Origin of the sequence: Parageobacillus caldoxylosilyticus (assembly GCF_019272935.1) — a bacterium.
GTDB classification, from domain to species: domain Bacteria; phylum Bacillota; class Bacilli; order Bacillales; family Anoxybacillaceae; genus Saccharococcus; species Saccharococcus caldoxylosilyticus.
Window position 1 is genome coordinate 3,093,307 of sequence record NZ_CP040553.1, and the last position, 115,343, is coordinate 3,208,649.

The 115,343-nt window shown below is 44.5% G+C and carries 111 protein-coding genes, 6 tRNA genes, 2 rRNA genes and 5 pseudogenes (2 of these 124 only partly in view); 97 read left to right on the plus strand and 27 right to left on the minus strand.

Features of this window, described 5'->3' with window-relative positions:
- The 9 genes from panD to BV455_RS16000 all read left to right on the plus strand — a co-directional run.
- Position 1, plus strand: partial view of an aspartate 1-decarboxylase gene (gene panD, locus BV455_RS15960; protein ID WP_017435842.1) — a 1-nt sliver only. 383 nt of this gene lie to the left of the window's left edge; a 1-nt sliver of its 384-nt coding sequence is all that appears in the window; its start codon lies off the left edge, out of view; only part of the stop codon is in view: it crosses the left edge, with 1 base visible at position 1.
- Positions 2-83: 82 nt separating this feature from the next.
- Positions 84-2,846 carry an ATP-dependent DNA helicase DinG gene (gene dinG, locus BV455_RS15965; RefSeq protein ID WP_061579971.1) on the plus strand — a complete coding sequence of 921 codons (2,763 nt, stop codon included), beginning with the start codon at positions 84-86 and terminating at the stop codon, positions 2,844-2,846.
- Positions 2,847-3,135: 289 nt separating this feature from the next.
- On the plus strand, positions 3,136-3,306 hold the full coding sequence (locus BV455_RS15970; protein WP_017435840.1) for a YpmA family protein: 171 nt from the start codon (positions 3,136-3,138) through the stop codon (positions 3,304-3,306).
- A 15-nt stretch (positions 3,307-3,321) separates the two neighbouring features.
- A complete protein-coding gene (locus tag BV455_RS15975; protein ID WP_017435839.1) occupies positions 3,322-3,798 on the plus strand; it encodes a cell wall elongation regulator TseB-like domain-containing protein in 477 nt (158 codons plus the stop codon).
- Between the two features lie 21 nt (positions 3,799-3,819).
- Positions 3,820-5,010 carry a pyridoxal phosphate-dependent aminotransferase gene (locus tag BV455_RS15980; RefSeq protein ID WP_017435838.1) on the plus strand — a complete coding sequence of 397 codons (1,191 nt, stop codon included), beginning with the start codon at positions 3,820-3,822 and terminating at the stop codon, positions 5,008-5,010.
- A 140-nt stretch (positions 5,011-5,150) separates the two neighbouring features.
- Positions 5,151-6,443, plus strand: a complete 1,293-nt coding sequence (gene asnS / locus BV455_RS15985; protein WP_026078513.1) for an asparagine--tRNA ligase — start codon at positions 5,151-5,153, stop codon at positions 6,441-6,443.
- Between the two features lie 71 nt (positions 6,444-6,514).
- Positions 6,515-7,222, plus strand: a complete 708-nt coding sequence (locus tag BV455_RS15990) for a DnaD domain-containing protein (protein ID WP_017435836.1) — start codon at positions 6,515-6,517, stop codon at positions 7,220-7,222.
- A gap of 50 nt (positions 7,223-7,272) precedes the next feature.
- Positions 7,273-7,944 (plus strand): endonuclease III, encoded by a 672-nt coding sequence (gene nth / locus BV455_RS15995; RefSeq protein ID WP_017435835.1) that lies wholly within the window; start codon positions 7,273-7,275, stop codon positions 7,942-7,944.
- Complete coding sequence (locus BV455_RS16000) at positions 7,919-8,431, plus strand: YpoC family protein (RefSeq protein ID WP_155835567.1); 513 nt, start codon at positions 7,919-7,921, stop codon at positions 8,429-8,431. The genes nth and BV455_RS16000 overlap by 26 nt, the downstream gene beginning before the upstream one ends.
- A 25-nt stretch (positions 8,432-8,456) precedes the next feature.
- On the opposite strand, the gene BV455_RS16005 is transcribed toward BV455_RS16000, so the two are convergent.
- Positions 8,457-11,249, minus strand: a complete 2,793-nt coding sequence (locus BV455_RS16005) for a PBP1A family penicillin-binding protein (RefSeq protein ID WP_218687392.1) — start codon at positions 11,247-11,249, stop codon at positions 8,457-8,459.
- A gap of 39 nt (positions 11,250-11,288) precedes the next feature.
- Positions 11,289-11,894 carry a Holliday junction resolvase RecU gene (recU, locus tag BV455_RS16010; protein ID WP_017436709.1) on the minus strand — a complete coding sequence of 202 codons (606 nt, stop codon included), beginning with the start codon at positions 11,892-11,894 and terminating at the stop codon, positions 11,289-11,291.
- 278 nt (positions 11,895-12,172) lie between these two features.
- Between recU and BV455_RS16015 the strand changes: the two genes are divergently transcribed.
- Positions 12,173-12,421, plus strand: a complete 249-nt coding sequence (locus BV455_RS16015; protein WP_017436710.1) for a hypothetical protein — start codon at positions 12,173-12,175, stop codon at positions 12,419-12,421.
- A gap of 56 nt (positions 12,422-12,477) precedes the next feature.
- Positions 12,478-12,858, plus strand: a complete 381-nt coding sequence (locus BV455_RS16020) for a YppE family protein (protein ID WP_409978130.1) — start codon at positions 12,478-12,480, stop codon at positions 12,856-12,858.
- A gap of 41 nt (positions 12,859-12,899) precedes the next feature.
- On the opposite strand, the gene BV455_RS16025 is transcribed toward BV455_RS16020, so the two are convergent.
- Positions 12,900-13,070, minus strand: coding sequence for a hypothetical protein (locus BV455_RS16025; protein WP_017436712.1), 171 nt, complete (start codon positions 13,068-13,070; stop codon positions 12,900-12,902).
- Between the two features lie 76 nt (positions 13,071-13,146).
- Positions 13,147-13,347 carry a YppF family protein gene (locus BV455_RS16030; protein WP_017436713.1) on the minus strand — a complete coding sequence of 67 codons (201 nt, stop codon included), beginning with the start codon at positions 13,345-13,347 and terminating at the stop codon, positions 13,147-13,149.
- A gap of 165 nt (positions 13,348-13,512) precedes the next feature.
- Here BV455_RS16030 and BV455_RS16035 point away from each other — a divergent pair, with 165 nt between their 5' ends.
- Positions 13,513-13,860: a YppG family protein gene (locus BV455_RS16035; RefSeq protein WP_017436714.1), complete on the plus strand. Its 348-nt coding sequence runs from the start codon at positions 13,513-13,515 to the stop codon at positions 13,858-13,860.
- A 320-nt stretch (positions 13,861-14,180) separates the two neighbouring features.
- Here BV455_RS16035 and BV455_RS20460 read toward each other — a convergent pair whose 3' ends face one another.
- From BV455_RS20460 to BV455_RS16050, 5 genes are all read right to left on the minus strand, one after another.
- Complete coding sequence (locus BV455_RS20460) at positions 14,181-14,342, minus strand: zinc ribbon domain-containing protein (RefSeq protein ID WP_235605657.1); 162 nt, start codon at positions 14,340-14,342, stop codon at positions 14,181-14,183.
- 129 nt (positions 14,343-14,471) lie between these two features.
- Positions 14,472-14,783: a transposase gene (locus tag BV455_RS20465; protein WP_235605659.1), complete on the minus strand. Its 312-nt coding sequence runs from the start codon at positions 14,781-14,783 to the stop codon at positions 14,472-14,474.
- On the minus strand, positions 14,780-15,262 hold the full coding sequence (locus BV455_RS20470) for a hypothetical protein (protein WP_235605658.1): 483 nt from the start codon (positions 15,260-15,262) through the stop codon (positions 14,780-14,782). Before BV455_RS20470 ends, BV455_RS20465 begins: the two co-directional genes overlap by 4 nt.
- A gap of 124 nt (positions 15,263-15,386) precedes the next feature.
- Positions 15,387-15,641, minus strand: coding sequence for a sigma-G-dependent sporulation-specific acid-soluble spore protein CsgA (locus tag BV455_RS16045; protein ID WP_017436715.1), 255 nt, complete (start codon positions 15,639-15,641; stop codon positions 15,387-15,389).
- Positions 15,641-15,826 (minus strand): hypothetical protein, encoded by a 186-nt coding sequence (locus tag BV455_RS16050; RefSeq protein ID WP_017436716.1) that lies wholly within the window; start codon positions 15,824-15,826, stop codon positions 15,641-15,643. The genes BV455_RS16045 and BV455_RS16050 overlap by 1 nt, the downstream gene beginning before the upstream one ends.
- A gap of 318 nt (positions 15,827-16,144) precedes the next feature.
- Between BV455_RS16050 and BV455_RS20980 the strand changes: the two genes are divergently transcribed.
- The 3 genes from BV455_RS20980 to BV455_RS16060 all read left to right on the plus strand — a co-directional run bounded on the left by BV455_RS20980 (position 16,145) and on the right by BV455_RS16060 (position 18,079).
- Entirely contained in the window at positions 16,145-17,080 is a 936-nt protein-coding gene (locus BV455_RS20980; RefSeq protein ID WP_409991382.1) for an IS200/IS605 family accessory protein TnpB-related protein, read from the plus strand.
- Between the two features lie 87 nt (positions 17,081-17,167).
- The gene (locus BV455_RS20985) at positions 17,168-17,713 is read left to right on the plus strand and encodes an IS200/IS605 family accessory protein TnpB-related protein (RefSeq protein ID WP_409993882.1); all 546 of its coding nucleotides are present in this window, start codon (positions 17,168-17,170) and stop codon (positions 17,711-17,713) included.
- 225 nt (positions 17,714-17,938) lie between these two features.
- Complete coding sequence (locus BV455_RS16060; RefSeq protein ID WP_190977362.1) at positions 17,939-18,079, plus strand: hypothetical protein; 141 nt, start codon at positions 17,939-17,941, stop codon at positions 18,077-18,079.
- 41 nt (positions 18,080-18,120) lie between these two features.
- Here the strand turns inward: BV455_RS16060 and BV455_RS16065 are convergent, their stop codons facing one another.
- Positions 18,121-18,588: an Hsp20/alpha crystallin family protein gene (locus tag BV455_RS16065; protein ID WP_061580430.1), complete on the minus strand. Its 468-nt coding sequence runs from the start codon at positions 18,586-18,588 to the stop codon at positions 18,121-18,123.
- A gap of 115 nt (positions 18,589-18,703) precedes the next feature.
- Here BV455_RS16065 and BV455_RS16070 point away from each other — a divergent pair, with 115 nt between their 5' ends.
- The 7 genes from BV455_RS16070 to BV455_RS16100 all read left to right on the plus strand — a co-directional run bounded on the left by BV455_RS16070 (position 18,704) and on the right by BV455_RS16100 (position 26,058).
- Positions 18,704-18,916, plus strand: coding sequence for a hypothetical protein (locus BV455_RS16070; protein WP_218688074.1), 213 nt, complete (start codon positions 18,704-18,706; stop codon positions 18,914-18,916).
- Positions 18,917-19,024: 108 nt separating this feature from the next.
- Positions 19,025-19,699: a response regulator transcription factor gene (locus tag BV455_RS16075; RefSeq protein ID WP_017436720.1), complete on the plus strand. Its 675-nt coding sequence runs from the start codon at positions 19,025-19,027 to the stop codon at positions 19,697-19,699.
- The gene (locus tag BV455_RS16080) at positions 19,696-21,093 is read left to right on the plus strand and encodes a HAMP domain-containing sensor histidine kinase (RefSeq protein ID WP_061580431.1); all 1,398 of its coding nucleotides are present in this window, start codon (positions 19,696-19,698) and stop codon (positions 21,091-21,093) included. Before BV455_RS16075 ends, BV455_RS16080 begins: the two co-directional genes overlap by 4 nt.
- Before the next feature lie 16 nt (positions 21,094-21,109).
- A complete protein-coding gene (locus BV455_RS16085) occupies positions 21,110-21,268 on the plus strand; it encodes a hypothetical protein (RefSeq protein ID WP_017436722.1) in 159 nt (52 codons plus the stop codon).
- 14 nt (positions 21,269-21,282) lie between these two features.
- The gene (locus tag BV455_RS16090) at positions 21,283-21,843 is read left to right on the plus strand and encodes a glycerol-3-phosphate responsive antiterminator (protein ID WP_042411535.1); all 561 of its coding nucleotides are present in this window, start codon (positions 21,283-21,285) and stop codon (positions 21,841-21,843) included.
- A 228-nt stretch (positions 21,844-22,071) separates the two neighbouring features.
- The gene (locus BV455_RS16095; RefSeq protein ID WP_218687393.1) at positions 22,072-23,724 is read left to right on the plus strand and encodes a glycerol-3-phosphate dehydrogenase/oxidase; all 1,653 of its coding nucleotides are present in this window, start codon (positions 22,072-22,074) and stop codon (positions 23,722-23,724) included.
- A gap of 144 nt (positions 23,725-23,868) precedes the next feature.
- Entirely contained in the window at positions 23,869-26,058 is a 2,190-nt protein-coding gene (locus BV455_RS16100) for an alpha-galactosidase (protein ID WP_218687394.1), read from the plus strand.
- Positions 26,059-26,086: 28 nt separating this feature from the next.
- On the opposite strand, the gene BV455_RS16105 is transcribed toward BV455_RS16100, so the two are convergent.
- Positions 26,087-26,869, minus strand: a complete 783-nt coding sequence (locus tag BV455_RS16105; protein ID WP_218687395.1) for an EcsC family protein — start codon at positions 26,867-26,869, stop codon at positions 26,087-26,089.
- Between the two features lie 506 nt (positions 26,870-27,375).
- Here BV455_RS16105 and BV455_RS16110 point away from each other — a divergent pair.
- The 10 genes from BV455_RS16110 to BV455_RS16155 all read left to right on the plus strand — a co-directional run bounded on the left by BV455_RS16110 (position 27,376) and on the right by BV455_RS16155 (position 39,578).
- Positions 27,376-28,335 carry an ArsR/SmtB family transcription factor gene (locus BV455_RS16110; protein WP_218687396.1) on the plus strand — a complete coding sequence of 320 codons (960 nt, stop codon included), beginning with the start codon at positions 27,376-27,378 and terminating at the stop codon, positions 28,333-28,335.
- A gap of 57 nt (positions 28,336-28,392) precedes the next feature.
- A complete protein-coding gene (locus tag BV455_RS16115; protein WP_245005287.1) occupies positions 28,393-29,667 on the plus strand; it encodes an ABC transporter substrate-binding protein in 1,275 nt (424 codons plus the stop codon).
- A gap of 60 nt (positions 29,668-29,727) precedes the next feature.
- A complete protein-coding gene (locus BV455_RS16120; protein WP_218687397.1) occupies positions 29,728-30,708 on the plus strand; it encodes a carbohydrate ABC transporter permease in 981 nt (326 codons plus the stop codon).
- 5 nt (positions 30,709-30,713) lie between these two features.
- On the plus strand, positions 30,714-31,547 hold the full coding sequence (locus BV455_RS16125) for a carbohydrate ABC transporter permease (protein WP_218687398.1): 834 nt from the start codon (positions 30,714-30,716) through the stop codon (positions 31,545-31,547).
- A gap of 177 nt (positions 31,548-31,724) precedes the next feature.
- Entirely contained in the window at positions 31,725-32,669 is a 945-nt protein-coding gene (locus BV455_RS16130) for a glycoside hydrolase family 43 protein (protein WP_218687399.1), read from the plus strand.
- A 154-nt stretch (positions 32,670-32,823) separates the two neighbouring features.
- Positions 32,824-34,596, plus strand: a complete 1,773-nt coding sequence (locus BV455_RS16135; RefSeq protein ID WP_218687400.1) for a glycoside hydrolase family 2 protein — start codon at positions 32,824-32,826, stop codon at positions 34,594-34,596.
- A gap of 240 nt (positions 34,597-34,836) precedes the next feature.
- Positions 34,837-36,021, plus strand: a complete 1,185-nt coding sequence (locus BV455_RS16140; protein WP_218687401.1) for a galactokinase — start codon at positions 34,837-34,839, stop codon at positions 36,019-36,021.
- Positions 36,018-37,004 (plus strand): UDP-glucose 4-epimerase GalE, encoded by a 987-nt coding sequence (gene galE / locus BV455_RS16145; RefSeq protein WP_081161785.1) that lies wholly within the window; start codon positions 36,018-36,020, stop codon positions 37,002-37,004. The genes BV455_RS16140 and galE overlap by 4 nt, the downstream gene beginning before the upstream one ends.
- Complete coding sequence (gene galT, locus BV455_RS16150; protein WP_218687402.1) at positions 36,965-38,524, plus strand: UDP-glucose--hexose-1-phosphate uridylyltransferase; 1,560 nt, start codon at positions 36,965-36,967, stop codon at positions 38,522-38,524. Before galE ends, galT begins: the two co-directional genes overlap by 40 nt.
- A gap of 28 nt (positions 38,525-38,552) precedes the next feature.
- Positions 38,553-39,578, plus strand: a complete 1,026-nt coding sequence (locus tag BV455_RS16155) for a LacI family DNA-binding transcriptional regulator (protein WP_218687403.1) — start codon at positions 38,553-38,555, stop codon at positions 39,576-39,578.
- Positions 39,579-39,595: 17 nt separating this feature from the next.
- Here the strand turns inward: BV455_RS16155 and BV455_RS16160 are convergent, their stop codons facing one another.
- Complete coding sequence (locus tag BV455_RS16160; RefSeq protein ID WP_218687404.1) at positions 39,596-40,039, minus strand: Hsp20/alpha crystallin family protein; 444 nt, start codon at positions 40,037-40,039, stop codon at positions 39,596-39,598.
- Between the two features lie 81 nt (positions 40,040-40,120).
- Positions 40,121-40,402: a hypothetical protein gene (locus BV455_RS16165; protein ID WP_218687405.1), complete on the minus strand. Its 282-nt coding sequence runs from the start codon at positions 40,400-40,402 to the stop codon at positions 40,121-40,123.
- Between the two features lie 461 nt (positions 40,403-40,863).
- Between BV455_RS16165 and BV455_RS16170 the strand changes: the two genes are divergently transcribed.
- From BV455_RS16170 to BV455_RS16220, 11 genes and pseudogenes are all read left to right on the plus strand, one after another.
- Positions 40,864-42,419, plus strand: a 16S ribosomal RNA gene (locus tag BV455_RS16170).
- A 21-nt stretch (positions 42,420-42,440) separates the two neighbouring features.
- On the plus strand, positions 42,441-42,623 hold the full coding sequence (locus tag BV455_RS16175) for a hypothetical protein (RefSeq protein WP_190977588.1): 183 nt from the start codon (positions 42,441-42,443) through the stop codon (positions 42,621-42,623).
- 88 nt (positions 42,624-42,711) lie between these two features.
- Positions 42,712-45,642, plus strand: a 23S ribosomal RNA gene (locus tag BV455_RS16180).
- Together the 16S and 23S rRNA genes form the textbook arrangement of a ribosomal RNA operon.
- Positions 45,643-45,701: 59 nt before the next feature.
- Entirely contained in the window at positions 45,702-45,863 is a 162-nt protein-coding gene (locus tag BV455_RS16185; RefSeq protein WP_190977367.1) for a hypothetical protein, read from the plus strand.
- A tRNA-Gly gene (locus tag BV455_RS16190) sits at positions 45,843-45,917 on the plus strand. The genes BV455_RS16185 and BV455_RS16190 overlap by 21 nt, the downstream gene beginning before the upstream one ends.
- Before the next feature lie 9 nt (positions 45,918-45,926).
- Positions 45,927-46,000, plus strand: a tRNA-Arg gene (locus BV455_RS16195).
- 111 nt (positions 46,001-46,111) lie between these two features.
- Positions 46,112-46,176 (plus strand) — tRNA-Trp (locus BV455_RS16200).
- Between the two features lie 41 nt (positions 46,177-46,217).
- Positions 46,218-46,288: transfer RNA gene (locus BV455_RS16205), tRNA-Cys, on the plus strand.
- A gap of 15 nt (positions 46,289-46,303) precedes the next feature.
- Positions 46,304-46,374: transfer RNA gene (locus BV455_RS16210), tRNA-Gly, on the plus strand.
- 391 nt (positions 46,375-46,765) lie between these two features.
- Positions 46,766-46,842 (plus strand) — tRNA-Arg (locus BV455_RS16215).
- 168 nt (positions 46,843-47,010) lie between these two features.
- Positions 47,011-48,287, plus strand: a pseudogene (locus tag BV455_RS16220) (PhoX family protein); the annotation flags it as partial.
- Positions 48,288-48,359: 72 nt separating this feature from the next.
- Here BV455_RS16220 and BV455_RS20475 read toward each other — a convergent pair.
- Positions 48,360-48,494 (minus strand): annotated as a pseudogene (locus tag BV455_RS20475) (IS3 family transposase); the annotation flags it as partial.
- A 337-nt stretch (positions 48,495-48,831) separates the two neighbouring features.
- Between BV455_RS20475 and BV455_RS16230 the strand changes: the two are divergent.
- On the plus strand, positions 48,832-51,591 hold the full coding sequence (locus BV455_RS16230; protein ID WP_218687406.1) for a dynamin family protein: 2,760 nt from the start codon (positions 48,832-48,834) through the stop codon (positions 51,589-51,591).
- A 241-nt stretch (positions 51,592-51,832) separates the two neighbouring features.
- On the opposite strand, the gene BV455_RS16235 is transcribed toward BV455_RS16230, so the two are convergent.
- Positions 51,833-53,074, minus strand: coding sequence for an aminopeptidase (locus BV455_RS16235; protein WP_017436068.1), 1,242 nt, complete (start codon positions 53,072-53,074; stop codon positions 51,833-51,835).
- 188 nt (positions 53,075-53,262) lie between these two features.
- On the opposite strand from BV455_RS16235, the gene BV455_RS20695 reads away from it, so the two are divergent.
- The 6 genes from BV455_RS20695 (at position 53,263) to BV455_RS16260 (ending at position 59,283) form a co-directional block, all read left to right on the plus strand.
- Complete coding sequence (locus tag BV455_RS20695; RefSeq protein WP_268801780.1) at positions 53,263-53,394, plus strand: hypothetical protein; 132 nt, start codon at positions 53,263-53,265, stop codon at positions 53,392-53,394.
- A 316-nt stretch (positions 53,395-53,710) separates the two neighbouring features.
- The gene (locus BV455_RS16240; protein ID WP_218687407.1) at positions 53,711-54,877 is read left to right on the plus strand and encodes an NAD(P)/FAD-dependent oxidoreductase; all 1,167 of its coding nucleotides are present in this window, start codon (positions 53,711-53,713) and stop codon (positions 54,875-54,877) included.
- Between the two features lie 57 nt (positions 54,878-54,934).
- A complete protein-coding gene (locus BV455_RS16245) occupies positions 54,935-55,900 on the plus strand; it encodes an ornithine cyclodeaminase family protein (protein ID WP_218687408.1) in 966 nt (321 codons plus the stop codon).
- Between the two features lie 25 nt (positions 55,901-55,925).
- Positions 55,926-57,386, plus strand: a complete 1,461-nt coding sequence (locus BV455_RS16250) for a sodium/proline symporter (RefSeq protein WP_017436064.1) — start codon at positions 55,926-55,928, stop codon at positions 57,384-57,386.
- A gap of 281 nt (positions 57,387-57,667) precedes the next feature.
- Positions 57,668-57,958, plus strand: coding sequence for a GNAT family N-acetyltransferase (locus BV455_RS16255; protein WP_235605628.1), 291 nt, complete (start codon positions 57,668-57,670; stop codon positions 57,956-57,958).
- 446 nt (positions 57,959-58,404) lie between these two features.
- Positions 58,405-59,283 (plus strand): 5'-3' exonuclease, encoded by an 879-nt coding sequence (locus BV455_RS16260; protein WP_218687409.1) that lies wholly within the window; start codon positions 58,405-58,407, stop codon positions 59,281-59,283.
- An 85-nt stretch (positions 59,284-59,368) separates the two neighbouring features.
- On the opposite strand, the gene BV455_RS16265 is transcribed toward BV455_RS16260, so the two are convergent.
- The gene (locus tag BV455_RS16265) at positions 59,369-59,542 is read right to left on the minus strand and encodes a hypothetical protein (RefSeq protein ID WP_190977369.1); all 174 of its coding nucleotides are present in this window, start codon (positions 59,540-59,542) and stop codon (positions 59,369-59,371) included.
- A gap of 216 nt (positions 59,543-59,758) precedes the next feature.
- On the opposite strand from BV455_RS16265, the gene BV455_RS16270 reads away from it, so the two are divergent.
- A complete protein-coding gene (locus BV455_RS16270) occupies positions 59,759-60,268 on the plus strand; it encodes a DoxX family protein (protein WP_017436060.1) in 510 nt (169 codons plus the stop codon).
- Positions 60,269-60,346: 78 nt separating this feature from the next.
- On the opposite strand, the pseudogene BV455_RS16275 reads toward BV455_RS16270, so the two are convergent.
- Positions 60,347-60,719: pseudogene (locus tag BV455_RS16275) on the minus strand (ImmA/IrrE family metallo-endopeptidase); the annotation flags it as partial.
- Positions 60,720-60,879: 160 nt separating this feature from the next.
- Between BV455_RS16275 and BV455_RS16280 the strand changes: the two are divergent.
- Together BV455_RS16280 and BV455_RS16285 are read left to right on the plus strand one after the other, a co-directional pair.
- Entirely contained in the window at positions 60,880-61,392 is a 513-nt protein-coding gene (locus BV455_RS16280; protein ID WP_017436059.1) for a DUF3231 family protein, read from the plus strand.
- A gap of 431 nt (positions 61,393-61,823) precedes the next feature.
- On the plus strand, positions 61,824-62,075 hold the full coding sequence (locus tag BV455_RS16285) for a WGxxGxxG family protein (RefSeq protein ID WP_017436058.1): 252 nt from the start codon (positions 61,824-61,826) through the stop codon (positions 62,073-62,075).
- Positions 62,076-62,282: 207 nt separating this feature from the next.
- On the opposite strand, the gene BV455_RS16290 is transcribed toward BV455_RS16285, so the two are convergent.
- Positions 62,283-62,468, minus strand: a complete 186-nt coding sequence (locus BV455_RS16290; protein WP_017436057.1) for a hypothetical protein — start codon at positions 62,466-62,468, stop codon at positions 62,283-62,285.
- Between the two features lie 515 nt (positions 62,469-62,983).
- Between BV455_RS16290 and BV455_RS16295 the strand changes: the two genes are divergently transcribed.
- From BV455_RS16295 to BV455_RS16345, 11 genes and pseudogenes are all read left to right on the plus strand, one after another.
- The gene (locus BV455_RS16295; RefSeq protein WP_017436055.1) at positions 62,984-63,118 is read left to right on the plus strand and encodes a YjcZ family sporulation protein; all 135 of its coding nucleotides are present in this window, start codon (positions 62,984-62,986) and stop codon (positions 63,116-63,118) included.
- Between the two features lie 54 nt (positions 63,119-63,172).
- Complete coding sequence (locus BV455_RS16300) at positions 63,173-63,256, plus strand: YjcZ family sporulation protein (protein WP_071532941.1); 84 nt, start codon at positions 63,173-63,175, stop codon at positions 63,254-63,256.
- A gap of 292 nt (positions 63,257-63,548) precedes the next feature.
- Positions 63,549-63,749, plus strand: a complete 201-nt coding sequence (locus BV455_RS16305) for a hypothetical protein (protein ID WP_017435058.1) — start codon at positions 63,549-63,551, stop codon at positions 63,747-63,749.
- A gap of 210 nt (positions 63,750-63,959) precedes the next feature.
- Positions 63,960-64,145 carry a hypothetical protein gene (locus BV455_RS16310; RefSeq protein WP_017436054.1) on the plus strand — a complete coding sequence of 62 codons (186 nt, stop codon included), beginning with the start codon at positions 63,960-63,962 and terminating at the stop codon, positions 64,143-64,145.
- 240 nt (positions 64,146-64,385) lie between these two features.
- Positions 64,386-64,934, plus strand: a complete 549-nt coding sequence (locus BV455_RS16315; RefSeq protein WP_218687410.1) for a GNAT family N-acetyltransferase — start codon at positions 64,386-64,388, stop codon at positions 64,932-64,934.
- Positions 64,935-65,622: 688 nt separating this feature from the next.
- The gene (locus BV455_RS16320; protein ID WP_218687411.1) at positions 65,623-67,284 is read left to right on the plus strand and encodes a class I adenylate-forming enzyme family protein; all 1,662 of its coding nucleotides are present in this window, start codon (positions 65,623-65,625) and stop codon (positions 67,282-67,284) included.
- Position 67,285: 1 nt separating this feature from the next.
- Positions 67,286-68,833, plus strand: a complete 1,548-nt coding sequence (locus BV455_RS16325; protein WP_218687412.1) for an acyl-CoA carboxylase subunit beta — start codon at positions 67,286-67,288, stop codon at positions 68,831-68,833.
- A gap of 235 nt (positions 68,834-69,068) precedes the next feature.
- Complete coding sequence (locus BV455_RS16330) at positions 69,069-69,458, plus strand: VOC family protein (RefSeq protein WP_061579812.1); 390 nt, start codon at positions 69,069-69,071, stop codon at positions 69,456-69,458.
- Between the two features lie 20 nt (positions 69,459-69,478).
- Positions 69,479-70,270, plus strand: a complete 792-nt coding sequence (locus BV455_RS16335; protein ID WP_042411432.1) for a YhfC family intramembrane metalloprotease — start codon at positions 69,479-69,481, stop codon at positions 70,268-70,270.
- A complete protein-coding gene (locus tag BV455_RS16340) occupies positions 70,267-70,635 on the plus strand; it encodes a VOC family protein (RefSeq protein ID WP_017436048.1) in 369 nt (122 codons plus the stop codon). The genes BV455_RS16335 and BV455_RS16340 overlap by 4 nt, the downstream gene beginning before the upstream one ends.
- Positions 70,636-70,644: 9 nt before the next feature.
- A pseudogene (locus BV455_RS16345) lies at positions 70,645-70,857 on the plus strand (ArsB/NhaD family transporter); the annotation flags it as partial.
- Positions 70,858-70,953: 96 nt separating this feature from the next.
- On the opposite strand, the gene BV455_RS16350 reads toward BV455_RS16345, so the two are convergent.
- From BV455_RS16350 to BV455_RS16360, 3 genes are all read right to left on the minus strand, one after another.
- Entirely contained in the window at positions 70,954-71,619 is a 666-nt protein-coding gene (locus tag BV455_RS16350) for a hypothetical protein (protein WP_042411429.1), read from the minus strand.
- Positions 71,620-71,871: 252 nt separating this feature from the next.
- Positions 71,872-73,311: a hypothetical protein gene (locus tag BV455_RS16355; RefSeq protein ID WP_190977370.1), complete on the minus strand. Its 1,440-nt coding sequence runs from the start codon at positions 73,309-73,311 to the stop codon at positions 71,872-71,874.
- A gap of 120 nt (positions 73,312-73,431) precedes the next feature.
- Positions 73,432-74,520 carry a CotH kinase family protein gene (locus tag BV455_RS16360; RefSeq protein ID WP_218687413.1) on the minus strand — a complete coding sequence of 363 codons (1,089 nt, stop codon included), beginning with the start codon at positions 74,518-74,520 and terminating at the stop codon, positions 73,432-73,434.
- Positions 74,521-74,720: 200 nt separating this feature from the next.
- Between BV455_RS16360 and BV455_RS16365 the strand changes: the two genes are divergently transcribed.
- From BV455_RS16365 to BV455_RS16420, 12 genes are all read left to right on the plus strand, one after another.
- Positions 74,721-75,533, plus strand: coding sequence for a CotG/ExsB N-terminal domain-containing protein (locus BV455_RS16365; RefSeq protein WP_218687414.1), 813 nt, complete (start codon positions 74,721-74,723; stop codon positions 75,531-75,533).
- Between the two features lie 281 nt (positions 75,534-75,814).
- Positions 75,815-76,990 (plus strand): 8-amino-7-oxononanoate synthase, encoded by a 1,176-nt coding sequence (gene bioF / locus BV455_RS16370; RefSeq protein ID WP_218687415.1) that lies wholly within the window; start codon positions 75,815-75,817, stop codon positions 76,988-76,990.
- A 296-nt stretch (positions 76,991-77,286) separates the two neighbouring features.
- On the plus strand, positions 77,287-78,210 hold the full coding sequence (glsA, locus tag BV455_RS16375) for a glutaminase A (RefSeq protein ID WP_081161688.1): 924 nt from the start codon (positions 77,287-77,289) through the stop codon (positions 78,208-78,210).
- Positions 78,211-78,230: 20 nt separating this feature from the next.
- Positions 78,231-78,629, plus strand: a complete 399-nt coding sequence (locus tag BV455_RS16380; RefSeq protein ID WP_061579815.1) for a hypothetical protein — start codon at positions 78,231-78,233, stop codon at positions 78,627-78,629.
- 243 nt (positions 78,630-78,872) lie between these two features.
- Complete coding sequence (locus tag BV455_RS16385; protein ID WP_218687416.1) at positions 78,873-79,880, plus strand: LacI family DNA-binding transcriptional regulator; 1,008 nt, start codon at positions 78,873-78,875, stop codon at positions 79,878-79,880.
- A gap of 97 nt (positions 79,881-79,977) precedes the next feature.
- Positions 79,978-81,267 carry an ABC transporter substrate-binding protein gene (locus BV455_RS16390; protein WP_218687417.1) on the plus strand — a complete coding sequence of 430 codons (1,290 nt, stop codon included), beginning with the start codon at positions 79,978-79,980 and terminating at the stop codon, positions 81,265-81,267.
- A 96-nt stretch (positions 81,268-81,363) separates the two neighbouring features.
- Positions 81,364-82,338 carry a carbohydrate ABC transporter permease gene (locus BV455_RS16395; RefSeq protein ID WP_218688058.1) on the plus strand — a complete coding sequence of 325 codons (975 nt, stop codon included), beginning with the start codon at positions 81,364-81,366 and terminating at the stop codon, positions 82,336-82,338.
- 5 nt (positions 82,339-82,343) lie between these two features.
- A complete protein-coding gene (locus tag BV455_RS16400; protein WP_218688059.1) occupies positions 82,344-83,108 on the plus strand; it encodes a carbohydrate ABC transporter permease in 765 nt (254 codons plus the stop codon).
- Between the two features lie 39 nt (positions 83,109-83,147).
- Positions 83,148-84,227, plus strand: a complete 1,080-nt coding sequence (locus tag BV455_RS16405) for a Gfo/Idh/MocA family protein (RefSeq protein ID WP_061579817.1) — start codon at positions 83,148-83,150, stop codon at positions 84,225-84,227.
- A gap of 12 nt (positions 84,228-84,239) precedes the next feature.
- Complete coding sequence (locus BV455_RS16410; RefSeq protein WP_218687418.1) at positions 84,240-84,998, plus strand: ThuA domain-containing protein; 759 nt, start codon at positions 84,240-84,242, stop codon at positions 84,996-84,998.
- On the plus strand, positions 84,985-86,139 hold the full coding sequence (locus tag BV455_RS16415; RefSeq protein ID WP_218687419.1) for a Gfo/Idh/MocA family protein: 1,155 nt from the start codon (positions 84,985-84,987) through the stop codon (positions 86,137-86,139). Before BV455_RS16410 ends, BV455_RS16415 begins: the two co-directional genes overlap by 14 nt.
- A 20-nt stretch (positions 86,140-86,159) precedes the next feature.
- Positions 86,160-87,131, plus strand: a complete 972-nt coding sequence (locus BV455_RS16420; RefSeq protein WP_218687420.1) for a sugar phosphate isomerase/epimerase family protein — start codon at positions 86,160-86,162, stop codon at positions 87,129-87,131.
- Between the two features lie 65 nt (positions 87,132-87,196).
- Here the strand turns inward: BV455_RS16420 and BV455_RS16425 are convergent, their stop codons facing one another.
- The 3 genes from BV455_RS16425 to BV455_RS16430 all read right to left on the minus strand — a co-directional run bounded on the left by BV455_RS16425 (position 87,197) and on the right by BV455_RS16430 (position 89,031).
- Complete coding sequence (locus BV455_RS16425; protein ID WP_017436037.1) at positions 87,197-87,529, minus strand: hypothetical protein; 333 nt, start codon at positions 87,527-87,529, stop codon at positions 87,197-87,199.
- A 479-nt stretch (positions 87,530-88,008) separates the two neighbouring features.
- A complete protein-coding gene (locus tag BV455_RS20485) occupies positions 88,009-88,476 on the minus strand; it encodes a CBO0543 family protein (RefSeq protein WP_017436036.1) in 468 nt (155 codons plus the stop codon).
- 135 nt (positions 88,477-88,611) lie between these two features.
- Complete coding sequence (locus BV455_RS16430; protein WP_081161708.1) at positions 88,612-89,031, minus strand: hypothetical protein; 420 nt, start codon at positions 89,029-89,031, stop codon at positions 88,612-88,614.
- Positions 89,032-89,576: 545 nt separating this feature from the next.
- Between BV455_RS16430 and BV455_RS16435 the strand changes: the two genes are divergently transcribed.
- Together BV455_RS16435 and BV455_RS16440 are read left to right on the plus strand one after the other, a co-directional pair.
- Positions 89,577-89,903, plus strand: a complete 327-nt coding sequence (locus BV455_RS16435) for a nucleoside triphosphate pyrophosphohydrolase (RefSeq protein WP_017436034.1) — start codon at positions 89,577-89,579, stop codon at positions 89,901-89,903.
- Positions 89,896-92,139 carry a DEAD/DEAH box helicase family protein gene (locus BV455_RS16440; protein WP_409993883.1) on the plus strand — a complete coding sequence of 748 codons (2,244 nt, stop codon included), beginning with the start codon at positions 89,896-89,898 and terminating at the stop codon, positions 92,137-92,139. The genes BV455_RS16435 and BV455_RS16440 overlap by 8 nt, the downstream gene beginning before the upstream one ends.
- Before the next feature lie 448 nt (positions 92,140-92,587).
- Here the strand turns inward: BV455_RS16440 and BV455_RS16445 are convergent, their stop codons facing one another.
- Positions 92,588-93,061, minus strand: a complete 474-nt coding sequence (locus BV455_RS16445; protein ID WP_245005288.1) for a zinc-binding metallopeptidase family protein — start codon at positions 93,059-93,061, stop codon at positions 92,588-92,590.
- 208 nt (positions 93,062-93,269) lie between these two features.
- On the opposite strand from BV455_RS16445, the gene BV455_RS16450 reads away from it, so the two are divergent.
- The 12 genes and pseudogenes from BV455_RS16450 (at position 93,270) to BV455_RS16500 (ending at position 105,050) form a co-directional block, all read left to right on the plus strand.
- A complete protein-coding gene (locus tag BV455_RS16450) occupies positions 93,270-94,838 on the plus strand; it encodes a plasmid pRiA4b ORF-3 family protein (RefSeq protein WP_218687421.1) in 1,569 nt (522 codons plus the stop codon).
- A gap of 98 nt (positions 94,839-94,936) precedes the next feature.
- Positions 94,937-95,113 (plus strand): annotated as a pseudogene (locus BV455_RS20490) (nucleotidyltransferase domain-containing protein); the annotation flags it as partial.
- Between the two features lie 99 nt (positions 95,114-95,212).
- A complete protein-coding gene (locus BV455_RS16455) occupies positions 95,213-96,067 on the plus strand; it encodes a Cof-type HAD-IIB family hydrolase (protein ID WP_218688060.1) in 855 nt (284 codons plus the stop codon).
- Between the two features lie 555 nt (positions 96,068-96,622).
- Entirely contained in the window at positions 96,623-97,972 is a 1,350-nt protein-coding gene (locus BV455_RS16460) for a hypothetical protein (RefSeq protein WP_245005289.1), read from the plus strand.
- A 337-nt stretch (positions 97,973-98,309) separates the two neighbouring features.
- The gene (locus tag BV455_RS16465) at positions 98,310-99,149 is read left to right on the plus strand and encodes a citryl-CoA lyase (protein ID WP_061579826.1); all 840 of its coding nucleotides are present in this window, start codon (positions 98,310-98,312) and stop codon (positions 99,147-99,149) included.
- A gap of 8 nt (positions 99,150-99,157) precedes the next feature.
- Positions 99,158-100,585, plus strand: coding sequence for an aldehyde dehydrogenase family protein (locus BV455_RS16470; protein WP_061579827.1), 1,428 nt, complete (start codon positions 99,158-99,160; stop codon positions 100,583-100,585).
- A gap of 40 nt (positions 100,586-100,625) precedes the next feature.
- Positions 100,626-101,615, plus strand: a complete 990-nt coding sequence (locus BV455_RS16475) for a zinc-dependent alcohol dehydrogenase (RefSeq protein WP_017436026.1) — start codon at positions 100,626-100,628, stop codon at positions 101,613-101,615.
- Positions 101,616-101,618: 3 nt separating this feature from the next.
- Positions 101,619-103,382: a thiamine pyrophosphate-binding protein gene (locus BV455_RS16480; RefSeq protein ID WP_218687423.1), complete on the plus strand. Its 1,764-nt coding sequence runs from the start codon at positions 101,619-101,621 to the stop codon at positions 103,380-103,382.
- Positions 103,383-103,430: 48 nt separating this feature from the next.
- Positions 103,431-103,835 carry a cupin domain-containing protein gene (locus BV455_RS16485; RefSeq protein WP_223845243.1) on the plus strand — a complete coding sequence of 135 codons (405 nt, stop codon included), beginning with the start codon at positions 103,431-103,433 and terminating at the stop codon, positions 103,833-103,835.
- 161 nt (positions 103,836-103,996) lie between these two features.
- On the plus strand, positions 103,997-104,407 hold the full coding sequence (locus tag BV455_RS16490) for a Gfo/Idh/MocA family protein (protein WP_061579829.1): 411 nt from the start codon (positions 103,997-103,999) through the stop codon (positions 104,405-104,407).
- Positions 104,404-104,589, plus strand: a complete 186-nt coding sequence (locus tag BV455_RS16495) for a Gfo/Idh/MocA family oxidoreductase (RefSeq protein ID WP_061579830.1) — start codon at positions 104,404-104,406, stop codon at positions 104,587-104,589. Before BV455_RS16490 ends, BV455_RS16495 begins: the two co-directional genes overlap by 4 nt.
- Before the next feature lie 44 nt (positions 104,590-104,633).
- Positions 104,634-105,050 carry a PaaI family thioesterase gene (locus tag BV455_RS16500; protein WP_081161611.1) on the plus strand — a complete coding sequence of 139 codons (417 nt, stop codon included), beginning with the start codon at positions 104,634-104,636 and terminating at the stop codon, positions 105,048-105,050.
- A gap of 310 nt (positions 105,051-105,360) precedes the next feature.
- Here the strand turns inward: BV455_RS16500 and BV455_RS16505 are convergent, their stop codons facing one another.
- On the minus strand, positions 105,361-106,668 hold the full coding sequence (locus BV455_RS16505; protein WP_061579832.1) for an MFS transporter: 1,308 nt from the start codon (positions 106,666-106,668) through the stop codon (positions 105,361-105,363).
- A 535-nt stretch (positions 106,669-107,203) separates the two neighbouring features.
- Between BV455_RS16505 and BV455_RS16510 the strand changes: the two genes are divergently transcribed.
- From BV455_RS16510 to BV455_RS16530, 5 genes are all read left to right on the plus strand, one after another.
- On the plus strand, positions 107,204-107,980 hold the full coding sequence (locus BV455_RS16510) for an IclR family transcriptional regulator (protein ID WP_017436018.1): 777 nt from the start codon (positions 107,204-107,206) through the stop codon (positions 107,978-107,980).
- A gap of 13 nt (positions 107,981-107,993) precedes the next feature.
- Positions 107,994-108,773 carry a type I 3-dehydroquinate dehydratase gene (gene aroD, locus BV455_RS16515; RefSeq protein WP_026078534.1) on the plus strand — a complete coding sequence of 260 codons (780 nt, stop codon included), beginning with the start codon at positions 107,994-107,996 and terminating at the stop codon, positions 108,771-108,773.
- Between the two features lie 162 nt (positions 108,774-108,935).
- Positions 108,936-110,135, plus strand: a complete 1,200-nt coding sequence (locus tag BV455_RS16520) for a CaiB/BaiF CoA transferase family protein (protein WP_017436016.1) — start codon at positions 108,936-108,938, stop codon at positions 110,133-110,135.
- 465 nt (positions 110,136-110,600) lie between these two features.
- The gene (locus tag BV455_RS16525; protein ID WP_183363835.1) at positions 110,601-111,641 is read left to right on the plus strand and encodes a LacI family DNA-binding transcriptional regulator; all 1,041 of its coding nucleotides are present in this window, start codon (positions 110,601-110,603) and stop codon (positions 111,639-111,641) included.
- 15 nt (positions 111,642-111,656) lie between these two features.
- Positions 111,657-112,220, plus strand: coding sequence for a shikimate kinase (locus BV455_RS16530; RefSeq protein ID WP_017436014.1), 564 nt, complete (start codon positions 111,657-111,659; stop codon positions 112,218-112,220).
- Between the two features lie 175 nt (positions 112,221-112,395).
- Here BV455_RS16530 and BV455_RS16535 read toward each other — a convergent pair whose 3' ends face one another.
- Complete coding sequence (locus tag BV455_RS16535; protein WP_017436013.1) at positions 112,396-112,710, minus strand: hypothetical protein; 315 nt, start codon at positions 112,708-112,710, stop codon at positions 112,396-112,398.
- A 190-nt stretch (positions 112,711-112,900) separates the two neighbouring features.
- On the opposite strand from BV455_RS16535, the gene BV455_RS16540 reads away from it, so the two are divergent.
- Together BV455_RS16540 and BV455_RS16545 are read left to right on the plus strand one after the other, a co-directional pair.
- On the plus strand, positions 112,901-114,913 hold the full coding sequence (locus tag BV455_RS16540; protein WP_042409909.1) for a glycosyltransferase family 39 protein: 2,013 nt from the start codon (positions 112,901-112,903) through the stop codon (positions 114,911-114,913).
- A gap of 13 nt (positions 114,914-114,926) precedes the next feature.
- Positions 114,927-115,343 carry the start of a glycosyltransferase family 2 protein gene (locus tag BV455_RS16545; RefSeq protein ID WP_218687424.1) on the plus strand. It continues 546 nt past the right edge of the window, so 417 of the gene's 963 nt are visible here — the first part of the coding sequence; it begins with the start codon at positions 114,927-114,929; the stop codon falls past the right edge of the window.

Consider the following 115,343-nt stretch of genomic DNA (forward strand, 5'->3'; position numbering starts at 1 on the left):
AAATAAAGCAAGGGAAAGGGGCTATTTCGAAATACGGAAAAGCCCCTTTCGTTAGGCCGTTGATTTTGAGGTGACCACATAACATGAATGCACGTTTTGTTGTTATTGATTTAGAAACAACTGGGAATGTCCCCAAAAAAGGAGACCGCATTATTCAGCTTGGGATGGTTGTGGTCGAAAACGGAAAAATTGTCAACCGTTTCTCTAGCTTTTTTAATCCCGACCGGACAATCCCTCCATTTGTTCAACAATTAACAAATATTAACGAACAAATGGTGGAAAACGCGCCAAGCTTTGCCGAAAAAGCGGCGGAAATAGTCGATATGCTGCAGCAGTCTTATTTTGTTGCCCATAACGTTTCTTTTGATTTGCCTTTTTTACAAGAAGAGCTGCAAATGGCGGGCTTGCCGCTCTTTACCGGTCCAACCATTGATACGGTGGAATTGGCCCGCATTGTGCTGCCGACAGCAGAGAGCTATAAATTAGGCGATTTGGCCAAACTGCTCGATATTACTCATGATCATCCCCATCAAGCGGACAGCGATGCCGAAGTAACAGCAAAGCTGCTGCTAAAGCTGTTCGATCGTCTGCACCAGCTTCCGCTCATGACGCTGCAGCAGCTAAAGCGCTTGTCCCCTTATTTGAAAAGCGATTTGCATTCGTTGCTCGATGGTATCATTATGGAAAAGATGACAACGTTAGCAAACGAACCGCCACATATATTTTACCGCGGCATTGCGCTAAAAAAACCTGAGCCCATGCCGGAAAAAGACAAAGATTCCCATCCGTCGGCGTCTTTTACCGCGTTTTATGCCGGTCCGCAATGGCTCCCGCTCGATCATTATGAAAAGCGGGACGGGCAATGGGAGATGATGAAGCTTGTTTATGAAGCGCTGGATGCCCCCCAGCACGCTTTAATTGAAGCGGGCACCGGAATTGGCAAATCGCTCGCTTATTTAATTCCGAGCGCTTTTTTTGCCTACGAGCAGCAAAAGCGGGTCGTTATTAGCACCCATACGCTGCAGCTGCAGCAGCAGCTTTTGGAGCGGGATATTCCGCTTTTGAACAAGATCGTTCCCTTTCCGCTGCGCGTCGCGGTGCTGAAGGGAAAGCGCAACTACCTTTCCGTCGATAAGTTTATTGCCTTTTTGCGCGAACCTCATCCAACGTATGATATGGTGTTATTGAAATGTCAGCTGCTTGTTTGGTTGATGCAAACAGAGACAGGGGATATAGATGAACTGAATATCTCATCCGGCGCGCGCTTGTTTTGGCCGTCTTTATGCATCGATGACGAGGACAGCGCCAGTAAATATAATTTCTTTTTGCGGGCAAAACAGCGTGCGGAAGAAGCTCATATCGTGATCACCAATCATGCGTTTTTATTGCATGATCTCATTTCTTCCACTCCGCTTCTTCCGGCGCATGACCATATGATCATTGATGAAGCGCATCATTTAGAGGAAGTGGCGTCGCATTATTTCGGACAGCAGGTCGACTATGTTTCCATCCGCCTGTTGTTGACGAAAATTGGAAAAGCGGGTGAAAATGGCTCATTGGCCAAATTAATGAAGCTGTTTGCAGAGCAGCATTGGCATGCAGAAGATGCGTTTTTGCGCTGCGAACATCTTTTGCAGGAGATGCAGTTTGAATGCGATGAATTGTTCCGCCTGCTGCGCCGTTATGCTCTAGAAAGAAAAACAGCGAGATCGGGGCGCTGTCGTTACCGTTTTGCGCCGGAAAAGGAAGGCGGACGGCAGTGGAGCGCGGTGAAAGAATTATGCTGGCGCATTCGCGGCCATATGGCGGAATTGGCGGAGAAAACGAAGCGATTGCAGTCGATATGCAATGTACAAACGCCATCGCCCAAACCAGCCAGCTCCTATTCGTATTTTTCTGATGTTTCCGCTTTGCAGCAACGGATTGACACATTGTTCGATTTGCTTGAAAGCGACGACCCGATGGTGGTGCGCTGGATCGAAGCGGAAGAAAAGGGGGCGGCAAACGCCACTGCCCTGTATTCGCAGCCTATTCAGTTGGATGAATTTTTTGCCGAGCGCCTGTTTATGGTGAAAAAAAGCGTTGTGCTTACGTCTGCAACGTTAACGGTCGACGGCAGTTTTGCCTATATGGTATCGCGGCTTGGCCTCAGCGATTTTTATCCGCTTTGCCGCGCGATTCCGTCTCCTTTCTCGTATAAAGAACAGGCGGTTTTAATGATTCCGACCGATTTGCCGGCCATTTCTTCCACCGCCTTGGAAAAGTATGCCGAAGCCGTTGCGGACGGGGTAGGAAGAATTGCAAGGAAAATAAAAGGAAAAATGCTTGTGCTTTTCAACTCTTATGAATTGCTGAAATTAACGGCAGCGGCGATGAAGATGGAGGAAAGGAATGAAGATTTTGTTCTCATTGCCCAAGGGGTGCAAAGCGGGAGCGCAGCAAAGCTGACAAGAACGTTTCAACAGTTCGATCATGCGATTTTATTTGGGACAAGCAATTTCTGGGAAGGAGTCGACTTGCCGGGCGACGAGCTGACGATCGTGGTGATCGTTCGCCTGCCGTTTGCGCCTCCGGACGATCCGGTGATGGAGGCAAAAAGCGAACACATTCGCGCCGTAGGCGGAGATCCTTTTTATGAATTATCTCTCCCGGAAGCGATTCTTCGTTTTAAACAAGGATTCGGCAGGCTTATCCGCACGGAAAAGGATAAAGGGGCGGTCTTTGTCTTTGACCGCCGTCTCACGACCGCGTCGTACGGAAAATACTTCCTAAACTCGCTGCCATCCCTGGGGATTTGCGAAGATTCGCTGGATCGGCTGCTGCAAAAACTCGAAACATGGCTTTGATAAATATCAAAAAATAGCGTAATCTATAGCTAGATTGGCCAATGTGCAGTGGTTCGGAAGAGGAAAAACGAATCAAAAAAAAGCGCCTTGCCGCATATACAGCAGCAAGGCGCTTGTGAAATGGATTTAGGTGGTGTAGGCGGGCAAATTTTTTATGAAATAAACAGGCAAACTTGTTATAATAGTGAAGAAGCACAACATGTATTGTGTTTGTTGTATTTGTATTGTTGCCGTTCACGACGGCCTGTATAAGTAACAAAATTTGTGTCACGCAGGAGGAAACGATGTAATGGAAAGTAAAATCGAAGTGCTCGCGACCGTCAAAATTCAGCATTCCGATGATTTGTACAAAATCGTCGATTGCCTAAACCGGACGTTAAAGCGCAATAATCTTATGTTTGGACTTGCTTTAGATGAAAACGATAAAAGCAAGGCGGTTTTTACGATCTATCGAACGTAGTGAGATGTGATAGCAATGAGAAAATGGACAATTTTGCTTTTTATTTTTTTGTGTCTTGCCATTTGGCAGGCAGTTTCCGTTTATCAGGACGCGCTTTGGCCAAAGCAGTCCATGGAAGCGAAAGCGCTCGAGCGTGCTAAAGAAAAAGTCGCCTTCGCACAGATTGACCGTATTTATACATACCATGGAGAAGAGGCCTATATCGTTTTTGTCGGCAAGACGAAAAAAGGGAAAAAATATGTCGTCTGGGTTCCGGAGAAAAAGGGAAAGATTGTCATCAAACGGGCGGAAAGCGGCATTACAGAAGCAGAAGCGATCGCCGCATTAAAGGCGGAGCGCCATCCGAAAAAAATTATTTCCGCCAGACTCGGCATGGAAAAGGGAGTGCCTCTTTGGGAGTTAACATATATTGATCAATACGACCGCTATTCGTTTTATTATGTAAGTTTTACAGATGGAACATTTCTCAAGAGGTACAGTTTTCAACAATGACACAATTAGGGGGAAGAGACGATGAAACTGGCAAAACGTGTTGCTTCACTCACACCATCGACGACATTGGCCATTACCGCCAAAGCGAAAGAACTAAAGGCGGCTGGCTATGATGTCATTGGCCTTGGCGCGGGCGAGCCGGACTTTAATACGCCGCAGCATATTATCGATGCAGCGGTAAAGGCGATGAATGAAGGACATACGAAATACACGCCATCGGGCGGTCTGCCGGCGTTAAAAACGGAAATCATCAAAAAATTTGCCAAAGATCAGCAGCTTCAGTATGAACCTTCGGAAATTATTGTTTGCGTCGGTGCCAAACATGCGTTATATACGCTGTTCCAAGTAATTTTAGATGAAGGAGACGAGGTTATCATTCCGACGCCGTATTGGGTCAGCTATCCGGAGCAAGTCAAGCTTGCCGGCGGTGTTCCTGTTTATGTCGAGGGCTTGGAGAAAAACGAGTTTAAAATCACGCCGGAACAGCTAAAAGCGGCCATTACGGAGCGGACAAAAGCGGTGATCATCAACTCGCCAAGCAATCCGACGGGAATGATTTATACGGAGGAGGAGCTAAAAGCGCTCGGCGAAGTTTGCTTAGAGCATGACATTTTGATCGTTTCTGATGAAATTTATGAGAAATTGGTGTACGGAAACGCCAAACACGTATCCATTGCGCAATTGTCGCCGGAATTAAAAGCGCAAACGATCATTATCAACGGCTTGTCCAAATCGCATTCGATGACGGGATGGCGGATTGGCTATGCTGCTGGAAATAAAGAAATTATTAAGGCAATGACCGATCTTGCCAGCCACAGCACTTCCAATCCGACATCGATTGCCCAATACGCAGCGATTGCCGCGTACAGCGGTCCGCAAGAGCCGGTTGAAGAAATGCGCCAAGCGTTTGAAGAGCGGCTGAACATTATTTATGAAAAACTCGTGCAAATTCCAGGATTTACTTGCGTGAAACCGCAAGGAGCGTTTTATTTGTTTCCGAATGCGCGCGAGGCGGCGCGAATGGCCGGATATGATACGGTAGACGGATTTGTTGCCGCACTGTTAGAAGAGGCAAACGTAGCGCTTGTTCCAGGATCCGGATTTGGCGCTCCAGACAATGTCCGCTTGTCATATGCCACTTCGCTCGATGTATTGGAAAAAGCAGTCGAACGCATCAAACAATTTATGGAAAACAAACTGCAACGTGCATAAACAAAGCGGCTTTGCTTCCAGCAAGGCCGCTTTCCTAATGGACAAGTGCCTTTTCTATTGCCTCTGTTTTTGTCGAAATGTATAATATTGAATGATTGTACATACATTGTGTTCGAACAGATGTTGGAGGGAAAATGTACGTGAAAACAACGATTGCAGAAGTAAAAAATTACGTTGGACAAGAAGTAACGATCGGTGCCTGGCTGGCCAACAAGCGCTCAAGCGGCAAAATCGCCTTTTTGCAGCTGCGCGATGGGACAGGCTTTATCCAAGGCGTTGTCGAAAAATCAAAGGTAACGGAAGAGGTTTTTAAAATCGCCAAATCGATCACCCAAGAAACATCGCTATACGTAACGGGAACAGTGCGTGTCGACGAACGTTCTCCGTTTGGATATGAGCTTTCGGTGACCAATTTAGAAATTATTCATGAGGCTGTTGATTATCCGATTACTCCAAAAGAGCATGGCATTGAGTTTTTAATGGATCATCGCCATCTTTGGCTGCGTTCGCGCCGCCAGCATGCGATTATGAAAATCCGCAATGAAGTGATTCGCGCTACGTATGAATTTTTTAATGACCGCGGTTTTGTGAAAATCGACCCGCCGATTTTAACCGGCAGCGCGCCGGAAGGAACGACGGAGCTGTTCCATACGAAATATTTTGATGAAGATGCGTATTTGTCGCAAAGCGGCCAGCTGTATATGGAAGCGGCGGCGATGGCGCTCGGCAAAGTATTTTCCTTCGGTCCGACGTTCCGTGCCGAAAAGTCAAAAACGCGCCGCCATTTAATTGAGTTTTGGATGGTTGAACCGGAAATGGCGTTTTATGAATTTGAAGATAATCTCAAACTGCAAGAGGAATATGTATCATATCTTGTTCAATCTGTGTTGAAACATTGCGAGCTGGAGTTAAAACGGCTAGAGCGTGACACGACGAAACTGGAGCTCATCAAGCCGCCGTTCCCGCGCATCACGTATGATGAAGCGATTCAGTTGTTGCATGAAAAAGGATTTAACGACATCCAGTGGGGTGATGATTTTGGTGCGCCTCATGAAACAGCAATTGCCGAAAGTTTCGATAAGCCTGTATTTATTACCCATTATCCGACGAGCTTAAAGCCGTTTTATATGCAGCCGGATCCAAACCGTCCGGAAGTGGTATTATGCGCGGATTTAATTGCCCCGGAAGGATACGGGGAAATTATCGGCGGTTCCGAGCGGATTCACGATTATGAATTGTTAAAGCAGCGTCTCGAAGAGCATCATTTGCCGCTGGATGCGTACAAATGGTATTTAGAGTTGCGGCAATACGGTTCTGTGCCGCATTCCGGATTTGGTCTTGGGCTTGAACGCACGGTCGCTTGGATTTGCGGCGTCGACCACGTTCGCGAAACGATTCCGTTTCCGCGTTTGCTTAACCGCCTTTATCCATAAGAGAAAAACCCCCGAGAAAAAGGGGGTTTTTTTATCCGGTTAATGTTATACTATAGTTGAGGTGCATCCGCATGGATAAAAAGAAAATAGCCGAATGGCTGGCGCAAGGAAGCGTCGCCGTTCCCAAATTATTGTTGAATCATTATAAGTATCTCGGTTTGTCGGAAGGGGAGTTCGTGTTATTATTACATATGCATTCCTTTATCGAAGACGGTGTTTTATTTCCTACTCCGGCCGAGCTGGCCGAAAAAATGACCGCTGCCCCTTCTGAATGCATGGAAATGCTCCGTCAACTGCTGCAAAAAGGATTTATTGCCATTGAGGAGCATACGGATGAAAAGGGAATCCGCAGTGAAAAGTATTCGCTGCAGCCGCTTTGGGAAAAGCTTGTTCAATATTTATACACCGAGTGGGCAAAAGAAGAAAGACAGGATCAGCAAGAGGAAGAGGAAAGCTTATATACCGTGTTTGAACAAGAGTTTGGCCGGCCGCTTTCACCGTTTGAATGTGAAACATTATCAATGTGGATTGACCAAGACGGACATAGCCCGCAGATTATTAAAGCGGCGCTTCGCGAAGCGGTGCTGTCGGGAAAATTGAATTTCCGCTACATCGACCGCATTTTATTTGAGTGGAAAAAGAATGGAATACGTACGATCGAGCAGGCGCAACATTACGGCAAAAAATTCCGTAAACATCAGCAGTCCGCACGATCAACGAAGACAGCACCGAGCGAATATAAACAAACCATTCCTTTTTTTAACTGGCTGGAATCTTAGCGAGAGGCATTGTCTCTCGCTTTTCTTTGCAAATAGAAAGGAGAATGACCGTGCTTACGAAACAGCAAATTCGCTACTGTTTAGATAAAATGGGGGAAATGTTTCCGAACGCGCATTGCGAGCTCGTGCACCGCAATCCGTTTGAATTGTTAATCGCTGTTGTTTTATCCGCGCAATGCACCGATGCCTTGGTCAATAAAGTGACAAAGCGTTTATTTGAGAAGTATAAGACTCCTGAAGACTATGTCGCCGTGCCGCTCGAGGAACTGCAGCAAGATATTCGCTCGATCGGTTTGTACCGCAACAAAGCGAAAAATATTCAAAAATTATGCGCGATGCTAATCGAGAAATATAACGGCGAGGTGCCGAAAGACCGCGATGAACTGATGAAACTGCCGGGAGTAGGCCGCAAAACGGCAAATGTAGTCGTTTCGGTTGCTTTTGGCATCCCGGCTATCGCCGTCGATACGCATGTTGAGCGCGTCAGCAAGCGCCTCGGTTTTTGCCGGTGGAGCGATTCTGTTTTAGAGGTTGAAAAAACGTTAATGAAAAAAATCCCGAAAGAAGAATGGTCTATTACTCATCATCGCATGATTTTCTTCGGCCGTTATCATTGCAAAGCACAGTCGCCGCAATGTCACGTTTGTCCACTTCTTGATTTATGCCGGGAAGGAAAAAAGAGAATGCGAAAGAGGGATGAAAACAGTGCAGGTGCCAAATGAATTTGCCCACCCACTGTTTTTTCGTGGGGGAGAAGTGTTCGAAGTCAAAAATGAACTAGCTTTTCCGCAGATGATGAAAAACGTGCCCTTTTATTATGATATGACGGAGCGTGAGCCGTTTCCGTGGGAGCATATCGAGCAATCGATTCCGGCGGTACAGCAATTATGGAACGAGGAAAAAGCGATATTGGAACACTGCTTTGCCAAACGCGACCGCCGCGCCGCCCGTCAGCCGATGATCCGCGGGCTTTCCTATTTGCTTTCTTGTTTGTTTTGGCTCAACGGCAAGAGAGTAAGCAATGTGCGGCATTGGCAAGAAGAAATCCGCGCCTTGCCGGTTAAGCCGGTAAACTGTCTAGAACGGCTGCAGTTTATTTTTGACCGCTGCGATGTATATCATTCATTTATTCAACTGTGTGAACTGTTTGGAGAGACGGAGAAGTTGGCATATAAGCAAATAGCGATAAACAAAAGGATGGCTCGGTAGGCGAGCCATCCTTTTGTTGTTTACGTTAATTTTCCGCACCAGAGCGCTGCGCATTGGTTCCGAATGCATTTTTGACTTGGTTATTTCCATTGATTGCCCCATTATTGTTTATTGGCGGCGGTGTAGTTGGCGCAGTGCCACCGTTGTTGCCGCTGTTGTTGCTGCCATTGTTGCCGCCGTTGTTGTGGCCGTTGTTGTCGCCATTGTTGTCGCCATTGTTGCCGCCATTGTTGCCGCCATTATTGCCGCCATTATTGCCGCCATTGTTGCCGCCGTTGTTGCCACCATTGTTGCCGCCATTGTTGCCGCCATTGTTGCTGCCATTATTGCCGCCATTATTGACATTGCCGTTGTTATGATTGTTTTGATTTTCGTCGGTGCCGTTATTATTTTGGCCTGGCTGCTGCTGGTTGTTTCCATTTTCATTTGGTTGATCGATAGAAGGAGTTTCGTTTTCTTCTCCCCCTGGAATCCGCACGCTTGTTAGCGCCGGTTTGCTTGTAAGTTCGTCTTCTTTGGCGTAGACAGCAATCGTATACACAGCGCCTGGAGTTGGGTTGCTGATCGCAATCGTTTCATCTTTCGTCGTTACGACATTACCTGCCCCTTTGTCGGTTTTAATGTGTACTTCAAAAATGGTGTTGTCATGTTTATCACTATATTTCCACGAAACGGAAATGGTATTTGTTCCTTGGTCATATGACGCCTGCAAATCCGTCACGGACGGCAGCGTTTCTGGTTCATCTTTCGCCGTTTCGGTCGGCTCCGTACCGCGGACAAAGCATTCATACATAATTTCGCTTTCCGGAGTGTATTTGCTTGCCAATTTTGGCGGATTTGTTCCTTTTTTAATTGGCAGTTTTACCACGCTATCCGGCATTTTAAAATCGCTGCCGCCGTCGTCCACATGGGAAATAACTTGTTTAAACAGCAGTTTCGAAATGCGTTGTTCCCATTTTGATAAATCGGCGGTGCTGCTTCGTTTGCTAAAGCCGGTCCATACAGCGGCCGTATAGTTTGGCGTGTAGCCGACAAACCAGCTGTCCGGCACGGCGCGTTCGGACAGGCCGTATTGTCTTGCGACTTCAGCTGGATAGTTGGTCGTTCCCGTTTTGCCGGCAATATGGAGTCCCGGAACGTTAGCCGCCGTTCCTGTACCATATTGGACGACCGATTTTAGCATATCGGTAATCATGTACGCTGTATAGTCTTTCATCACTTTTTTCGGTTTCGGTTTTAAGTCCATCTCTGTGCCGTCCGGAAAGACAATTTTTGTGACGGCATGCGGTTTAATGTAGACACCGTTATTGCCAAAAGCGCTGTATGCTCCAGCCATTTGCAGCGGAGAAACGCGGTTGGCGATACCGCCGATAGCATACGCTTCTTCGACTTGGTCAAAGCCCATGCCGAGCCGGTTGGCGAATTCTTTGGCGCGTTCTTTTCCAACGGCTTGGAGCGTTTTTAATGCCGGGATGTTGCGCGATGTTGCCAGCGCATAGCGCATTGTAATCGGTCCTAAATATCTTCTGTCGGCGTTGCGGATCGGTTTTCCGTTTGAGTAAGTGTATGGTTCGTCGACAATTTGATGAGCGGTCGACCATTTTAAATATTCAATGGCTGGACCGTAATCTAGAATAGGTTTAATCGACGAGCCAGGCTGGCCGACAGGCTGGATTGCATAGTTGAATCCAAACTTCACGTTTTCCCGGTGGCGTCCGCCGCCGAGCGCGCGAATTTCACCTGTCTTTGTATCTATTAGGGCAATAGCAGATTGCAAATCTTTTTTATCGGTAAATAGCGTATCTGAATTTAATAGATCTTCTACATATTGTTGCGCATCCTGATCTAATGTTGTATAAATTTTTAGTCCGTCTTCAAAGACGTTGACGTTTGCTTGATCGGTGACTTCCTTGATCACCTCATCGATAAATGCGTCGTACGGAATGGAATTTTGATGCTTTTTCCGTTCAACCAGCATCGATTTAATCGGAACCTGTTTTGCTTTTTCTGCCTCTTCTTTTGTGATAAAGCCATGTTGTGCCATAAGCGACAGCACGACATCGCGGCGTTTTTTCGCTGCTTCCGGGTGATCATACGGGTTGTAGTTGTTTGGACTCTGCGGCATCCCGGCGAGCAGCGCCGCTTCCGGCAGCGTCAAATCTTTTAAATTTGTTTTCCCAAAATAATATTCTGCCGCTCTAGCGACACCATAAATGTTGTCGGAATAATAAATTTTGTTTAAATACATTTCTAAAATTTCATGCTTCGAATATTTTTGCTCCAAACGTAGCGCAAGCCATGCTTCTTGTGCTTTCCGTTTTAACGTTTTTTCTGGAGAAAGAAAAGTCATTTTTACAACCTGCTGAGTAATGGTGCTTCCGCCTTCCGAACCAAACCCATCTTTGATGTTGGCGACGACCGCTCCGGCAAGCCGGATCAAGTCGACGCCGTGATGCTCGTAAAAGCGCGCATCTTCTGTGGCCAATACAGCATCCTCTAACACTTTTGGAATGTCTTTATAAGAAATATATGTGCGCTTAGAGCCGTCAAGGCCGAGTTCAGCCACTTTATGGCCATCCATGTCGTAAACAATGGACGAAAGCGGATCTTTAATTTTTGCTTCATCAAGCGGCGGCGCATCTTTAATAAAATAAGCGAATGTAGCAATTCCGCCCGCCATTCCGATCACCATCAACAGCAAAACAGCAATAACTAATTTTTTAAAAAGCGAAAAGCCCTTTTTCTTTTTCGCTTTCTTTTGTTTAGTCTGCTTTGCAGCTTGTTTTCGTTCCACACGAGAACGATATTCACCAGACATAAGCGAATCCTGCCTTTCTTAGAATTTTGCATCGGTTCATCAATGAGAAAAGTAAACTTTTTCTACTACACTAATATAATCAATTCTCGGTTGGTAGCCAAGTGCAATGTAGTGACCGTGCTGTTCGATGTCTCGTTTCGGAATTGATTTTCTTCCGCCCGCCTGCTGTTTTTGCCAGTAAGCAATTAAATGATGTGCATCGAGAAGATACACTTCATTCAGTGTGGTAAACCGCAAAATAACAAAGCAAATTCCGCCATGCCGCATCACTTGCTCCATGTGGTGAATTTGGTGTTCATGAAAATTTTTTAATGGAAATGATGTTTTATTTTTCGTTTCTTTTGCTTCAAAGTCAATATATTTGCCGCGGTAAACGCCGTTGTAGTCGGTGGTGGAAGCTTGTTTAAAATATGCTTCTTTGATCACGGCGGCGCTTCGTTTCGGATAGTCGACACGGACGATTTGTATTGGTGTCGGCTTTTTATGAATGACAGCGATCCCTTGTTCACGGTAATATTCATTCGTCGCGTTCAAATCTTCTTCGAGAGTCATCCCCCGATTTCCGTAATGGGCTTGAAATGGACGGACGGATTGATTGGTTTCGTTTGTCCTGTATATCCTTCCGCCGGGATATTTGAATGCCATCCACCCTCATCTCCTTTGAATGTTTTTTATTATACCACAGGAGAGCGAAAAAAGGGGGGATTCAAGAAATATTGAAATTATCTCACTACATACAAGATTACGCAAATCATTGTTTTTCTTGACCGTATACTGCAATGCGGATATGTCGAATTTGTTCGAAGTTATGATGTTTGCTACTTTCTTTGCCGAAATAATTCTAGTTTTGTCACATAGGCAGGGAGCCAGCGTTCCATCGCGAATTGATTATCATCATGCATGAAGAATGGGGGAGACAAGAAATGAGCAAGCGGTTCGTCAAAAAAGAGGAAGTGGAAAGAGAGCTGCAGGAAATTTTTCAATTGATCCAGCAGGTAGATGAGAAAATGGAAAAAGTGATTGCCGAAGTGCTTGAGGAACGCTACGAACAAAATAAAATACAGCTTGACCAACTGCAGGAACAGCTGACCAATGTCGAGCGCCAGCTGCATCGTGCTGATGCGGAGCGCGAACCGGGACTTCCGCTTTCCTCGAAATTGTACTTTGTGTAATTTGTTTCCTACAGGCGCAAATGGTATGGTATAGTGAAAGTGTGCGCTTGGAGGAGATGGACGTGGAAAGACAATTAAAAGTGTTGACAGAACAGTTGTTGGATTATAATCAAAAAATAGTAGCAATTTCCCGGCAGGCTCATGAGCGGAAACGGGAGCCTGACTTTTTTGCAGAGGTGAAGCCGTTTGCCGATCAAGTAAAACAATTGTTGGATGAATGGAAACAAATAGCCATCTCATGGGTGAAAAAAGCGCAGCCGAAGCATATTCATGAGATTCAAATCGAAACGGTGGGGGAAAATATCGAAAAAATAAGTGTGGAAGCATTTTACCCATCCGTTTCTGAGCGGCGCATCAAGCAGTTTTGCCGGTCGGTTGAATATACGCTGTCGCTCGTATTGGAGCGTTTGGAACAAGAGCTCCGCAATGGGCAATAATGAGTGAAAAAGCTGTCTCCTAAAGAAGACAGCTTTTATTGTCATAAGTCTTTTTCCACTTTTACGGAAACAGGACCGTTGTTTTCCGTGGCAACGGTGTTAATTTCGTATTCGACGCGTTCCGTATGTTTCGGTGGAACATTGTTTCCATGCTTCGGTTTTTCGTGGTCATGGCCTTTTAACTTATGTTGAAAATGCACGCCTCGACCCATGACAAACACCCCCTTGGTATTACTTTGGGGTAAGCAACGGCGAAATATGCAAAAAAGAGGGGAAAAGTGCCCTCTATTATAAGCCTGCATACTCGTTTTTATAGTCCGGTTTATAAGCACCGGCAAGTTCTAGTTCGCGGGAAAGGTCGCGGTATTCGGCGATGGTGATTTCCCCGCGTAAATACATGTGGCGGGCGAAATCAAGCAATTCATTCACATCCGCCGGTTCGTAGTTTTTTACAGCAATAAATTTGTTTTTTAATTCCGCCATGTTCATCCTGCTTTCCCCCTTCACCTTTTTATTAATAGTACCATGAAAAATATAGAAGAACTATAAATTCGGAAAATTAAAACTTCCGACAATTGCTGACATGTCCCTGCTCACGTTTTTCCGCTTTTGTACATATACTGATGACAGCCTAGAAATTGGGAGGGGAAGCATATGTATCGGTATCCGCGTCCGTTTTCTGCACCGTTTTCTGCTCCTATGCCGTATCCACATGTATGGCATCCGTATCATCCATATTCTTATGCTTCAATGCTGCCAACTCATTGGCCTGGCGTGCACCAAGGGCATCCCGCTGCCACTTCGTATCCAACGCCATACCCAAAACCTCGCCCGGTGTTGACAGGGCCGGCGCCTGGTATTCAATCATTAATGGCACAGTTTAAAAATTCAGACGGCACGTACGATATCAATAAAATGATGAACACGATGGGACAAATGATCAACACCGTCAACCAAGTGAACGGAATGCTGAAAGGATTAATTAGCGCCTTTAAAAAATAATCAACTCCTCCGCACCAGCCCAAAGGAGTTTGTTTTATGAACCTCTCCCACCTTCATCCCATGAAGAGGTGGGAGTTTCTTACCATTTCCATCGAAGAAGCTTCTGCGCAGAAGAAGGCGGTTTCCTCCTACTCGATGAATTCATCGGAAGCCTTCTGGATGGGTCAAGTAAAACATCGGCATCACACCGATGGGGCGGTCCAACCCTTCTACTACTTCTTGCTTACGCAATCCGTAGATACGTCAGATTCATTTGTACGTTCCAGTGTTTGAAGGCGCCGTGCAGCGCTTTGTTTAAGATATTTCTCACGCCGTGAACGTCACGATGCTCCTCGTACCCTACCCACACCGGCACACAAACAGGCGGGAAGATGCTTTTTTTCTCTTTTGGCAGACAGGACATGTCTGCTTGTATACGATTCCTCGATTTCATGCAAGCGAATGCCGTGTTGGGCCAGCTTATAATTAAGATACTGCTTCACTTTCCCGAATGACCAATTCGAGAGCTTTTGCGCTTGTTTGCGGCTTGTCCGCTTTTCTTTCTCGTGTTGCGCTGCACCTCTTCAACGTTTTCGATATACACATCGGAGGCGGATTGCTTCAAACACCAGTCACCAGTCGACAAATTGTTTGGTCGTTTTATGGAGCGCATCCCCCAGCTGTCTTTCGGATTTGGATAACACGTATTGTGTCGCCCGCTCATACTTTTTCCATTGACGGGATCCTTTTTGACATTTGGATTGACGCCGCTCCGCCAGTTTTTTATTCCGCAGCCGGTGAAGAGAGCGTATTTTTCTTCCCGTGATGAGGAGGGCTTGTCCGTTTTCGCAAAACACGCCGATGGTGTGTACTTCTCCAAGATCAACTCCGATGGAGGAACCCGGTTTGTACGCTGTTGCTTTTTGTCCATCTTCATACGTCACAGCCAAAAAAGACCTTGATCCCAGCAGCATTCGATTTCTTTGATCGTTCCTTTTGGCAGATGAGACGCATACACGACGATCGGCTTTTTCCGTTTTCCGTGATGAATACCCATCGACAGTCCCATTTTTCCGTTTTCGTAAATCTTGAAACCGTCTTTCGCCCATTTCGTTGGGAAGTACTTCTTTTTCTTGTAGGGATAACGAGCAGGATGTCCTTGTTGGATCGCTTGGTGTGCAGCTTGTCTTGCGAAGAGATATTTGTGGCAGACTGCTTGAATCGTTTGGCTGTGGAGATGGAACTTTCTTTTCGTTTGTTTTTGCAGTTCGTTTTTGGTGATCCAGCATCCATGTTGGAGAAAGTGTTCTTTGGCTAAGCGGAGGCATTCATTCCAAACACGGGCAGATTCGCGATTGCAGGCGTACAATCGATCTAAATCCGCTTTTGATGCCCGGAAGAACACTTTTTGGCCACGAAGCATGAGCATTTCCTTTTTTCTTTGTTTTAATTATAGCACATATGTTCGTTTTTGAGAATCAAAAACTTCCCGATTCATCTCCCTCCTTCACTCTCGTTTAGAGGAAGGAGACTTCTCGGGAAAAACGTTAAATTAGCAGTTCATACACTTCATTTAGCTGATATACCCGTTCAAAATCTCGCTCATCCATCGCATAGCGAATTTCATGAGGCAAAATGCGGTCTAAAAATGCGGTTTCTTCTTGTGACAGGTCACGTACAAATTCCCCTTCGCTTTTATACGGCTTGCTTAGCAGCTTTTTATAAATGCGTCGAGGGGTGTCATCGTGATATTCCAGATAGTTGGATAAAATTTCCCTTAAATACGCCAGCGTCTTCTCCATTATGCTTCCTCCCCTTTAAAAAACGCTTCGAACGTTTTGCTAACGTTTTTCTTCCCTTGCGCATAAGGATTTTCTTCTGTCGCTTGTTTCGGATCCAAATTCGTTTTAATCACTAACATTGGTTCGTCAGACGGCTCATTAATAAGCCGGTCTGTTAATTGCCTAAAATCGGGCAGATTTTTCATGATTCGGCACCTCCTATAAGTAGAGTGGATTAAGCGAAACAAAAGTATGTATAGCGTAAGAAGCGGTTAATAAAGCAGAAAACGGCATAAGCTAACAAGGAACCGGAGGTATAAGCAGTTAGATAAACATCTATAAATATGAAATCATGTAAATATCTCCTGTTATTGGACGTGGAGAGGTGGATGTTCTCCATCTTTTCCATCGTCTTCTGTCTTAGGATAAAAAATCATCTCTCCCTTCCTCATGTAAAAAGGAAATGAAGAAGAATTGGCGAATATATGTTCTGAAGGATTCAAACATAGGGGGAAGGCAAGGGGATGAAAACGGTTCGGGTAATGAAAATCGTTTCTCATGATGAATCACAACTTCGTTCATTAGATGGGTTGATGCGCGTCTTTTGTTCCGCGAAGCGATACGCGTTTCACCGTTTGCTGGAGGGAAGGAACGCAAAAGACATCATCCAGCACCTTCCGCACCAATTTCGGCTTAACAAACGGTTTGCCGAAGATGCGGTTCTGCTTGTTCAATCACTGATTTCTTCCCAGCGTGAGTTACTTCCAACGCGCTTGGAGGATGTGCGGATGAAAATCGAAAAAACCGAAAAGAAAATCGATGAGTATCAGCACGGAAGAAAAACACCGAAAAACGTCGATCTTCCAACATGTCTAGGTGGATTGCACCAACGGTTAGAAAAGCGCAAAGCGAAAGAAGCCGAGCTAACGCATCATCTGGAACAAGGGACCATTCCACGTGTGATTTTTGGCGGAAAACAGAACTTTTACAAGCGCTTGAAAGGAAAAATCACGAACGAAGAATGGAAAGATTTGCGTTCGAATCAGTTGTACGCCAGAGGCGATAAAAGCAAAAAAGGGAATTTGAATATTCGCCTCACCTATGACGACAAGACGTACCAATGTTATGTAGAAATAGCCAATCCACTTGAACAACAAGAAGGGAAACACGCTCCCCGCTTGAGGCTGCCTGTGTCTGTTCCTGAAAAATATGAAGAGGAAATCATGGATCTCGTCATGGGAGAGCAGGTGGGTGTGAATGCAAAAGGAAAGCCGATCATCGAATATCAACCATATACCGTCGAAATCAAACGTAAGAACGGGGAATATTATGTCCATCTCATTTATGAGGAAGAAGTGTATGGCAGGGAACTTGCCTATGATGAACCGATTCAAGCGGAACGAATAGCGGGAATTGACATCAACATTGACCGCATCGCCGTAAGCATCGTTTCGAAATAAGGAAACTTTCTTCAATCAAAGGTGTTTTACTGCCATGAACTCGAATATGTGCGTGCGAATAAACGAAACAACATCGTTGGAGAAACAGTGAGAGACGTGTATGACTGGCTGCTTCAAGAGAATATTGGGGCAGTGGTCATTGAAAACATCCAACTAAGACAGCGGCACGATACAGACAAACGATTCAATCGCTTGACCCACCATTTCAAAAAGAAAAAGCTGACTGACACTATCATTCGTCGGGGGATGCGGCTTGGGTTTCGCATCAAAAAAGTGAATCCGGCGTACACCAGCGTCATCGGACGTTTCAAGTATAGGAAAAAGTATGGGTTATCCGTTCATGAAAGTGCCGCTTTGGTGATTGGCAGACGGGGATTAGGGTATCAGGAACGATTGCCAAAAGAACTCATTCACATCATAAAAACGAAAGTGAAACGCCATTTGGTTGCCGTGTTAGGGTCAATGGAAGAATCCTACAAGCAATCAAAAAGCGGAACGAAACAACGACAATATCTAGGTAGGATGTTAAAAAAGATCGAGAACTTCAAAGAAGAACATGAATGGTCATTATGGAATATTTTGCATAAATTTTGCTGGCTGAACCAGGACCAAATTCAACTGAAGGAGGTGTAGACCTGGTTACTAAAATCGTTGTCGTGTACTGACCGAGGGAAGGAATGGTGCACGACAGGTGCCGTCGCTGACAGCGAGCCACGGGGTGTCTTTCACAGCGGGTGAATGACAAGGGAAATTTCCTTCCTGATGGAACTCAGGTGTTTCCTGAGCGGCAAGCGGTGTTTCCTGGTTCCATCGCGATGAGTTGATTTTTATAGATTTTAGTAACTAGGTGAAATGACGTTGACAAACCGGAATGACAACCGCGAGCGGAAAAATAAATATCCAAACAACCGGGAAGAAATAGCGAAAGAATGGGATATCCAGAAGGATCCAACACCGGAAATCAACAATAAATATGGAAGCAAGTCGCATAAAAATTAATAGAAGAAAGGGATGCCCGTTTGTTTGGGCATCCCTTTCTTTTATTCAATCTCGATATATTTCCGTTTTTGCGGCAGACGAATGACGAGCTTTCCGTTTTGAAAAGACGCTTTCACATCTTTTTCGCTTACCGGGTAAGGAAGTGGAATCATGCGGGAAATATGCTGCTGCGTTTGTCGCTTTTGATACACATGACCTTGATCGTCGAGCGATTCGATCGATTCATGATGATGGACGATCAGCTGCAAATGATCGTCTATAAATTGCAGCTCGATTTGGTTTCGCTTTACATTTGGGAGATGAGCGATAATCGTATATTCCTCTTTTGTTTCGTGGACGTCAATCGGGATATAGACTTGGGAAAACGTTTGTTGAAAGTATTCATCTAGCGTTTCCATCATTTTCTTTAGGGGCCGTTCGTCTAAAAATTGATCGAACATTTTCCATAAATGCCCAAACGGATTCTCATTTCCTTCATGTTTCATCGGCGGCTGAAAATGTTCGCCCATTTCCTACAGCTCTCCTTTCGGTCATTTCTTAGTTTTAAATGTATGTGCCAAAATGGAAAAAGTCACTGTTATTTTTTAGGAATTTTTAATGTATTTTTAACATGGTGGAAATATAATGACACCAGTAAATAAAAGCTATACCGCATACTGCTTTGTTGGCGCTTGCGAGAAAAAGCTGCCAGCAAACGAAAAGGGGGAAGGAGCAATGCATATTTTTCACTGGTTTGTTACCCTGTTTTTCTCGGGAACAGCTGTCTCGCTTCTCTCTTACCAGGCAGTCGAAATTGTCCAAGCGATTATTGACTTTCTAGTCGATCGCCATTCGTGAAGCGAACCAATTGTTTTCCGTTGCTGATCGCATCTGGCGATTGGCTTTTCTTTTGATATGATATAACTAAGAGGGATATGCAACAACCAAACAAGTGAGGGAAAAAAGATGAATAACCGCATTTTAGTTATTGAAGATGAAGCGAATTTAGCGCGATTTATTGAGCTTGATTTATCCCATGAAGGATATGAAGTGCAGGTGAGCCATGACGGCAGAGAAGGACTCGAGCTTGCTTTGTCTGAAGAATGGGATTTAATTTTATTAGATGTCATGCTTCCAAGTTTAAACGGTATGGAAGTGTGCCGGCGCATCCGTGCTGTCAAACAGACTCCGATTATTATGATTACGGCAAGAGACAGCGTCTTTGACCGTGTCATGGGGCTGGATAACGGGGCGGATGACTATATAGTAAAGCCGTTTGCAATCGAGGAGTTGCTTGCTCGCATCCGCGCTTTATTTCGCCGCGTTCATCCGACTGCCCAAGAGCATGTGCTAACGTTTAAAGATATCACCGTCGATTTGAATGCCCGTACGGTGAAAAAAGGCGACCGATTCATTGAATTAACGAAACGCGAGTACGATTTATTAGTAACGTTTTTGCAAAATATAAATATTGTGCTCACCCGTGATACACTGCTTAACAAAGTATGGGGATTTGATACGGAAGTCGAAACAAATGTGGTTGATGTATACGTCCGTTATTTGCGGCATAAGCTCGATGAAAACGATAAAGAGCGGTATATCCAAACGGTGCGGGGCGCTGGATATGTGATGCGGTCATGAAACTTTTTCGGCCTGAAAACGTCTCATTAAAATGGAAGCTTACTTTTCTTTCCGCAGTGGCGATTTTTATTACTTATTTTATTTTCACCTTTTTGCAATATCATATTGTGAAACAGTGGCTGCTGAACGAAGAAGAAAAAGCAATGAAACAAATCATTGAAGAAATTGAAACCTATTACGGCGAAAAACGTAATATATCATGGAAGGATGTTCGCCAAAGCAGGCCGCTATTGGAAAAATTAAATGAAAAATATCAATTGATTCGTGTGCTCGACCGCGAAGGAAACGTCGTTGTCTCGGTTTCCAACGGCGCTTCGGTTTCCTTGTCGCCAAGCGCTGCTCCAAAAGAGCTGCAAATGGACTATCATTTTATCAACAATGAACGGTTTATTATGCTGCGCGAACCTTTGCATATCGGACCAGTACACGGAACGATCGAAATTGCGCGCCGTCTTGTAAAATTTCAGCACATGACCAATACGCTGTTTTTCATTATGACGGCTATCGGCGTTGCCGCCATGATTACGAGCGCTTTTATCGGCCGGCTTGTTGCGCAAAATTTTGTCGGGCGTCTGAAAGCGTTGACGAAAACGATGATGGATATTAAAAACAAAGGAATGGAAAAGCGCATCGATGTTCCGGCTTCCCATGATGAAATGTCGGAATTAATGATGATGTTTAATCAAATGATGGACGAAATTGAACGTTCGTTTGACCAGCAAAAGCAATTTGTCGAAGATGCTTCCCACGAGCTGCGCACGCCGATCGCCATTTTAGAAGGCCATCTTTCGTTATTGCAACGGTGGGGAAAACATAATCCCGACATTTTGGAAGAATCGCTGCAGGCGGCCATAAAGGAAACGGGGCGTTTGAAAAAACTAGTGCTGGAGCTTTTGGATTTATCGCGCGCCGAGGCGATTACCATTCCAAACGAGATAGTGTCGATTGATCCGCAACAAGCGGTTGAACAAGTTGTAAAAAACTTCCGCGTTTTGCATCCAGATTTTCAGTTTACTATCGACAATTCAGCAACACAAACAGCGCACATTCGCATGACGAAATACCATTTTGAGCAATTGCTGTTAATTTTACTTGATAATGCAGTAAAATATTCGCAACAGGCTAAACAGGTGACGATTTTGATAAAGGAAGAAAAACGGTATGTGACGATTGCTGTCAAAGACTATGGCATCGGAATTCCGAAAGAGGAATTGGAAAAAGTATTTTTGCGTTTTTATCGCGTTGATAAAGCGAGAAGCCGCGAAAAGGGCGGTGTCGGTCTTGGCTTGGCTATTGCCAAGGAAATCATCGATAAATATGATGGACAAATTACGATAGATAGCGAAGTAGGCAAAGGGACGACGGTCGAGCTGGCAATTCCGAAAGCAGAATAGAGAAAGGAGAGAGACGATGGAACATCTTCATGAAGGAATGGTGATGCAGAAGAAGAATATTCAGTACGTGGTCGAAAAATTTCGCAAACGCGGCGTGAAAATCGCCACTTGCAAGCCTCGGGCTATGATGTCATTATCTTGTCTGGAAGAAATCGAGACAGGAAAGAATCGATAAAGGTGAGTGGCATGATGGACGTTCATTGCCAAAAAGTTATTCCGGCCATGAAAACAATGAAAGATTTTGAAAGATTTTTAGCCAGCTCCTATATGTACGGAGTGTTATTGGAAGTACATATTTCCCAATTAAAAAGCGTATTTCATTACGCCCGTCAGCACGAAAAAAAACTGATCGTTCATACCGATTTGATTCAAGGATTAAGCCATGACGAGCATGCGGCCGAATACTTATGCCAGGAGTTTCGTCCGTACGGGCTGATTTCCACCAGGGGAAATGTCATTATAAAGGCAAAGCAAAAAAAGGTGCTTGCGATTCAGCGTGTTTTTTTGCTTGATTCGCACGCGCTTGAAAAAAGCTACCAGTTGATTGAAAAAACGCAGCCCGACTGCATTGAAGTAATTCCAGGAGCAATGCCCCATATGATCAGCGAAGTGAAGGAACGGACGGGAAAGCCGATTTATGCCGGCGGGCTGATTCGCACTGTGGACGACGTCGAGCGCGCGCTCGGAGCGGGAGCGGTTGCGGTGACTACTTCCAATAAAGAGTTGTGGAAACATTATGAGAACTGTTAATGTTTTCCCGTTCTCCATAAGGGAAAGGACAAGCCATGCCAGCGGGAATGGTTCTTGCCTGAGAAACTTTCCGTATTTCACTAGCCAAACAAGCTGTTTTTCGCTATAATGAAAGTAAGTTAATAACCAGTCAGGAGACAAGGAGAGACCATGCATGCATGGTAGGCGGAAGCTTATCGTGTTTGCCATGGTCTCTTTTTGTCTTTTTGCAATAAAGGAGGAGTTTTCATGGCAACGACACGCTTTTCCAGCAAACAGAGGCACGAGCGTTTAGAAAAAATGAGCAAACAGCATTACGATGTTTTAGTGGTAGGCGGGGGAATTACCGGATGCGGCATTGCGCTAGATGCCGTTACGCGCGGTATGAAAACGGCACTGGTGGAAATGCAAGATTTTGCGGCGGGGACGTCGAGCCGTTCGACGAAGCTCGTTCACGGAGGGCTTCGTTATTTGAAGCAATTGGAAGTGAAAATGGTTGCCGAAGTCGGCAGGGAGCGAGCGATCGTCTATGAAAACGGGCCGCACGTGACGACACCGGAGTGGATGCTTTTGCCGATTCATAAAGGTGGAACGTTCGGCAAATGGAGCACATCACTCGGCCTGTGGGTGTACGACCATTTAGCCGGCGTGAAACGAAGCGAACGGCGCAAGATGTTAAGCGCCAAAGAGACGCTGCAAAAAGAGCCGCTATTGAAACGGGAAGGATTGCGTGGCGGCGGCTATTACGTCGAATACCGCACCGACGATGCCCGCTTGACGATCGAAGTGATCAAAAAGGCGGTGGAATTTGGGACCGATGCCGTCAACTATGCGAAAGTGGAACAATTTCTATACGATGAAAGCGGCAAAATCATTGGTGCCCGCTGCCGCGACCAGCTTAGCGGCCGCACCTATGAAATCCGTGCGAAAAAAGTGATCAATGCCGCCGGGCCGTGGGTCGACACGCTGCGCGAAAAAGACCATTCGAAAACGGGAAAACGATTGCAGCTGACAAAAGGAGTTCATATCGTCATCGACCAAAAACGGTTTCCGTTAAAGCAAGCGATTTATTTTGATACACCGGACGGCCGCATGGTATTCGCGATTCCGCGCGACGGGAAAACGTATGTCGGCACGACGGATACGTTTTACAATGAAGATATTGCCAATCCGACGATGACAGAAGAAGACCGTGACTATTTATTGCGCGCGATTCACTATATGTTCCCGTCCGTCCACATCACTGCAGCTGATGTGGAATCAAGCTGGGCGGGGGTCCGACCGCTCATCTATGAAGAAGGGAAAGATCCGTCGGAAATTTCCCGTAAGGATGAAATTTGGCAATCGCCGACAGGATTAATTACGATCGCCGGCGGCAAACTAACCGGTTACCGGAAAATGGCGGAAACGGTCGTCGACTTAGTGGCAAAACTATTGGCGAAAGAAGAAGGAAGAACGTTCCGCCCATGCCAAACGAAACATTTGCCAATCTCCGGCGGGGATGTCGGCGGCTCGCAGCAGTTGCCGGCCTTTATCGCGACAAAAGCAGAAGAAGCGGTGCGATACGGGTTTACGAAAGAAGAGGGAGAACGTTTAGCGAAAATATACGGCACCAATGTCGATCAATTATTCGAACTAAGCAAACAATACGATGCTTCCTGCGGCCTTTCCCGCGAGCAGTTCGTCCGCCTTTTATACGCCATTGATTACGAAATGGCGGCAAAGCCGATTGACTACTTTATCCGCCGCACCGGCGCGCTCTTGTTTGACATCGCTTCTGTCCGCCGTCAGAAAGACCGCGTTATCGCCTTTATGGCCGATTATTTGCAATGGACGGAGGAACAAAGGGAGGCTTATACAAAGGAACTGGAAAAGGCGCTAAAGGAAGCGGTGCTGGCGTAAGTGTAATCATGTGCCATCATGGCGCCCGCTCATCTGGGCGCTTTTTTTTGACAAAACAGGTTATTTTATACTTAAATTTTACTTAAAATTAGGTAAAAACATAGCAAGTACTTGCTGCTGACTAGTATCAATAGGGGGATGAGGATGGGGATTACATATGATCCAAACATGAAAATGTTCCATCTGCAAGCAAACGATATGAGTTACATGATGCAGCTTGTCGTCCGCGGCTATTTGGCCCACTTTTATTGGGGAAAAAGAATTCGAAAGGCGAATGGCTCGCGAAAACTGCGGTTTCTCAACCGGCCGTTCTCTCCTAATCCCGATCCATTCGACCGCGCGTTTTCTTTAGATACGCTGCCGCAAGAATATCCGGCATATGGCAATACGGATTTTCGCGCACCGGCGTATCAAGTGCAATTGGAAAATGGGTCAACGATCTCGGATTTGCGCTACAAAACGCATCGCATTTATAAAGGAAAGCCGAAGTTAGAAGGGCTGCCGGCTACTTATGTGGAAAACGAAAATGAGGCGGAAACGTTAGAAATCGTATTGGAAGACCGTGTGATCGGACTAAACGTTACACTGCTTTATACGGTATATGAGCGGTGGAATGTGATAACGCGTTCTGCCCGCTTTGAAAACCACGGTGCGGAACAGATCAAGCTGTTGCGGGCGTTAAGCATGAATGTAGATTTCCCACATGCTGACTATGAGTGGCTGCATCTCCCGGGAGCGTGGGCGCGGGAGCGAGCGGTGGAAAGGCGGCCGCTTGTCATCGGCATACAGTCGGTAGAAAGCCGCCGCGGCGCCAGCAGCCACCAGCAAAATCCATTTATCGCCCTGCTGAGAAAACATGCCAATGAAGATGTGGGGGAAGTATACGGCTTTAGCCTTGTTTACAGCGGCAATTTCCTCGCCCAAGTCGAAGTCGACCAATTCCAGACGACGCGTGTATCCATGGGAATCAATCCATTTGATTTTACGTGGCTGTTAGAACCGGGCGGGTCGTTCCAGACGCCGGAAGTGGTGATGGTGTATTCGGATAAAGGATTAAACGGAATGTCGCAAACTTATCACCAGCTGTACCGCACCCGCTTAGCGCGCGGAGCGTTCCGCGACCGCGAACGTCCGATTCTCATTAATAACTGGGAAGCGACGTATTTTCATTTTAATGAAGAAAAAATTTTGCACCTTGCGAAAACAGCGGCGGAATTAGGAATTGAGCTATTTGTGCTCGATGACGGTTGGTTTGGCAAACGCGATAATGATCGCAGTTCATTAGGAGATTGGTTCGTCAATAAACAGAAGCTGCCAAATGGGCTAGAAGGGCTGGCAAAAAGCATTAACCAAATGGGCATGCAGTTTGGTCTATGGGTGGAACCGGAAATGGTTTCCGTCGACAGCGAGCTGTATCGGAAGCACCCGGACTGGTGTCTTCATGTGCCAAACCGCCCGCGTTCGGAAGGGAGAAATCAGCTTGTATTAGACTATTCCCGCAAAGAAGTATGCGACTATATCATTCAAGTGATTTCCGACGTGCTAGCAAGCACGCCGATTTCCTATGTAAAATGGGATATGAACCGTCATATGACGGAGATCGGTTCTGCCGCCTTGCCGCCGGAACGGCAGCGCGAAACGGCTCACCGCTACATGTTGGGGTTGTACCGCGTCATGGAAGAAATAACGTCCCGTTTTCCACATGTTCTGTTTGAGAGCTGCTCGGGTGGCGGAGGCCGGTTTGACCCGGGCATGCTGTACTACATGCCGCAAACGTGGACGAGTGACAATACGGACGCGGTTTCCCGCTTAAAAATCCAATATGGCACCAGCCTTGTTTACCCAATCAGCGCGATGGGCGCGCACGTGTCGGCGGTGCCGAACCACCAAGTTCACCGCATTACATCGTTGGAAATGCGCGGCCATGTGGCGATGTCGGGAAACTTTGGCTATGAACTCGATTTAACAAAACTAAGTGAGGAAGAAAAACAAAAAGTAAAAGAACAAGTGGCATTTTACAAAGAAATCCGCCGTCTTGTCCAATTCGGAACGTTTTACCGGATACTCAGCCCGTTTGAAGGCAATGAGGCGGCATGGATGTTCGTATCCGAGGACCGATCAGAAGCATTGGTCGCCTATTTCCGCGTGCTGGCGGAAGCGAATGCGCCGCTGTCGTTCATACGGTTAAAAGGACTGGATCCAAATAAAGATTACGAAATCATTGGCAGCGGCGAAGTGTATGGCGGCGATGAACTGATGTATGCAGGGTTAAATGTGCCGCAGCGCCGCGGAGACTTCATTAGCGTCATTTGGCGGTTAAAAGCAGCTCATTAAGGAAAAAAGACCGGTGTCTAGCATGCGGCTAGGCACCGGCTTCTAGTTGGGAGAGCTTTTCCAAAATGCGCCGCTTCCGATAGAGCATTTTTCCCGTTTCGGCAATGTCCTCGATAAACGCTTTGTTAAACATGGCACCAAAAACAATACCAACGATCGGGACGAATTGAAACAGCTTTTTCCAGCCGTATTGATCGCGAAACGTCATCATGACTTCGCGCCAGCCTTGAAGCTGAGAAAAGACTTGCTGGTGATGGTTGGAAAACGATGTGAGCTGATCGAGAATCGCCTTTTTGCCGACAATATCGGAGGAGGCGAATTGCAAACATTTCACAATAAAAATTCGCTCTTTTTTCTCCTTCGGATTGTAACCATAGACGATGGCGATTTCCTGCAGCGTTTTTAACGCAAGGCCGAGAAGGGCAGGAATATCGATCGCCAGCGTCAACGCGCCGCCGACGCCTGTCGTTGCTCCTTGAATTTGAGCAAACGTCACACGCGCGTCAATCAGCTCATCACAAATGCGGTCCATGGTCGCAAGCGGCAACTGCGCCACTTGTTCTAACGATGGGACGCCAAGCCTCTCCAGTATCTTTTCTTCTTTCACTAAATATTGCCCGCCGCTTTGAATATAGCTGCCAAGCTCATCAAGCAGCTGCCCGACTTTTTTATGTACAAAGTTTGGCGTAAGCTTATCGAGCACTTTAAACGGCAGCCGGCCGAGCTTTTCCCAAAACCATAAGTCTTTTTGGTCTTGTTCCCAATGTTCAATCTTTTTCAACTCTTCCCGCAGTTGCTGTCTAATGTCCATCTCTTCGAGTGCCTCCATATTTTTTTCTAATTTATAGGATATATCCATTTTGGTTAATTATACGTTTTTTACAGTAAGTTTGTTTCGGTAATAACTTAGCAAAAAATAGTTTTTGAGTGGATCAGTCGGTTTGCATGATGCTTTTTAGCAAGACGTTGTATTCCTGAATGCGTTTTTGATCTTACAAAAAGCCATCGGGTATTAGTAAAATTACATTTAAATACATTTAAATAAAAACAAAAAAACCGCTAATTTATTCAAAAAAAGTTGTTTCAATCGGTAGACATGTTTTTATGATGAAAACGAAAACAATTTGTTGAAATGCTTGAAATTATTCATAAATTACGCCAATAGATAGTAATAATAAAAACAAGAAATCACTAATCATTTAAAAAAAGTTGTTTTAATGGGTAGACATGTTTTTTTGAATTTGTTATTATGAAAGCGGAAACAATTAACCAAAAATACTCAAAAGTCTTTAAATTATTTCCGGGTGAGTGAATGTTATGTCAAAACTTCTAGTAGATCAGTCTAACGAGGAGGTTGTAACTCGAGTCCTAACGATAGATTTAGACAATTTTGTAGAGATTGCCAAGGCGTTGTCAACTGATTTGCGCGTCGCGATCTTTAAGAAATTGTTGGAACGTCCTATGAATGTAGTCGAGATTGCAGAAATGTTCAATATTCCACCTTCGACAGCTGCAGTGAATATCAAGAAGCTTGAAGATGCCAATTTAATTCGTACGGAGATGGTTCCGGGAACAAGGGGGACACAAAAGATATGTGCAGCTGTTTTTAGTCGAATTATTGTTGAAACTAATGCGGCAGAGCAAGCTAAGCATAATGATTTCATTGAGATTTCGATGCCGATTGGACACTTTTTTGATTTTCAAGTTTCCCCTACATGTGGAATTTTAAGCGATTCCAAAATAATTGGTGAACTGGATGACCCTAGTTCTTTTCTTGAACCCGAGCGAACGAATGCACAATTAATTTGGTTTCGGCACGGATTTGTTGAGTATCGTTTTCCTAATCGCTTGCCGCATGGAGCAAAGGTGAACAACCTTGAGTTATTAATGGAAATTTGTTCCGAGGCACCGTTGCATAATCCTAATTGGCCATCTGACATCACGCTCTGGATCAATGGAATCGAAGTTGGGACATGGACATGTCCCGGAGACTTTGGCGGAGAGCGCGGTGTGCTGACACCATCTTGGTGGAGTGAAGTAAATACACAGTTTGGGCTATTAAAAACATGGCGTGTTACCGATCAATGTTCCTTTATCGATGGCCGTCCTATTTCGGATGTAACATTGGATGACCTGTCCATTGATCAAGCACCTTTTATTACAGTAAGGATTGGTGTAAAACCGGATGCAGTAAACGACGGGGGAATTAATCTGTTTGGAAGGAAATTTGGAAATTATGAGACGGATCTTGTTATGCGTCTTGGTTTTGTAAGGTAGCCTACTAGTTTTCTTTATATAGATAACTAGATGGGAATTATTTAAAGGGGGGTAAACATGATGGGTTTGTGGAAACGAGTAGGAGGAATTGCGGCAGCGACAATCTTGGGTACATCCTTAGTTTTGATGGGCTGTAGTTCAAAAACGTCAGAAAACACATCATCAACATCCTCAAGCGGCAAGCAAGAAATTACATTTTGGACACCGTTCTCCGGTGCGGATGGTCCATTTATGAAGAAAATTGTTGACGCTTACAACGAGCAATCCGATAAGTACAACGTAAAGTTCCAGATTATCCCAAGTGGGGAGTATTACAAGCAAGTGGATTTGGCATTAAGCACGGGCAAAAAACGCCCTGATCTCATGATTATGCACGTGGATCAAATCCCTACATACCAAAAGAAAGGGCAATTACAGCCTGTTGATGATATCGCAGCCAAAGCAGGCATCAAAAAAGAAGATTTCGTAGAAGCTCCAGTGAAGTATTCGACAATCGATGGGAAATGGTATGGTATTCCATTAGATATCCATCCATTGATTCTTTACTATAACAAAGACCTCTTTAAAGCGGCTGGCATCGATCATCCACCGACAAACCGTCAAGAGTTTATTGAGGCCGCGAAAAAGTTAACTGACAAATCCAAAGGGCAATGGGGATATGTAGTGCCGACGCTTTGGCCGCAACAGTTCATCTTCCCAACCATTGTAGGTCAGAACGGTGCTAAATTGGCGGACGAACAAGGAAAACCGCGATTCAATTCTCCTGAAGCTGTCGAGGCTCTGACATTCTTAAAAGATTTAATTTATAAATATAAAGTGTCTCCGAAAAAAGTAGCTCAAGATGGAGAGGTAACGTTATTTTTACAAGGGAAAAATGCTATGCAGTTAAACGGCCCGTGGATGAAGGATCAGTTTGATAAAGCGAAAATTAATTACGGTGTAGCTCCAGTGCCTCAACTTGGTACGAAGCAGCAAGCTGTACAAGCAGGTTCCCACAATTTCGTTATCCCGAAGGATGTGAAAGATCCAAAAGTTCTTGAAGGGATTGGCGATTTCTTAAAATATGTAGCGGCCCACTCCATCGACTGGGCGCAATCCGGCCAGGCGGTAGCGTCCAAGCAAGTTCTTGCAAGTGATGCATTCAAGCAATTGACAAAGCAACAAACGATTGTAGCAAAAGAGTTCGATTATGCGCAATTCAACCCGCCTGTCATCAACTGGGGAGCTATGACTACTGATCTTTATAAGGAAATTAATCTTGTCCTTCTTGGTCAAAAAGATCCGCAAAAAGCGTTGGATGAAGCTCAAGAAAAGGCATTGCAAGTGAAATAGCACATTCAATCAGGCAGGTGGCATCACCTGCCTGATTAAATAAGATAGGGTGGTGAGCTCATGGAAAAGAACCTGAAACCCCAGTCGGCATCAAATTTGCCTATGGAAATATTGCCGGCTAGTGCTATAAATACAAGAACAGAACGGGCGAAAACGAAATGGAAATCGAAGTTGACATCCAGTTTGTTTATTCTCCCGTACTTAATCTGTTTTGTTGCCTTTCTAGTGTATCCTCTTGTTTATGGAATTATCATGAGTTTTCAAGATTACGAGTTGCTTTCGTCCGAGCATAAATTCGTGGGTTTACAAAATTATATTGATATCTTCACCGCTGGAAACTACATGCATACTAGTTTCTTTCAGGGGTTGCTTGCAACTATTAAGTTCGTCATCTATTCTGTTCCTTTATTAGTTGTTGTCGGTTTGGCGTTAGCGCTATTGGTGAATGCGCTTCCCCCTAAAGTCCGCGGGGTCTTTCGCACTATCTTTTTTACCCCTTATGCTATTTCGGCATCTGTTATGGCTGTTATCTTCATACGTGTTTTTGATACGAATGCAGGACTTTTAAATATCATATTAAGCAAGCTGCATCTCCCGTCTCAGATTGGTTGGCTGACGGATCTTCCTTGGGCTTGGATTGCTCTTATTGGAGCGACTCTTTGGTGGACGATCGGATTTAATATGCTGATCTTTATCAATGCTCTGAATGAAGTATCCGAGGAAATGTACGAAGCGGCTAAAATCGATGGGGCAAACGCATGGCAAAGGCTTATTTATATCACATTGCCTTCGATTCGGAGAATTATGGTTTTTATCGTTATTACGTCAACTATTGCATCATTTAATATTTATGCGCAACCTTTCTTAATGACTCGCGGGGGTCCTGGCTCCGAAACAACCGTGCTATTAATGAACGTATTTGATGTGGCCTTCGGTCAGCATAAGATGGGGGCAGCTTCAGCGATGGCCTTGTTGATGGCGCTAATGATTATAGCGATTTCGATCGTTCAATTCCGTCTGACAAACAACAAGGAGGGTTGATTCATATGAAAAAGCGTGTAAGACCGGCTATTCTCATCCTCATTGCGATCGCTTTGGCGGTTATTTTCATAACACCGCTATTATGGATGGTTTCGATATCATTTAAGGACGATGTAGAAGCTATATTGCCGAACTTAAACATTATTCCGGATAATCCGACGATAGCGAACTATGTCAATGTATTAACAGGGGGTGACTTGAACGTTCCGATCCTTCGATGGATATTCAACTCTTTATTTGTCGGAGTCGTCACAACTGTATTGGTCGTAATGATCGACGCATTGGCTGCGTACGGGCTAGCGCGTTTGGATATCCCGTTTAAGAAGGTGATATTTTCCATGATTGTCAGTACGATGATGATTCCAAATATCGTTTGGTTTTTGCCACTTTATGCGGAGTTTAGTGCCTTGCAATTGACTGATACGTATTGGGCCTTGATTTTGCCTTATACATCGGGTGCGTTTGGAGTGTTCCTGCTTTATCAATTTTTCGTATCTTTCCCGAAAGAAATTGAAGAAGCCGCTTATCTGGATGGCGCCAACAAATTTCAGATTTTTTATAGGATTTTGCTGCCGTCTGCTAAACCGGCGTTATGGACGCTTGCTATTTTAACCTTTATGGGTGTGTTCAATGATTTTGTATGGCCGTTATATGCGACTAGCTCTGATGAGATGAGAACATTGACAGCAGGGATTGCGATCATGACGCAAGGAAGCTATGTAAACACGCCGAATAAAATGATGGCTCTATCGACGATTGCAACGATTCCGGTTCTGTTAGTTTTTCTCATCGGTCAAAAATCATTTGTTAAAGCTGTTACCCAAGTGGGAATTAAATAATGAAGGAGAGCTCGATGATAACACAGTTGCGAACCGAATATCCAAAGCCTCAATTTATACGAAAATATTGGATCAACCTCAATGGAACTAATCAACGAATTGCTTGCTTATAATCGTGAATCGGTTTGTGTAAATTTCATTCGTTGTCCATTGGAGCTTGCGGATAGGAGGTATGGTATGGAAAAAGGGTTTCGAACAATAAGAAGAGTAAAAACGGATGAAATTCATATAAGGGACCCATTTGTCTTTCCTTATAAAAAAGAAAACAAATACTACTTGTTTGGTACTACATTTGCTGATGGATGCGGGGACAAGGATCCTATTTTCGAGGTGTATGTAAGTGAAAACTTGGATGATTGGGAAGGGCCGTACGTCGCCTTTAACCCTCCGAAGGGGTTTTGGGGGGTAAGGCATTACTGGGCGCCTGAAGTTTTTGAAATAGATGGACGTTTTTACATGTTTGCGACGTTCAAAGGCGGGATTGGGGAACATCGCGGGACAGGGATTTTAGTGTCCGATCATCCGGCGGGTCCATACAAGCCTCATAGCGAAGGTCCTGTTACTCCAAAACATTGGGAATGCTTAGATGGAACGTTTTATGAGGACCGCAACGGACAAAGATGGATCGTATTTTGCCATGAATGGACACAAGAGTACGATGGGAAAATTAAAGCAATTCGTTTAACCGAAGACCTAAAGGAATCGTACGGAGAGGTTATCGAGATTTTAAAGGCATCGTCCATGAAGTGGATTCGCCCCTTTCGTGATCCGCGTATTGAGAAAGAAGGGTTTCTGACGGATGCCCCATTTATGTACGAGGCGAAGAATGGAGAATTAATCATGCTTTGGTCAAGTTATTCTAAACCAAATTACGGCGATGCAGGCTATGGCGGGTATGCGGTAGCGGTAGCCAGATCGAAGAGCGGCAATATGGATGGCCCATGGACACATGATGAAACGTTGTTGTTGGATCGAAACGCAGGGCATGCGAGTTTGTTTAGAGACTTTCAGGGGCAATTGTATATATCCGTGCATTCCCCAGATACCCCTCATGGGAATGAAAGAGCGCTGTTTATAAAAGTGCAGGAAAGGGAGAATGGTTTGGAAATAGTGGATCACTAATGATGGCCTAACTATGAAAGATGGATAGGAAAGCAGAAAATCGTTTTTTGTCCCACACTAGGATGTGGGATGTACATAGAGATTAAGCATGAATTTATTGTTTTTTCATTCTTTAATCAGAAATAGAAATAGAAATAGAATAGGAGAGAGAAAAATGACGATTCCACGTCCAGAATATCCACGCCCACAATTTGTAAGAACCGATTGGATGAATTTAAATGGTGAATGGAAGTTTGAGTTTGATGATGAGAATAAAGGGATAGCAGAAAAGTGGTATGAAAAGCATGAATATAGTCAAACGATTAATGTTCCGTTCTGTTATCAGAGCGAGTTAAGCGGAATCGGTATTACAGATTTTCATGATATTGTATGGTATAAACGGAAGTTTTTATTGCCAGAAGAATGGAAAAATAAACGCCTTCTTTTACATTTTGGAGCTGTTGATTATCGTGCTTCCGTATGGATCAATGGGCAATTTGTATGTTCTCATGAAGGGGGCCATACTCCATTTCATGCTGAAATTACGCATGTTGTCAAAGATGGGGAAAATGAAATTGTTGTACGGGCCGAAGACTATTCAAAAGAACTGGATCAACCACGCGGAAAACAATATTGGAAAGAAAAATCCGAATCCATTTTTTATACAAGAACGACTGGTATTTGGCAAACCGTCTGGATTGAAGCGGTAGCTACAACATATCTTGAGAAAGTGAAAATGACCCCTAATATTGATACAGATGAAATCTTGATTGAATATGTTGTAAATAATGTGAAAAGAAATCAGCAGTTAGAAATTGAAATTTCATTTGATGGACAATTAGTCGCAAAAGATATTGTCCATCTCACGGAACGGAAAGGAAGACGCCAAATTTATTTACACGATTTTAATGTTCATGATTCTGGAAGGCTGTGGAGTCCGGAACATCCAAATTTATATGATGTCGTTTTCACGATTAAAGAAAATGGCTGTGTTCTAGACCGTGTTGAAAGTTATTTTGGTATGAGAAAAATTTCTGTGGAAAACGGCATTATTATGCTCAACAACCGTCCATACTACATGAAGCTTGTTTTAGATCAAGGCTATTTTCCAAAAGGTATTTTAACCCCTCCATCTGATGAAGACATTAAAAGGGATATTCAATTAACAAAAGAAATGGGTTTTAACGGTGTAAGAAAACATCAAAAGATCGAAGACCCACGTTATTTATATTGGGCAGATAAACTCGGGCTGCTTGTTTGGGGAGAAATGGCCAACAGCTATATATATACGGAAGATGCTATAAGACGTATAGCAAGCGAGTGGCAAGAAGCAATTGAACGCGACTATAACCACCCTTCGATCGTTGTTTGGGTGCCAATCAATGAAAGTTGGGGGGTGCCGCGTCTTCTTGCAGATAAACGTCAACAGGCCCATGCGCTAAGCCTTTACTACTTAACAAAATCATTAGACTCTACAAGACTTGTTATCTCAAACGATGGTTGGGAGCATACAAAATCGGATATCTGTACCATTCATGATTACGAACCAGATAAAGAAACACTAAAAGAACGTTACCGCACAATTGAAAATATTTTACGTTCACAACCTGGTCACCGATTCATCTATGTACCGGGATATGAGTATCATAATGAGCCTATTTTAGTAACAGAGTTTGGCGGTATCGCTTATAAGAAGAGCCATTGGGACGGATGGGGATATTCTGGTGCTGAAAATGATGAGGATTTTGCCGAGCGTTATTATAAAGTCGTTTCTGCAATTCTCGAATCACCACTTGTGCAAGGTTTCTGCTATACACAATTAACGGATGTAGAGCAGGAAATTAACGGTTTGCTAACCTATGACCGCCAGCCTAAAATCAATCCTAATATTATTCGCGCAATTAATGAAGGAAAAGACTATAAGCGGATTCCATGCGAGGTTAAGTAAAATCCTGTTGTTTCCATTAGCGGGGGGAGCTCACAGCGTCCCCCCGCTGTTTTAAAACAGGATGGATCTATCACACTGGTGATACGGAACTTCCTATTGATCAATCTATTTTCGTATCTAAAGATAGATAAGCAATTTATTACACCGAGAACGAAAAGAATAGTTTCAATTTTCATTGATCTTTAATAAAATTTTTACTAAAATATTTACTGTAAAGATGCAAGTTTAGGAGGCATAACGATGATTGCGAAATTAAAAGAAGAGCTAATTCAGCTATTTGGTGGGAGGAATGAGGAGATTCAGGTATTTTTCGCCCCCGGCCGCGTCAACTTAATCGGCGAGCATACCGACTATAACGGCGGGCATGTGCTGCCATGCGCCTTGGAAATCGGCACATATGCGCTCGTACGCAAAACAGCCAATCCGTTTATTCGCTTTTACTCAAAAAACTTTCCAGAAACAGGGATCATTACGGTGTCTTATGATGATCTATCTTATCAAGATAAGCATGGGTGGGCGAACTATCCGAAGGGAATTATTGCTGCGTTTCAGTCGTTTTGTCCGATCGAGACGGGACTCGATATTTTGTATTACGGGACGATCCCAAACGGCGCCGGATTATCGTCGTCCGCTTCCATCGAGCTGGTAACGGCGGTCATGCTTAATGAACTATTCGCACAGCATATCGATATGCTTGAACTTGTGAAATTGAGTCAAAAAGTAGAAAATGAATATGTTGGCGTCAATTGCGGCATTATGGATCAGTTTGCCGTTGGAATGGGAAAGCGAAACTATGCAATGCTACTAAACTGCCAAACATTAGAGTACCGCTATTTGCCCGTTTCGATGAACGATTGTTCGATTGTCATCGCCAATACAAACAAAAAGCGCGGTCTGGCCGATTCGGCGTATAACGAACGGCGGGCGACGTGCGAGGCAGCTTTGGCGAAATTGCAGAAACATACAAACATTGCCTCACTGGGTGATTTGACAAGCGAGCAGCTGGAAGAGTATAAGCATCTTCTTTCCTCGTTTGAACAAAAGCGCGCCCGCCATGCGGTGACGGAAAACGAGCGGACGGTGGAGGCGGCGGCAGCGTTGGAAAAGGGAGATTTGTCCCGCTTTGGCGAACTGATGAAGCAGTCACACATTTCGTTGCGCGATGACTATGAAGTAACAGGGGTGGAACTAGATACGCTTGTCGAAGCGGCGTGGAAGCATGAAGGAACGATCGGCGCCCGCATGACAGGGGCCGGTTTTGGCGGCTGTACGGTGAACATCGTGAAAGATGCGTACATTCCTTCTTTTATTGAACAAGTAGGAAAAGAATATGCGGGAAAAATTGGCTATGAAGCTAGTTTTTATGTCGTGAAAATTGGCGACGGGGCAAGAGAAATAACAGAAACAAAGGAGATGAGCGTATGATTCTTGTCTGCGGCGGCGCGGGCTACATCGGCAGCCATGCGGTATACCGATTGATCGAAAAAGGTGAAAAAGTTATCGTTGTCGATAATTTGCAAACCGGTCATCGCGAGGCCGTTCATCCAGAAGCAGTCTTTTATCAAGGCGATATTCGCGACCGCGCGTTTTTGCGCGACGTATTTCGTAAGCATGAGATCGATACGGTGATTCATTTCGCCGCCAACTCCCTTGTCGGCGAAAGCATGCAAGAGCCGCTCAAATATTACGATAATAACGTGTACGGTACGCAAGTATTGTTAGAAGTGATGAATGAGTTCGGCGTGAAACAAGTCGTGTTTTCCTCTACAGCGGCAGTGTATGGAGAACCGAAACACATTCCAATTGTGGAAACCGACCCGACGATGCCGACGAATACGTATGGGGAAACGAAGCTGGCGATGGAAAAAATGATGAAATGGGTCGACCGCGCTTACGGAATCCGCTATATTTCGCTGCGTTATTTTAACGTCGCCGGCGCTTACGGCACGTTGATCGGTGAAGATCATGACCCGGAAACCCATCTCATTCCATTAATTTTAAAAGTGCCGCTCGGCCAACGTGATGAGATTCATATTTTTGGCGATGATTACGATACCCATGACGGCACTTGCATTCGCGACTATATTCACGTGCTCGATCTCGTTGACGCCCACATTCTAGCGGTGGAAAAGCTGCGGAGCGGTGCGGAAAGCAACGTGTACAATTTAGGAAACGGCAACGGCTTTACTGTTAAAGAAGTGATCGAAGCGGCACGGAAAGTTACCGGTCATCCGATCCCGGCGCGCGTTATGGCGCGGCGCCCGGGCGATCCGGCGAAGCTTGTCGCATCCGCGGAAAAAGCCAAACGCGAGCTCGGCTGGGAACCAAAATACACATCGATTATCGATATTGTCGCTTCCGCATGGGAATGGCATCAAGCGAAACCATACGGATATCGAGGTGCGTGACGGTGGCGGACATTTTGACGGCGGTAGAACAGCTGATCCAATACGGGGTAAAAAGCGGCCTGCTTCATCGCGAAGATATTGTTTACGCGCGCAATCGCCTGTTGGCGGCGCTGCGGCTGACGGAGTGGAAGCCAGTCGAGGTAAAGGACACGTCCTTTGCCTCTCCTTCTCCGATCTTAGAGACGATTTTAGACTGGGCGTATGAACATGGTCTTTTGGAAACGAATACAATGACAGAGCGGGATATATGGGACGCCAAGCTGATGAACTGTTTAATGCCGCGTCCATCCGAAGTAATCCGTGAATTTTATGCCAAGTATAATAAAGAACCGAAACTGGCAACCGACTGGTTTTATTCCTTAAGCAAAGCGTCCAATTACATTCAAACAGCGCGGATTGCGAAAAATAAACACTGGAAAGTGAAAACGGCGTATGGGGAGCTCGATATTACCATCAATTTATCGAAACCAGAGAAAGATCCAAAAGAAATCGCCAAGTTAAAAGACGCTCCGGCATCTTCGTATCCGCAGTGCTTGTTATGCAAAGAAAATGAAGGATACGAAGGGACGTGGCATCATCCGGCCCGCTCGAATCACCGCGTCATTCCGATTACGTTATTGGACGAGACATGGTATTTCCAATATTCTCCGTATGTTTATTACAACGAACATTGCATTGTGTTCCATGCCGAGCATGTGCCAATGAAAATGGAACGGAAAACGTTCGCGCGCTTACTTGATTTTATCGAAAAGTTTCCGCACTATTTCATCGGTTCGAACGCCGATTTGCCGATTGTCGGTGGTTCGATTTTAGCGCACGATCATTTTCAAGGCGGAAACTATACGTTTGCGATGGAAAAAGCCGAAATCGAAGAATACATCTCGTTTTCATCTTTTCCATCATTGACAGCAGGGATTGTGCGCTGGCCGATGTCAGTGATCCGCCTGTGCGGCAAAAAAGAAGAAGTGCTTGAAGCAGCGGATTGCATTTACGAAACGTGGCGGACGTATAGCGACCCAAGCGTCGATATCTATGCCAACAGCGGCGATGTTCCGCATAATACGGTCACCCCCATCGCAAGACGCCGTGGCGATTTGTTTGAAATGGATATCGTGTTGCGCAACAATCGAACATCACGTGAACATCCATACGGCATTTTTCATCCTCATGAAGAATTGCATCATATTAAAAAAGAAAATATTGGCTTAATTGAAGTGATGGGGCTTGCCGTGCTTCCGGGAAGGCTGGCCGGCGAATTAGATGCATTGGCGACATATCTTGTCCGAAATACGAAAAAAGATGAGTGGGACAAAACGCTTTTAAAACATTGGAATTGGTACGAGCAAATCCGTGCCGCTTATCCGAATATAACAGAAGAAAATGTATCGGACATTTTGCAGCACGAAGTAGGGCAGCGTTTTATCACCGTCCTAGAACATGCCGGCGTGTTTAAACGCAATGAGAAAGGAAAACAGGCATTTCGCACCTTTTTGCGGAAAGTGCAAAAGAAGTTGTCATAATCAGGAAGGAAGGGATCTGTTTTAACCAATGGCGACATTAAAAGAAATCGCAGAAAAAGTAGGAGTATCAGTGGCGACGGTGTCGCGTGTGCTTAATTATGACACCACCTTGTCGGTGTCGGATGAAACGAGAAAACGCATTTTTGAAGTAGCCCAGCAGCTAAACTATAAAACGCTGAGGGAACGCAGCCAGCAGCCGAGGGAATCATTTCGTTTCGGGCTCGTTCATTGGTACTCCGAACGGCAAGAAATGGATGATCCGTACTACATGGCGATTCGCTTAGGGGTCGAAAAAGAATGTTTTGAACGTGGAATCGAATTAGTAAAGCTTTTTAAGCAAAACGGCTCCTACCCAACGGAACGGATGGAACATTTAGACGGCATTATCGCCGTCGGAAAATTTGGACCGAAAGATGTCAACGCGTTTGCCTCCAGCACCGAACATATTGTCTTTGTCGACTGCTCGCCGGACGAGCGGAAATTTGACTCTGTCGTCATCGACTTACGCAAGTCGACGATTACAGTGTTAGACTACCTGTTTGAACTAGGCCATCAAAAAATCGGTTATATTGGCGGACGGGAATATGTAGACGGCGAAATGCCGATTCACGATGAACGCGAGGCAACATTTTATGAATATTTATACTTAAAAGGACTGTATGATTCACGATATGTATGGACAGGCAGCTTTACCGCCGAAGACGGTTATCGATTAATGAAACAAGCCATTTCGAGCAACGACCTTCCAACTGCGTTTTTCATCGCCAGCGATTCAATGGCGATTGGGGCGCTGCGCGCGCTCCATGAAGCGCACATTTCCGTCCCTCGTGATGTATCCATTGTCGGGTTCAATGATATTCCAACGGCGGCATTTATCCACCCGCCATTAACAACGGTAAAAGTATATACAGAGTTTATGGGGGAGACGGCGGTAGAGTTGTTGGTGGAACGATTGACAACGAAGCGGGCCATTTGTAAAAAAGTAGTGGTACCGACAGAGCTAATCGTGCGAGAAAGCAGTCAAGCCCGTTTAAAAGGGAGCGGCGAAAAATGACCAGCTCCCTTTTTGCATCAATGAAATTCGATATCAACGCGTTTTTTTGGACTTGATGTTGTTTTTGGAATATGAATGTCGAGCACGCCGTTTTTATAGGTGGCTCTAATATTGTCAGTCGCTGCATCCGATGGCAGTGTAATAGAACGTTGGAAACGACCAAAGAAACGTTCGCGGCGATGCATTTGTTCTTCTTTAATGTTTTGATCTCGTTGAATGGTGCCGCTAATCGTTAAAATATTGTTGTTTACATCGATGTGTACGTCTTCTTTTTTCTCTAGACCAGGAAGATCGCACGATACGACATATTCGTTTTCTGTTTCATGCATATCCATGCGCGGCATCCCGATATGGTCGTCCATATGGGTGAAGAGAGAAGGGAAATCGGTTGAAAGAAATCGGTTAAGGTCTCTGCGCATCGTTTCTAAATGGCGAAATGGGTCATAAGGAATCAAAGCCATTAGCAGTGTCCTCCTTTGATGGTGAAGATGATTTGCCATCAAATAGTGTGCTTCGGGAGGTGCTGTTTTATGCAAAAAGCGTTATTGCTTTAATTGCTCCATCACGTTGATATAAATATGAATTAAAGATAATTTTTCATGATCGGACAAATCGGCATTCATAATTCTTTTGACGGCATAATAAAATTTTACTTCCGCAGACTGACGTGTGCGCGGATGGGTCATTTCATCGCGCAGTTCTTTGGCGATCGTTTCGTAAAGAAGTGTTTTGCTTTCCTGTTCATTCAATGCTTCCGTCGTCAAAGAACGGTTCATCCATAAGCGGCGGTATGTTTCGAGCAATGAGGAGAAAGAATGTTCCATAACATATGTACTCCTTTCTTCATACCCAACGGATTGATGATTGGCAAAAAGGTTTCGACGATTATTATAATATACGTTATTATTAATGTAGATAATGTGGGAACCGGCGGCGGAAAATAAAAATATATTGACAAAGCATAAGTGGGTTAATAAAATAAAATACGTCGCTTGAAAAAGACAAAGTTACTTAAGCTCAGATGAGTTAAAAATTATTGACAAATAATAAAATTTGAGTATAATTAATTATGTCGCGACGATATTGTTGCGATGTTAATTAGATGTTAATTAAAAGTAAATGATTATTGACAATCTTGAATATTTAGTTATAATATGATTGTCAGACGGATGAAACTTTAATGTTCCTTGAAAACTGAACAAAACGAAGCGTCCACACAGAAAAGCTGAAGCGCCGCAACACCTTACGGTGTCGGTGCTGAAGCTGAAAACAAGCCAATCAACTTTCTATGGAGAGTTTGATCCTGGCTCAGGACGAACGCTGGCGGCGTGCCTAATACATGCAAGTCGAGCGGACCGAGCAGGAGCTTGCTCTTGTTCGGTTAGCGGCGGACGGGTGAGTAACACGTGGGTAACCTACCCGTAAGACCGGGATAACTCCGGGAAACCGGAGCTAATACCGGATAACACCAAAGACCGCATGGTCTTTGGTTGAAAGGCGGCTTCGGCTGTCACTTACGGATGGGCCCGCGGCGCATTAGCTAGTTGGTGAGGTAACGGCTCACCAAGGCGACGATGCGTAGCCGGCCTGAGAGGGTGACCGGCCACACTGGGACTGAGACACGGCCCAGACTCCTACGGGAGGCAGCAGTAGGGAATCTTCCGCAATGGACGAAAGTCTGACGGAGCGACGCCGCGTGAGCGAAGAAGGTCTTCGGATCGTAAAGCTCTGTTGTTAGGGAAGAAGAAGTACCGTTCGAATAGGGCGGTACGGTGACGGTACCTAACGAGAAAGCCCCGGCTAACTACGTGCCAGCAGCCGCGGTAATACGTAGGGGGCGAGCGTTGTCCGGAATTATTGGGCGTAAAGCGCGCGCAGGCGGTCCCTTAAGTCTGATGTGAAAGCCCACGGCTCAACCGTGGAGGGCCATTGGAAACTGGGGGACTTGAGTGCAGAAGAGGAGAGCGGAATTCCACGTGTAGCGGTGAAATGCGTAGAGATGTGGAGGAACACCAGTGGCGAAGGCGGCTCTCTGGTCTGTAACTGACGCTGAGGCGCGAAAGCGTGGGGAGCAAACAGGATTAGATACCCTGGTAGTCCACGCCGTAAACGATGAGTGCTAAGTGTTAGAGGGGTCAAACCCTTTAGTGCTGTAGCTAACGCGTTAAGCACTCCGCCTGGGGAGTACGGCCGCAAGGCTGAAACTCAAAGGAATTGACGGGGGCCCGCACAAGCGGTGGAGCATGTGGTTTAATTCGAAGCAACGCGAAGAACCTTACCAGGTCTTGACATCCCCTGACAACCCTGGAGACAGGGCGTTCCCCCTTCGGGGGACAGGGTGACAGGTGGTGCATGGTTGTCGTCAGCTCGTGTCGTGAGATGTTGGGTTAAGTCCCGCAACGAGCGCAACCCTCGCCCCTAGTTGCCAGCATTCAGTTGGGCACTCTAGGGGGACTGCCGGTGACAAACCGGAGGAAGGTGGGGATGACGTCAAATCATCATGCCCCTTATGACCTGGGCTACACACGTGCTACAATGGGCGGTACAAAGGGCTGCGAACCCGCGAGGGGGAGCCAATCCCAAAAAGCCGCTCTCAGTTCGGATTGCAGGCTGCAACTCGCCTGCATGAAGCCGGAATCGCTAGTAATCGCGGATCAGCATGCCGCGGTGAATACGTTCCCGGGCCTTGTACACACCGCCCGTCACACCACGAGAGCTTGCAACACCCGAAGTCGGTGAGGTAACCCGCAAGGGAGCCAGCCGCCGAAGGTGGGGCAAGTGATTGGGGTGAAGTCGTAACAAGGTAGCCGTACCGGAAGGTGCGGCTGGATCACCTCCTTTCTAAGGATGTTAACGTGAAAGGTGGACGCAGAGTTTTGTTCAGTTTTGAAGGAATATAACTATTCCTTCAAGAGTTTTGCGCCTGCGTCTTCCGGTGAATTCAAAGAAGCTGGATTCCTCGGCGCAAGGCAGCAAAGAAGTGAATTCAAGGCAGTAGCCTTGTTCAGTTTTGAAGGAATATTAGTTATTCCTTCAATGGTTTAGGTCTGTATCTATAAGCAGATGCAGAAAATAAGTTCGTTCCTTGAAAACTAGATAACCGAAAGGAAGAAGCCGAGAAGCGCTGATTGTTGGTTAAGTTAGAAAGGGCGCACGGTGGATGCCTTGGCACTAGGAGCCGATGAAGGACGGGGCAAACGCCGAAACGCTTCGGGGAGCTGTAAGCAAGCGTTGATCCGGAGATGTCCGAATGGGGGAACCCACTGCCCGTAATGGGGCAGTATCCATACCTGAATCCATAGGGTATGGAGGGCACACCCGGGGAACTGAAACATCTTAGTACCCGGAGGAGAAGAAAGCAAACGCGATTCCCTGAGTAGCGGCGAGCGAAACGGGAACAGCCCAAACCAAGAGGCTTGCCTCTTGGGGTTGTAGGACCACTCACATGGGAGTGACAAAGGAACGGGGTAGACGAAGCGGTCTGGAAAGGCCCGCCAGAGAAGGTGACAGCCCTGTAGTCGAAACTTCGTTCCCTCCCGAGTGGCTCCTGAGTACGGCGGGACACGGGGAATCCCGTCGGAAGCAGGGAGGACCATCTCCCAAGGCTAAATACTCCCTAGTGACCGATAGTGAACCAGTACCGTGAGGGAAAGGTGAAAAGCACCCCGGAAGGGGAGTGAAAGAGAACCTGAAACCGTGTGCCTACAAGTAGTCAGAGCCCGTTAATGGGTGATGGCGTGCCTTTTGTAGAATGAACCGGCGAGTTACGATGGCGTGCGAGGTTAAGTCGAAAAGACGGAGCCGCAGCGAAAGCGAGTCTGAATAGGGCGTATAGTACGTCGTCGTAGACCCGAAACCAGGTGATCTACCCATGTCCAGGGTGAAGGTAGGGTAACACCTACTGGAGGCCCGAACCCACGCACGTTGAAAAGTGCGGGGATGAGGTGTGGGTAGGGGTGAAATGCCAATCGAACCTGGAGATAGCTGGTTCTCCCCGAAATAGCTTTAGGGCTAGCCTCAAGGGAAGAGTCTTGGAGGTAGAGCACTGATTGAGCTAGGGGCCCTCATCGGGTTACCGAACTCAGTCAAACTCCGAATGCCAACGACTTATCCTTGGGAGTCAGACTACGAGTGATAAGATCCGTGGTCGAGAGGGAAACAGCCCAGATCACCAGCTAAGGTCCCAAAGTGCACGTTAAGTGGAAAAGGATGTGGAGTTGCCCAGACAACCAGGATGTTGGCTTAGAAGCAGCCATCATTTAAAGAGTGCGTAATAGCTCACTGGTCGAGTGACTCTGCGCCGAAAATGTACCGGGGCTAAACGTGCCACCGAAGCTGTGGGATGACCGTTGGTCATCGGTAGGGGAGCGTTCTAAGTGCACCGAAGCGAGACCGGAAGGACTCGTGGAGCGCTTAGAAGTGAGAATGCCGGTGTGAGTAGCGAAAACAGAGGTGAGAATCCTCTGCACCGAAAGCCTAAGGGTTCCTGAGGAAGGTTCGTCCGCTCAGGGTTAGTCGGGACCTAAGCCGAGGCCGAAAGGCGTAGGTGATGGGCAACAGGTAGAGATTCCTGTACCACCTCCTCACCGTTTGAGCGATGGGGGGACGCAGGAAGGTAGGGCGAGCAGGCTGCTGGAATAGCCTGTCCAAGCGGTTAGGCTGCCAGATAGGCAAATCCGTCTGGCGCAAAGGCTGAGCCGTGATGGCGAAGGGACCATCGGTCCCGAAGTCCCCGATCCTACACTGCCAAGAAAAGCCTCTAGCGAGGTGAGAGGTGCCCGTACCGCAAACCGACACAGGTAGGCGAGGAGAGAATCCTAAGGTGCGCGGGAGAACTCTCGTTAAGGAACTCGGCAAAATGACCCCGTAACTTCGGGAGAAGGGGTGCTCTCTTGGGTGATGAGCCCGAGGGAGCCGCAGTGAAAAGGCCCAAGCGACTGTTTATCAAAAACACAGGTCTCTGCGAAGCCGAAAGGCGAAGTATAGGGGCTGACACCTGCCCGGTGCTGGAAGGTTAAGGGGAGCGCTTAGCGAAAGCGAAGGTGCGAACCGAAGCCCCAGTAAACGGCGGCCGTAACTATAACGGTCCTAAGGTAGCGAAATTCCTTGTCGGGTAAGTTCCGACCCGCACGAAAGGTGTAACGACTTGGGCACTGTCTCAACGAGAGACCCGGTGAAATCATACTACCTGTGAAGATGCAGGTTACCCGCGACAGGACGGAAAGACCCCGTGGAGCTTTACTGCAGCCTGATATGGAATTTTGGTATCGCTTGTACAGGATAGGTGGGAGCCTGGGAAGCCGGAGCGCCAGCTTCGGTGGAGGCGCCGGTGGGATACCACCCTGGCGGTATTGAAATTCTAACCCGCACCCCTTATCGGGGTGGGAGACAGTGTCAGGTGGGCAGTTTGACTGGGGCGGTCGCCTCCCAAAAGGTAACGGAGGCGCCCAAAGGTTCCCTCAGAATGGTTGGAAATCATTCGGAGAGTGCAAAGGCACAAGGGAGCTTGACTGCGAGACGGACAGGTCGAGCAGGGACGAAAGTCGGGCTTAGTGATCCGGTGGTTCCGTATGGAAGGGCCATCGCTCAACGGATAAAAGCTACCCCGGGGATAACAGGCTGATCTCCCCCAAGAGTCCACATCGACGGGGAGGTTTGGCACCTCGATGTCGGCTCATCGCATCCTGGGGCTGTAGTCGGTCCCAAGGGTTGGGCTGTTCGCCCATTAAAGCGGTACGCGAGCTGGGTTCAGAACGTCGTGAGACAGTTCGGTCCCTATCCGTCGCGGGCGCAGGAAATTTGAGAGGAGCTGTCCTTAGTACGAGAGGACCGGGATGGACGCACCGCTGGTGTACCAGTTGTCCCGCCAGGGGCACCGCTGGGTAGCTATGTGCGGAAGGGATAAGCGCTGAAAGCATCTAAGCGTGAAGCCCCCCTCAAGATGAGATTTCCCATCGCGTCAAGCGAGTAAGATCCCTCGAAGATGACGAGGTCGATAGGTCCGAGGTGGAAGCGTGGCGACACGTGGAGCTGACGGATACTAATCGATCGAGGACTTAACCACGAAAAGCGGAGGACGCCCGCCTATCGGCGACACGCGCTGGAGGGCCCGTGAGGAGGCTGTTGCCGCCGCAACGGGACCGAAGCGTCGCGAGCCGATGGCGTCCGGAGCTAGACAGTACGAAAAGCGGAGGCGCTTGGCTTCTTCCAAGCAGACGGTTATCTAGTTTTGAAGGAATGAACAAAATATCACTATGTTATGATGCGGAAGTAGTTCAGCGGTAGAACACCACCTTGCCAAGGTGGGGGTCGCGGGTTCGAGTCCCGTCTTCCGCTCCATCCTTATTTGCGCTCGTAGCTCAATTGGATAGAGCATCTGACTACGGATCAGAAGGTTAGGGGTTCGAATCCTCTCGAGCGCGTTTTCAGTAGTGAAAGTTGTTTTAATACATACATGCCAATGGATATCTAAGATTCTTCGTACATAGTTGCAGAACGAAATTTGATGCAAAATTCTTCGATAAATGGGGTTTAAGGGCATAGTTCTAGCACAGAGCCTCCAAAACCTCCGGTGTGGGTTCGATTCCTGTTGCCCTTTTATAAAGCAAATAATTATTTTATGTGTTATTTATCTTTTGCGGCGGCATAGCCAAGTGGTAAGGCAGAGGTCTGCAAAACCTTCATCCCCGGTTCGAATCCGGGTGCCGCCTTCTAGTTTCAGCCGTGCGGGTGTAGTTTAGTGGTAAAACCTCAGCTTCCCAAGCTGAAGTCGTGGGTTCGATTCCCATCACCCGCTTTATTTATGTGTCCTAGTAGCTCAGCGACGAGCGATACATCTTATGAATTAGCTACGAGTTGTCCCGACGCATTTAGCATCCTCGAATCTGCTGGTAGAGGAAGGGACAGCAAAACAATTGGAAAACGAAAAATAAAATCTAGCGTGAATATTGTTATGTCCTAGTAGCTCAGCTGGATAGAGCAACGAGCAACACATCTTTGAATCCACTTCGAGTTGTCTCGACGCGCTCAACTTCCTTGAATCAGCTGGCAGAGGAAGAGACAGGATAGAGCAACAAGCGTTACATTATTGAAGTTATTGCTTATTGCGAGTTGCCCCGACGCATCTCACTTATCTGAATTCGTTAACAGAGGAAGGGGCAGCGAAGCTAAAGAGTGTATAATACCATGTCCCAGTAGCTCAGCTGGATAGAGCAGCGGCCTTCTAAGCCGTCGGTCGGGAGTTCGAATCTCTCCTGGGACGCCATTACATAAGTCGATCGCTAACGCTTCCAAACGTCTGCGGCGTTTGCCGCAAACGAGGGAAGCGTTTTTTCTTATGCCAGCCATCGCTCAAGGCAATGTCATAAAAGCGCTCCAGCTAGTTTGTCCAGGCAGTTCGGAGTTTAATAGATAATGTGAATTTGACACACCAGATAAGCTTAGTCAATCAACAGCCCATTTAAAAGATTTTGCAAAGCTATATTTTGATGACGAGAAAAAGGCAAATCCTTATTATTACGGCTTTATTCCTGAAGTGATGGTCAGTGCTGATGGCATGACGCGCGTCGTGAAGCATTACAGCACCGGACGTCGTTCCAATGAAATGATGATTGTAATGCCGGATGAGCGTACCGCTTATTTTGGTGACGACGGCGAATATACAATGCTGTTTATGTACATAGCTGATAAACCGCGTGATTTGTCAGCCGGCACCTTATATGCGGCGAAATTTACGCAAACAAGCGCAGAAAATGGCGGGGCCGGCAATTTAGAGTGGATTAAACTTGGTCATGCTACAGATAAGGAAATTAAATGGATCATTGATAAAGGCATTACATTCAGCGATATTTTTGAAGTGTCCAATGACCCAAAAGAAGGGTTTACTGCAGTTAAGCAATACTCAGGACAAGGTACAAACTATGGTAAAATAGAATACTTGAAATTGAAGCCGGGAATGGAAAAAGCAGCTGCATTTTTGGAAACTCGCCGTTATGCAGCGATGTTAGGAGCAACAAGCGATTTTAATAAAATGGAAGGCTTAGCGGTGAACGCGAAAGACAAAAAAGTATATGTAGCGATTTCTGATATAAGCAAAGGTATGGAGAAAAACGATCAAGACCCAACGGACCACATTCAATTGCCGAAAGTGAAAGCTGGTGCGGTTTATGAGTTAAACTTAAAGCCAGGACAAAAGACCATAGCTGGTGAATCGATTAACAGCAGATATGTAGCTGCTTCTATGAAGGCGCTTCTTGTCGGCGAAGATTTAGCTCAACCTGACGCTTACGGCAATAAAGCAAACGTGAATAAAATTGCTGGTCCGGACAACTTAAGCTTCTCTGAGGATTATCGCACATTGTTTATCGGGGAAGACAGCAGCCAACATATTAACAATTTTGTATGGGCGTATAACGTCGATACGAAAAAGTTATCCCGCATTTTATCCGTTCCGGCTGGTGCGGAGGCAACGGGGCTTCAAGCGGGGCCGATAGCCGAAATGAATTTAGCTACGTTATGAGCAATTTTCAGCATCCAGGGGATGAATTAGACAATTTTGCGCCGACAGCGGTAAACATTGATGATGTGAAAAAAGCCATCGACGCAACATATGGAATTGATCAGGCCGGTGCTGTTGGTTATATCCAAGGACTGCCGAATATCGAAAAACTAAAACAGCAAAAAGCTCAACAGAGCAAAAAGAAAAAATGAAAGATAACAGAAAGTCTGTCCTCTGCACATAACCCTGTCAAGTAGACAATGAAAAAAGAGTATATCAACTGCGGCCTTTTCTCGATATTCCATCGGGGAAAGGCCGTTCAGTTTTTCTGGAAAACGATTGTGAATGTAAAAATGAATATACTCCTGAATAGCCTGATACGACTGTTCGATCGTTTTTGGGCGTACTAATACAATTTCTCTGTGTTAAAATTAAAATATTGAGGTTATGTTGAAATAATCACGGAAAAACATCGCTTTAAAACGGAGCAAAATGAGGTAAATCGAAAAAATTTTCGGTTAACGCATCCAGCACGAATCGAAGCTGTATTATTCTCACGAGGGAGGATTGTGCAGCTTTTTTACATTTCCATTCAATTAATAACATAATTTAGCTGAAATGTTACACGATGATAAAAATCTGTATTATAAATGAAAACAATTTGAAACCTTGTTGCAAAAGTAAGTCTGCTAGAATATTAAGGATGGAAACAAGAAAATTTTAATAGGGATTAAATATATAGGTCGGGTGATAGACATGGCGTTAGAGAATCAAGAGAATCAACTGATCAAAAAAACATTTTATGAAACATTTATGGAAGCGGATGAAAAAAATCCTGTCCGTGTGCTCGGAGAAGCGTTTCTTGCCGGGCATAAAGATGGGGAGGCTGACATTTCCACCATCCGTTTTGTCCAAGGAGAAGTATATTTTCATAACAAAGATTATGAAGCAGCTATTTTCAAATGGGAAAACGTTCATAATGATTTAGAACCGTGGGCGAAAAAAAATATAGCGGATTGTTTTTATGAACTCGGACAATTATCAACGGCTGAAGAGATTTATAAATCCATTGATACGGAAAGCAGTGTCTTACAATCAGAAGTTGCATTGCAATTGTTTTCGCTTTACATAGATCAAGGCAGACTTGAAGATGCTGATCAAGTGATTAAAAAAGCGGTATCCTTTAATCCGGACTATCCGAATGTTACTGACATTGCTCGTGCTTTTTTCGAAAAACACAAGGATTGGAAGAGCGCAATTGAACTGACAGTAAATGAAGCGATCCGGACAGAGTCTCATCATTGGTTTGATATTTTAAAAACATATGCAAAACAAGGATTAACAAAAATTTTTGAACCGCATTATTTTTCAAAATGCTTAGCCGTGTTATACCAAGTGGATCAGACAAGATTTGAACAGATGGTTGAGGCATTGTGGAATGGTTATAAAAACGAGCGTTCCTATTTTTCATGGCTGAGGGAATTTAACCACCTTTTCTTAAATCTGGATGCAAGCCGGGAACAGTCTTGGAAAAAGCTGTCAACCCTTTATCAGGAAGCGTATTTTGAATTAATCGATGGAAAGTATTTAATAAAAGAATTGGAGGAGATTATTCCGAACATCTTAACGAACTGGCTCAAAATAGCTGATTATTCTCATGCTTTATTTGCTTCTGCAGCGGTATTGGCATGGAGCGAGAAATTTCCATCCAGTATTAGCCCAGAGGTTGTCAATGATGCCGAAAATCTTATTTTCCATTCCCGCAATGAGACAGATGGTTTGGAATACAGCCTTACATTATTCGATTCCATCGTAAAATGGGCGGAAGCGCAGCATGTTGATCCAGGTCACCGCTTCAGATGGATCATCCGAGAACTGGTTGATTTTGAAACACATCATTTATTTGTAGTTGGAACTTCCGGAAATGGAAAGTCTGCTTTTATCAATTCGGTCCTCGGAGAAAATATCCTAACTGCTCCGACATCATCCGTTATTGTATTTAAGGGGGATGATGAGACGGAGATTAGAAAGATATCCGATGAAGAATTAACAACATTTTCAAGTTTCCAGGAATTCCAGGAGGCAGTAGATAGGCGGCTGAATAAGGCTTTTGACAATGCGATTATGGAGTTCTCTCTTCCATCGCCAATTTTGCAGAAAAACGGGCTGGTTCTTATTGATACGCCGGGATTTAGCGACCGTAATCATATTGAAGGTGAAGCGTTGAAATATCTGCACTTTGCTGACAGTTTATTATTTGTTCTTGATGCGAACGATCCTTTTACCGAAAAAGAACAAGAGATCCTAATGCAGATTCGGGAATATGCGCCTAATCTTCCAATTCATTTTCTGCTCAATAAAATTGATGAAATTTATGATGAACATGAAGCCGCCAAGATTATTGAAGACACTCGTTCGAGAGTTCGGGCATATGTTCCTGAGGCTCGGGTGTTTGCCTATTCATCACGTTTAAGAAGCAGAAAACAGCAAAATGATCTAGCAGAGTTCTTGAAAAACTTGAACCGACAAATTGCGGAAGACGATCGAATTGAAAAAATATTAATCTTTACTCGTCAATTAATCAGCCATTTATTGGATAAACGGGCAGAAATGGAAAACAGCCTGGCTGATTCGATTAAATGGAATGAAGAAATGGTCACAAAGCTAAATGGTGCAATCCATCAATTAACTGATTTGAAAGAAGAAAAAGCGCGAATTATCACGAGAACGTTCCATAAAGTCTTGGAGGAAATCAGGTCGGATCTATCGGAAAATATTCCGAGAATTTTACGAGAAACTTCGGATATGATTCGAGAAGACAGCGATTTCCGTAAACTTCACCTGGAACTAAATGATGAGATGAATCGGAGAGTACGTGCTTATGTAAATGATACGGTCTTGCCCGAACTTTATCGTTCTCTTCAGGAATGGATTTTAACGGCAAATGACGAGCTTAATCAATGTCAATCTTTCCTGGATGAAATAAGCGATGGGTTTAATGCGATGTATGGGGAAGATCGGCTTAAGCTGAATTGCGACTTTAAAGTGCTTGATGACTGGCGCCGGGATGCAGACCGGATGACGAGCGGCGTGCAAATGGAGAAGGTGAATATTTTTCTCCGCCGCACACCGTATCAAATTTTATTGAAAAGTGCCGGCAAGCTGTTTGGAGCCTTCCAGCAAAACCATGCGATGTTATATAACAAATACAAGCAGTTTGTTGAAAATCAGGATTATTTAGACGTTGTTGAATCCATTGTGAACAAGTTGCTTCTGCAATTCGAACTGTTTGAGAAATCGCTAGAACGGGATATTTCGATCTTCTTCCGGGACCCATTTGCCGCGTTGAATCAAACGGTGGAAGAAACGAAAAAAGAAATCAGTGAAAAAGAAGAAGAGCTGGAGAAAATGAGATCGAATCCGGAAGCATACCGCGATCCGCTTACATTGTTTGAAATAAAACTCCGCCAATACGAGTGGATGACCATTTCCGCAAAAGGAGTTCTTCAAGTATAACGAGATGGAACGAAAAAATCGGCCCATGGGCCGATTTTTTTCGTTGTGAAAATGTTTTCATCGTTTTGTGAATGCGAAAGTAATATGCGAACGATTAAGACACTCTTCTATAGTATTACATTCAATCAATATAGCTACGTCCTCTCAAGTATGCAAAAAGACGTGGCAGTAAGTTAGATAACTTATTTAAAGCGTAAATTCTCCGTTTTGTGACCAACATGTGGTAAACGTATCACTTCCATTATTTCCATTCAAACGCCCAATTTCCGTTGCGGAAAATCGGTTCGCGTTTGCCGTCTTTCGTAACGCCATCGATGTTTAATTCGGCAGAGCCAATCATAAAATCTTCATGGATGAGGCTATCGTTGACACCATGTTTGTCGAGTTCTTCTTTGGACATGGTGGTGCCGTTTTGAATGTTCGTCGGATAGGCCTTTCCAAGCGCCAGGTGGCACGCGGCGTTTTCATCGAATAACGTGTTATAAAAAATTAGATTGGACATGGAAATTGGCGACTGATGCGGCACTAACGCGACTTCCCCCAAGCGGCGTGCGCCTTCATCCGTATCTAATAAATGTTTTAATGTTTCATATCCTTTTTCCGCGGTAAAGTCGACGACTTTGCCGTCTTTAAATGTCAAAGTAAATCCGTCGATCAAGTTGCCGTTATAATTGAGCGGTTTAGTATTCCGTACCTTGCCATTGACCCCGTCTTTATGCGGCATCGTAAACACTTCTTCCGTCGGGATGTTCGGGTTAAAGCGAACGCCTTTCTGGCTGACGGCCGCACCGCCATGCCATACATGGTTTTCGACCAGTTCGATCGTTAAGTTCGTTCCCGGCGCTTCATAAATGAGCTGCTTGTATTGTTTTTCATTTAAATAATCGACGATTTTGGCGAGTTGGTCGTTGTGTTGCTGCCACGCTTGGATCGGATTGTCCTGGTCGACACGGGTAATGCGGAATATCGCCTCCCATAGCTTGTCGATCGCTTCTTCTTCACTGAGGTCTGGAAATATTTTTTTCGCCCAGGCTGGCGTTGGGACGGAAATAAGCGACCAGCAGTTTTGGTCGGCCATTAGTGCGCTGCGATAGTTGTTTAACGCTTTTGATGCCGTTTTATTGGCGATGGCGATTCGGGTTGGATCCACATCTTTCAATAAATCAGGATTTGGCGAATAAATCGATAAAAACGCCGCCCCTTCCTCGACAAGCTGCTCCATGCCTTTGGCCCGCCACATTGGATATTCTAAAAATGCTTCGTCAGGAGCATATTTGAATTTAATGTATGTAAGATCTTCGTCATTCCATTCGACATAGACGTGTTTGGCGCCGACTTCATATGCTTTTTTTGCAATTTGCCGCACGAGCGGCGCGGCTTCAAGCGGGGCGTTCACAAAAAGCGTTTGCCCTTTTTGGACGTTGACGCCGACTTGAACAGCAAGCGCGGCATATTTTTCCAAATTTTGCTCTCTATTGCTCACGTTCTTCACTCCCTGCTTTTCGTATTATGTAGAACTTTATTATATATGAAGAACTCGGAACATTCAAACATTTGGAAGATGAATTGGTATTGTGAAAAGACGAAGGTAAAACCATTGATTTTAGTTTAACGTTTTTCTCAAGAAGTTTCTCGCCTCGAGATGAAATGTAGGTAGAAGAGGTTTATTCAATGGATTTTTTCATCATCATTCAGCTCGAATATTATTTTACTTTCTACCAATCATCGTCCAAAACGGTTACGGTTGCCAAAATAACGAATCAATTGCCAAACTCCTCTACTTTGTTTAAGAAAGGTGCATAATGATTGTAGATACAGAATAATTTGAATAATAACAAAAATGTTTATCGGATTTGTTTCGTTGGAGAAAAGGAAATCGAAATACTGCGTAGTCTATTTGCATCGTCCTTACCGACGATGCACCCAATAGACATCGGCCAGTATAGTCATTTTGCGTGATGATGTATACTGGCTTTTTGTTTTGCCGTGATCATTTCGTTTACAAAAGGAGGGAGCATTGTCGCGAGTTATTTTTATTGTTGAAGGGCGTGCGTACAACGAATGAGCGGAAGTCATAATAGGCAGACAGGGCTGATATGTCTATGAAGGGGGGAGAAATTTGATGAAAACAGCGGATATTATCATTGTCGGCGGAGGAGTAATGGGATCGAGTGTAGCTTTTCATCTTCGAAAAATTGGCTTTGATGACAGAATTATTGTATTTGAAAAAGATCCTTTGTACGAGTTCTCGTCTACGCCAAGAAGCGCGGGAGGAATTCGACAGTTGTACACAACGCCGATTAACATTCGATTAAGTCGATATAGCCTGCAAGTATATAAGCAATTTCCGCAAACGATGGCGATCGATGGCGAACCGGCGGAGATTCATTTTCGTCAAAACGGATATCTCTTTTTGGCTACGAAAGAAATGCTTCCATCGTTGAAAAAACAATGCTCGCTGCAAAACCGATACGGTGTTCCGTCACAGGTATTATCAGCCCAAGAGTTATTGGACATCATTCCAGAACTAAATATCGATGATTTAGCGGGCGGGCTTTATTGCCATGAAGATGGCTATTTAGATCCTTATTTGGTGATGCAAGGGTATAAGAAAAATGCGCAGCGATTAGGAGTGGAATATATTTATAAAGAAGTAGAAACGATCACCACCGATGAAAACAAAGTGAGCGGAGTTCGGCTCGTAGACGGCACCGTGTATCACTCTTCGATCGTGATCAATTGCGCTGGGGCATGGGGAGTATATCTTAGCGAAAAAATCGGCGTTCCGTTACCGGTTCATCCGTTAAAACGGCAAATTTTCCAATTTGATATAGCAACACCGTTAAAAAAGGAATTGCCGCTGACCATTGATCCAACCGGCGTGTATTTTCGCCATGAAGGAAGTAAAATTTTATCGGGCTTTTCCGAAGATACAAAGCCGGGAATTGATTTCACCGTGACACGTTCCTTGTTTTATGAGCAAATGTGGCCAATTTTGGCGCATCGCATTCCAAACTTTGAAGCGGTGAAGATAACGGCGGCGTGGGCAGGGCTGTATAGCTTTAATACGGCAGACCATAACGCCATTATCGGAAAACACCCGTCACTGCATGGGTATTATATGGCGCTCGGATTTAGCGGGCATGGCATGCAACAGGCGCCGGGAGTCGGTATAGGATTGGCCGAATTAATTTATTACGGAAAATATAAAACGATTGATCTCACCCCTTTGCGTTTCGAACGATTCGCGGAAAACGATTTAGTGTTGGAAGATGCTGTTGTGTAAATGCTGTAAGGCAAGAGCAAGGCCAGTTTCCATAAAGAGGAACGGAGGATACGCATCATGTTAGTGCTTGATGAAAAAGCAATGCTCGAAACCGTTTCGATGAAAGATGTCATGGAAGCGATGAAGCGGGCATACTGTCTCTATGAAAATAAACAGTACGAAATGCCGCTAAGAACTCAGCTCCAAGACAATGAAAATACGTTTTTGCTAATGCCTTCGATTGCCCATCAATCGTTTAGTTTGAAAATTGTAAACGTTTTCCCTAATAATCGACAGCATCCTGTAACGCAAGGAATGGTTATATTAATAGACCGTCAAACCGGAAGCGCAAAAGCGTTGCTCAATGGTACCGTTTTGACCGGTCTGCGCACAGGAGCAATCGGAGGGATGGCGGTAGATTATTTATCTCCAGCCGATGTCAAAACCGTCGGGCTAATCGGTACCGGATATCAAGGGCTATATCAATTGCTGGCCGTTTGCACGATTCGCAGCATTGACCGCATTTACTTGTATAATCGAACATCTTCAAAGTATCCCGCTTTTATTGCTGCACTGAAAAACCGTCTTCCATCCGAAGTGGAAATCCACATTGCCGCTCAGCCACTCGATTTAGTTCAGCAATCCGACATCATCATCACTGCTACGACATCATCAACGCCTGTGCTGCCAGATGAAACAAATATATGGAACGGCAAATTAATTGTTGGAATCGGCTCATACCAACCTCATATGAGGGAATTTCCTGATGCGTTATATAAAAATGCGACATGCATATTTGTCGACACGCTGGATGCCATAAAGGAAAGCGGAGATATCCGCTATCCAATGGAAAGGAGTTGGTTAACCGAATTGCAAATGATTGCTTTTTCTAAAGTCGTCACAAACAAGGTAAACCATACTTTTCAAACGGATTGTCCGACTATCTTCAAGTCTACTGGTATGGCGCTGTTTGACCTTGTTGTTGCGGAAATGATGTATGAAAGAGCGATTGCAAAACAGACGGGTGCGTACGTCCATTTGTAAACCAGTCAAAAAGGAGTGGGCCCCATTGCATACGATCATTATGGCCGAATTTATTCTATATTGCTTATTTATGTTAGTCATTGGTTATTTGTATAGTAAAAAAGATATTAACCATTCCGATTTTCTTTTAGGCGGGAAAAAGCTGCCAGGATGGGCTTTAGCATTTTCGGAAAGAGCTACCGGAGAGTCTGCTTGGCTGTTGCTAGGATATACGGGATTTGTGTTTGCGACCGGTCTATCGGGAATTTGGGTAGCAATCGGAATTTCGCTAGGAATTATCTTTTCATGGCTGTTTTTAGCGAAGAAGTTTATGAAAGAAGCAAATGAATATAAAGTGCTGACATTGCCGGGTTATTTAGCTAAGCGGTTTGGAGCGCACGGAAAAATAATTTTATGGATTTCTACAATTCTTATTCTTAGCTTTATGATGTTTTATTTTGGTGCACAAATTGCAGGGGCGGGAAAAACCCTTTTCACTGTTTTTCGTATTGATCCTGTGATGGGAATGATTGTCAGTACTATCATTGTGGTTATTTTATCGTATGTAGGAGGATTTATAAGTGTTGTATGGACAGACATGGTTCAAAGCTTAATTATGCTTGCGACGCTAGTAGTGCTTCCGATTGTCGCTTTGTTTCATATTTATAGCGGAGATTTATCCATCAGCCAGGCGCTGCAAGCCGCTGAGCCAGGGATTGATTCGTGGACTGGCGGAGTGACTGGATTCGCCTTAGGATTACTGCTGTTTAACAACTTTGCTTGGTTTTTTGGCTTTCTTGGCGGCCAACCGCAATTAAGCGTGCGTTTTATGGCGCTGAAAAATGACAAAGAGGCAAAAACCGCCAGCATCATGGCGATTGTATGGACGCTTTTAGCTTATAGTGGCGCGTTTTTAATCGGAATTACCGCCATTACGTTGTATCAAGGACATCACTTTGCTGATGTAGAAACGGTTTTACCGTATATGACGTTAGACCTTTTGCCGCCGTGGATTGCGGGAATATTGCTTTCTGGCATTCTCGCTGCGATCGTTTCAACAGCCGATTCCCAACTCCTCGTCGTCACCAGTTCCATTAGTGAAGATATTATTCGAAACGCGTTAGGAATGAAATTAACGGAAAAACAATTGGTGAAAATTTCAAGAATTGTTGTCATTATCGCGGGAATAGCAGGGCTAATCATTGCGTTAACCTCTGAATCGCTAGTCTATCTTGTTGTCAGCTGGGCGTGGGCGGGAGTCGGATGTACGCTGTCGCCGGCGATCATTTTGACGTTCATTTGGAAACGATATTCCGGTATTGGTGTGATTGCGACGATCATTGCCGGATTTATCAGCACGATCGTTTGGATTTCCTCACCTCTTGAGGCGATCATCAGCTCTCGTTTTACGACTTTCTTTATTGCCATGCTCGCTGGGATTATATTTAGCCTCCTTTTCCCAGATAAAGAAGAAATGCAAGAAATCCGCTGCGAAACAGCCACATAACATGAAATCAAGGCAAATCCCTCCTTCTGATTGGAATGAAGGAGGGGGGTGTTATTTGCAAGCCAGTTTTTTATCCAGCAGAATCATGATATTTCAATAAGCACGTTTGTTTTTCACGCGAAGCGGCGGTCTGTGTTTATGTGTATTTCCTAAACGATTTTTCGATTCTCAAAAAACTTAGATTCTATCTATTAGGAAGAACAAAAAGATGAAGATGGTGAGATTTAGAAGAATTAATTATAATAAGACAAGTATAAAACATGCAGAAAAGAGGTGGAAAAATGCAATATCAATTATACGAAGGCATGCCTCCGGAAGATGTGATCGAACAAATCATGAATTTGTATGAAACTATTTTTCAAACATCGTCGGAGAATATTCGCAACAAAATGCAGAAAGTGGACAGGCTGCTTGTTCTTGTCGCTTTGGATAACGGAAAAGTTGTCGGTTTTAAATTGGGATATGAACAAGGTGCAAATGAGTTTTACAGCTGCATTGGCGGGGTCGACAGCGCGTATCGCCGGCAGGGGATTGGCTCGACATTAATGACGATGCAGCACGACACTGGCTGAAAGAGCATGGCTATTCTGTTGTAACGACAACAACGAAAAATAAATGGCGGAACATGCTCATTTTAAATTTACGCCATGGATTTGATACCATCGGCACGTATACGGACGAAAAGGGAGAGCAGAAAATTATCTTGAAAAAACAGCTATAATGATTAAGCGAAACATCATTGCCGAAAAACTGTTGCGCCATCTCGATACGCTTTGTTTTATCATAGCTATTGAAGGGTACTGAAGCCTTGTTTGCCGCCCATCCATATGTTAGACCGTCATCGATCTATTCTTTCTATATATTCGCGGCCTGATTCCCGTCATGAAAAATAAGAGCACAGAGACCTTAACGTTGGCCGCCTGGCAATGCTCTCTATTGTATGTAAAAAAACTGCACGATTACCACTATTTATACGATAAAAATATTATGTTAACAAAACCGGAAGGAGAAAACAACCATGACGCAAACGAGCCAAAAGCTACTGCTTATTGACGGGATGGCGCTCTTATTTCGTTCGTTTTATGCGACCGCACTTCATGGGAATTTTATGTTCACAAGCGAAGGGGTTCCGACAAACGCGGTTTATGGATTTGTCAAGCATTTCATCGCTGCCGTCCATCATATAGAGCCAACGCATGTCGTTTGCTGCTGGGATATGGGGAGCACGACGTTTCGAACGGAAATGTTTCCGATGTATAAGGCGAACCGAGGAGAGCCGCCATTAGAGCTTATCCCGCAGTTTGAACTAGTCAAGCACGTTGTTTCCGCGTTTGATATTCCAAACATTGGCGTACTGGGAGCGGAGGCGGATGATTGCATTGGCACGCTCACCAAGCAATGGAAAGACGAAATGGACATTGCCATTTTGACAGGGGATCAAGATTTGCTGCAGCTTCTTTCCGAAACGGTAATGGTATATTTGCTGGACAAAGGGATTGGCAATTATCATATGTATACGCTCGAACGCTTTCGAAAGGAAATGGGAATCCTGCCATCACAATGGATCGATGTCAAAGCATTAATGGGTGATGCAAGCGACAATTATCCAGGGGTGCGTGGCATCGGTGAAAAAACAGCGCTAAAATTAGTGCGCCAGTACGGTTCGATTGAAGGAATCCTCGAACATCTTCCCCTTCTGACAAAGTCGCAGCGGCAAAAACTGCAAGAACATGAAGAGATGCTGCACCTTTCTAGAAAACTAGCAAAAATTTATTGCGATCTTCCGATAGCGCTGCGGATCGAAGAGGCGGAGTGGAACGTAGACAAGGAAAAAGTGGAGCAGGCTTTCCGAGCTTTAGAATTCAAAGGGCTGAACCGCTTGTTGACATATAAGTAAAGGCCAGTTTCAGACTGGCTTTTGTTTATGTGTCATCTTATGTAACCGCTGTCTTTCAGCATCCATCCACGTTTGCACCAACCGCCTAATCGCTTCCATTACCGTTTGCCGAACACTCCCTTTTTCGGTCAATGTATAATTCAATCCGCATCGGTACTTCAGGATATACGTTGCGGTCCACAAGGCCTTCTTCTAAATTCTTTTGGCTGCCGGGAAAGCAGGACGGCTTGGTTGGTATGATCGATGATCTTGGTTTCATCGTAAATATTTCCCGCTACCCTATCTTTCTATATACTTTTTTGTATATAGAAAAAAGCAGTTGTCAATAGGCGAAAAATCGTTATAGAGAATGTTGCGAATGCTGTAATAAATTTCTTAACAAATTGTGAAATGATGAGCAAAGTCATTTCAATTCCCGCAAAAAGTAGTACGATAAAAGTGTAAGGAACAATAAAAATAAAAGGGGAGCGAGGATATGGTTAAATGGCTTCGCGAACATACGAGTGCTTCCGTCATCATGGTGCTGTTCCGTTTGTATCTCGGCTATGCTTGGATCACCGCAGGATGGCATAAGATAACGGAAGGATTTGACGCATCGGGATTTTTGAAAGGGGCGCTCGCCAAAGCAGCAGGGGAACATCCAGCGGTGCAAGGCTGGTGGGCTGCGTTTATCGAACATTTCGCCCTGCCAAACGTCGGATTGTTTAACGTACTCGTGCCTTGGGGAGAATTTTTAGTCGGCATTGCACTGATTCTCGGCATTTTCACAACATTTGCTGCACTAATGGGCGCTGTCATGAACTTTGCGTTTATGTTCTCGGGAACGACGAGCACCAACCCGCAAATGGTATTGTTAACGGTGTTCATTCTGGTAGCGGGTGCGAATGCTGGCAGATATGGCCTTGACCACTGGGTTCTCCCTTACATTCGTAAGTTTACGCATAAAATGCACCGTCCGCACCGTCCAGCAATGTCACAAAGATAGTCATCATGAACCCAACTTTAACCAATGGCCGTGCACTTCTCTTTTCAGAAAGTGTGCGGCCGTTTCCCTTTTTGATGGTTAAATTTTTAGATAGACAAGTTCCTTTGGTAGGCGATGTATTTCTGCTGCATCATATATGGTCAGGCTTGGTATTGAGTCATAACGTCATCTGAAAGTAGTAATTCAACAGCAAACGTGTTGGCTTCCACTTCTAATTTTTCAACAGAGAATCGGGTTTTAGCCCTTAAAAAGGGTGTTGGATTTCGGGTGTAAAAAGGCATGTCCAAGTTCATGGGCGCATACAAAACGTTGCATCATTTCATCCAGTTGATTATGAAGATGAATGAACTGAATCCGTTTGTATGAACTATAAAGAGTATTTCCAAGTTCCGCGAATAAGATCATTTTTTGCAATTTGAAACGGATCATTGGACTTGTGTTTTTTTAATAAGTTGCTTAACTATTTCCAGCAATTTTTGTGCAAAATTACAATGTTTTTTCCAATAACACAATAAGTTTTTTTGAGAACTTTAATTTTTTTTGCATAATTGTATTTCAATCAATCCATATTATCTAAAGAAAAGATATATGATTTTGTTAGGAGGGTTATGATGGGAATTTTAAGCGGTAATCCAAAAGAAGAGCCAATGCACTATGGAGAAGTATTTGGTGTATGGTCGTATTTACTGACGGCTAAAGGATTATTATCCGGATATCAAACATTACTCAACCATACAGGTGATGAGGATTTAAAAAATTTTATTGAGGATAGTATCGAAAATGTTCTAAAACCGGAAATACAAGAAACCGAAAACTTGTTAAAAGAAAATGGAATAGCACTTCCGCCATCACCGCCAGAACGGCCAAAAGCATGTTTGGAAGATATTCCTGCCGGTGCGAGATTTACTGACCCGGAAATTGCTGCAATGCTTAGTAAAGATATTGCAGCCGGTTTAGTGGCATGCAGCACAATGATGGGGCAGTGCATCAGGGAAGACATTGCTTTAATGTATGGTCAATTTCACATGAAAAAAGCGCAATATGGCGCTAGATTGCTTAGAATGAACAAAGAAAAAGGTTGGCTAGTTCCACCGCCGCTCAATGTGAAAGGTTCGGATTGTTAACCGAAAAGCTTGCGTGCCGCAAGCTTTTACTTTTTAATGATTGTCTCTGTTATATTTCATTGTTGATTTTTAAGCCACAAAACCGGTCTTTTTGTATGTCTTATTCCACTATCGTTCTCCGTTAACCGCCGAGGCATCGCTTTGCAGCACCACAGATTATGCAAGAAATTAGTTCTTCCATGGGATTGGAATAACAAAGTAATCGTCCATCTCTACCTTTAACCCATTTGATAATAACTACTTTCCCCTTCTTTTGTGGAACGATCTATGCCTTGTGTAAAGATGGATTTCTCCTTTTCTTACGTCTGTAATCAAACGTTACTTCCTTTTTTGGATAATTTACCTCTAAATGGATGGCATTATATCTAAAGAATAATTGTTCTTTTAATGGACATATTAAAGTCAACAGCTATTAAAAGGAGGTGAAAACCGTGTTAAAAAAGATTCTCCATTCACTTTGTGCTCTATCAGTTACATTAATGCTTTGTGGGATGGCTGTTTATGCTCAAACTAACAGCATTGACATCGATAACAATACAAACAAAATAACTGATATGGCTCAAAATACGGACGTTACGGATAACAATGATGATAACGACGACGATACAGATTGGGGTTGGATCGGTTTAGTTGGCTTAGCGGGACTGTTAGGGTTAAGAAGAAGAAATGACAGAAGAGATTAGAACTAAAAAAAGACAAATTCACCTGGTTGAGTTTGTCATCAAACTAAATAAGGATCCTTTGGATCCTTTTTTCTTATGGGTAAATTTCCTGATGGTTATTTAGCAGGGCGTCACTCTGATTGGGGTGGCGTTTTTTCTTTTAAGAACTTCTTAGTGCTAGGTGCATATTAGAAACTAGACTCAGGCAAGAGCCTGAGTCCATAAAGTTTATTTGCCTACTAGGGCCATTATTCCTCTAAATATGAGGACTAATGAAAAAACAAGGATAGCTAAAATCCCAATTAAGGACGTTATTGGTTGGATACCAGCCAAAGGTGAACCGGCTAAAGGAAGTTTTATTAGTGCAAAACCAGCAAGGATGCAAGCTAAGAACAAGAACGCAAGTTTATCCATGCTCATTCCTCCTTTCATGACAATATATGTATGAGTAGGAGAAATTGTTCATGAAGAGTGAACAATGGATAATTCTAAGGCATTCCTTTTTGTATGTCTTTTGAGTGAAGGGATACAAATGAAGATGAAGGGTCTGTTGAATAAGCAACAAAAAAGGAAGTGGACACAGCTTAAACAGAAAAATGAAAAACGGACACTGAATGAGTTGTTGGATTTGATGGGCGTTCACAGAGATACGTACAAGAGAGTGCGCGGGGAGGTTAGGCGTAAATAACGCCGAGATTTGACAAGAAAATGATGTAGGAAAATGCCTCTTTTTGTCGTATTGAGCAGGACGAGGGAGGTAGGATGATTAGAAATGCAATTAAATAGTATCTATATATCTATTAGATAAATATGGAATTTACTTATCAGTTGATGAATTTATCCAAGCTAACTCTTTTTTAAGAACATACCTTAAAAGCAGGGATTGGATATTTAGCAATCCCTTCATACTCCATAGGAGGTGAAACATTATGTGTTGGGGATATGGAAGTTATGGTGGTGCAGGATATGGATATGGCGGCTACGGTGGCTTCAATTTTGCGTTGATTGTTGTATTGTTCATTTTATTAATTATTGTAGGAGCTTCTATTTGGAGCCAATATTAAGCCTAACGTTCTTACAAAAAACAAGCTGATTGCCATAAATAGGAGGTGTTATATATGAGCCGTTTTGCCTTAATTGTTGTCCTGTTTGTCTTGCTTATCATTGTAGGATGTTCTTGTACGGGTCTAGGCGGTTATTAATCCCCACAAGGCGACATTAAACATCCTCTTTCATTCCTCATTTAAACGGAATAGGTGGTTTCGTGTATTGTATGGAAAAGGAAAAGGGCAGATTGTTCATGATCTGTCCTTCTTCAAAATATCCGCTTGGACAAACATGGATGGAAAGTAAGCCTATCATCTAGTATATCGATGAACGTAAAATCACTGTATTCTCCATCTCCTATCGGGTGCCTTATTCACAAAAAATGAATGAGAATGGTCCATGAACCTCTTATTCCAAAATCTCCTGTGTAAGAAAGGAGGGGATAAAGTGGAATATTTAGGAAGATATCAGGGAGAACCGGTTGAGGTTATCGATCGTAATGGATGGGTTCATAGAGGAGTAATAGAATGGGTCGATCCAGTACGAGGAGGAATGTTTCTTCGCACTGGCTTTAGAAGAAGATTTATCCCATTTTTCTTAATCGCTGCTCTTTTTCTGTTAAGATTCGGAAGACGGCGTGTTTTCTAAAAAAACGAAAACGAAAAATCTTTGGTTCATCCTTTGGATCCGTTTTCCTCTATTCGCAAACTGAATAAATCATTAATTGATGGTTTCATCAACACCATCTTTAAAGAGCCCATAGGTTCTTTTCAGATCGCCAATTTTGTCGACAAGCTAGAACCCTGCCGTTTGGCAGGGCTTTTTTTATTTATGTGATATAGAAATAGTGAGGAGGTGATGGATTCAGTGTTCGAAATCGTTGGCAAATTGCGTTGTCCTGTTTGTTTGGAACTGGTTCAGATGGACGAAGAAGTGCTCCTCGATATCATCAACACCGTCATTCATCAGAAATGCTACTATAAATCCCCATTACCAAAATTTCCTATTATTTTGCCCTTCTTTCTCTCCAAAGGACTCACCTAAACTTAGCTTCTAAAGTTACCTTGTCCTTACAAGGCTTTTCAAATAAAGTCATTCACTTTGGCAGGAGAAAGTTGGAACTATCTCGAAGATGAGAAGATGAAAAGAATTTATGGAGAGTGTCAATTGCATGCCAATTCAAGTGCCATTTCTAATGCCAATTTCTATGAGACGAGATACCCCATCCATCACAGGACTCCTGTGGTGTTTATATGTTTATATGTGAAGAAGGGATGAGGAAAGATGAAATTGGTGGGACACAAAATCTATTTGCGATTTTTAAAGGATACAGATGTGGGTTCGTTGACAGAGATGCACCGTAGAAACCGAGAATTTTGGCAACGGTATACGCCCGATAGGACAGAGGAGTTCTATACGGAGGAATATCAGCTAAATCGAATCCAAACCAGCTTGGCGAAGATGAAAAGAGACGAGCAATACACGTTCGGCATTTTCCTCGTCGGTACTGATGAACTGATTGGCATCATTGAGTTGACTGAAGTGGTCCGTGGTCCTTTACAGACATGTTGGCTAGGCTATTATGTAGATCAATCGCACAACGGACATGGCTATACTACTGAAGCTGTGCGCCTGGTTGTTGACTATGCCTTTGAGGTTCTCAAGTTACACAGAATTGAAGCAGGAGTCATGCCACATAACATCGGGTCGATTCGAGTTTTGGAGAAGGCAGGATTCCATAAGGAGGGGCTTTCCAAGAAGAACGTGAAGATTAACGGAAGGTGGGAAGATCATTTACACTTCGCTATCGTGAATCCAAATGATTCAGAATGACCAGGACGCCCCAACTTTCCTATTGTTATAAAAATGGCTGACCCCAAAATCGGATTAGCCATTTTTGATTGGAAACTAGACTTGATTCATGTCAATTGACACTCCAAAGCCCTGGTCATTGATCATGTCAAATGACACTTCTGCACCTTAAAACGGAACCCGTTACTCGCTTTGAGTAGGCACTTTTTTATCCATATTTCGTGGATTAGTCTCTTTAATTCTTAGAAGATTGCGATGCAATATCAAATGTTAGTGAGCAATCGTTTATCGATGGAGTAATGGCGGCGTGTGAGTTCTTTGAACACGCACACGATGGTATTTTAACGGTGAAGGAGGATTGAAAAAAGGAAGGCGGAGTAAGACTCCACCTTCTTGACCACGTGACCACAATTTGACCACATATTTAATAGAAACTAATGAATTTGATTAATGGTTGATTTAATACTTGTAAAACCCTTAAAAATGAATGTTTCATAAATGTTATTTTATTGATTATGGAACATGAATCGGTTATGATATAGAAAAAATATTCAGAATATTAACTTGCACAAAGGAATGAAAAAACATGCGAGCGGTGGTGATGAGCAAATGGAAACAGGCATATGTTTAACTGAAGATTTGTAAACGCTTACTATTTTTGTTATCACAGCATACTAACCGGTTAGAATGTTAAAAGGATGGTGGGAAGATGGAGAAAACGCATTTTTACTGGCCGGACAGCTTGCCAAAACAATTGCATTATCTGCTAGGTGAAAAAACGTTATATGAATATTTGCGCCATCATGGCCTGCATCAGGCAAATGAGCCTGCTTATATTTTTTACGATCGCACGATCACGTGGGGGATGCTGCTTGATCATGTCCACCGCTTCGCTCGCTATTTGAAAGAAAAAGGCGTGGACAAAGGAAGCTATGTCGCGCTTTACATGCAAAACTGCCCACAGTACATCATTGCCCACTTTGCCATTCAGCAGCTCGGCGGCATCGTCGTTCCGCTCAATCCAATGTACCGCGAGTCAGAGCTGGCGTATTTCTTTGCCGAAGTGCCTATAGTGGGAATTGTGACTGGCGAAGAAGGATTGGCGCGCGTCAAGAACGCCGAGCAGCAAACTTCTCCGCTGTCCTTCATCGTCACTTGCCACTACAGGGATTATGCGGCTAAAGACGGCGATATTCCGCTTTGCGGGGAGCTGCTGCAGCCGAAACAACGCTGTGACGGCGCCGATGATTTTGCCTCCATCATGGATACCTGTTCTCCATATGAAGGTGCCGCATCACTAGATTTATGGAACGATGTCGGGCTGATCATTTTCACGTTCGGAACGACGGGGCGGCCAAAAGGGGCAATGCTGACGTATGGCAACGCGTTGTTTAAAACCGCCGCTTCAGCGCACGCCAATCGGCTGACGGAAAGAGAACGGCTGATGGCGCACTCGCCGCTGTGCCATATCGCCGGGATGGTGATGGGATTAAATACTCCTGTATATACGGGAAATCCATGCGTATTGTTTACACGGTTTGACCCGCTCGCGACGATAAAGGCGATCGAGAAATACCGAATTACCGCATGGTACAGCATTGCACCGATGAACGTTGCGATTTTGCAGGCGGCAGAAAGCATCTGCTGCGATTTATCGAGCTTAAAGCGCAATTTAGTGACGAGTTTTGGCTTGCAAGTGACAAAAGAATTAGCCGAGAAATGGGCGCAGGCAACAGGCGGCTGCCTGCTGTACGAAGCTGCTTATGGCTTAAGCGAAACGCATACGTGCGATACGTTTATGCCGGAGGAAAAAGTGAAATTCGGTTCGTGCGGCATTCCGACGTATGATACGGAAATCCGCATCGTCGACCCGGAAACGAAGGCGGAACTTGATCCCGGAAAATCAGGGGAAATTGTCGTCAAAAACCCTGGCGTGTTTAAAGGCTATTTCCGCCGTGAAGACGCGACGAACGAAACATTAAGAGACGGATGGGTATATACCGGAGATATTGGCTATTTGGATGAAGATGGCTATTTGTTTTTCCAAGGGCGCCTCAAAGAAATGATCAAAGTTTCCGGCTACAGTGTCTTTCCGGAAGACGTAGAAGCACTGTTGAACCAGCATCCAGCTATCAAGCAATGCGCGGTCATTGGCGTGCCTGATCCGGTCAAAGGGGAAGTACCGAAGGCGTTTGTCGTTGTCAAAGAAGAGTATGAAGGAAAGATTGGCGCGCAGGATATTATTGAATGGGCGAAAGCGCATATGGCCGCCTTCAAATACCCGCGCTATGTCGAACTGATCGAACAATTGCCAACGACGCCATCGGGAAAAGTACTGCGAAAATTATTGAGGAAAGAACAGGAGAGATAGCATGAGCGATCTTCGCCATTTAACGCAAGAGTTGCTGGCAAGAAAAGAAAGAGCGCTGCTTGGCGGCGGCATGGACAAAATCAACAGGCAGCACGAAAAAGGATTGTTGACGGCAAGAGAGCGGATTGCCATGTTGGTCGATGCAGGGACATTTGTCGAGTTTGGCCAGCTCAATACATCGGACCAAAGCGGAATGGAAGAAAAAAGCTATGGGGACGGTCTTGTCGCTGGAATCGGTAAAGTGAACGGCCGCGCTGCCGTTATTATAGCAGGGGATAAAACGGTATTGGCGGGAACGGAAGGAAATGTGCATATCCGCAAGTCAAGGAAAATGCATGAGTTTGCTGTACGCAATGGCCTGCCGATGTTTTTCCTGCATGAAGGCGGCGGACTGCGGATGCCGGATGGAATGGGATCAGACGGGATTAGCGAGAAGCTGTTTCCGCGCGAGCTGCTTACCCATCACCGTCAAGTGCCGACGATGGCGGCGATTTTAGGCGATAGCTACGGCGGCCCGACATGGACCGCGGTAAGCTGCGATTTTGTCACCCAGCTGAAAGGAACGTGCATGGCGATCGCTGGGCCGAGAATGCTTGAGCTGGCGAACGGGCAGCGGGTGACGCCGGAAGAATTAGGCGGTGTGGACGTGCATTACCAATATACGGGGCAGATTGACGCCGACGGTGAGACAGAAGAAGAGTGCATCGAACAGCTAAAAACGTTTTTCGCCTATATGCCGCAAAACGGAAACGAACGCCCGCCGATGGAAAAAACGAATGACGACCCGTACCGAATGGTGGACGAGGTATTTACGATTTTGCCAGAAAAAAGCAGCCGCGTCTATGATATGTGTAAAATGATCGCCTGTCTTGTCGATGACGGCCGGTTCTTTGAGTATCAGAAAAAGTTTGGCAAGGCTTTGATAACGGCATTGGCCCATATGAACGGACATGTCGTCGGCATCATTGCCAATCAACCAAGCCAGTACGCCGGTGCGCCGGGTCCGCAGGAATGCCAAAAGGCGACGGAATTCATTTGCCTATGCGATTCGTATCACATTCCACTAATCTTTTTGCACGATACGCCGGGTTTTCGTATCAGCACGGAAGCGGAAAAAGCGAAAATGGCGACGAAAATCATGGTTTGGAATCAGGCGCTGGCGTTGTCGACTGTTCCGAAAATCTCCATTGTCATTCGCAAAAGCATCGGCGCTGCTTACGGAAATATGTGCGGGCCGGGAATGGGGGCGGATATTGTCGTTGCTTGGCCGAGTGCGGAAATCAATTTCACCGGCCCGGAAGTCGGCATTAACGTTGTCTACGGACGTGAGCTCGAAAAAGTGGAAAACCGTAAAGAGCTGCGCCAAGAACGGTTAAAACATTGGTCGTTTGACAGCTCCCCTTATAAAGCAGCCGGTAAGCATTTCATCGATGACGTGATCCATCCGGCAGAGACGAGAAAATTTCTTTGCCAGGCGCTGGAGTTCTTGCTGACGTCGAAGCGGGAGAAAAGCGAGCGCCTGCTTGCCGCGTGGCCGACAGGATTTTAAAAGATATGATAAACGCGCATGGCCGCAGGTCAAGTGTTCAGGTGTGAGGTTTGTTTTTGATTTCCAATGTATAAACTCAACATGGCCAAACGGCCTCCTTATTTGCATCGTCTTTTTGCTAGTTTAAGAGCGGGAATCATTCGCTCTTTTTTTCCTTTTATGGTATCATAAGGATGAATAAGTGGATATCAACAATTTGGAACAAGGAATCTAAAAAGCTAGGAGAATGGAACACATGAAAGTGCAAGGATTTAGCCATGTGACCATCAATGTGAAAGATTTGGCCCGTTCACTTCGTTTTTATGTAGATGTATTAGGAATGAAGCTCGTTCATCGTGGCCGGAAGGATGCGTACTTAGAATGGGGAAGCGCGTGGATTTGCTTACAGGAACGTTCAGACATGGCAGAACAGCGTCCACAGATCGGCGTGGACCATGTGGCGTTTTTTATCGATGAACGGGATTTTGCAGAAGCGGTCGAACAGCTAAAAGCGAACGAGGTGACGATTGTCCGGGAACCGACCCGCCGCGGCCGCGGTCTTTCAGTCAACTTTCTTGATCCGGACGGTACGCAATTGGAATTGCATACGTCGACGCTGGCCGAGCGGATGAAAGTATGGAAATAAATAGGAGAGGGTAGACGCAAATGATAAACCCGTTAAGCATTGCCGGGATGGCTGCACAGTTAGTCATGTCTCTCTTAGTGCCGCTTGGTTTGCTCATTTACTTTCATAAGAAGAAATGGCTGTCATGGAAGCCTCTCGGCGTCGGCATTCTTATTTTTTTGCTATTTTCGCAGGTGCTCGAAAAAGCGCTGCATGTGGTGATGATTGACCCGAGCGGAACCTCATTAAAATGGACGGATAGCGTGGCGCTGTTTGTCCTGTATGCGGCGCTGGCGGCTGGGGTCTTTGAAGAAGTCGGCCGCTATGTCGGCTTTCGCTGGATGCTGAAAAAACATCATGAATATAAAGACGGGCTGTCGTTCGGGCTTGGGCACGGCGGCATTGAAGCGATTTTGATCGGCGTGTTTGGAGCAGTCAATGCGTTGGTGCTTGCGAGCTTGATTCAATCCGGAATGTTTGACAAAACGATCGCCCCGACATTGCCGGACGGGCAGGCGGAACTCATTAAAGATCAAATTTTGCATACGCCGTTTGCCATGTATATATTGGGCGGGTTAGAGCGGGCGTTGGCGCTCGTATTTCATATCGCGATGTCTCTTCTCGTTTTGCTTGGCGTGCGCAAACGGAATTTCCGTTATGTCATCTATGCGATTTTGCTGCACGCGTTGATGGATACAGCGCCTGCGTTATATCAAGCACACGTTGTCACAAACGTTTGGCTGATCGAAGCGGTGATCTTTTTATTCGCTGTTGCGGCGTTTCTATTTACGCGTCGCATGAAAGAAACATTTGAAGGTGGGGGAGAAGGATGAAGATTCCTGTCAAACGATTGGATCATGTGCAAATTTGCATTCCTTTTGGCGCCGAAGATGAGGCGCGTGCCTTTTACACCGATTTGCTCGGTTTTATGGAAATCGAAAAGCCGGACTCCCTAAAAGCGAACGGCGGCCTTTGGTACCAAGTCGGTGATATCGAGCTTCATATCGGCGTCGAAGACCGTGACGGCTACAACAGCAAAAGCCATCCTGCATTTGAAGTCGAAAACATCGATGAAGTGCGCCGCTACCTAGAAGAAAATGGCGTTCCGACCAAAGACGAAAAACCGATTCCAGGGGTGAAGCGGTTTTCGTTTCGCGACCCGTTCCACAATCGGATTGAGTTTTTGTCGAAAAGTTGACCACTCCCTATGCCTAAAATTATCGGAAGCGATATCGGTTCCTTGCTATTACCGATCGGGACATTAGCTACGCTATTGTGGCTGCACATTCTGAAGAAACATCATAAAAGGATTTCATGAGCTGCTTATATTAAAATTACGTTTGTTGTCATTCCGCCGGCCATCGTGTTTACCTTATTTGTTCTGTACTATAGATACTGCTGTTTTTTATCTAGTGAATGAGGAAATCAGTCTCTTTTTATCATCCGCACCTTGCGCCAAAATAACTTCCCCCCTGTACATGAGCTTTTAGCGTTACAGAGAGGGAAGTTTATTTTATTAAGGAAGATGAATCGTTTTTACATGTATTAGTTTCCAAAATACGGATTTTCCACTAGCTGTTACAAGTTCAATGATGTTGTTTTGTACTTGCTTAAGCAAACCAATTTTCATCGGATGGTCGCCTAAATCAAATACGACTAACTGTCCCTCAAATTTTTTTAACTGTTCTTCTAATGACCTTTGTAGTGGCATGTTGGTTGGTTTTACTGGCAGCACTTCATTGCCTAGCGTGTATGGAGTAATGTTTGTCTGATAAGGGGTTAGCCATTTCAGATGATTTAAAGAAATAAACATCGTTTTATACACTGGTGAGTAGAAAACGAAGTAATCATTTAAAATAGCCGTAACATAGCCATGGATCGATTTATTTCCTGTCACATAAATTTCGACAAAACGACCTTTCGCGTTGATTAATGTTTTCCGATAGGAAATCATCTCATTTTCATCAAAAGGTGATTCAGGGATCACATCCGATAATTCCGTCTGTGGGTTCGTAGATAATCTGATGTTGTGAATGTGCAAATGGGGAATATATAAATATTCTTTTCCGTTATAAATCACAATAATATCTAATCCTACATCGACAAGTATTCCTGTCAACAGAACTTTTCCGGATACTTCCAGTTCTACTTGCTTTCCGATTAAAGAATTTAGGTTATTCATTTTCTCCCTCCTTTCAACAGAATAAAAGCAAGTAGTAGATGCACAAATGTGCATCTACTAGACAATGATCTTCTTGTTCACACCAAAGAACGACTGGCAATCGGCATTACAACACATATAACTATTTTCCAATCTCTTACGAAATTATAGGAACAAAATGATAAGGAAGCGATTCAAAAGGAGCTGTTGGCGAGAAATGATGCTTTTTATTCATGAACGTCGACAATTTTAAAGTAGGGAATAGGAAACGATTTACTTTTTCGGATCCCAAATATAATCAATCGTTTTAACGATTGTTTCCTTAACGATTTTTTCTTTTGGAGAGCTTCTTTGACTTGTAAGCTGTTCTCTGCCCGATGTTCTGTCATATTTGACTTCATATTCTACTTTTTCTACTTTTGTCCGCTGTTCTCTATCCGATGTTCTGTCGTCTTCTGCTTTTGTCCGCTGTTCTCTGCCCGATGTTCTGTCAACTTCTACAACGATGGTTTCCTGTGAAGAGCTTCTTCGACTTGTATGATCATCTCTGTCCGATGTGCTATTATCTTCTACTTTGTTTGACATAACCCAATCTTTGGTGTTGGAATTCTCAGTAGTTTCATTATTTTGTTGTTGCTGTTGTTCTTGTTGTTCTTGTTGTTCTTGCTTTTGTTGTTGTTTGAGAAAGCCTTTTGTACCAATACTAATGCTTTTAATGTGATAAGGGTAAATCCGAATGACTTCATCATTGTTTACCAGTGTAAAATGTTCTCCCTCTTCTTGCACAAGAATTCCTTCTGCCGCTTCAGGACCGCCGCGGTTAATAGAGACCCATTTATAAGCAAAATAATCAAATAACTCATCGAAACTTTGCGCATGGATGTCATCAAAATTGATGGCATTAAAATAATTATTAAGGATAGAGGAATTGTTGTGAGGTGTGTTTTGATCGATATTTTGATCGATATTTTGGCTCGTATTTTGTACACTTACACTTTTGATGTGAGTTATATTATAAAATACAATGCCATCGTCTTCCGTTAAGAGAGCCATATAATTACCAGCAACAGCGAGCACTATTCCTTTTTTAGATTCAGGACCGCCTTGATTCACCTTGATCATACTGCCGATAAATTTTTTTAATAATTCTGTAAAGTTGTTCGCTGATACCAGTTCTGGATGGCCGTCAAAATCGATCGACCATTCAACAGAGTTAGCTTTTGAATTTTCATCGATGTTTAGGATATGTCTTAAGTTAGATTCAACATCGTTAGCTTCTGAATTTTTACTGATGCTTCGGACGTGTTTTAAGTTAGCTATTAAATTTTCACTAATGCTTTGAACCTGTTTTAAATTACTATAAATATTTTCATTGATGCTTTGGACGATGTTTTGGACATTTCGTAAGTTAGATTCAATAGAGTTAGCTTTTAAATTTTCACTAATGCTCTGGACATGTTTTAAGTTATAATAAATAATTGCGTTGTCGTTTTTCGAGTTATTGTTTTTTGGGTTATCATTTTGTGCGTTGTTATTTTTTGCTTTGTCGTTTGATTGCTCTGGCATTAGTGCAACATAATCGGTCTGAACATCTAAAAGCCTACCTTCACAAGATTCTGGTCCCCCTCTGTATACTTTTACTTTTTTGCCCACTAACGATTTTAGATAATCATTTGACTCCACTGATTGACTATCCATTTGTTTTCTAATCATATATTTGTTCCTCCTTGTTATTTATCCATAATGGTTATTCGTAATGCATATATACGTATCCCATTTGTCAAAAGTTATCCATCAATCGCCCAACATGAAAAAATTCCACTTTAGCCCATTTTATAATAGGGCGGACAACTGACTTTTTAAATAAGCGTTTCGTTTTTCGATGAACTCGCAAATCCAATCGGGTTCATCATCAAACTGTTCCATACGGTCTTTTATATACGGATCATTGAGGACATGTGGCCGCAATTGCTGATAAAGTTGCTCCACTTTTGGCTTCATAAACCCCACGGTGAATTCATGATCTAATGTATGTTTCATGATGTCATAATACATTTTTCGAAAGCGCTCTGTATCTAATAATCGAGCGGTTAACGTATTAAATCCCTCGATACGTACGTAATCATAATCCATTTGTTTTCCATTAATATCCCTTCCCCAAGTAGCGTCAAAATCCCAAGGAATGATTTCGAATAAACCGGAATCTGGATTGCGATATAGCGCGTAATTGTGAACGAAGCCATCGAAATTTTGCGTGCAAACAACGCCTGCGAGCCAGCGTAAATATTTATTTACGTCCAAAATCTTTGTTATGACAGATTCGTACTCATATTTTGGTGTCGTATTTATTTGGAAAATGAATTCCTCCAGGTATCGGTGATCCTCTTGAGTTCCCAGCTTCCTTTCATAGCCCGCATCTAAAGACGTTTTAGGGGCCTTGTCAAACGAACTAATCAGCGAAAAATTAGCGTCATCATCAACCGCGTAAAAAATGGGCCCTATTGGCAATTGACGTTTTTTTAAGAAAAATTCATCCACCGATTCTAATTGAAGATAAATTCCCTCATGTTTTCCATTGATGGATAAAAGAACGTGTTGGGAGGAAGGAGAAAGGACGCCAAGTGCCGAGAAAAAATCGAAGGAAAGTTTATTTCTCATGAGAGAAGGATCTTTATATTCCGCGTTCAAGTGAAGTTCATGAGCTCCATGAAAGAAATAAGGTTTATAAAACGAGATAAAATAGGATTTTTTCTTAAATTTTCGAATGTGTGAGCCGCGATAGCTTATATCGATATGAAATTTTTTCTTATGAAATGTAAGCGTGGCAGGAACAAGTTCATCGTTCCAAATGTTGCGGCGCAGTTCCCGCAAATCATCAGGGTGGATATAAATCGCAAACAGAGGAAGCTGACTGGTTGACATCTATCATCTCCACCTTTCTGACCATGTTCAATAAATCCTATGTGAATGGTAAGGCTCCTGTTACTGTAGGCATTTATCTATTTTTATAAAAAACAGACAAGTGTCTAAATCAGCATAAAGGAAAATAACGTAGATTATTATCAGGTAAAGATAGATGACTATCTTTTCTAACAATGAACATGGTATTAGGAGGTTAAAAAATGAGCGTTTATACTCATGATGACATTAAAAACGCTGTAGACGTACTTGAAGCAGAAGGGCTAGGGGAGTTTTTATATCAAGAGCCGACAGGCCGTAGGCATCGTACGCATGGTACAAGTCGTTCCCGCGGGACAGGTCGTATAACAGGGAGGCCAGGTCGCATAACAGGGCAGACAGGTCGCATAACAGGGCAGACAGGTCGCATAACAGGGCGGCCAGGTCGCATAACAGGGCAGACAGGTCGCATAACAGGGCGGACAGATCGCACAACAGAGGGGATGGATCATACAACAGAGCGGACAGGTCGCACAACCGGGCGGACGGATCGCACAACAGAGGGGATGGATCATACAACAGAGCGGACAGGTCGCACAACCGGGCGGACAGATCGCACAACAGAGGGGATGGATCATACAACAGAGCGGACAGGTCGCACAACCGGGCGGACAGATCGCACAACAGAGGGGATGGATCATACAACAGAGCGGACAGGTCGCACAACCGGGCGGACGGATCGCACAACAGAGGGGATGGATCATACAACAGAGCGGACAGGTCGCACAACCGGGCGGACGGATCGCACAACAGAGGGGATGGATCATACAACAGAGCGGACAGGTCGCACAACCGGGCGGACAGATCGCACAACAGAGGGGATGGATCATACAACAGAAGGGACAGGTCGCACAACCGGGCGGACGGATTGCACAACAGAGGGGATGGATCGCACAACAGGGCGCACAAGTCGTTCTCATAGAAAACGAAAATACTGGCATGACGGAAATATGAAGATGTTATGGATCAAATATTAGATTAAGATGTTATAAACTAACTATATTTTTCCAGGATCAAAATAGGTGGTGTTCACCAAGCACATCGCCTATTTTTTCTTTTCAAAGGATTCATGGCAGTTAATATGCAATTTTTTATTAACAAAACATTGTTCTAAATAAACAATTTGAAAAAGAAAAATCATTCGCTAAGCGATTTTGATTTTCTGAGGCAAAAATAGTTCGACGTATTGTGTAGATTCAAGATATATCGTTATAATGTAAACAAAAAAATTATTTTAGTTAACAATTGGGGGATGAGGATGAAAAATCATATTCAATCCGTACTTCATCAACTGGAACAAAAAACACAAAAACGCATGTTGAAGAATGTATCCTCTTCGGATGGCGCGTGGATTGTCATGAACGGAAAGAAGATGTTAAATTTAGCATCAAACGATTATCTAGGGCTGGCGAATGATGAACGATTAATCAAAGCAGGTTGCCAAGCAATGCGTACATACGGAGCGGGAGCCACTGCTTCGCGTCTTATTGTCGGCAATTATGAACTATATACGAGAGCCGAAGAAGCGTTAAAAAAATGGAAGAAGGCGGAGGCAGCGCTTATTTTCAATAGCGGGTATACAGCTAATCTCGGAATCATTGCGTCTCTGATCGGCCGCGATGATATTGTGTTTAGCGACTGGCTCAATCACGCGAGCATTATTGATGGAATCAGATTAAGCAAGGCAGAACGATATCGTTATCGCCATAACGATTTGGATCATTTGGAGTCATTGTTGAAACAAGCATCTCCGCATAAGCGAAAGTTGATTGTCACCGATTCGATTTTCAGCATGGATGGGGATATAGCGCAGTTGGAAGGATTAGTGACGCTGAAGAAACGTTATAACGCTATCTTAATGGTTGATGAAGCGCATAGCAGCGGCATTTATGGAAAAAGAGGAGAAGGTCTTGTTCACCATTTTCATTTGCAAGACGAGGTCGACATCCAGATGGGCACCTTCAGCAAGGCGTTAGGATGTTTTGGAGCTTATGTCACGGGAGAACAGTGGCTCATTGATTACTTGATGAATACAATGCGCAGCTTTATTTTTACGACCGCTTTACCTCCAGCTGTTCTTGGCGCAATTGAAAAATCGATTGAGATTGTTCAACAAGAACATGTAAGAAGGCAAACGTTGCAAGTTCATAGCCATTATTTCCGCGATGAGCTTCAAAAGCTAGGATTTGATATCGGAAAAAGCACGACACACATCGTTCCGATCATCATCGGTTCAAACGAACAAACGGTTCAAATGAGCGAGCGGCTTCAGGAACACGGAATCGCCGCGGTAGCGATCCGGCCGCCAACCGTTCCCGAAGGCACGTCCCGCATCCGCTTCTCTCTTTCTTCTTCTTTAACGAAGGAAGAATTAGATTGGGCGCTGGAGCGGATTGCGGAAGTAGGAAGAGAAATGGGATTGATAGCTTCATGATGAAATTTTACAACTTTGGACCGATAGGATAGTCATACGAATAGTCGAGCAAAGTTACACCCGCGCTCCGATGTCGCATGTTGTTTGATTTTCTATAATCAATGCAAACAAGACAGAGGAGCGTGAGAAAATGTTGCTCATCCATGATGTCATTCATAAAATGATTTATGATTTCGGAAAAAGACCAGACACGAAAGTCCAAAACAATCGTCAATCAAACCGCTAAACAGACAATGTTTGGCGGTTTTTTACATATTGAACATGTTGCTGGCCATACTAACAACAGGTGATGGCGAATGTACACAAAATCGGAATTAGAACAATTTGTCAAACAAGCAAAACAGTATGCGCGTTATGGAAAAGTCGCTGATTATATTCCCGCCCTTGGCAAGGCGAATCCAAACGATTTGTCAATCGCTATTTACATGCCCGACGGCAATGTTATCGACGCGGGGGATACGACCCATAAAGTGACGCTGCAAAGCATCTCGAAAATTATCGCGTTGGCGCTTGTCCTAATGGACCGAGGGGAACAAGAAGTGTTTCGAAAGGTAGGCATGGAGCCGACGGGAGATCCGTTTAATTCCATTGCCAAACTGGAGGAAGTGCAGCCGGCAAAGCCGCTCAACCCAATGATCAACGCAGGTGCGCTCGCGGTGACGCATATGATTGCTGGAGCTTCGGTGACCGAGCGGTTCGAGCGGCTTTTGCAGTTTGTCCGGAAACTTGCAGGAAATCCGACCATCACGTATTCGGAAGAAGTAGCCCAGTCCGAATTTGAAACGGCGTTTTTAAACCGCTCGCTCTGTTATTTTCTTAAGCAGCATGGTATTATCAATGAAGATGTCGAAGAGCTGATGGATCTTTACACGAAACAATGCGCGATCGAAATGACGTGCGACGACCTAGCGCGCATCGGCCTTGTGTTCGCAATGGATGGACGCGATCCGTTTACCGGGGAGCAAATAATGCCGCTCGATGTCGCCCGCATTTGCAAGACGTTTATGGTCACGTGCGGCATGTACAACGCCTCCGGCGAATTTGCGATTAAAATCGGCATCCCGGCAAAGAGCGGAGTCTCGGGTGGCATCCTCGCCGCCGTGCCAAAGCGGTGCGGCATCGGTATTTTCGGTCCGGCGTTGGACGAGAAAGGCAACAGCATCACCGGCATGAAACTGCTAGAACTGCTTTCAAAAACGTATTCGTTAAGCATTTTCTAAAAACAAGGAGGAAACGACGCATGCAAACCTTTACGGTTCAATTTCACCGGGAAGATGAAGTAGAAGCGATGAAAGTGCAAAAACTAAACCAACAAGATTTCGACAAAGCCACCGAAGGCGGGACAAGACATTTATTTGACTTGGATACGAACATCGGCTATTTCGTCTTTTTTGACGCCGAGGACGCAGAGGGAAACGTTTCGTATCTTGTCCTGCAATATGAGGAGGACAACGAAGATCCAAGTGCATGCTACGGATTTGAGCTAAAAGATTTCTATGAATTTCTCGCTCTTTATTTGAACGATCTGGAATTCGGTGACGAACAAGAAGAAAGTGAAGAAGAGGAGTACGGCCCAATCCATCATTTGGCCCATCTTCTTTATCATATTGTAGAGGAAGGGAACTCGATCGAAGTGTAACAACACGATCCTGGATCAGGTGTGATCCAGGATTTATCTTGCCCTCTTTTTGTACTTTTCCACACTGCCTTTCATCAGCCGAAGCTTATGCCCGTCAACGCTCCAATGGATCAGCACTACGTTTTTTAAAAAAAAAAAAATAATAAAGCTCAAATATACCGCATAAAGTGATAACAAATGTAATCGATTACATAAAATGTCGTCTTCCGGATAGCTTCTAAAATAATGAAAGGAATTGTAACAATGGTAAGAATCAAAGATGTTGCAAAATTAGCTAATGTATCCACAGCAACAGTATCACGCGTTTTACGCAATGCGGGCAATGTTAAGGAAGAAACGAGAAAGCGGGTGCTGGAAGCCATCGAAAAGCTCCATTATCAGCCAAATGTTCTTGGAAGAAATCTGCGCAGAATGGAAACCGAAACGATATTGGTGGTAGTGCCGGATATGACGAACCCTTTCTTTTCGAAAGTATTGAGGGGGATTGAATCGGTCGCCATCCAAAATGGATACCGGGTACTATTAGGCGATACGCAAAATAATGTTCGTCTGGAAGAAGAATACTTAAATCTTTTGCGCCAAAAACAAGTAGATGGAACGATTTTTCTAACTGCCCGTATCAACAAAGAGCTTATGGAAGAAATGTCACGGCAATTTCCGATTGTTCTTGCTTGTGAGTATTTAGAAGGGGCAACCATTCCTACCGTTTCCATTGATAATATTAGCAGCGCCCGCAAGGCGACAGAACATTTGATTAAACTAGGGCATCGTCGCATCGCCCATCTTTCCGGCCCGATGAATATCATTTTAAGCCGTGACCGTTTGCGCGGATACCAACAAGCGATAATGCAATATGAATTGGATGTGGATCCGGTACTTATTCAGGAAGGGGATTTTTCATATGAAAGTGGTTATAATTTAACGCTAAAACTCCTTGCCCTTAAAAATCCGCCGACAGCCATTTTTGCGGCGAATGACGAGATGGCGATTGGGGCAATCAAGGCGATTCGAAAACTTTCATTGCGTGTTCCAGACGATATAGCCGTCGTTGGCTTTGACGATATTAAAATTGCATCGATTTTCGAACCAAATTTGACGACCATTTCCCAGCCAATGTTTGAAATCGGGGAAAAGGCGATGAATCTTTTACTCCAGCTAATGAAAGGAAAAAAGTTGGATAGACGGCAGTTCGTATTAGAGGATCGGCTGATCGTCCGTGATTCTTGCGGAGGAAAAGGAATGGAAAAATGAATGTGTAATCGATTACATCTTGAGGAGGTGGTGGCAGGGAGCTTAAAAGCTATCGCCACAAATTCATTTTTAGTTTAAACCAAGGGGGGATTTTGAAGTGAAAAAGTGGTTGCGAAGAACGATGACGTTTATTTTTGCCACAACACTGATGGCAACAGTTGGCTGTTCATCCAATTCCTCTAGCGGCAGCGCTTCATCAGATGGAAAGGAAAAAATTAAGATTGTTTGGGCCCATGGCAAGGATGATACACCGCAATCGAAGAAATTGGTGGAAGCGTTTAATGCGAAACATAAGAACATTGAAGTCGTTGAATTGGAAATGCCGCAGAAATCAGACGCCCAGCATGACGATTATGTGACTAAGCTGGCTGCGGGAGATACGAGCATCGATGTATTTTCCCTTGATATTATTTGGCCGGCTGAATTTGGGACTGCCGGTTGGCTGGAGCCGCTCAACAACTATTTTAGCAAGGAGGACCTTGAAAAACTTTTGCCAGGTCCGGTAGAAGGGACACAGTATAAGGGAAAACAAATCGCCATTCCATTGTATACAGATGCAGGAGTTTTGTTCTACCGCAAAGACATTTTGCAAAAATACGGAAAACAGCCGCCAAAAACGTTTGAAGAACTGATGTCGCTGGCGAAGGAGCTGCAAGGAAAGGAAGGAACGAAATACGGATTTGTATTTCAAGCGAATCAGTATGAGGGGCTCGTATGTGACTGGTTGGAATACGTATGGGCAAACGGCGGAAACGTGCTTGACAAAGACGGAAAAGTAGTCGTCAATAGCCCGAACACCATCGAAGCGACGAAATTTATGAAAGACTTGGTTACACAAGTCGCACCGCCAGGAGTGACTACGTATCAGGAACCGGAAAGCTTGACTGTGTTCTTGGAAGGAAAAGCGGTATTCCATCGTAACTGGCCTTACGCCTGGAAAGCTTCATCTGGACCGGAGTCGAAGATTAAAGGAAAAGTCGGCGTCATTCCAATGCCGAAGGGGCCAAAAGGGACATCCGGCGCTGCGACGCTTGGAGGATGGAATCTTGGCATTAATAAAAATATTGACGAGAAAAAGAAGGAAGCGGCTGTAAAATTTATTAAGTTCGCCGTAAGTCCCGAAGGACAAAAAATTGTCGCCATCGAAGGCGGCCGTTTGCCGGTTTTAAAAGAAATGTATAAAGATCCGGAAGTATTGAAAGCAAATCCATACTTTGCCGAGTTTTTCGAACCGTTAATGGCCGCGAAGCCTCGCCCAGTGTCTCCGAAATATCCAGAAATTTCTGACTCCATCCAACGCAATATTCATAAAGTTCTTACCGGAGTGCTTAGCGCAGAAGAAGCAGTGGCGAATATTCAAAAAGAGATCGAGACGATAGTGAAGTAAATGTACCTTGTCCTTCCCGCTGGCGGAAGAACCAGCGGGGGGATTTCCAGCGTAACGAAGTTTTGTGCGGAGAGGCGGGGAGAGAAAGTGAACAAAATGAAACAACGGGAAGCAAGGCTTGGTTGGTTGATGGTGGCCCCAGCTCTTTTGGCGGTTGCAGCTGTTGCACTGTACCCAATTGTACATACATTTTGGCTCAGCCTCCATACAGTCAAACTGACTGAACCGGGACTTGGCCGGCCGTTTGTAGGATTGCAAAATTATATCAACCTGTTAACCGATAATCGAACGTTAAATGCCCTATGGAATACGATTATCTTTACCGTTTCATCAGTAAGTTTGGAATTTGTTTTCGGCCTTGCCATTGCGTTATTAATTCATCGCAATTTCTTTGGCCGAGGGATCGTGCGGGCTGCCGTATTGGTGCCGTGGGCGATACCAACAGTTGTCTCAGCCATGATGTGGAAATTTATGTACAATGACCAATATGGCGTCATTAACGATATTTTGAAGAAGTTAGGAATTATTTCGGAGTATAAAGCCTGGTTAGGAGACGCTTCGTGGGCGCTTATCTCGCTGATTGTCACCGATGTGTGGAAAACAACCCCTTTTATGGCACTTCTGCTGTTGGCAGGGCTCCAGCTGATCCCGGAGGAGCTGTACGAATCGGCGAAGGTGGATGGCGCCGGCGCTTGGAAAAGATTTTGGCATATTACGTTGCCGATGTTAAAGCCAACGATTTTGGTGGCTCTTTTATTCCGCACCCTTGATGCGTTTCGTGTCTTCGATATCGTGATGGTCATGACCGGCGGAGGACCTGGAAACAGCACGGAAGTGATTTCTACGTACGCCTACAAGGTGCTCATGCGCTATCTAGATTTCGGAAATGGCTCTGCTTTGGCGGTTATTGTGTTTGTATGTGTATTTCTTATCTGCTTGTTCTTTATTACCGTTCTTGGCGTGCAGCTTGTCGACGATGAAGAGGGAGGGAGAAACGCTTGGTCCAAAAGACGATTCGCTCAATCGGCAAAAACGTTCTCTTCTACGGAGCAGTCGCACTCTTCGTTTTAATTGTTATGTTCCCATTTATTTGGCAGTTTCTTACATCGATGAAACCGCCGGAGCAAATTAATAAGATGCCTCCCGATTGGTGGCCAAACCGCCTATGGATCGATTATTACATCAATGTATTTACGAAACGGCCGTTTCTCCTTTACTTAAAAAACAGTGCCATCGTTTCGGTAGCAACGACGCTAGTTTCATTGGTCATCGGCTCTTTTTGCGCCTATGCGCTGGCAAGGCTTCATTTTAGCGGAAAAAAAATCATCTTGGCTCTAGTATTGTCTGTATCAATGTTTCCGCATATTGCGACATTGAGCCCAATGTTCCTATTTTTGCGCGAGATGAAGCTGTTAAACACATACACGGGGCTCGTGCTTCCATATACGACCTTTGCCTTGCCGTTAACGATTTGGACGTTAACAAGCTTTTTTCGGGAGCTTCCAAAGGAGTTGGAGGAAGCGGCGATCATCGATGGCTGCTCGCGGATGAAGGCATTCTGGAAAGTTACCGTTCCTTTGGCAGCGCCGGGGATGTTTACGACAGCGATTTTAGTGTTTATCGCGGCATGGAATGAGTTCTTATATGCTCTCTCGTTTATGACCAGAGATGAGATGCGCACCGTGCCGCCCGGCATCGCCATGTTTCCGGGGGAGCATGATCTCCCATGGGGCGATATTGCGGCAGCATCAGTTGTCGTTACCATTCCGTTGATTATTCTCGTTCTTGCTTTTCAACGCCGCATTATTGCCGGTTTGACTTCTGGCGGTGTGAAAGGATAAAGGCGTAACCAAAACAGGAAGTTCAAGGGGGAAGAGTTGATGCAAAAACAAGAAAAAATACGGCTGGGGTTTATCGGGGCCGGAGGCATTTCTAGGTTTCATATGGCTGCGGCGGCCAAACTGGCAGACCGCGTCACGTTGCTGGCCGTTTGCGACATCAATGAAACAGCCGCCGAGGAGAAAGCAGAGAAATATGGAATTCGTTTCGTCTATACAGATTATAAAGATTTGCTGGCATCCCCGGATATTGACGCGGTCATTATCACGTTGCCTAATTTTTTGCATGCCAAAGTATCGGTTGAAGCTCTAGAAGCAGGAAAGCATGTGTTGTGCGAGAAGCCAATGGTTACGAATGCGGCGGAGGCTCATGCGGTCATTCGCGCCCGGGATCAATCAGGAAAACAATTTATGGTCAGCATGAACAACCGCTTCCGCAAAGCGGCCCAATGGATCCACCATTATGTACAATCCGGAAAACTAGGGAAGGTTTACTACGCCAAAACAGGATGGATACGTCGCAGGGGAATTCCTGTATGGGGAACTTGGTTTTTCGACAAGAATTTATCCGGCGGCGGGCCGTTGATTGATTTAGGCGTGCATATGCTGGACTTGACGTTGTGGATGCTAGGATATCCACGGCCTATCTCGGTGGTCGGAAAAACATATGCCAAATTTGGCCCACGACATAAAGGGGCCTGGCTGGGGAAATCATTTGCGGCGGATGCCGTATATACGGTGGAGGATTTTGCTGCCGCATTCATCGAGCTGGAAAACGAAGCGACCATCGTCTTAGAAACTAGCTGGGCTTCCCATATTGAGCAGGAAAGAGTATATGTAGAGCTGCTTGGCACGGAAGGCGGGGTATGCTGGAACATTGATTTATCCGGCGGCGGGCAGGAAGTCAAACTGTTTCGCGAAGAAAATGGGGTTCCGGCGGATGTATTGCTGCATTTTGAGGAGAATGATGAACGGTTTGATGTATTTGAAAGCTTTATTACGAGCATTGAAAACAATACTCCGCCGCTTTGCACCGCAGAGCAGGGGCTGTTGATTGGAAAAATACTAGAATCTGTCTATCAATCATCCGAACAAGGCAAGCAAGTGTTTATGGAATGGTAAGGAGGAGAAGGAATGACATTTGCAATTCGCGTGGTCGTTTGGAACGAGTTTCGTCACGAAAAGCAAGAGGAGAAGGTAAGAAACATATATCCGAACGGAATGCATCATGTCATTGGAGATTATTTAAAAAAGGAAGCATTTCATGTCACAACCGCCACCTTGGACGAACCGGAACACGGTTTAACGGATGAAGTGTTAGACCGTTGCGACGTACTTATTTGGTGGGGCCATGTCGCCCACGCGGAAGTAAAGGACGAAGTGGTAGAAAAAATCCACCAGCGGGTGCTGCAAGGGATGGGGCTGATCGTTCTTCACTCCGGACACTTTTCGAAAATTTTTAAAAAGCTCATGGGCACGAGCTGCAATTTAAAATGGCGCGAGGCGAACGAAAAAGAACGTTTATGGGTCGTGGCTCCAGGCCACCCGATTGTCGAAGGGATCGGGCCGTACATCGAGTTGGATCAGGAAGAAATGTATGGCGAATTTTTTGATATCCCTGAACCGGATCAAGTCATTTTCATCAGCTGGTTTGAAGGTGGCGAAGTGTTCCGCAGCGGATGCACTTTTACCCGCGGAAAAGGGAAAATATTCTATTTCCGTCCCGGACATGAAACGTATCCGACTTATTACCATCCGCAAATTTTAAAAGTCATTGCCAATGCGGTTCGTTGGGTCGCACCTGTTAACCGCGGGGAGATGGTCTTTGGCAATGTTCCTCCGCTCGAGGAGATTGCAGCAAAGGGGAAGGAATCGGACGATGAGAAAAATTAACGTCGGCATTATCGGCACCGGATTTTCTGCCGTTTCCCACATCGAGGCGTTGCGCCGCCTCCCTCAAGTGCAAATTGTCGCCATTGCTTCAAGCAGCCAAGAAAAGGCAGTGGAAAAGGCGAAACAATTTGGAATTCCGAAAGCATACGGCGACTATGATGCACTCATTCAAGATCCCGAAGTAGAAGTGGTTCATAACTGCACAAGAAACTATCTGCATTTTCCGATAAATAAAGCCGTATTGGAAGCCGGCAAGCATTTATTATCGGAAAAGCCGCTGGCCATCAACAGCAAACAATCCGATGAACTCAACGAATTAGCGAAAAAAAGTCCGGTCATCAGCGCCGTCTGCTTTAATTATCGGCATTACCCATTGGTGGCAGAAGTAAAAGAAATACTTGCCCGCGAATGCAGCCGGGTCCACTTAGTCTATGGCGGATATGTCCAAGATTGGCTCTTATATGATACGGATTATAACTGGCGGCTGGACCCATTACAGAACGGCGCCTCAAGGGCCATTGCCGATATCGGCTCGCACTGGTGTGATACAGTGCAATATGTGCTTGGAAAGAAAATTACGGAAGTGTTCGCCGATCTAAAGACGGTGCATCCGATTCGGAGAAAGTCAAAACATCAAGCAAGCACATTTGCATCCAGCAACGAAAAAGAGAGAGAAAATATCTATATTGATACAGAGGATTGTGGAAGTGTGCTCATTCATTTTGAGGATGGCACTCACGGAGTGTTCACCGTTTCACAAGTAAGCGCCGGACGAAAAAATCGGTTGTACTTCGAGATTGCCGCTGACACGGCAACGATTGCGTGGGATCAGGAAGACCCTAATCGCCTATGGGTTGGAAAGCGTGATGAGCCAAACCGGGAGATCGTGCGCGACCCTTCCATTTTGTCGCCGCAAGCAGCTGCCTTGTCCCATTACCCAGGCGGCCATCAGGAAGGATGGCCAGATGGGTTAAAAAATCTATTTCTTGAGTTTTACGCCGCAGTAAGCGAACGAAAAGCCGAGAAAACAGAAACTGGCCATTTTTCCTTTGCCACGATCGAGGACGGCCATCAGCTGATGAAATTAGTAGATGCGATATTAGAAAGCCATCGTTTGCGAAAATGGGTTTCCATTTCTTGATTTTGAAGAGGGGGATTCAAGTGAAACTAGGTGTGTTTACCGTATTATATCAAGATTTGCCATTCGAGCAGATGTTAGATAAGGTTGCCAAGATGGGAGTAGAAGCGGTTGAATTGGGAACAGGAAATTACCCTGGCAATAAACATTGCGATCCTGATCAGCTGTTGGAAGATCCGGCAAAGATAAAGGCTTTCAAGAAAGCGGTGGAGGACCGGGGCTTGACCATCAGCGCTCTAAGCTGCCACGGCAACCCGCTTCATCCAGACAAGAACTTTGCCAAACAGTCGCATGACACATGGAGAAAAACTGTACTTTTGGCAGAGAAACTGGAAGTTCCCGTCATCAATGTATTTTCCGGGTGCCCAGGCGACCATCCGGGCGCCAAATACCCGAACTGGGTCACTTGTTCGTGGCCGCCGGAATATTTAGAGATTCTGAAATGGCAATGGGAGGAAATCGTCATTCCTTATTGGCGCGAAGAAGCACAATTCGCTTCTTCCCATGGCATTCACCAAATTGCATTTGAGATGCATCCTGGCTTTGTCGTATATAATCCAGAAACGCTATTAAAATTACGCGAACATGTCGGTGCCAGCATCGGTGCCAATTTTGACCCGAGCCATCTGCTATGGCAGGGAATTGACCCCGTCGAAGCAATTAAAAAGCTAGGGCGCGAAAAGGCTATCTTCCATGTGCATGCGAAAGATACGTACATGGATCCGACAAATATCCGGGTTAACGGTGTGCTGGATACGAAACATTACAGCAACATATTAGAACGGTCTTGGGTGTTCCGCACCGTCGGATACGGGCAAAACGAAAAAATGTGGCGAGACATCGTCAGTACGCTTCGCGCGGTAGGATATGATTATGTGCTTTCGATTGAACATGAAGATATGTTGGCTTCGATTGATGAAGGATTAGCGAAGGCAATTGATTTGCTGAAAAAGCTGCTTTTCAGAAAGGAATTGCCAAATATGTGGTGGGCGTAAAGCAAAAAAGGAAGGTGGCGAGGAGGTCTCTGTCCCTCTTCGCCACCTTATTATTGCCACTGACGTCATATCGCTTGTTTTTCATATTTTTCAACATTTCCTTTCAATAGTTTTAACTCCTGCCCATCGATGCTTAAATCAATCAGCACCCCATTGAAAATATCTTCATTCGTCTTTTTATCATTCGACTGCAAATATCGTACGCGATACCACTTGCGGCCGTATTGAAAATACATATACCGCCCTTTTGCAAAGTCAAACCAAAACTTAACCCGTTCCCCGTTCACCGTTTTCCAGACATATCCCCATGCCCTTTTGTGAGGGAAATTTGTCATTTTTGGTCGGCCTGAATTGATGACTTTGTAGAATAGCTTGTTTTTCACATCGTACAGCATCATGATCTGCTCTGCTGCCTCCCTTTTAGAATCTATTACTACATATATAGAAAAAGCAGCAGAAAATTAGACTTATTTTTTAAAATGAAGCTTTACATATTGCAACGCATGTTGCAGTTTCTGAAGAACAGATAGCATCCTGCCATCGCGAAAAAGTATAAGCTGCGCCCCGGCGTTGGGTTGTCGGCGAATCAATTAGATTAAAATTGTTCTCTAACTTGCCATCCATCCTGTTTGCACAGGAAACGAAACCATCGTGCATAGCGGGGCATCACCGTGGTTCGGTTTAAGCCGTTTCAACAAAAACAAAATTCTAAACGGCAACGCGAATCCTTAGAAACAAAAGGATTTCTTTCTGGCAATGAATAGGTGGACGCACCATCTTCGTTAGAAAGGAGTCCTTAATGTGTTGGTTGGCGTTAGGTAGAAATCGGTTTACTCTTAGGGATGAAGCTTCCATTGACCGAAAAGTGGTCATGACACTAGCTTGCTGACTGTTCCCTTTTGTTGATTAGCTTCATCAGCATACGAACGAAAAACGATAGAAGAAAAATTGTTATAAACGAATACATCCCCGTCCATCCATGGTACTCAATTAAATCCGTATACTTTTCACAAAGAACCTCAAGGGTCGTTAAAGCAGCGGTATATAATGCGCATTGTACAATAATGCCTAGAACGCTGGAATGATAAGAGGTTTGATAAAAATAAACACACATGATAGGATATAGAAAGTATTCAAAAAGAATGCTCGTGTTGAAATATTGGCCTAAAAACCTTACAGGGTATTCAATTAAGTGTGCTCCTGCAACAATAACGCCAAAAAAGCTGGAAAAATAGGCTTTCAATAAGTACACTAAAACCGTGTCTTTGATTAACGGTTTTCGTAAACTAAAAAGCAATAAGACCATGCCAATAATCAGCAATGCCCACAAAAGGATTCTGTCCATGGATCCATCGTCTCCTATGATTGATTTGCTTATCGTTTAGTATGTCCGGGAGAAAATGAAATATTAAAAATGCTTCTTTAAAGTACTGATTTGGTTGTTCCACTAGCTGGCAGCACAAATAGACAAAAGATGCGCTTATTGATCTCTAAATACAATGATGCCGCAAATCATCGGAATGATCATGAACATGGCGACCATTAGAGTAGGTATCGGCAGCCGGTTTGCGAATATTGCGCCAATCTCTCCTAGAAAACCTCCTATCAGAAAAGGAATGGCAGTTTTTGCCTTGTCCGCATTCGGTTTTGCGTGATACCATGCGTCCCATACGCAATAAGCGTAAAATCCAGGATAAAATAGCAAATACCCAAAATCAGTTGTCTCAACCGCTTGTTGATGTAATCCGTTAAAATCAAGATGAATGGCTTGGTTGATTCGCCCGAATATATTGTGAAAGTGTTCCACAATGATAAAGAAGGCCCCTTTCATGAATTGGCCATTATATATTTGCCCAAATCCAGGCATCAGTATGGAAAATAAAGCAGCAATGTTTCTCATCGTATCCCCTTTCGTTTCTGTCAGCGGAAATAATCATCGTTTGTTACTTATATTTCCTTATGAGCATGTTCAGTATGTATATCATATTTCGGTTTGGATACGAATTTTTTCTTTCATGAATACCGCGTTGTCCGAAGTGCTTAACCAAGCTCGCAGATGAACCATAGAAGCCATTTATGGACGATTCATCCCGGTTTTTCGGCAGAATTATTTAGTTGCATTGACGAATGCAGCTGGTTAAGATAATGGGTCCTAACGTTTGGGTGTTGGGGTTGGAAAGGAGAACTTAAATAGGGGCATTTCTTAGGTTGGCGGTGATGTTATCCAATCTCCCAGACCATGTGGGATTATCTTGTTTGAGAGTTGGATAGAGAGGAAGTTGCCAACTAATAACATTGGTCGTAAAGACAAACCCTTTAAAGCGATTATCGTTTCTGAAAGACGATGATTCATTTTTCGATAGAGAGCAGAAAAGTGCACATTTCAAACAAGGGAATAATCCTGTAAAATATGTAAAGAGAAAACAAAAAATAGGAGAGGATATAATGCCGGTATACAACAAACTTGTCCGTGATAAAATTCCGCAAATTATTGAACAAGCGGGAAAAACATTTGCAACGAGAATATTGGGAGATGACGAATATCGCAAAGAGCTGCGAAAAAAAGCATTTGAAGAATTAGAAGAATATATGAATGCGAGTGATGACGAAACTGCGCTAGAAGAATTGGCGGATGTGTTGGAAATTATTCATTCCCTTGCTGAATGCCATGGGGGAACGTTTGAACGTGTCGAGCAAATTCGAGCAGAAAAAGCGGAAAAGCGAGGAGGGTTTAAAGAAAAAATTTTTTTAGTCGAGGTACACGATGAGTAAGGTCGAATTCATTCAACGCAATCTTATCGAAAAGATACAGGAATATATTGAAACATCGTCGACCATATACATACTGACCTCGTTCGTGATGAAATCGGGTGTCCGCCTGTTGAAGGAAACATTGAAAAAAGCGGCGGAACGAGGGGCGGATATCAAAATTTGCGCTGGCGATTATCTCTTTGTCACCCAGCCGGAAGCGCTTCGTGAGCTGATCTCTATTCATCCGGACATCGAAGTCCGTTTATGGCGAAGCAGGGGAGTATCTTTTCATCCAAAAGCATATTTATTTGAAAACACAAAGAGCGGCTATTTTATTGTCGGTTCTTCCAACTTGTCGAAATCGGCGCTGACAGAAGGAATCGAGTGGAACATCGGGCTGGACAAAAGCGTTGATGAAAACGTATTTGCAGAAGCGATGGAAGAGTTTTTAAAGCTGTTTTATGCCGATGAAACTGTACAAGTGAACGAAGAGACGCTAAAAGACTATGAAAACCAGTATCATGACTATCACCAGCGGCATCCAAATCTTGCGCGAACATGGGCGGAAGCGGAAGAAGTTGAATTAATGCTTCCGCTAGAGAAAATGGAGGCGGATGCAAAAGAATTTGATCATAGCATCATTCATGATCCGGCAACGGTGACCTATGAAACGATTCAACCGCGCTTTGCCCAAGTGGAAGCGCTCGAACGGCTGGAAGCGACTTATGAAGAAGGCTACGACCGGGCGATGGTCGTCATGGCGACAGGGCTTGGGAAAACGTATTTGGCCGCGTTTTTTGCCCGTCGCTTTCCAAAAGTGTTGTTTATTGCGCACCGTGAAGAAATTCTTCGTCAGGCAAAACGCTCATTTAAGCGGGTTATCTCGAATAAAACGTTTGGCATTTATGATAGAAATGAAAAAGAAAAGGATGCCGACATTATTTTTGCTTCCATTTTTACGTTAAGCATGAAAAAACATTTAAAAGCCTTTTCCAAAGACGCGTTCGATTTAATTATCATCGATGAATTCCATCACGCTGCGGCGCGTTCTTACCAGCGGGTGCTTGACTATTTCGAGCCAAAATTTCTGCTTGGCATTACCGCAACTCCAGATCGAAATGACAACAAAGACGTATATGCGATTTGTGGCGGAAATGTCGCCTACAAAATTGATTTTATTGAAGCGGTTCAGCGTGGATGGCTTGCCCCATTCCATTACTATGGGGTATATGACGATACGGATTATTCCAAGATCAAATGGCTCGGCAACCGCTATGATGAGGCAGAGCTGCTTCAAGCGCAGCTAAGGGAAGACATGGCGGACAAGATTTTAAAGGCATGGGAGAAATATAAGAAAACAAGAACGCTTGTATTTTGTTCATCAATCAAGCAAGCCGACTTTTTATCGAACTATTTTCGAAAACGAAATTATCGAACGGTCAGTCTTCACTCTAAGCAGACAGACATTCCTCGTGACAGGGCAATTGCAATGCTGGAAAAAGGAGAATTAGACGCTATTTTCACGGTGGACTTATTTAATGAAGGCGTCGATATTCCATCGGTGGATACATTGCTGTTTGTCCGGCCGACGGAGTCGCTTACTGTGTTTACCCAGCAAGTGGGCCGTGGACTTCGGCTGTATGAAGGAAAGGATTATTGCGTCATTATCGATTTAATTGGGAATTACCGAAATGCTGATGTGAAACTGAAACTGTTTGATACAGAGCGCAATGCGGAGAAAAATGGAAAAAGAGAAAAGGTGATACCGACCGTTCCCGACAATTGCTCGCTTCATTTAGATATACAGGCTGTTAACTTATTAGAAGAAATGAGAAAAAAGCGCCAGCCGCGTCGAGAAAAGCTGCTGTGGGACTATAAGCAGCTGAAACAGGAATTAGGTTATCGTCCTACGTATTTGCAGCTTCATTTGCGTGGAAGAAGCGATGCGGCAGAATACAAGTCCGAATTTAAATCATATGTGGGCTTTTTATACTGGGCGGACGAATTATCGGAGAAAGAGAAAGAAGTTTTCTTAAAGTACGAATCGTGGCTAGTCGAAGCTGAACGAACACCCATGGCTAAGAGCTATAAAATGGTGCGTATTGCACGCAATGTTAAACCGCGGGTCCTCGCGTTGGCACCTGCCGATTACGCCAAAAGAAGCAGCGCCGTTTTTCCATCAATATTTAATGGAAAAAGAATATCGCAAACGAATCGACTTTTCAGACAAGAAAACAAAACAGCTATGGATTTATGATGAAGAAAAAGTAAGCAAACTGATTGCTGAAATGCCAATGACGAAATGGAGCGGAAGTTCGAACGGTCTCCTTTCTTTTGAAAACGGCGTCTTTTCTCTTAACTTTTCCATTGCAAAAGAAGATGAAGAAATTCTGTATCAATGGACAAAAGAGATTTGCGAGTATCGGTTGCATGTCTATTTTGAAAGGAAAGAAAACAAAAAATAGAATAGTTTTGCACATTATCTTTCTAGTTTAAGAGGTAACCTTCTTTTTCTACAAGCATGACAAGAGCAAAACAATACTTATAACCTTTCCTATTTAGGCGAATCGGAGTTCACGAAATATTTTAAGACGATTCGCCAAGAGCGCCAAACAAGCGAATAAGCAGCGACAGAAACATGGATAAATCAAAAATACATAAAAGTAGAGTGGTTGTTTTGTTCCACTCTACTTTAAATTTTTCTTCTAACCCTTACACATTGCGACGAGTTCTTCTATGATCATGTTGTTTTCAAATACCGTTTCAAGCAGAAGCACCGTTTCCAGCGTTACTTTATAGTCGAGTGTTTCGAATTCGGTATGTTCGTGTTGGTAGCCGACGGATAAGTTAACAGCTGAAATGCCGAATTCAGCGAAGACTTTGGCATCGCTGAGTCCGCCGTGGGTCATTTTCCAGTCGGGCATGCCGGCGAGTGCTCCGGCTGTTTCAAAAATGCGGCCGTAATTGTCGTCGCAAAACGGCACAATGCCAGCGCAAGAAGTGACGATGTCGCGCGTTCCGCGGCGGTTCACGGCAATCGCGGCGTCGACGTCCTGCAAAAATGTTGGGTCGATATGGCGCGAGCCGAGGCAGCCGATTTCTTCCTCGACGGTGAAGGCGATTTTAAGCGTTCCTTGGAAGCGGGAATGGCGAATGAAATCAAGTATTTCTAAGATCACCCGATTCCCGCGCGGTCGTCGGCGCCTAAGATGCCGCGCGAGCGATATGTTTCCTTGGGAATAGGGAGTGCGGAAAGAATATCTGTTTATGTTAATCGTTTCTTTTGCCGTCGTATTTGTTCTATTTTGTCCTCTCCTTAACAATTATCATCAATAAATGGTAGAATGAAAAGTAGGAAAATTTCGTGACGATATGGAGGAAAATAGTATGATCTATCAACTAAAAGCGCAGTTAAAAGATATTCGCCCGCCGGTGTGGCGGCGGTTATTGGTGCCAAGCGAGATGACGTTCGCCGAGCTTCATCACGTGCTGCAAAAAGCGTTTGATTGGGAAGACCGGCATTTGCATACGTTTTACATCACGAAAACGCGCGGAACGGCGAAGCAGCGCATCGAAATCGGCAATGATGGCGGCGCTGGATGGAGCGACGCGGACTATGAGGAGCATAAGGAGCGGATTTTCGATTGGCTCGTCGAGGAGGGAGATCGCTGCTTGTATATTTATGACTTCGGCGATTACTGGAAGCATGAGATCGTGCTTGAAAAAATAATAGAACCGCAGCCGGATGCCGTCTATCCCGTTTGCCTCAAGGCGGTGCGGGTTGCGCCGGAAGAAGACAGCATGGGCGAGGGATGGAATCCAGAGGCAATCGAGACAAAGGAATTGACAGCGATGGTCAATGCAAAACTGGATTCGCTGCCTAAAAAAGTTGGCAAGGAAATCAAAAAGAAAGCGCGAAAAGAGACTGGGAAGAAAGGGAAGGCGGCACAAGGAAACGTATGGCAGGCGCTGCTGGAAAAAGCGGTGGCGTTTAACCGGTTAGCGCCGTGGCAATGGATGGATGATGATGAAATTTTCCTTGTCATCGATCCGGAAACGAACGAGCGTTTATATTGTTCTGTCATTGGCGCGCTTGGCCAAGAGCATGGCATGGTCGTATATATCGGGGAGCAAGGATACAAAAGCCTGCAGCATTTATTAAAACATCCATATCCCGAACAAGATCCTGTGTATACACAGCGGGCGGTGCTTATTTCCTTTGCCGACCGAAATGAATTAAGCAAAGAGGACTATGAGCTCCTCCGCTCCCAAGGCATGACGTTCCGCGGGAAAAAGCAGTGGCCACAGTTTCGCAGTTTTATTCCGGGATATTATCCGTGGACGATTTCCGAGGAAGAAGCGAAATTGGTGACGGCAGCGCTTGATCAGGCATTGGATGTCGCGCGGCGTGTCGGGGAAGGAGAACTTTCCCTTCCAGTGTTTCTCCAGGATGATAAGATATTTGCCCGCATCGGCGAAAAAAGGGAAGGAACCGTCGTTTGGCGCGATGGCCTTGTTCCGCTTGCCGGGCTGGAAGCCGGGGAAAAAGCGCCGGCGTATGAACTGCTTGTCGATCCGAAGCTGATGAAAATGGTCAAAAATATTGGGCAAGTATACTACGGCAGCATCGAGTTTGACGCGGGGTATATCAATCGTCCGGTTCAAAAGAAGCGCGGGGAGCGTCCGTATTTTCCGATATTTGTACTGGCGGTGGACGCAAATAGTGGGCTCATTATCCATAACGATTTGCTTCCGGTTGAGAATGTGGTGATGCGCGTGCAAAAAAGCTTTTTGGATATGCTGCTGCGGCTTGGGAAAATGCCGCGGGAAATCCGCATGAAAAAAGAAACGAAGCAAATGCTTGCTCCGGTGCTGCGCAAACTGCCGATCCGGACGATGGAAGTGCTGCGGACTCCTGCGTCCGAACATGTACGCAGGACTTTTGAAATGTTTTAGATTAAAACCCAAATTAGAGTACAAGCTGCTTGAGAATATAAATAAAGAAGCGATTGATCGCGATGTATGGAATTCATGAAGATGTATACCAAAAATGAATGGACTATTTTCAACATGAACGTGGCATTCGGAAAGTGATTTTATTCGATTCAAGGGCCAAGAATGCGGAGCGCTATAATTCGAATATTGATTTGTCAATTGATTATGAAGGAGAACAGAAAAGAAAATTTGTCCAAGATATCGATGACATTGTCGGAATTTATTCCTATGATGTGCTGTTTGCCGATTCAATAAATGCAGAAATAAAACGGCAAATTGACTGCGATGGAGTAGTGAATTTACAAACGCACATAAAGAGAAAGAGGGATGCAATAGTGTTAATTGCATTAGATATGGATGGGACGCTGCTCAATTCGCAAGGGCGGGTGAGTGAAAGAAATAAAGAGGCTATTGCAAAAGCGCAAAGGCAAGGCCATATTGTGGCGATTGTGACGGGCAGGGCGTATAAAGATGCGCGCGCGCCGCTTCAGGATGCGGGGCTTGTTTGCCCGATTATGAGTTTAAACGGCGCGGTGATGACATTAGAAGATGGGACGGTGCTTGGCGATGTGCCGCTTGACAAGGAAAAGTTGATTCCGGCGCTCGAATGGGTGCGCGCGCAGCCTGAGTTATATTGCGAAATTTATACGGGCGATGCGGTCTATGTCGGGCTCCATAACCGAGCCCACCTCGAGGCGGCGGCCGAGCGGGCAAGCGATATCGCTCCCGAATTAAAGCGCATCGTCGAAAAGCAGTTCCAGCAGGCGCGCGTGACATATGTCGATGATATTCGCACCATCTGGGAGGAGAGGCAAATCGTATTTTATAAAGTGCTCATTTTTTCTCTCGATCAAGAACGTTTGCAAGAAGCGGCCGCCCAGTTTGCCGGCATTTCCGGCATTACCGTCACCTCGTCGCACCCAAACAACATCGAAATTAACCATGAACAGGCGACGAAAGGACAGGCGCTCATGAAACTGGCCGCCCATTACGGCATCGATCTGAAAGATACGGTTGTTTTCGGTGATAGCCATAACGATTTATCGATGTTCGCTGTCGCCGGCTACCGTGTGGCGATGGGAAACGCCGCTCCCGAATTAAAAGAAGTCAGCGACATGGTAACCGCCTCACATGAGGAAGACGGCGTGGCGGTCGTATTGGAAAAGCTGATTGACAAGCGAAAACAGTGACGGGTGGGCATCATGCTCTTTCCCCCGTCCTATTGCCGATGCATGGTCCAAAAACGGCCGAAAAATGGGGGATGCACTGGCGATTTTGCTTTCGTCAGCTAAAGCGGGATGTTATATATCAAGTTATATATCAAGGATATTTGGATGTTTGACGTTTTTTGGTCAAATCGTATAGTTTACATAACAACAATTTATTTTTTGCGTGGGCTGAGGGTGGTGGGCAAAAATGTCCTTTGCCGCCCTAGAAAATCAATGGCAAAATGAAAATGCTCTTTTTACTCTTTTTTAAGGATGGCCTCATTCAGAGGATTAGCACATCCCACGATCCAGATTTTTATCTAGATGTTTTCTGTTTGGTTAAGAAAATCACGGTTTTCCAACGCGGCAAACGGAATTTTTTGCAGTAATGCATGTTAACAGCCAGCTCTCTATAAACAGAGGGCTGGCTGTGTTTTCATATTGTATAGATTCATCGTAAAATATAGGCTGGAAGGATTTTCAGACTGCCTCATTTGTTGTACTATTATGAACAAAGACAAAAAGAGGGGGATTTTGTTGCGAGTTTTGCTTTATACGTCTGTTGTTCTGCTCTATGTCGTGTCGCAGTTTGTGTCTGGAAGTGTCATTCGTTACAGTACCGGGATTCTGGCGATGGCTGCGCTTATTGTTTCCGCTTTTTATGCGCGAGGAGTGTACGCCATTTCAGGGGCTGTATTTTTCGTGATGGGAACGATATTATTTTTGTATCATGATTATCCTTGGCATACATTTATCCTGCATTTTGAGCCGGTGCTGGGCCTGCTTTCCCTTTTTTTTGTGCTTCCGTTTATGAATTCTCTCATTCGCGTCGGGCGCTATGATCAAAGTCTTAGTTCATGGTTGCAGCATAAAATTGCAGATATGAGCACATTATATCGCCGCAGTTTTAGCGTTTGCCACTTGTTAGGGTTGTTTCTTAATATTGCGACAGTGCCGTTGCTGGTCAAATCGCTTCGCGTCGCGTTGCGGGAGTTTCCGCAGCAAATGGCTAACAAGTTTTATACACAAAATTTGTTGCGGGCATATGCGTTATGTTTGACGTGGAATCCAATGGAAGTAATGATTAGTACAACGATTGACATCACCCACGTCCGCTATTATATGATTCTGCCAATTTTACTTTCTATGGCGGTCGTCATGACGATCGTTGATTGGCTTCTTTCATTCTATAAATATCGCGATCTCCCATTGACACTGGGGATTCAACGTACGGAACGCCCAGACCAAGTGCACCGGAAAGTCATTCAGCTTTTGGCAATGTTAGCAGTATTTATTTTCGTGATTTCATCAGCGCAGCATATACTTCATAAAAGCTTTTTATTTTGCGTCGTAATTTCGCTTGTTCCCGTTTCGTTGTTATGGGCAATGTTTATGAGAAAAACAAAACGGTATATTGTTATCGCAACCGAGCATTGGAAGGAGCGGACGAAAGGGCTTGCCAATTATTTTTTTATGTTTTTGAGCGCTGGGCTCTTTGTAGAAATGTTGGCCCATTCCCAATTGCGGGACGTGTTGGCAACCGCGTTTCAAAAAGGAACAGAGCAAACTATATGGTTGTACGTCATGATTGGGGGATATTTCCTCGTTACATCTTTTTGCGGGTTTCACCCTTTAGTGGGACTGACGTTGCTCGCTTCGTTGCTGCGGCCGATATTGCCGATGATCCCGGCAGTTCCTTTGGCGGTTGTATTAATATGCTGCAGCTTAGCGACGGTGATGTATAGTCCATACAATATATCTGTATCGATTTTGGCAGAAGAATTACAAGCCAATCCATACCGTATTGGCATATGGAACATAGCGTTTGCGATTGGTTATATGACAGTCAGTATTTTCGTAGCGATTTTTATTGAAAGGATATTTTGATATTGACAACGTTTACAGAACGACATATAATGAAGACAAATCGATGGAATTTTCCGACTAGTTATATCATTTTTTAGATCGATCTAACTAGTTTGATAGCAAAACTTTTTCGGCTCTGGATCGAAAGGAGGGAAAGGAGGGAGAAAATGCTTCGAGTAGTGTTGAAAATATATTAGATCGATCTAATCGCAAAACGCTCATTAGATCGATCTAACAAACTAGTGGATGGATAATAAAACAACTAGGATACTCTCTCTTCCCATTTAATTTATTAGATCGATCTAAAACTTTTGCATGATCAGTGAACCAGAGTGGATCGATAAGGAGAGAATACAAGATGAAACAAAGAAGCGCGTTAGATATGTACGCTAATGGAACGGCGTGGTGGGAAACATCCATTAGCAATATTAAAAAAAATGAAATTATTATTCGAGGATACCCGATTGAAGAATTAATCGGAAATATATCTTACACGCAAATGCTCTACCTTTTGCTATGCGGGAAGATATTAAGCGAGAAAAAGGCGAAATTATTGGAAAGTGTTCTTGTAGCTGGAGCGGATCATGGCCCGCGCGCTCCATCGATTGCCGCGGCACGCATGGCGGCGACTTGTGGAATTTCATTTAATTCGTGTGTCGCAACAGGAATTAATGTGCTTGGCGATGTTCATGGCGGAGCGGTGGAAAAAGCGATGCATTTGTTTTATGAAACAGGTTCTCTCCTTGATGCACATCCTGAGAAGGAACTTTCCTCTATTGTGGAAGAAAAGTTTGTCTTGTTTCAACGTGAAGGGAAAAAGCTGCCGGGATTTGGCCATCAGTTGCATGATGATGATCCTCGCGTCAGAAGGCTTTATGCGCTGGCTCAACGTTTCATAGAGGAAGGAGAAATTAAAGGGCGGTATTTGGCCATTGCCGAAGCATATCGGACGCAGCTAGAACGAGCAAAAGGAAAGAAAATTACGATGAATATTGATGGTGTTGCCGCCGCGATCCAATGTGAACTGTCCATTCCTGCGGAGGCGGCGAAAGGAATTTTTGCTCTTTCGCGGGGAATGGGAATTGTCGCCCACGCGTTCGAAGAATTGCAAAACGGAGTATTGATCAAAGGTCCATGTCCAAACCGCGATGATTTAGTCCGTTATTCAGGACCGGCAAAACGCCATCTTGAAAAGTAGGTGATACCGTGAGAAAAGCACAGCCATATATTGCTGGAAAATGGATTGATTCCAATCGTCAGATTGTACCTGTGAAAAACCCGTATTCTGGGGAAGTAATTGGAGAGCAGTGGCTTGCCACAGCGGAAGATGTTGAAAACGCTTTAGCATCCGCCTATGAAGCGAAAAGAGAGATTGTTAGTATTCCAGCGTACGAGCGCGCCAAAATTTTAAAAAAGGCGGCGATGCTGCTGGAAAATAAGAAAGAAACGTTTGCCAAATTTATCTCATCTGAGCTTGGCAAACCGTTGAAAAATACGTTAGATGAAGTATCACGATCGATTGAAACATTAGAACAATCCGCGGAAGAAGCAAAACGATTGATCGGCGAAACGATACCGGGAAATGCTTCTCAACGGGGGACGAAAGCGCTTGCGATGACGTTTCGCGTTCCTGTCGGAGTGGTTGCTGCCATTACTCCATTTAATGCACCGTTAAACCTTATTTGTCATAAAATTGGACCGGCGTTTGCTGCGGGCAATAGCATCATTTTGAAACCTGCTCCGCAGACTCCATTAATCGCGGCGGAATTGTTGAAATTATTGCTAGAAGCGGGATTTCCGGAGCGTGGCATTAATATGGTGCTTGGCGGAGTGGAAGTGGGGCAGCAAATCGTCAAAGATGATCGCGTCAACGTAATTTCATTTACCGGCGGCGTCGTCGCCAGCCGAAATATATGTGAGCTTGCCGGCATGAAAAAAGTGCTTCTTGAGTTGGGAGGAAATGCAGCAACGATTGTTCATGAAGATGCGGATTTACACCGCGCCGCGGTTCTTTGTGCGAAAACAGGGTACAGCAATTCTGGACAAAGCTGTATTTCGGTTCAACGCATTTACGTTCACGAAGCTGTTGTCGAACCGTTTACTAGGCTGTTAAAAGAGGAAGTAGGAAAGCTGAAAATCGGCGATCCATTATTGCCGGATACAGACGTCGGTTGTTTAGTGGATGAAAAAGCGGCGGAGCGCGTCATAAATTGGATTCAAGAAGCTGTTGCATCAGGAGCTACTCTTATATGCGGAGGAAGGCAGAGGGGAGCGACTGTAGAACCGACCATTCTTCTCAATCCTCCGAAACGAAGCAAAGTTGTTTGTGAAGAAGTATTTGGACCAGTTGTCAGCATCATCCCATATCGTACGATTGAGGAAGCCATTTCTGAGGCGAACGATTCATCTTTTGGTTTACAGGCCGGATTGTTTACGAATCGCATGGATATCGCGTACCAAGCAGCTCATTCGTTAGAAGTGGGCGGAGTTGTCATTAACGGCACATCGAATTTCCGCCTTGACCATTGGCCTTACGGCGGAGTGAAAAACAGCGGAATTGGCCGCGAGGGTCCTCGTTATGCGATCGAGGAAATGACAGAATTAAAGATGATTGTCTTTCAGATCCCGGAATAGATATGCCGTTATCAGCAAAACAAACATGGTGGTGAATTTAATGATTGAACTATATGTAACAAAACCAAATGAACTCGAATTGCGGCATGCAGATCCTCTACGCGCTCCTAGAGGGGACGAAGTAAAAATCCAGCTCATTTACGGCGGAATTTGCGGCTCTGATTTAAGCGTTTTCAAAGGGAAGCTGCCACACGCAACATATCCTGTACGGCCTGGCCACGAACTGCTAGGCATTGTAGTAGAAAAGGGAGAAAATGCGGTGTATGACATAGGGACGCGCGTCGTTATCCTGCCCAATACGTATTGCGGAACTTGTGATTTATGTATAAAAGGTTATACGAATATATGCCGGCATAAAAAATCATTAGGCATTAATATGGACGGCGGTTTTTCCGAGGAGTTTATCATTTCCTCTAAATATGTTTTACCGGTTCCTGATGATCTACCAGATGAGAAAGCAGTGCTCGTTGAGCCATTTGCAGTTGTGGTCCACGCTTTCAAAAAGGTGAATGTTACGAAGGATACGACAGTCGCTGTGGTTGGCTGCGGCAATGAAGGAATGATGGCAGCGGCGCTGGCGCATCATTTGGGAGCAAAAGTGACCGCAGTGGATATTAATCCACATAAATTTCAGCTCGCGAAAAAAATTGGCGATATTCGCACGCTTTTCCCTCATGAGCTGCAACACGAAACATTTGATATCGTATTCGAAGCGGCAGGAACAAAAAGCGCGGTGGAACAGGCGATTCAAATAGCAAATCCTGGCGGTGATGTCGTTTTAATAGGATTAGCAACGGAAGCTACTTTTCCAGTAGTTCATATCGTACGCAGCGAATTAACCATTCATGGAACGATTATTTATCAGTTTCCGGATGATTATTTACAAGCTATCGAATATTTGCGGGATCCTTCCTTTTCTATTGATCCCGTTGTTTCAAAAATTTTGCCAGTCACTGATTATCAACAAGCTTATGAAATAGCTGCTTCAGGAAATGTCGGCAAGGTTATTTTGAGTTTCAAGGAGGTATGACGGGTGAAAGAGCTTATTTCCCATCAATTAGTGAAGTATTTAGAAAAACGGGGAGTAGAACATATTTTTGGTCTTTGCGGTCATACGAATATTGCTGTATTAGCTGCCTTAGAAAAAAGCAAGATTAAATTTATCAATGTAAGGCATGAACAAATTGCCGCACATATGGCGGATGGATATGCGAGAGCAAAAAAGACAACATCGGTCATTTTGTGCCATGTTGGTCCCGGATTAACCAATGCAGCGACTGGAGTTGCCAATGCGGCTCTTGATTCCATACCAATGGTTGTGATTGCCGGAGATGTACCGAGCCACTATTATGGGAAGCATCCACACCAAGAAATTAACCTACATGCAGATGCGTCCCAGTATGAGATTTATCGCCCATTTGTGAAACGGGCTTGGAGAGTAGACCGGCCGGAGCTGTTTCCAGAAATTATCGAAAAGGCGTTTCAATTAGCGGAAAGCGGCAGACCAGGACCTGTTTTAGTATCGGTGCCAATGGATATTTTTTCGAAAGAAATTGATGTTTCGTTATTTGAAAAACAATATCGCCATACGAAAACATTGCATAAACCTTCGATCGATGAAAAAACAGCAAAACAAATCGTAGAAAAATTGTTGAATGCAGAACGCCCGTTGCTTTACGTCGGCGGCGGAATCATGCTGGCCGATGCTTCTAAAGAGTTGAAAGAATTGGTTGATCATCTCAGCATTCCGGTGGCTTACACGCTAATGGGAAAAGGGGCCATTTCTGATGATCATCCATTTACGCTCGGAATGACGGGCTTTTGGGGCACGAAATTCGTTAACGATACTTGCCGCAATGCCGATTTGATTTTAGCGTTGGGTACAAGATTCTCCGAAGCAGATTGCAGCTCCTGGGAGTCTGAGTATACATTTAATATTCCAACGACGAAGTTAATTCATATTGATATTGATCCAAATGAAATCGGGAGAAATTATCCGACGGAAATCGGAGTCGTCGCCGATTTGAAGCAGGCTCTTACCGTTTTGAATCGTGTTGCCAAAGAGTTGATCCCGCAAGGTAGACAAAATCATGAACTGAAACAGCGGATTGCTCAGTATAAACAAGAATTTAGAAAATCTAACGAGGAACATATTCGCAACAATAGCTACCCGATGCGTCCGGAACGCATTCTTCAAGAAGTGCGTGAAGTCGTACCGAGAGATGCCTATATTACGACAGACGTTGGTTGGAACAAAAACGGAGTCGGACAGCAGTTTCCGGTATATGAAGCGGGGACGATTCTGACACCTGGCGGGTATGCGACGATGGGATTTGGCGCCCCTGCCGCGTTAGGCGCAAAAATTGCCCATCCGGATAAAGTGGTCGTTTCGTTAGTCGGTGATGGAGGTTTTGGTCAAAATCCAGCCGTTCTTGCTACCGCTGCCGAAGAAAATATTGCGGTTGTCTGGGTGATCATGAACAACTACGCATTTGGAACGATTGCAGGTCTGGAAAAAGCGCATTTTGGCACCACGCACGGAACCGTATTCCAGAAGGATGGAAAACCATATTCACCGGATTATGCAAGCATTGCCAAAGCGTATGGCATTGAAGGAATTAAAATTCAATCGGCGGAAGAATTTAAACCGGCTTTAAAACGCGCGATTGAAGCAAATAAACCGTTTGTTATTGATGTCGAGATGTTGAATGTCCCAACACCAACGTCTGGCCACTGGAATATAATGGATATTTATTCGCCTGGTAAGAAAGTGCACCACGTATCCGTAAGTTTATAACAATTTTATATATAAATTAACAATAAAAAATTTAGGAGGAATGTAAAGATGCAAGAAACAAAAAATGAAATGAAAATTAAGGTTCTTGATCCATTCAAGGACGGAAAAACGTTATGGTTGGGTTTAGAAAAGCCTGAATTAAACCAAATTCGTAAAGTGTTTCAGCTTATTACACCTGAAACAGTAGGATCTAAACACATTATGGCCGGAATTACCATTTTTGCTCCTGGAGAAGCAAGTTCGCTTCATAATCATCCTGAATCGGAAGAAATGGATGTAGTAATTAGAGGATCGGGCGAGGTAGTTGACGCTAATGGCAATAGACGTTCGTTTAAAGAAGGAGACTATATGTTTATTCCTGAAGGTGAATATCATCAGCATGTTAACACAGGGGATGAGCCGCTTTGGCTGTTATGGTGCTATAGCCCGCAAGGATATTTGCCTAAAGACTAAGTAGAAAAGTTGAACAGCCTGCCGATGTCGTCGGTAAGCTGTTCAGTTTTTGTTTTGTCTAAAATTAATGACAAGCATGTTCATAATCTAATCTATCTTATAAAGTTTAGACGCAATCAATGAAACAGGTAAGCTCTAAAAGATGAAAGGGAGGTTGTTTTATGAAAACTATTAGGATAGCGGTATTAGGGATGAATCATGGGTATAAGTTTGCCAGAGACGCGTTGAAAATAGACGGGGTAGATCTTGTGGCTGTGGCAGGTAACAACGAGTTAGCGATGCAAAGAGCCAAGGAATTGAATGTACCTCTATACACCAACTATAAAGATCTTATTCATGAATGTGATTTAGATGGGGTGATTATTACTCTGCCGAATCGTTTACACAGAGAAGCCGTTGAGCTATGTGCAAACAAAGGGCTGCATGTTCTGGTCGAGAAACCGATTGCTGATACGGTTGAGGACGGAGCAGCAATGATTGAAGTATGCAAGCAAAATAATGTTAAACTGATGGTTGGACATCATCGCCGTTTTTCCAGTAAAATGCAAAAGCTCAATGGGAACATGAATTGATAACGGAAGAATTGAATGTAGAAGATAATGATCCAATGACTGCGGAGTTGTTACATTTTATTGATGTATTGAGAGGAGGAGCAGAGCCTTTAGTGACGGGAGAAGATGGTTTAGAAACACTAAAGGTAATCAACGCTATCATAGAATCAGCTAATAAAGGACAGAAAATAGACATTTATTGATCACATGCGACGCTATTATGGACAGAAACAGGCGGTAACAGAACATGAAAAGAACTAAACCGGGGATGAGTCCATTTTGGGATTGTATTGGGATGAGAGAAACAGTAATGAAAGAAGGGTATGCTGAAATTGAGATTGACATCACATCAAATCTTCATCAACGCAGGGGGACTGTACACGGCGGCGTTCTTGCGTCGCTCATTGATGCGTCCATTGGTTCGGCTGTTCGTTCTACTTTGCAGGGGGATCAAGCTTCAGCAACAGTAGAAATGAAAATTAACTATTTCCGCCCGGCGTATGCGGAACGTTTGACAGCAAAAGCAAAATTAAATCATCGCGGAAAGACACTTGCTGTCGGTACAGCTGAAATTATTGATCCAAACGGAAAAGTGGTTGCTGCTGGTAGTGCAACTTATATGATATTATCGCCACAAGCAGCAAGCAAGAGAGAAAATAAGTAAAAATGTGATAAGAGGCTATTAAGTATGAGCTGAGACAAAAACAAGTATGTGATGCGCCGACCTTTTTTCGATACCGTATCGGAAAAGGTCGTTTGTTTTTTATGGAAAAGATTGTAGATACTGAATTATGGAAAAAATGAGCTGTATGTATTTTTACCATGTAAAATTGTCTCGGAAAAACTAGACATTAGCCGAACAACGTTATGAAAAAAAGAGAAGTAATAGGACTGAGACAAACATAAAATATGGCCGGCTTCACATTACCTTCCAATGAGAAAAAGCCGGCCTTCTTTATATCATTTGTATTTTTTTATCGAGCGCTTATGTCTTTCATGTCATATTCCGCAGAATTATCTAGCATGGGTTCGATTGGCTCAAGATCAGTAAGCAAAAATACATAGCTGAAAATACCGATAATCAAAATTACCGCTGCTACCAGAAAAGCGTACATAAATGATCCAGTTGCCTGCACAATAAATCCGGTGATGATGGGAGCAAGAATGGCCATAGAATTATTTCCAAACGTTAAAATTCCTACCAGTGTTCCGACGGTTCCCTGCGGGGCAATGAAGGTTGGAATGCTGTAAGCGATCGATGAAGTAATGACAAGACCGCCAAGAGCAATGGAAATACAGAGTATCGCAATGTTTGGATTGCTTGTAAAAGCTGCTCCTATGACAGACATGCCAAGAAGCATGCCGATTACAAGGAATGTCTTACGTACATGTGCCGAATTGTATCCTTTATTTACTAAACGGTCAATCAGCCATCCTCCTATTAAAAGCTCTGAGATGGTTCCTACAATCCAAGGTATTGATGCATACCATCCAGATTTTAATATGGACATATGCATTTCCGTGACAAGATAACCAGGAAGCCATGTGAGAAAGAGGAACCAGGAGTAACCGTATGCCGCAAACCCAATGAGCGCTCCCAAAACTTTTCGCTTCGTTAATAAATATCGAATATTTCCCCATATATTTCCTGATGATTCTCCTGTTTTTTGAGATCCGCCTTCCACAATATATGTGTACTCTTCTTTAGATAGTCGTTTGTCTTCATGTGGGTCCCGATACGAAATCCAAAACACAATAGCATAGACAAGACTAAGAACTGCAGTGACATAAAACCCTGCTCTCCATCCCCATTCAGTTATTACCCAAGCGATAATAGGGGTACCGATTGCGTTGGACAGTTTTGACTGGGCATCATAAAGCGCAACGGCTGTTCCGCGTTCGTTACGAGGAAACCAGTAGCCAATGGCTTTTGTAGCAGCTGGAAAATATGGAGCTTCCCCAATTCCTAGTAAAATCCGTGATAAAATCACAAGCCCCTGGCCGCTGGCAATCGCCGTGATGAAACAAGCAGCTGACCAAATAATGGTGCCAATTCGTGCTACCCATTTGACTCCAATTTTATCTAGTAAGGCACCTGAAGGGATCTGAAGAAGGGCGTAAGACCATGCGAAGGCAGATAAAAGAATTCCGAGTTGTCCAGGAGTTAGATGAAACTCTTCTGATAATGGTTTTATCGCAACGGACATATTGATGCGGTCAAAATAATTAATAATAACCCCAACTGCGATTAAAAAGGCTATAGCCCAGCGTCGTTTTTTCATACGCATAATCACCATCCATTATATTTTTTATCGCTGGTTGTAAACGCATACATTTCATAAAAAACAGTGCTAGACTTTCATAATGGTGAAACACCTCCTAGTATGTACAGTGGTTGAGAACAACGGCTAAAAATGTTCCACTGTGTGTAACTGGATTACGTAATACGGAACTTTTGAGTGAATTATAACAAACTTTTTGGCATCTGTCTAGATTATAAACAAGAATTTTTAAACTTTTCTAAATTATATTACTTATTATGTGCATTTTCTAGTTTTTGTCTGTTTGCATTCCGAAAAAACAGCTTCATTTCTTGTTATTTATCTAAAAGGGAATTCACTTCATTTCTGTCTGCAATTCTCTAACTGGACAACTAAGAATACAGTAATGTTACGGCACCAAAGTTTTATCAAACTCAGGCAACGAAAATATCTGAAAACTCTTGATAAAAATAGAAAACGAATGTAAAATGAACTCAAATAGTTCCGTACAGAGAAATTAATTTCCGTTTAATGGAACAAAAAAGGGGTGAATTTTATGATAAAATCTACGAACGAACAAGATAGCAAAAAAACAGAAACAGGGTTACGCACTGTGCAACGAGCAATCGATATTTTGTATTGTTTTACTTTGGAAGAGCAGGAGCTTTCCTTAACAGAGATTGCAAATAAAATTTCGCTTGCGAAATCCACTACTACTAGATTGTTATCTACTTTAGAACAAAATAATCTAGTTGTAAAAGATCCGGTTACTTTAAAATACCGCCTTGGGCAAGGAATATACTATCTTGGACACATTGCTGGAAAATCGATTAAAATCAGAGAAATTGCCAGACCAATCATGGAACAGCTGCGTGACAAGACTCGCGAAACAGTAAATTTGTATATGTTGGAGAGAGATTCAAGGGTTTGTGTGGAGCAATGTGAAGGACTTCAATCGATCCGTCACATGGTTAAAATCGGAGAAAAATTACCGTTGTGGGCAGGGGCTGGTGGAAAGGCAATTTTGGCCTATCAATCACCTGCTTTTCAACAGCAAATTTTTGAGCAAGTTCCATCAAAGGAAAGATTAACTCAATTAAAAGAAGAACTTGAAAAGATTAAGTTACAGCAGTGTGCTGCGAGCATTGACGAACGTGAAGTTGGTTCCGCTGCGGTTGCTGCACCTATTTTCAATATTAACGGTGAAGTTAAGGCGTGTTTGTCTGTGTCAGGTCCTACGAACCGATTTACTTCTGAAGTAATAGAAAAATATAAGCTGTTTGTCAAAGAAGGGGCTAAGGCCATTTCAGAAAAGTTAGGATATCGAGAATAGGGGGATAATCATGATGAATATATCACAAAAAATTGTATCTGTGAGGGGCAAACAAATTGGCGGAGAACAGCCATGCATTTGTACTCCTGTAGTAGGAGCGAGTATGGAACAAATTTTGTTGGAAACGGAAGAAATATGCCGAAAGGGTCCTGATATTATTGAGTGGCGCGCCGACTTTTTTAAGGATATTTGCGATACGCAAAAGGTGCTAGAAACAGCACTGGCGATTAGAAAAATTGCAGGAGAAATTCCCATTCTTTTTACGGTTCGCTCGGAAAAGGAAGGCGGGAATCCTATTCCGTTAACAGAAACGAAAAAAATCCAACTACTTATAGAGGTTTGCAAAAGCCAAGTAGTAGATATGATTGATTACGAGTTGCTTTATGAAAAAGAACTGGTATCGCTTCGTCAAGTATCAAAGGAATATGGCATTCGCATGATTATGTCCTATCATAATTTCAGCTTCACTCCTCAAAAAGAAGAAATTGTTCAAAAAATGCTGAAAGCGGAATCATATGGGGCTGATATTGCCAAAGTCGCTGTTATGCCTACTTCGCCACAAGACTTGCTTGTTTTATTCCATGCGACCCAAGAGGCACGAAGTCAGTTAAGTATTCCCCTTATCACCATGTCGATGGGAGGATTAGGGGTCATTACTCGCTTGGCTGGATGGATGTTTGGTTCGGCCGTTACTTTTGCTGTTGGTCAAAATAGCTCAGCTCCAGGGCAAATACCAATCGAAGATCTAAAAGATGCCATTCGCATTGTTCAAAAATATATGTTGAGCAGTTAATAAATATGTAAGAAGCAAGTGCTGGGAGAAGTAGATAGTGATTTGCGGTTATGTAACATATAGAGGATGTCTATTATTTACAGAATTTATGATAAAAAAGCTAGACTATCATCTGGTTGCCATATATAAATCAGTTTATTTTCAGGGGAGAGGGGAAAGCTAATGAGCAGACTGCCATTGGAAGGAGTTAAAGTACTAGATGTATCCACAATGATTGCCGCTCCCTTTGGCGCGGTGTTGCTTGGAGATTTTGGTGCGGATGTTATCAAAATTGAAATGCCCGGTAAAGGAGACACTTTGCGGCATGTAGGTCCTTTTCTTGATCATGAACCGTTAAGGTGGCCTGGACTGTCACGAAATAAAAAATCTTTGACACTCGATTTGCGTAAAAAAGAAGGTATGGAGATTTTTAAGAAATTGGTCAGCAAAGTCGATATTGTTATTGAAAACTTTCGTCCTGGCACGTTGGAAAAATGGGGAGGGGGATATGAGGAGCTTAAAAAAATCAATCCGAATTTGGTAATGATTCGCGTATCTGGTTATGGCCAGACGGGACCATTTCGGGAAAAAGCAGGATTTGGCACGCCGGCTACCGCCTTTAGCGGCTTTACGTATTTGCAAGGATATCCAGATCGGCCGCCAGTCAGCCCGCCGTTTTCTTTAACGGACTATATTACAGGTATTTACGTTGCTTTTGCCGCGGTGACCGCCATCTATTACCGCGATGTCCATCCGCAAGGCGAGGGGCAAATGGTCGATATCGCTTTATATGAATCCGTATTCCGGATGATGGAATTTTTAATCGCTGAATACGATAAGCTTGGAAAAATTAGAGAGCGTTCCCCAGGGTTAACTGGCCACTCGAGTCCGGCGGGGACATTTATGACAAAGGATGGCCATTGGGTTGTTTTAGTTACAAGTACTGATTCCACCTTTGAGCGATTGGCAAAAGCGATGAACAGGGAAGATCTTTTAACGAATGAAAAATTTTGCACCAATGAACGTCGCTTGCAGCATCATGATGAAATGAACCAAATGGTTGCCGATTGGATTCGTTCGATGACGCGCGAAGATCTGCTTCAGCTGCTAGACGAATATGGCGTTCCTGTCAGTCCGATTTTGAATATTAAAGATATTTTTGAACATCCACATTATCAGGCTCGGGAGAATATTATCGAAGTGAAACATCCGCGACTTGGAAAAATAAAAGTTCCTGGAATTGTCCCGAAATTCGAAAAAACACCTGGAACTATTCGCCATATTGCCCCTGACTTAGGAGAGCACAATCAAGAAATTCTTCAGGATATGCTAGGATTATCACCAGAAGAAATACAAACACTTGAGGAAAAAAATGTAATATAGCCGTTTTATAACATGTTGCATATTAGCCCCAAGCAGTTTGGTGATCAATCTGTTTTTTAACATTTCCCGAGAAGTCTCCCCCTCGAAACGAAGGGAAGGTGGGAGAGAAATCGGGAGTTTTTTTATTCACAAAAACTTTTGTTGAACCAAAACTTCGACGCATTCCTATTCTATAATGCGAAGCATTTAGGATGAGTACAGCTGTATTTAAGACAATGGATGCCCCGACTAGAATCTTTGATTTAGCCGGGGAGGTTCACCTATCGTATTAGGCAGGGAAAGAAGCCCTCCTCCTGCGTTGCTGCCAAAAACGGATATAGAATGAAGAGGGAAGAGATTCATATTAATTATGAATTGACAACGTTTGTCAATAACGCTTATACTCTTATTTGATCCATTTCGTCCGTTAAAAAGCAGATAGTGAAACAAAGATAAGTGCATCTAACAGCAAGCAGGTGTTGATCGATGGCGAAAAAAAAGCGATCGCGCGTCACTTTAGAGCAAGTAGCCAAACATGCCGGCGTATCGCGGGCGACAGCTTCCCTCGTTGTCCGCGGGAGCTCGTCCATTTCAAAAGAAACGCGGGAAAAAGTATTAAAGGCAATGAAAGAATTAGGATATGTGTATGATCGAGTGGCCGCAAATTTGCGGTCGCAGCGTTCTTCCACCGTCGGGTTGATTATTACGGAAATCGGCAACCCATTTTTTTCTGAATTGTTAGTCGGTGTTCATGAAGCTTTAGATAAAGAAGGGTATACTGTGATTTTAGGGACGACGTTTGACTCCCCGGAGAAGCAGGATGCGCTTTTATCGACGATGCTTGAGTATCGGGTAGGCGGCGTCATCATGAGCCCTGTGCCCGGATGTTCGGTGGACATGGTCGAGCGCCTAAAACAGTGGGAAATTCCAGTCGTATTAATAGCGAGGGAGTTGCCATCCAAGGAACAGTTTGATTACGTTGGAATTGATAATGTAGCTGGTGGAAGATTGGCGACAGAACATTTAATTCAACAAGGGCATCGCCGCATTGCTTTTTTAGGCGGTTTTGCTGATTCATCTGTATGGAGGGACCGAAAAAAAGGCTATTGTCAAGCGCTAGAACAAGCAGGCATTGAAATAGATGAATCGTTATTCATACAAGCGTTTACAACAAGGCAGGGAGGAAAAGAGGCGATGAAACAAGCGCTGCAACATCCTAACCCGCCAACAGCGGTATTTTGTTATAATGATGTTGTGGCGTTTGGCGCTATGCTAGGTTTAAAGGGAGCTGGAATGGTGCCGGGCCGTGACATAGCTGTAGTCGGGTTTGACAATATTCAAGAATCCGCCTTATTTCATCCTCCTTTAACCACGATTGCGGCGTTTCCTGAAAAAATCGGCATTCATGCGGCTGATATTTTGCATCAACGCATGACAGGCGAAATAAGTGAACCGAAACGGCTTATTTTACAGCCGGAGCTTGTCGTGCGGCAGTCGAGTTCATCTCATTTTCATGATCTGTTTTAAAGGAAGGGCGCTGATATGGGGACATATTGTAACATTCCGCTTCGGGAAAGAAATATAGTGTTAATCGGTTTTATGGGAGTAGGAAAAACAACGATTGGCCAGCTTGTAGCGAAAAAGCTGTATCGTGACTTTATTGATGTAGATCAGGAAATCGAGAAACGGCATCAAATGTCGATTCCGGCCATTTTTGAACAAATGGGAGAAGACTATTTTCGAAAAGTGGAGAGGGAACTGATCGTTGATCTTTGCACGAACACCCGCTTAAAAATTCTTTCCCTCGGGGGAGGCGCGTATTTGCAAGAGGAAGTAAGAAACGCTTGTTTATCCCATTGTATTGTCTTCTTTTTAGATTTGTCATGGGAGTGTTGGAAAGAGCGCCTTCCGTTAATTGTCGATAATCGTCCTGTGCTAAAGAATAAAACATTAGAGGAAATCGAACAATTATTTTTCCAGCGAAGAAACGCCTACTCCATCCACAATTCCCGTGTGTTAACGAACAACCTTGATCCGGAAACAGTAGCAAACGAAATCGTGGAATCGATCAAATGGACATGGGAAGTGTACGAACCAAATGAGTAACAGCGAGTTTGTTCCCATGCGATTCTGCTGAGCGGTGGCTGTTGTACAGACAGACGGCTTAATTAAAGATCGAACAGCTTATTTATTGTAATGAGAAACGGCGAGTCCGCAAATGGCGGGCTTGTTTTTTTATGGAAAAATAGATAGGTAGACAACGGGAGAGGAAGTAAAAAGATTATTGCTGCCGATACAACTCGCGGATTTTCCGTTCATGCTGGAGCGTTTTGCTCGAGAGAAAGTCGACCGTTTCCTGTGTTTCTGACAGTTCGATGCGCAGGCTGTCCACTTTTGTTTCCAACTGATTAAATCGCTTATCCATTTTTTCTTCTAGTTTTCCGACCATCTCTCGCATTTCTGTTCTAAGTTGGTTACCCACCTCTTGCATTTCCGCTCTAAGCTGGCTGCTCATTTGTTGAATTTCTGCATGAATATGGCCAGAATGCAGTTCCAATGCCTTCAAAATTTCTTTTAGCACGGTTTCCTGTTCCATTCTCTCCCCTCCTTCTCCTATAAAAGCAAAGTAGAAAAGGAACATCTATTTTTATTTTGATATGTTGGTATGTAACTCGAATCAGCGTATGCGGCGAATGAGCTTTTTCACTCAATTTTCACCGTCCTGTTGTATGTTGGAAACACGTAAAAGAAGAGGTGGCGAATCAAGAAAGGGAGTGGGAAGGAAGATGAAATCGATCAGGCGGGTGGATGGATGGCTGCTTGTCATTGTCCTTCTATCTATTTTTTTCAATTTCTATCATATCGGCAATGCAGGGTCAAATGTATATTATACCGCGGCGGCGAAAAGCATGACGGCGAACTGGAAGGCGTTTTTCTTCGCATCGCTTGATCCAGAAGGATTTATTACCGTTGACAAGCCGCCTGTCGCGTTATGGTTTCAAGCGTTAAGCGTGGCCATCTTTGGTGTAAGCGACTGGGGTGTCCTGCTTCCGGAAGCGCTCGCTGGCGTCGGTTCGACGCTGCTGATTTATTTTATTGTCAGGCCATTTGCCGGCAAGGCGGCCGCTAGATGGTCGAGTCTGATTTTCGCTTGTACCCCTATTTTTGTGGCGGTGGCGCGCACGAACAATATTGACGCGATCTTAATTTTCACCTTGTTGGCGGCGTCATGGGCATTGATGAAAGCCGTACGGAAACAGCGGGTTTCGTGGCTGCTCGTTAGCTTTGCGCTCGTGGGCGTGGGCTTTAACATGAAAATGCTGCAGGCGTATATGGTGCTGCCGGCGTTTTATTTGTTCTATTGGCTGGCAGGAAAAGCGTCCTGGAAAAAGCGGCTTTGGCATTTAACGGCCGCTACGGTCGTCGTCTTGGCTGTTTCGCTTTCCTATGCGGTCATCGTCGACGCGATTCCGAAAGATAAACGTCCGTATATCGGCAGCAGTCAAACGAATTCGGTGCTCGAGCTGGCGCTTGGCTATAATGGGATCGACCGTTTAACAGGAGCGGCGGGGCCGGGCGGGAAGCGGGCCATGCACGGCGATATTGTATTACAAGGTGGAAATGGACCAACGAATCGTTCCGCAAACGAATCTTCTCCTTCATCGCTTTCTGATCATCCAAACGATCCGCTACATAGCCGGCCAAATTTCCCGAACGACGGGCGGCCTCCTGGCGGAATGGGGGGAATCGGAAAAGGAGAGACGGGAGATCCAGGTTTGTTCCGCCTATTTCAGCAACAGTTAGCCGGACAAATCAGCTGGCTTCTGCCGTTTGTGCTGTTTGCCGCGATTGGGTTGTTCGCGTCGATCCGCCGGCAGCGGGCGTTCACGCCGTTTCATCAATTTATGCTGTTTTGGTTCGCCTGGCTCGTGCCGATGGCCGTGTTTTTTAGCGTAGCCGGATTTTATCACCGTTATTATTTAAGCATGATGGCGCCGGCGATCGCTGTGCTGGTCGCGGTCGGAAGCGAGCTTTTGTGGCAGTTTTACAAGGAACAGAGCGGCTTTTGGCAATGGCTGTTTCCATGCGCGCTGCTTATGACGCTTTTGTTCGAATCGTATATTGTATTTCAATACAGCTCTTCATTATCAAGCATTTGGCCGCTGTCGATTGCGCTCTATGGACTGGCCATGTTTTGTTTTCTCATCGCATTTCGCCAGCAAAGGAAAGCGGCGCGCTATTTGAAAATAGCCAGCTTGTTTGGACTTCTTGTCATGCCGTTTTATTGGTCGCTCACCCCGCTATTGTATGGAGGCAATAGCACGCTTCCGTACGCCGGACCGGATTTAAAGCGTCCAAACGAATACGGACAGCGCGTTTTCGGAGATAGGGAGGAAAGAGAAGTCCATGCGGATTTGCTTGCTTATCTGGAAAAGCATTATAACGGGGAAAAATATTTGGCGGCAACTATCCGCGCTAATACGGCGGCCGAGCTGATGCTAAAGACGGATAAAGCAGTCATGGCGATGGGCGGATTTTTAGGGACGGATCCGGTGCTGACAACGGAACAATTAGCGAAAATGGTGAGAAATGGCGAAGTGAAATATTTTCTTATCTCCGGATTTGGCGGAGGCGGCGAAGGAAACAGCGAGCTGATTCAGTGGATTCAGACGCATTGTCAAGAAGTGCCGCAAGCGGAGTGGCAAACGAATGCGGCAACAGCGGCGCGCCGGAGCGAACGGAATGGAATGCCGTCGCCGATGGAGCGCGGTGTGAAGCTTTACAAATATGAAGGATAGGAGGGGTTGATGTATGGTAAAGTATTCCATAGTGATTCCGGTCTATAATGAGGCGCTTGTCATTCGCGAAACGTACCGCCGGCTAAAGCGCGTGATGGAACAAACCGATGGGCCGTATGAACTGTTGTTTGTCAACGACGGCAGCGAGGATGAAACCATCGACATTTTAAAAGAACTTGCCGTGAAAGACGAAACGGTCAAATATGTAGATTTTTCCCGCAACTTTGGCCACCAAATCGCGATTACGGCTGGAATGGATTATGCGGCGGGAAAAGCGATCGTCATCATTGACGCCGATTTGCAAGATCCGCCTGAATTAATTTTAGACATGATTGACAAATGGAAAGAAGGGTATGACGTTGTTTATGCGAAGCGCGTGAAACGAAAAGGGGAAACGATGTTTAAAAAGGTTACCGCCTATCTGTTTTAC

Excerpts from the sequence above, each read along its gene's own strand:
- BV455_RS16325 (WP_218687412.1), top strand. The coding sequence starts at position 67,286 with ATGAGCGATCTTCGCCATTTAACGCAAGAGTTGCTGGCAAGAAAAGAA.
- BV455_RS16400 (WP_218688059.1), top strand. The coding sequence starts at position 82,344 with ATGTTCCCATTTATTTGGCAGTTTCTTACATCGATGAAACCGCCGGAG.
- BV455_RS16440 (WP_409993883.1), top strand. The coding sequence starts at position 89,896 with ATGAGTAAGGTCGAATTCATTCAACGCAATCTTATCGAAAAGATACAG.
- BV455_RS16320 (WP_218687411.1), top strand. The coding sequence starts at position 65,623 with ATGGAGAAAACGCATTTTTACTGGCCGGACAGCTTGCCAAAACAATTG.
- BV455_RS16290 (WP_017436057.1), bottom strand. The coding sequence starts at position 62,468 with ATGGATAAACTTGCGTTCTTGTTCTTAGCTTGCATCCTTGCTGGTTTT.
- BV455_RS16025 (WP_017436712.1), bottom strand. The coding sequence starts at position 13,070 with ATGGGTCGAGGCGTGCATTTTCAACATAAGTTAAAAGGCCATGACCAC.
- BV455_RS20485 (WP_017436036.1), bottom strand. The coding sequence starts at position 88,476 with ATGGACAGAATCCTTTTGTGGGCATTGCTGATTATTGGCATGGTCTTA.
- BV455_RS16100 (WP_218687394.1), top strand. The coding sequence starts at position 23,869 with ATGGGGATTACATATGATCCAAACATGAAAATGTTCCATCTGCAAGCA.
- BV455_RS16310 (WP_017436054.1), top strand. The coding sequence starts at position 63,960 with ATGGATTCAGTGTTCGAAATCGTTGGCAAATTGCGTTGTCCTGTTTGT.
- BV455_RS16360 (WP_218687413.1), bottom strand. The coding sequence starts at position 74,520 with ATGTCAACCAGTCAGCTTCCTCTGTTTGCGATTTATATCCACCCTGAT.
- galT (WP_218687402.1), top strand. The coding sequence starts at position 36,965 with ATGGCATCAAGCGAAACCATACGGATATCGAGGTGCGTGACGGTGGCG.
- BV455_RS16155 (WP_218687403.1), top strand. The coding sequence starts at position 38,553 with ATGGCGACATTAAAAGAAATCGCAGAAAAAGTAGGAGTATCAGTGGCG.
- BV455_RS16500 (WP_081161611.1), top strand. The coding sequence starts at position 104,634 with ATGAAAAGAACTAAACCGGGGATGAGTCCATTTTGGGATTGTATTGGG.
- BV455_RS16265 (WP_190977369.1), bottom strand. The coding sequence starts at position 59,542 with ATGAAACCAAGATCATCGATCATACCAACCAAGCCGTCCTGCTTTCCC.
- BV455_RS16005 (WP_218687392.1), bottom strand. The coding sequence starts at position 11,249 with ATGTCTGGTGAATATCGTTCTCGTGTGGAACGAAAACAAGCTGCAAAG.
- BV455_RS16070 (WP_218688074.1), top strand. The coding sequence starts at position 18,704 with ATGACACCAGTAAATAAAAGCTATACCGCATACTGCTTTGTTGGCGCT.
- BV455_RS16075 (WP_017436720.1), top strand. The coding sequence starts at position 19,025 with ATGAATAACCGCATTTTAGTTATTGAAGATGAAGCGAATTTAGCGCGA.
- BV455_RS16065 (WP_061580430.1), bottom strand. The coding sequence starts at position 18,588 with ATGGGCGAACATTTTCAGCCGCCGATGAAACATGAAGGAAATGAGAAT.
- BV455_RS16315 (WP_218687410.1), top strand. The coding sequence starts at position 64,386 with ATGAAATTGGTGGGACACAAAATCTATTTGCGATTTTTAAAGGATACA.
- BV455_RS16380 (WP_061579815.1), top strand. The coding sequence starts at position 78,231 with ATGCAAACCTTTACGGTTCAATTTCACCGGGAAGATGAAGTAGAAGCG.
- BV455_RS16090 (WP_042411535.1), top strand. The coding sequence starts at position 21,283 with ATGGACGTTCATTGCCAAAAAGTTATTCCGGCCATGAAAACAATGAAA.
- BV455_RS16330 (WP_061579812.1), top strand. The coding sequence starts at position 69,069 with ATGAAAGTGCAAGGATTTAGCCATGTGACCATCAATGTGAAAGATTTG.
- BV455_RS16530 (WP_017436014.1), top strand. The coding sequence starts at position 111,657 with ATGGGGACATATTGTAACATTCCGCTTCGGGAAAGAAATATAGTGTTA.
- BV455_RS16350 (WP_042411429.1), bottom strand. The coding sequence starts at position 71,619 with ATGAATAACCTAAATTCTTTAATCGGAAAGCAAGTAGAACTGGAAGTA.
- BV455_RS16510 (WP_017436018.1), top strand. The coding sequence starts at position 107,204 with ATGATAAAATCTACGAACGAACAAGATAGCAAAAAAACAGAAACAGGG.
- BV455_RS15980 (WP_017435838.1), top strand. The coding sequence starts at position 3,820 with ATGAAACTGGCAAAACGTGTTGCTTCACTCACACCATCGACGACATTG.
- BV455_RS16425 (WP_017436037.1), bottom strand. The coding sequence starts at position 87,529 with ATGATGCTGTACGATGTGAAAAACAAGCTATTCTACAAAGTCATCAAT.
- BV455_RS16270 (WP_017436060.1), top strand. The coding sequence starts at position 59,759 with ATGGTTAAATGGCTTCGCGAACATACGAGTGCTTCCGTCATCATGGTG.
- BV455_RS16130 (WP_218687399.1), top strand. The coding sequence starts at position 31,725 with ATGGAAAAAGGGTTTCGAACAATAAGAAGAGTAAAAACGGATGAAATT.
- BV455_RS16260 (WP_218687409.1), top strand. The coding sequence starts at position 58,405 with ATGACGCAAACGAGCCAAAAGCTACTGCTTATTGACGGGATGGCGCTC.
- BV455_RS20980 (WP_409991382.1), top strand. The coding sequence starts at position 16,145 with ATGAAAACGGTTCGGGTAATGAAAATCGTTTCTCATGATGAATCACAA.
- BV455_RS16490 (WP_061579829.1), top strand. The coding sequence starts at position 103,997 with ATGAAAACTATTAGGATAGCGGTATTAGGGATGAATCATGGGTATAAG.
- BV455_RS16540 (WP_042409909.1), top strand. The coding sequence starts at position 112,901 with ATGAAATCGATCAGGCGGGTGGATGGATGGCTGCTTGTCATTGTCCTT.
- BV455_RS16415 (WP_218687419.1), top strand. The coding sequence starts at position 84,985 with ATGAGAAAAATTAACGTCGGCATTATCGGCACCGGATTTTCTGCCGTT.
- BV455_RS16230 (WP_218687406.1), top strand. The coding sequence starts at position 48,832 with ATGGCGTTAGAGAATCAAGAGAATCAACTGATCAAAAAAACATTTTAT.
- BV455_RS16045 (WP_017436715.1), bottom strand. The coding sequence starts at position 15,641 with ATGGAGAAGACGCTGGCGTATTTAAGGGAAATTTTATCCAACTATCTG.
- BV455_RS16110 (WP_218687396.1), top strand. The coding sequence starts at position 27,376 with ATGTCAAAACTTCTAGTAGATCAGTCTAACGAGGAGGTTGTAACTCGA.
- BV455_RS16095 (WP_218687393.1), top strand. The coding sequence starts at position 22,072 with ATGGCAACGACACGCTTTTCCAGCAAACAGAGGCACGAGCGTTTAGAA.
- BV455_RS16030 (WP_017436713.1), bottom strand. The coding sequence starts at position 13,347 with ATGAACATGGCGGAATTAAAAAACAAATTTATTGCTGTAAAAAACTAC.
- BV455_RS16385 (WP_218687416.1), top strand. The coding sequence starts at position 78,873 with ATGGTAAGAATCAAAGATGTTGCAAAATTAGCTAATGTATCCACAGCA.
- BV455_RS16160 (WP_218687404.1), bottom strand. The coding sequence starts at position 40,039 with ATGGCTTTGATTCCTTATGACCCATTTCGCCATTTAGAAACGATGCGC.
- BV455_RS16020 (WP_409978130.1), top strand. The coding sequence starts at position 12,478 with ATGGACGTGGAAAGACAATTAAAAGTGTTGACAGAACAGTTGTTGGAT.
- BV455_RS16450 (WP_218687421.1), top strand. The coding sequence starts at position 93,270 with ATGATCTATCAACTAAAAGCGCAGTTAAAAGATATTCGCCCGCCGGTG.
- BV455_RS16365 (WP_218687414.1), top strand. The coding sequence starts at position 74,721 with ATGAGCGTTTATACTCATGATGACATTAAAAACGCTGTAGACGTACTT.
- BV455_RS16525 (WP_183363835.1), top strand. The coding sequence starts at position 110,601 with ATGGCGAAAAAAAAGCGATCGCGCGTCACTTTAGAGCAAGTAGCCAAA.
- BV455_RS16135 (WP_218687400.1), top strand. The coding sequence starts at position 32,824 with ATGACGATTCCACGTCCAGAATATCCACGCCCACAATTTGTAAGAACC.
- BV455_RS16295 (WP_017436055.1), top strand. The coding sequence starts at position 62,984 with ATGTGTTGGGGATATGGAAGTTATGGTGGTGCAGGATATGGATATGGC.
- BV455_RS16035 (WP_017436714.1), top strand. The coding sequence starts at position 13,513 with ATGTATCGGTATCCGCGTCCGTTTTCTGCACCGTTTTCTGCTCCTATG.
- BV455_RS16335 (WP_042411432.1), top strand. The coding sequence starts at position 69,479 with ATGATAAACCCGTTAAGCATTGCCGGGATGGCTGCACAGTTAGTCATG.
- BV455_RS16165 (WP_218687405.1), bottom strand. The coding sequence starts at position 40,402 with ATGGAACATTCTTTCTCCTCATTGCTCGAAACATACCGCCGCTTATGG.
- BV455_RS16410 (WP_218687418.1), top strand. The coding sequence starts at position 84,240 with ATGACATTTGCAATTCGCGTGGTCGTTTGGAACGAGTTTCGTCACGAA.
- BV455_RS16475 (WP_017436026.1), top strand. The coding sequence starts at position 100,626 with ATGATTGAACTATATGTAACAAAACCAAATGAACTCGAATTGCGGCAT.
- BV455_RS16355 (WP_190977370.1), bottom strand. The coding sequence starts at position 73,311 with ATGATTAGAAAACAAATGGATAGTCAATCAGTGGAGTCAAATGATTAT.
- BV455_RS16050 (WP_017436716.1), bottom strand. The coding sequence starts at position 15,826 with ATGAAAAATCTGCCCGATTTTAGGCAATTAACAGACCGGCTTATTAAT.
- BV455_RS15990 (WP_017435836.1), top strand. The coding sequence starts at position 6,515 with ATGGATAAAAAGAAAATAGCCGAATGGCTGGCGCAAGGAAGCGTCGCC.
- glsA (WP_081161688.1), top strand. The coding sequence starts at position 77,287 with ATGTACACAAAATCGGAATTAGAACAATTTGTCAAACAAGCAAAACAG.
- BV455_RS16245 (WP_218687408.1), top strand. The coding sequence starts at position 54,935 with ATGTTAGTGCTTGATGAAAAAGCAATGCTCGAAACCGTTTCGATGAAA.
- BV455_RS16405 (WP_061579817.1), top strand. The coding sequence starts at position 83,148 with ATGCAAAAACAAGAAAAAATACGGCTGGGGTTTATCGGGGCCGGAGGC.
- BV455_RS16520 (WP_017436016.1), top strand. The coding sequence starts at position 108,936 with ATGAGCAGACTGCCATTGGAAGGAGTTAAAGTACTAGATGTATCCACA.
- recU (WP_017436709.1), bottom strand. The coding sequence starts at position 11,894 with ATGGCATTCAAATATCCCGGCGGAAGGATATACAGGACAAACGAAACC.
- BV455_RS16300 (WP_071532941.1), top strand. The coding sequence starts at position 63,173 with ATGAGCCGTTTTGCCTTAATTGTTGTCCTGTTTGTCTTGCTTATCATT.
- BV455_RS16340 (WP_017436048.1), top strand. The coding sequence starts at position 70,267 with ATGAAGATTCCTGTCAAACGATTGGATCATGTGCAAATTTGCATTCCT.
- BV455_RS16435 (WP_017436034.1), top strand. The coding sequence starts at position 89,577 with ATGCCGGTATACAACAAACTTGTCCGTGATAAAATTCCGCAAATTATT.
- BV455_RS16015 (WP_017436710.1), top strand. The coding sequence starts at position 12,173 with ATGAGCAAGCGGTTCGTCAAAAAAGAGGAAGTGGAAAGAGAGCTGCAG.
- BV455_RS16395 (WP_218688058.1), top strand. The coding sequence starts at position 81,364 with ATGAAACAACGGGAAGCAAGGCTTGGTTGGTTGATGGTGGCCCCAGCT.
- BV455_RS16105 (WP_218687395.1), bottom strand. The coding sequence starts at position 26,869 with ATGGACATTAGACAGCAACTGCGGGAAGAGTTGAAAAAGATTGAACAT.
- BV455_RS20470 (WP_235605658.1), bottom strand. The coding sequence starts at position 15,262 with ATGCTTCGTGGCCAAAAAGTGTTCTTCCGGGCATCAAAAGCGGATTTA.
- galE (WP_081161785.1), top strand. The coding sequence starts at position 36,018 with ATGATTCTTGTCTGCGGCGGCGCGGGCTACATCGGCAGCCATGCGGTA.
- dinG (WP_061579971.1), top strand. The coding sequence starts at position 84 with ATGAATGCACGTTTTGTTGTTATTGATTTAGAAACAACTGGGAATGTC.
- BV455_RS16140 (WP_218687401.1), top strand. The coding sequence starts at position 34,837 with ATGATTGCGAAATTAAAAGAAGAGCTAATTCAGCTATTTGGTGGGAGG.
- BV455_RS16535 (WP_017436013.1), bottom strand. The coding sequence starts at position 112,710 with ATGGAACAGGAAACCGTGCTAAAAGAAATTTTGAAGGCATTGGAACTG.
- BV455_RS16505 (WP_061579832.1), bottom strand. The coding sequence starts at position 106,668 with ATGAAAAAACGACGCTGGGCTATAGCCTTTTTAATCGCAGTTGGGGTT.
- BV455_RS15975 (WP_017435839.1), top strand. The coding sequence starts at position 3,322 with ATGAGAAAATGGACAATTTTGCTTTTTATTTTTTTGTGTCTTGCCATT.
- BV455_RS16280 (WP_017436059.1), top strand. The coding sequence starts at position 60,880 with ATGGGAATTTTAAGCGGTAATCCAAAAGAAGAGCCAATGCACTATGGA.
- aroD (WP_026078534.1), top strand. The coding sequence starts at position 107,994 with ATGAATATATCACAAAAAATTGTATCTGTGAGGGGCAAACAAATTGGC.
- BV455_RS16085 (WP_017436722.1), top strand. The coding sequence starts at position 21,110 with ATGGAACATCTTCATGAAGGAATGGTGATGCAGAAGAAGAATATTCAG.
- BV455_RS16120 (WP_218687397.1), top strand. The coding sequence starts at position 29,728 with ATGGAAAAGAACCTGAAACCCCAGTCGGCATCAAATTTGCCTATGGAA.
- BV455_RS16115 (WP_245005287.1), top strand. The coding sequence starts at position 28,393 with ATGATGGGTTTGTGGAAACGAGTAGGAGGAATTGCGGCAGCGACAATC.
- BV455_RS16465 (WP_061579826.1), top strand. The coding sequence starts at position 98,310 with ATGAAACAAAGAAGCGCGTTAGATATGTACGCTAATGGAACGGCGTGG.
- BV455_RS16485 (WP_223845243.1), top strand. The coding sequence starts at position 103,431 with ATGCAAGAAACAAAAAATGAAATGAAAATTAAGGTTCTTGATCCATTC.
- BV455_RS16255 (WP_235605628.1), top strand. The coding sequence starts at position 57,668 with ATGCAATATCAATTATACGAAGGCATGCCTCCGGAAGATGTGATCGAA.
- BV455_RS16000 (WP_155835567.1), top strand. The coding sequence starts at position 7,919 with ATGAAAACAGTGCAGGTGCCAAATGAATTTGCCCACCCACTGTTTTTT.
- BV455_RS15970 (WP_017435840.1), top strand. The coding sequence starts at position 3,136 with ATGGAAAGTAAAATCGAAGTGCTCGCGACCGTCAAAATTCAGCATTCC.
- BV455_RS16430 (WP_081161708.1), bottom strand. The coding sequence starts at position 89,031 with ATGAGAAACATTGCTGCTTTATTTTCCATACTGATGCCTGGATTTGGG.
- BV455_RS16080 (WP_061580431.1), top strand. The coding sequence starts at position 19,696 with ATGAAACTTTTTCGGCCTGAAAACGTCTCATTAAAATGGAAGCTTACT.
- bioF (WP_218687415.1), top strand. The coding sequence starts at position 75,815 with ATGAAAAATCATATTCAATCCGTACTTCATCAACTGGAACAAAAAACA.
- BV455_RS20695 (WP_268801780.1), top strand. The coding sequence starts at position 53,263 with ATGGATTTTTTCATCATCATTCAGCTCGAATATTATTTTACTTTCTAC.
- BV455_RS16125 (WP_218687398.1), top strand. The coding sequence starts at position 30,714 with ATGAAAAAGCGTGTAAGACCGGCTATTCTCATCCTCATTGCGATCGCT.